Annotated in this window: 110 protein-coding genes, 1 tRNA gene, 1 other RNA gene and 1 riboswitch (2 of these 113 running past the window's edge); of the genes, 96 read left to right on the top strand and 16 right to left on the bottom strand. The window is 41.7% G+C overall.

Annotated features, from left to right (window positions below):
- Window positions 1–231, bottom strand: the 5' portion of a protein-coding gene (locus ACPBEH_RS06025; protein WP_104963390.1) for a multidrug effflux MFS transporter. It extends 951 nt beyond the left edge of the window; the window shows 231 of its 1182 coding nt (coding positions 1–231); its start codon is at window positions 229–231; its stop codon lies off the left edge, out of view.
- A gap of 233 nt (window positions 232–464) precedes the next feature.
- Between ACPBEH_RS06025 and ACPBEH_RS06020 the strand changes: the two genes are divergently transcribed.
- The 6 genes from ACPBEH_RS06020 (at window position 465) to ACPBEH_RS05995 (ending at window position 7340) form a co-directional block, all read left to right on the top strand.
- The gene (locus tag ACPBEH_RS06020; protein ID WP_011374019.1) at window positions 465–1223 is read left to right on the top strand and encodes a threonine/serine exporter family protein; all 759 of its coding nucleotides are present in this window, start codon (window positions 465–467) and stop codon (window positions 1221–1223) included.
- Between the two features lie 17 nt (window positions 1224–1240).
- The gene (locus tag ACPBEH_RS06015; protein ID WP_011374020.1) at window positions 1241–1708 is read left to right on the top strand and encodes a threonine/serine exporter family protein; all 468 of its coding nucleotides are present in this window, start codon (window positions 1241–1243) and stop codon (window positions 1706–1708) included.
- Window positions 1709–2100: 392 nt separating this feature from the next.
- Complete coding sequence (locus tag ACPBEH_RS06010; RefSeq protein WP_112220923.1) at window positions 2101–3498, top strand: L-cystine transporter; 1398 nt, start codon at window positions 2101–2103, stop codon at window positions 3496–3498.
- 21 nt (window positions 3499–3519) lie between these two features.
- Entirely contained in the window at window positions 3520–4854 is a 1335-nt protein-coding gene (locus tag ACPBEH_RS06005) for a CoA-disulfide reductase (protein ID WP_424348579.1), read from the top strand.
- Window positions 4855–5053: 199 nt separating this feature from the next.
- Window positions 5054–6589 (top strand): NlpC/P60 family protein, encoded by a 1536-nt coding sequence (locus ACPBEH_RS06000; RefSeq protein WP_424348578.1) that lies wholly within the window; start codon window positions 5054–5056, stop codon window positions 6587–6589.
- Window positions 6590–6689: 100 nt separating this feature from the next.
- The gene (locus ACPBEH_RS05995; RefSeq protein ID WP_424348577.1) at window positions 6690–7340 is read left to right on the top strand and encodes a hypothetical protein; all 651 of its coding nucleotides are present in this window, start codon (window positions 6690–6692) and stop codon (window positions 7338–7340) included.
- Window positions 7341–7425: 85 nt separating this feature from the next.
- Here the strand turns inward: ACPBEH_RS05995 and ACPBEH_RS05990 are convergent, their stop codons facing one another.
- Window positions 7426–8067 (bottom strand): SDR family oxidoreductase, encoded by a 642-nt coding sequence (locus tag ACPBEH_RS05990; RefSeq protein WP_056947748.1) that lies wholly within the window; start codon window positions 8065–8067, stop codon window positions 7426–7428.
- 373 nt (window positions 8068–8440) lie between these two features.
- Between ACPBEH_RS05990 and sdaAB the strand changes: the two genes are divergently transcribed.
- The 6 genes from sdaAB to ACPBEH_RS05960 all read left to right on the top strand — a co-directional run bounded on the left by sdaAB (window position 8441) and on the right by ACPBEH_RS05960 (window position 14706).
- On the top strand, window positions 8441–9091 hold the full coding sequence (gene sdaAB / locus ACPBEH_RS05985) for an L-serine ammonia-lyase, iron-sulfur-dependent subunit beta (protein WP_096585450.1): 651 nt from the start codon (window positions 8441–8443) through the stop codon (window positions 9089–9091).
- Window positions 9092–9107: 16 nt separating this feature from the next.
- Window positions 9108–10001, top strand: coding sequence for an L-serine ammonia-lyase, iron-sulfur-dependent, subunit alpha (gene sdaAA, locus ACPBEH_RS05980; protein WP_011374027.1), 894 nt, complete (start codon window positions 9108–9110; stop codon window positions 9999–10001).
- Window positions 10002–10030: 29 nt separating this feature from the next.
- Window positions 10031–11968 carry an OPT/YSL family transporter gene (locus ACPBEH_RS05975; protein ID WP_424348576.1) on the top strand — a complete coding sequence of 646 codons (1938 nt, stop codon included), beginning with the start codon at window positions 10031–10033 and terminating at the stop codon, window positions 11966–11968.
- Complete coding sequence (locus ACPBEH_RS05970; RefSeq protein WP_011374029.1) at window positions 11949–12302, top strand: PqqD family protein; 354 nt, start codon at window positions 11949–11951, stop codon at window positions 12300–12302. The genes ACPBEH_RS05975 and ACPBEH_RS05970 overlap by 20 nt, the downstream gene beginning before the upstream one ends.
- 57 nt (window positions 12303–12359) lie before the next feature.
- Window positions 12360–13781 (top strand): C69 family dipeptidase, encoded by a 1422-nt coding sequence (locus tag ACPBEH_RS05965; protein ID WP_112207027.1) that lies wholly within the window; start codon window positions 12360–12362, stop codon window positions 13779–13781.
- Window positions 13782–13854: 73 nt separating this feature from the next.
- A complete protein-coding gene (locus ACPBEH_RS05960; protein ID WP_016264606.1) occupies window positions 13855–14706 on the top strand; it encodes a YitT family protein in 852 nt (283 codons plus the stop codon).
- A gap of 93 nt (window positions 14707–14799) precedes the next feature.
- Here the strand turns inward: ACPBEH_RS05960 and ACPBEH_RS05955 are convergent, their stop codons facing one another.
- From ACPBEH_RS05955 to ACPBEH_RS05945, 3 genes are all read right to left on the bottom strand, one after another.
- Complete coding sequence (locus tag ACPBEH_RS05955; protein ID WP_424350054.1) at window positions 14800–15663, bottom strand: IS3 family transposase; 864 nt, start codon at window positions 15661–15663, stop codon at window positions 14800–14802.
- An 11-nt stretch (window positions 15664–15674) separates the two neighbouring features.
- Entirely contained in the window at window positions 15675–16358 is a 684-nt protein-coding gene (locus ACPBEH_RS05950) for a transposase (protein ID WP_424348575.1), read from the bottom strand.
- Between the two features lie 92 nt (window positions 16359–16450).
- The gene (locus tag ACPBEH_RS05945) at window positions 16451–16666 is read right to left on the bottom strand and encodes a DUF2187 family protein (RefSeq protein WP_011374032.1); all 216 of its coding nucleotides are present in this window, start codon (window positions 16664–16666) and stop codon (window positions 16451–16453) included.
- Window positions 16667–16863: 197 nt separating this feature from the next.
- On the opposite strand from ACPBEH_RS05945, the gene ACPBEH_RS05940 reads away from it, so the two are divergent.
- Both ACPBEH_RS05940 and ACPBEH_RS05935 read left to right on the top strand, forming a co-directional pair.
- Entirely contained in the window at window positions 16864–17706 is an 843-nt protein-coding gene (locus ACPBEH_RS05940; protein ID WP_424348574.1) for a Cof-type HAD-IIB family hydrolase, read from the top strand.
- Window positions 17707–17770: 64 nt separating this feature from the next.
- Window positions 17771–17843: transfer RNA gene (locus ACPBEH_RS05935), tRNA-Thr, on the top strand.
- Between the two features lie 70 nt (window positions 17844–17913).
- Here the strand turns inward: ACPBEH_RS05935 and helD are convergent.
- Window positions 17914–20211, bottom strand: coding sequence for an RNA polymerase recycling motor HelD (gene helD / locus ACPBEH_RS05930; protein ID WP_424350043.1), 2298 nt, complete (start codon window positions 20209–20211; stop codon window positions 17914–17916).
- 356 nt (window positions 20212–20567) lie between these two features.
- On the opposite strand from helD, the gene trpS reads away from it, so the two are divergent.
- The 19 genes from trpS (at window position 20568) to ACPBEH_RS05835 (ending at window position 36570) form a co-directional block, all read left to right on the top strand.
- Complete coding sequence (trpS, locus tag ACPBEH_RS05925) at window positions 20568–21584, top strand: tryptophan--tRNA ligase (RefSeq protein ID WP_025016433.1); 1017 nt, start codon at window positions 20568–20570, stop codon at window positions 21582–21584.
- 153 nt (window positions 21585–21737) lie between these two features.
- Complete coding sequence (locus ACPBEH_RS05920; RefSeq protein WP_424350042.1) at window positions 21738–23105, top strand: MATE family efflux transporter; 1368 nt, start codon at window positions 21738–21740, stop codon at window positions 23103–23105.
- Window positions 23098–23895, top strand: coding sequence for a DNA/RNA non-specific endonuclease (locus tag ACPBEH_RS05915; protein ID WP_424350041.1), 798 nt, complete (start codon window positions 23098–23100; stop codon window positions 23893–23895). Before ACPBEH_RS05920 ends, ACPBEH_RS05915 begins: the two co-directional genes overlap by 8 nt.
- A 64-nt stretch (window positions 23896–23959) precedes the next feature.
- Complete coding sequence (locus tag ACPBEH_RS05910; RefSeq protein ID WP_424350040.1) at window positions 23960–24595, top strand: pentapeptide repeat-containing protein; 636 nt, start codon at window positions 23960–23962, stop codon at window positions 24593–24595.
- Between the two features lie 86 nt (window positions 24596–24681).
- Window positions 24682–27303 carry a bifunctional lysylphosphatidylglycerol flippase/synthetase MprF gene (gene mprF / locus ACPBEH_RS05905; RefSeq protein WP_424350039.1) on the top strand — a complete coding sequence of 874 codons (2622 nt, stop codon included), beginning with the start codon at window positions 24682–24684 and terminating at the stop codon, window positions 27301–27303.
- A 9-nt stretch (window positions 27304–27312) separates the two neighbouring features.
- The gene (locus tag ACPBEH_RS05900; RefSeq protein WP_016264615.1) at window positions 27313–27918 is read left to right on the top strand and encodes a class I SAM-dependent methyltransferase; all 606 of its coding nucleotides are present in this window, start codon (window positions 27313–27315) and stop codon (window positions 27916–27918) included.
- Between the two features lie 72 nt (window positions 27919–27990).
- On the top strand, window positions 27991–28335 hold the full coding sequence (locus tag ACPBEH_RS05895) for a hypothetical protein (protein WP_016264616.1): 345 nt from the start codon (window positions 27991–27993) through the stop codon (window positions 28333–28335).
- Window positions 28336–28414: 79 nt separating this feature from the next.
- Window positions 28415–28933: a tRNA adenosine(34) deaminase TadA gene (gene tadA, locus ACPBEH_RS05890; RefSeq protein ID WP_147000237.1), complete on the top strand. Its 519-nt coding sequence runs from the start codon at window positions 28415–28417 to the stop codon at window positions 28931–28933.
- A gap of 7 nt (window positions 28934–28940) precedes the next feature.
- Window positions 28941–29038, top strand: an RNA gene (gene ffs / locus ACPBEH_RS05885) — signal recognition particle sRNA small type.
- 319 nt (window positions 29039–29357) lie between these two features.
- A complete protein-coding gene (gene dnaX, locus ACPBEH_RS05880; RefSeq protein WP_424350038.1) occupies window positions 29358–31076 on the top strand; it encodes a DNA polymerase III subunit gamma/tau in 1719 nt (572 codons plus the stop codon).
- A gap of 26 nt (window positions 31077–31102) precedes the next feature.
- Window positions 31103–31411: a YbaB/EbfC family nucleoid-associated protein gene (locus tag ACPBEH_RS05875; RefSeq protein ID WP_424350037.1), complete on the top strand. Its 309-nt coding sequence runs from the start codon at window positions 31103–31105 to the stop codon at window positions 31409–31411.
- A 25-nt stretch (window positions 31412–31436) separates the two neighbouring features.
- A complete protein-coding gene (gene recR, locus ACPBEH_RS05870) occupies window positions 31437–32033 on the top strand; it encodes a recombination mediator RecR (RefSeq protein WP_011374047.1) in 597 nt (198 codons plus the stop codon).
- Between the two features lie 16 nt (window positions 32034–32049).
- Window positions 32050–32304: a YaaL family protein gene (locus tag ACPBEH_RS05865; protein WP_011374048.1), complete on the top strand. Its 255-nt coding sequence runs from the start codon at window positions 32050–32052 to the stop codon at window positions 32302–32304.
- A gap of 142 nt (window positions 32305–32446) precedes the next feature.
- Entirely contained in the window at window positions 32447–33091 is a 645-nt protein-coding gene (tmk, locus tag ACPBEH_RS05860) for a dTMP kinase (protein ID WP_424350036.1), read from the top strand.
- Window positions 33092–33105: 14 nt separating this feature from the next.
- On the top strand, window positions 33106–33435 hold the full coding sequence (locus ACPBEH_RS05855) for a cyclic-di-AMP receptor (protein WP_011374050.1): 330 nt from the start codon (window positions 33106–33108) through the stop codon (window positions 33433–33435).
- Between the two features lie 3 nt (window positions 33436–33438).
- On the top strand, window positions 33439–34431 hold the full coding sequence (holB, locus tag ACPBEH_RS05850) for a DNA polymerase III subunit delta' (RefSeq protein ID WP_424350035.1): 993 nt from the start codon (window positions 33439–33441) through the stop codon (window positions 34429–34431).
- Between the two features lie 51 nt (window positions 34432–34482).
- Window positions 34483–34836 (top strand): DNA replication initiation control protein YabA, encoded by a 354-nt coding sequence (locus ACPBEH_RS05845; protein WP_011374052.1) that lies wholly within the window; start codon window positions 34483–34485, stop codon window positions 34834–34836.
- Window positions 34837–34934: 98 nt separating this feature from the next.
- Complete coding sequence (rsmI, locus tag ACPBEH_RS05840; RefSeq protein ID WP_424350034.1) at window positions 34935–35813, top strand: 16S rRNA (cytidine(1402)-2'-O)-methyltransferase; 879 nt, start codon at window positions 34935–34937, stop codon at window positions 35811–35813.
- Window positions 35814–35823: 10 nt separating this feature from the next.
- Window positions 35824–36570 (top strand): acyl-[acyl-carrier-protein] thioesterase, encoded by a 747-nt coding sequence (locus ACPBEH_RS05835; protein ID WP_424350033.1) that lies wholly within the window; start codon window positions 35824–35826, stop codon window positions 36568–36570.
- 234 nt (window positions 36571–36804) lie between these two features.
- Here the strand turns inward: ACPBEH_RS05835 and ACPBEH_RS05830 are convergent, their stop codons facing one another.
- Window positions 36805–37779: an asparaginase gene (locus ACPBEH_RS05830; RefSeq protein WP_424350032.1), complete on the bottom strand. Its 975-nt coding sequence runs from the start codon at window positions 37777–37779 to the stop codon at window positions 36805–36807.
- A gap of 145 nt (window positions 37780–37924) precedes the next feature.
- A riboswitch (THF riboswitch) is annotated at window positions 37925–38023 on the top strand.
- A 40-nt stretch (window positions 38024–38063) separates the two neighbouring features.
- Here ACPBEH_RS05830 and ACPBEH_RS05825 point away from each other — a divergent pair.
- The 4 genes from ACPBEH_RS05825 (at window position 38064) to tsaD (ending at window position 41040) form a co-directional block, all read left to right on the top strand.
- Complete coding sequence (locus ACPBEH_RS05825; RefSeq protein ID WP_011374057.1) at window positions 38064–38600, top strand: folate family ECF transporter S component; 537 nt, start codon at window positions 38064–38066, stop codon at window positions 38598–38600.
- 140 nt (window positions 38601–38740) lie between these two features.
- Window positions 38741–39466, top strand: a complete 726-nt coding sequence (gene tsaB, locus ACPBEH_RS05820) for a tRNA (adenosine(37)-N6)-threonylcarbamoyltransferase complex dimerization subunit type 1 TsaB (RefSeq protein WP_424350031.1) — start codon at window positions 38741–38743, stop codon at window positions 39464–39466.
- Window positions 39467–39527: 61 nt separating this feature from the next.
- The gene (gene rimI, locus ACPBEH_RS05815; RefSeq protein ID WP_052039295.1) at window positions 39528–39995 is read left to right on the top strand and encodes a ribosomal protein S18-alanine N-acetyltransferase; all 468 of its coding nucleotides are present in this window, start codon (window positions 39528–39530) and stop codon (window positions 39993–39995) included.
- Window positions 39996–40005: 10 nt separating this feature from the next.
- Window positions 40006–41040, top strand: a complete 1035-nt coding sequence (gene tsaD, locus ACPBEH_RS05810; RefSeq protein ID WP_424350030.1) for a tRNA (adenosine(37)-N6)-threonylcarbamoyltransferase complex transferase subunit TsaD — start codon at window positions 40006–40008, stop codon at window positions 41038–41040.
- Window positions 41041–41366: 326 nt separating this feature from the next.
- Here the strand turns inward: tsaD and ACPBEH_RS05805 are convergent, their stop codons facing one another.
- Window positions 41367–42626: a chloride channel protein gene (locus tag ACPBEH_RS05805; protein WP_424350029.1), complete on the bottom strand. Its 1260-nt coding sequence runs from the start codon at window positions 42624–42626 to the stop codon at window positions 41367–41369.
- A 277-nt stretch (window positions 42627–42903) separates the two neighbouring features.
- Between ACPBEH_RS05805 and ACPBEH_RS05800 the strand changes: the two genes are divergently transcribed.
- Both ACPBEH_RS05800 and ACPBEH_RS05795 read left to right on the top strand, forming a co-directional pair.
- A complete protein-coding gene (locus ACPBEH_RS05800; protein WP_025016444.1) occupies window positions 42904–43221 on the top strand; it encodes a PTS sugar transporter subunit IIB in 318 nt (105 codons plus the stop codon).
- Window positions 43222–43320: 99 nt separating this feature from the next.
- Window positions 43321–43683 (top strand): YccF domain-containing protein, encoded by a 363-nt coding sequence (locus ACPBEH_RS05795; RefSeq protein WP_011374063.1) that lies wholly within the window; start codon window positions 43321–43323, stop codon window positions 43681–43683.
- A 39-nt stretch (window positions 43684–43722) separates the two neighbouring features.
- Here ACPBEH_RS05795 and ACPBEH_RS05790 read toward each other — a convergent pair whose 3' ends face one another.
- Window positions 43723–45669, bottom strand: coding sequence for an ABC-F family ATP-binding cassette domain-containing protein (locus ACPBEH_RS05790; RefSeq protein ID WP_099713043.1), 1947 nt, complete (start codon window positions 45667–45669; stop codon window positions 43723–43725).
- Window positions 45670–45866: 197 nt separating this feature from the next.
- On the opposite strand from ACPBEH_RS05790, the gene ACPBEH_RS05785 reads away from it, so the two are divergent.
- Window positions 45867–46514 (top strand): redox-sensing transcriptional repressor Rex, encoded by a 648-nt coding sequence (locus ACPBEH_RS05785; protein WP_035146247.1) that lies wholly within the window; start codon window positions 45867–45869, stop codon window positions 46512–46514.
- A 49-nt stretch (window positions 46515–46563) separates the two neighbouring features.
- Here the strand turns inward: ACPBEH_RS05785 and ACPBEH_RS05780 are convergent, their stop codons facing one another.
- A complete protein-coding gene (locus tag ACPBEH_RS05780) occupies window positions 46564–47196 on the bottom strand; it encodes a lysostaphin resistance A-like protein (protein WP_424350028.1) in 633 nt (210 codons plus the stop codon).
- A gap of 171 nt (window positions 47197–47367) precedes the next feature.
- Here ACPBEH_RS05780 and groES point away from each other — a divergent pair, with 171 nt between their 5' ends.
- The 37 genes from groES to ACPBEH_RS05595 all read left to right on the top strand — a co-directional run bounded on the left by groES (window position 47368) and on the right by ACPBEH_RS05595 (window position 91648).
- Window positions 47368–47652, top strand: a complete 285-nt coding sequence (gene groES, locus ACPBEH_RS05775) for a co-chaperone GroES (protein WP_011374067.1) — start codon at window positions 47368–47370, stop codon at window positions 47650–47652.
- 53 nt (window positions 47653–47705) lie between these two features.
- Window positions 47706–49331 (top strand): chaperonin GroEL, encoded by a 1626-nt coding sequence (groL, locus tag ACPBEH_RS05770; RefSeq protein ID WP_035146245.1) that lies wholly within the window; start codon window positions 47706–47708, stop codon window positions 49329–49331.
- 751 nt (window positions 49332–50082) lie between these two features.
- The gene (locus tag ACPBEH_RS05765) at window positions 50083–51912 is read left to right on the top strand and encodes an APC family permease (RefSeq protein ID WP_424350027.1); all 1830 of its coding nucleotides are present in this window, start codon (window positions 50083–50085) and stop codon (window positions 51910–51912) included.
- Window positions 51913–52087: 175 nt separating this feature from the next.
- Entirely contained in the window at window positions 52088–52894 is an 807-nt protein-coding gene (locus ACPBEH_RS05760) for a TIGR00282 family metallophosphoesterase (RefSeq protein ID WP_016264637.1), read from the top strand.
- Window positions 52895–52915: 21 nt separating this feature from the next.
- On the top strand, window positions 52916–55519 hold the full coding sequence (gene mutS, locus ACPBEH_RS05755) for a DNA mismatch repair protein MutS (RefSeq protein ID WP_424350026.1): 2604 nt from the start codon (window positions 52916–52918) through the stop codon (window positions 55517–55519).
- Between the two features lie 23 nt (window positions 55520–55542).
- Complete coding sequence (gene mutL / locus ACPBEH_RS05750) at window positions 55543–57504, top strand: DNA mismatch repair endonuclease MutL (protein WP_424350025.1); 1962 nt, start codon at window positions 55543–55545, stop codon at window positions 57502–57504.
- Window positions 57504–58049, top strand: coding sequence for a Maf family protein (locus ACPBEH_RS05745; protein ID WP_424350024.1), 546 nt, complete (start codon window positions 57504–57506; stop codon window positions 58047–58049). The genes mutL and ACPBEH_RS05745 overlap by 1 nt, the downstream gene beginning before the upstream one ends.
- 12 nt (window positions 58050–58061) lie before the next feature.
- Window positions 58062–58625 carry a TIGR00730 family Rossman fold protein gene (locus tag ACPBEH_RS05740; RefSeq protein ID WP_197704868.1) on the top strand — a complete coding sequence of 188 codons (564 nt, stop codon included), beginning with the start codon at window positions 58062–58064 and terminating at the stop codon, window positions 58623–58625.
- Window positions 58626–58999: 374 nt separating this feature from the next.
- Window positions 59000–59611 carry a Holliday junction branch migration protein RuvA gene (gene ruvA, locus ACPBEH_RS05735; protein WP_424350023.1) on the top strand — a complete coding sequence of 204 codons (612 nt, stop codon included), beginning with the start codon at window positions 59000–59002 and terminating at the stop codon, window positions 59609–59611.
- 12 nt (window positions 59612–59623) lie between these two features.
- Window positions 59624–60631 carry a Holliday junction branch migration DNA helicase RuvB gene (ruvB, locus tag ACPBEH_RS05730; protein WP_011374076.1) on the top strand — a complete coding sequence of 336 codons (1008 nt, stop codon included), beginning with the start codon at window positions 59624–59626 and terminating at the stop codon, window positions 60629–60631.
- Between the two features lie 14 nt (window positions 60632–60645).
- Window positions 60646–61677: a tRNA preQ1(34) S-adenosylmethionine ribosyltransferase-isomerase QueA gene (queA, locus tag ACPBEH_RS05725; RefSeq protein WP_011374077.1), complete on the top strand. Its 1032-nt coding sequence runs from the start codon at window positions 60646–60648 to the stop codon at window positions 61675–61677.
- 26 nt (window positions 61678–61703) lie between these two features.
- Window positions 61704–62225, top strand: coding sequence for a GNAT family N-acetyltransferase (locus tag ACPBEH_RS05720; protein WP_424350022.1), 522 nt, complete (start codon window positions 61704–61706; stop codon window positions 62223–62225).
- A gap of 207 nt (window positions 62226–62432) precedes the next feature.
- Window positions 62433–63668: an arginine deiminase gene (arcA, locus tag ACPBEH_RS05715; RefSeq protein ID WP_016264645.1), complete on the top strand. Its 1236-nt coding sequence runs from the start codon at window positions 62433–62435 to the stop codon at window positions 63666–63668.
- A 25-nt stretch (window positions 63669–63693) separates the two neighbouring features.
- Window positions 63694–64710, top strand: a complete 1017-nt coding sequence (argF, locus tag ACPBEH_RS05710) for an ornithine carbamoyltransferase (protein ID WP_011374080.1) — start codon at window positions 63694–63696, stop codon at window positions 64708–64710.
- A gap of 98 nt (window positions 64711–64808) precedes the next feature.
- On the top strand, window positions 64809–65753 hold the full coding sequence (gene arcC / locus ACPBEH_RS05705) for a carbamate kinase (RefSeq protein ID WP_424350021.1): 945 nt from the start codon (window positions 64809–64811) through the stop codon (window positions 65751–65753).
- 11 nt (window positions 65754–65764) lie between these two features.
- The gene (locus ACPBEH_RS05700; protein WP_424350020.1) at window positions 65765–66880 is read left to right on the top strand and encodes an aminotransferase; all 1116 of its coding nucleotides are present in this window, start codon (window positions 65765–65767) and stop codon (window positions 66878–66880) included.
- 33 nt (window positions 66881–66913) lie between these two features.
- Complete coding sequence (arcD, locus tag ACPBEH_RS05695) at window positions 66914–68341, top strand: arginine-ornithine antiporter (protein ID WP_424350019.1); 1428 nt, start codon at window positions 66914–66916, stop codon at window positions 68339–68341.
- Window positions 68342–68412: 71 nt separating this feature from the next.
- Entirely contained in the window at window positions 68413–69114 is a 702-nt protein-coding gene (locus ACPBEH_RS05690) for a Crp/Fnr family transcriptional regulator (protein ID WP_424350018.1), read from the top strand.
- A 137-nt stretch (window positions 69115–69251) separates the two neighbouring features.
- The gene (locus tag ACPBEH_RS05685; protein ID WP_424350017.1) at window positions 69252–70811 is read left to right on the top strand and encodes a YfcC family protein; all 1560 of its coding nucleotides are present in this window, start codon (window positions 69252–69254) and stop codon (window positions 70809–70811) included.
- A gap of 91 nt (window positions 70812–70902) precedes the next feature.
- Entirely contained in the window at window positions 70903–72045 is a 1143-nt protein-coding gene (gene tgt / locus ACPBEH_RS05680; protein ID WP_104963443.1) for a tRNA guanosine(34) transglycosylase Tgt, read from the top strand.
- A gap of 73 nt (window positions 72046–72118) precedes the next feature.
- Window positions 72119–72475, top strand: coding sequence for a preprotein translocase subunit YajC (gene yajC, locus ACPBEH_RS05675; RefSeq protein WP_011374087.1), 357 nt, complete (start codon window positions 72119–72121; stop codon window positions 72473–72475).
- Between the two features lie 168 nt (window positions 72476–72643).
- Window positions 72644–73798: a toxic anion resistance protein gene (locus ACPBEH_RS05670; RefSeq protein ID WP_424350016.1), complete on the top strand. Its 1155-nt coding sequence runs from the start codon at window positions 72644–72646 to the stop codon at window positions 73796–73798.
- The gene (locus ACPBEH_RS05665; RefSeq protein ID WP_424350015.1) at window positions 73776–74972 is read left to right on the top strand and encodes a hypothetical protein; all 1197 of its coding nucleotides are present in this window, start codon (window positions 73776–73778) and stop codon (window positions 74970–74972) included. The genes ACPBEH_RS05670 and ACPBEH_RS05665 overlap by 23 nt, the downstream gene beginning before the upstream one ends.
- Window positions 74965–75546 carry a hypothetical protein gene (locus ACPBEH_RS05660; protein ID WP_424350014.1) on the top strand — a complete coding sequence of 194 codons (582 nt, stop codon included), beginning with the start codon at window positions 74965–74967 and terminating at the stop codon, window positions 75544–75546. Before ACPBEH_RS05665 ends, ACPBEH_RS05660 begins: the two co-directional genes overlap by 8 nt.
- A 1-nt stretch (window position 75547) precedes the next feature.
- Window positions 75548–76315 (top strand): 5-bromo-4-chloroindolyl phosphate hydrolysis family protein, encoded by a 768-nt coding sequence (locus ACPBEH_RS05655; protein WP_424350013.1) that lies wholly within the window; start codon window positions 75548–75550, stop codon window positions 76313–76315.
- 217 nt (window positions 76316–76532) lie between these two features.
- Window positions 76533–79127, top strand: coding sequence for a bifunctional acetaldehyde-CoA/alcohol dehydrogenase (adhE, locus tag ACPBEH_RS05650; RefSeq protein WP_424350012.1), 2595 nt, complete (start codon window positions 76533–76535; stop codon window positions 79125–79127).
- Window positions 79128–79310: 183 nt separating this feature from the next.
- Window positions 79311–79973 (top strand): metal-dependent transcriptional regulator, encoded by a 663-nt coding sequence (locus ACPBEH_RS05645; protein WP_011374089.1) that lies wholly within the window; start codon window positions 79311–79313, stop codon window positions 79971–79973.
- Between the two features lie 19 nt (window positions 79974–79992).
- Complete coding sequence (gene zwf, locus ACPBEH_RS05640) at window positions 79993–81489, top strand: glucose-6-phosphate dehydrogenase (protein ID WP_424350011.1); 1497 nt, start codon at window positions 79993–79995, stop codon at window positions 81487–81489.
- Between the two features lie 73 nt (window positions 81490–81562).
- Complete coding sequence (gene dinB, locus ACPBEH_RS05635; protein ID WP_424350010.1) at window positions 81563–82693, top strand: DNA polymerase IV; 1131 nt, start codon at window positions 81563–81565, stop codon at window positions 82691–82693.
- Between the two features lie 119 nt (window positions 82694–82812).
- Complete coding sequence (locus ACPBEH_RS05630) at window positions 82813–84135, top strand: DRTGG domain-containing protein (RefSeq protein WP_011374092.1); 1323 nt, start codon at window positions 82813–82815, stop codon at window positions 84133–84135.
- Between the two features lie 3 nt (window positions 84136–84138).
- Entirely contained in the window at window positions 84139–85092 is a 954-nt protein-coding gene (locus ACPBEH_RS05625; protein ID WP_424350009.1) for a DHH family phosphoesterase, read from the top strand.
- Between the two features lie 44 nt (window positions 85093–85136).
- The gene (locus ACPBEH_RS05620; RefSeq protein WP_025016292.1) at window positions 85137–86495 is read left to right on the top strand and encodes a DEAD/DEAH box helicase; all 1359 of its coding nucleotides are present in this window, start codon (window positions 85137–85139) and stop codon (window positions 86493–86495) included.
- Window positions 86496–86529: 34 nt separating this feature from the next.
- Window positions 86530–87516: a hypothetical protein gene (locus ACPBEH_RS05615; RefSeq protein ID WP_424350008.1), complete on the top strand. Its 987-nt coding sequence runs from the start codon at window positions 86530–86532 to the stop codon at window positions 87514–87516.
- 244 nt (window positions 87517–87760) lie between these two features.
- Window positions 87761–90397: an alanine--tRNA ligase gene (gene alaS / locus ACPBEH_RS05610; RefSeq protein WP_424350007.1), complete on the top strand. Its 2637-nt coding sequence runs from the start codon at window positions 87761–87763 to the stop codon at window positions 90395–90397.
- Between the two features lie 186 nt (window positions 90398–90583).
- Window positions 90584–90844, top strand: a complete 261-nt coding sequence (locus tag ACPBEH_RS05605; RefSeq protein WP_011374097.1) for an IreB family regulatory phosphoprotein — start codon at window positions 90584–90586, stop codon at window positions 90842–90844.
- Window positions 90844–91287 (top strand): Holliday junction resolvase RuvX, encoded by a 444-nt coding sequence (gene ruvX / locus ACPBEH_RS05600; protein WP_011374098.1) that lies wholly within the window; start codon window positions 90844–90846, stop codon window positions 91285–91287. The genes ACPBEH_RS05605 and ruvX overlap by 1 nt, the downstream gene beginning before the upstream one ends.
- Window positions 91288–91336: 49 nt before the next feature.
- Window positions 91337–91648 carry a DUF1292 domain-containing protein gene (locus ACPBEH_RS05595; protein ID WP_011374099.1) on the top strand — a complete coding sequence of 104 codons (312 nt, stop codon included), beginning with the start codon at window positions 91337–91339 and terminating at the stop codon, window positions 91646–91648.
- Between the two features lie 306 nt (window positions 91649–91954).
- Here ACPBEH_RS05595 and rnhC read toward each other — a convergent pair whose 3' ends face one another.
- Window positions 91955–92872, bottom strand: coding sequence for a ribonuclease HIII (rnhC, locus tag ACPBEH_RS05590; protein ID WP_424350006.1), 918 nt, complete (start codon window positions 92870–92872; stop codon window positions 91955–91957).
- 193 nt (window positions 92873–93065) lie between these two features.
- Here rnhC and ACPBEH_RS05585 point away from each other — a divergent pair, with 193 nt between their 5' ends.
- The 8 genes from ACPBEH_RS05585 (at window position 93066) to dltD (ending at window position 101114) form a co-directional block, all read left to right on the top strand.
- On the top strand, window positions 93066–93605 hold the full coding sequence (locus ACPBEH_RS05585) for a CvpA family protein (RefSeq protein ID WP_424350005.1): 540 nt from the start codon (window positions 93066–93068) through the stop codon (window positions 93603–93605).
- Between the two features lie 55 nt (window positions 93606–93660).
- Window positions 93661–96024: an endonuclease MutS2 gene (locus tag ACPBEH_RS05580; protein WP_424350004.1), complete on the top strand. Its 2364-nt coding sequence runs from the start codon at window positions 93661–93663 to the stop codon at window positions 96022–96024.
- A 139-nt stretch (window positions 96025–96163) separates the two neighbouring features.
- Complete coding sequence (trxA, locus tag ACPBEH_RS05575) at window positions 96164–96475, top strand: thioredoxin (RefSeq protein WP_011374103.1); 312 nt, start codon at window positions 96164–96166, stop codon at window positions 96473–96475.
- A gap of 190 nt (window positions 96476–96665) precedes the next feature.
- On the top strand, window positions 96666–96824 hold the full coding sequence (locus ACPBEH_RS05570; protein WP_371862895.1) for a teichoic acid D-Ala incorporation-associated protein DltX: 159 nt from the start codon (window positions 96666–96668) through the stop codon (window positions 96822–96824).
- A 23-nt stretch (window positions 96825–96847) separates the two neighbouring features.
- The gene (gene dltA, locus ACPBEH_RS05565; protein WP_424350003.1) at window positions 96848–98374 is read left to right on the top strand and encodes a D-alanine--poly(phosphoribitol) ligase subunit DltA; all 1527 of its coding nucleotides are present in this window, start codon (window positions 96848–96850) and stop codon (window positions 98372–98374) included.
- Entirely contained in the window at window positions 98367–99575 is a 1209-nt protein-coding gene (gene dltB / locus ACPBEH_RS05560) for a D-alanyl-lipoteichoic acid biosynthesis protein DltB (RefSeq protein ID WP_424350002.1), read from the top strand. The genes dltA and dltB overlap by 8 nt, the downstream gene beginning before the upstream one ends.
- 29 nt (window positions 99576–99604) lie before the next feature.
- Window positions 99605–99841, top strand: coding sequence for a D-alanine--poly(phosphoribitol) ligase subunit DltC (gene dltC / locus ACPBEH_RS05555; RefSeq protein WP_011374106.1), 237 nt, complete (start codon window positions 99605–99607; stop codon window positions 99839–99841).
- Window position 99842: 1 nt separating this feature from the next.
- On the top strand, window positions 99843–101114 hold the full coding sequence (gene dltD / locus ACPBEH_RS05550; protein ID WP_424350001.1) for a D-alanyl-lipoteichoic acid biosynthesis protein DltD: 1272 nt from the start codon (window positions 99843–99845) through the stop codon (window positions 101112–101114).
- A gap of 179 nt (window positions 101115–101293) precedes the next feature.
- Here dltD and ACPBEH_RS05545 read toward each other — a convergent pair whose 3' ends face one another.
- Window positions 101294–102217 carry an ABC transporter substrate-binding protein gene (locus ACPBEH_RS05545; RefSeq protein WP_424350000.1) on the bottom strand — a complete coding sequence of 308 codons (924 nt, stop codon included), beginning with the start codon at window positions 102215–102217 and terminating at the stop codon, window positions 101294–101296.
- Window positions 102218–102390: 173 nt separating this feature from the next.
- On the opposite strand from ACPBEH_RS05545, the gene ACPBEH_RS05540 reads away from it, so the two are divergent.
- Genes ACPBEH_RS05540 through ACPBEH_RS05525 form a run of 4 tightly spaced genes read left to right on the top strand, consistent with a single transcriptional unit; the run spans window position 102391 to window position 106168 of the window.
- Window positions 102391–103194 (top strand): ABC transporter ATP-binding protein, encoded by an 804-nt coding sequence (locus ACPBEH_RS05540; RefSeq protein WP_424349999.1) that lies wholly within the window; start codon window positions 102391–102393, stop codon window positions 103192–103194.
- Window positions 103184–104176: a FecCD family ABC transporter permease gene (locus ACPBEH_RS05535; protein ID WP_424349998.1), complete on the top strand. Its 993-nt coding sequence runs from the start codon at window positions 103184–103186 to the stop codon at window positions 104174–104176. The genes ACPBEH_RS05540 and ACPBEH_RS05535 overlap by 11 nt, the downstream gene beginning before the upstream one ends.
- Window positions 104173–105174 (top strand): FecCD family ABC transporter permease, encoded by a 1002-nt coding sequence (locus tag ACPBEH_RS05530; protein ID WP_424349997.1) that lies wholly within the window; start codon window positions 104173–104175, stop codon window positions 105172–105174. The genes ACPBEH_RS05535 and ACPBEH_RS05530 overlap by 4 nt, the downstream gene beginning before the upstream one ends.
- 16 nt (window positions 105175–105190) lie before the next feature.
- Window positions 105191–106168, top strand: coding sequence for an NAD(P)/FAD-dependent oxidoreductase (locus ACPBEH_RS05525; RefSeq protein ID WP_424349996.1), 978 nt, complete (start codon window positions 105191–105193; stop codon window positions 106166–106168).
- Between the two features lie 56 nt (window positions 106169–106224).
- On the opposite strand, the gene ACPBEH_RS05520 is transcribed toward ACPBEH_RS05525, so the two are convergent.
- Window positions 106225–106857 (bottom strand): DUF2507 domain-containing protein, encoded by a 633-nt coding sequence (locus ACPBEH_RS05520; protein ID WP_424349995.1) that lies wholly within the window; start codon window positions 106855–106857, stop codon window positions 106225–106227.
- 164 nt (window positions 106858–107021) lie between these two features.
- On the opposite strand from ACPBEH_RS05520, the gene murI reads away from it, so the two are divergent.
- The 4 genes from murI to cbpB all read left to right on the top strand — a co-directional run bounded on the left by murI (window position 107022) and on the right by cbpB (window position 110175).
- On the top strand, window positions 107022–107846 hold the full coding sequence (gene murI, locus ACPBEH_RS05515) for a glutamate racemase (protein ID WP_424349994.1): 825 nt from the start codon (window positions 107022–107024) through the stop codon (window positions 107844–107846).
- A complete protein-coding gene (locus tag ACPBEH_RS05510) occupies window positions 107827–109059 on the top strand; it encodes an XTP/dITP diphosphatase (protein ID WP_424349993.1) in 1233 nt (410 codons plus the stop codon). Before murI ends, ACPBEH_RS05510 begins: the two co-directional genes overlap by 20 nt.
- A gap of 11 nt (window positions 109060–109070) precedes the next feature.
- Window positions 109071–109592, top strand: a complete 522-nt coding sequence (locus ACPBEH_RS05505; RefSeq protein ID WP_424349992.1) for a metallophosphoesterase family protein — start codon at window positions 109071–109073, stop codon at window positions 109590–109592.
- Between the two features lie 97 nt (window positions 109593–109689).
- Complete coding sequence (cbpB, locus tag ACPBEH_RS05500; RefSeq protein ID WP_424349991.1) at window positions 109690–110175, top strand: cyclic-di-AMP-binding protein CbpB; 486 nt, start codon at window positions 109690–109692, stop codon at window positions 110173–110175.
- A 316-nt stretch (window positions 110176–110491) separates the two neighbouring features.
- On the opposite strand, the gene ACPBEH_RS05495 is transcribed toward cbpB, so the two are convergent.
- The gene (locus ACPBEH_RS05495; protein ID WP_424349990.1) at window positions 110492–111388 is read right to left on the bottom strand and encodes a DUF368 domain-containing protein; all 897 of its coding nucleotides are present in this window, start codon (window positions 111386–111388) and stop codon (window positions 110492–110494) included.
- Between the two features lie 24 nt (window positions 111389–111412).
- Complete coding sequence (locus ACPBEH_RS05490; RefSeq protein WP_424349989.1) at window positions 111413–112300, bottom strand: mechanosensitive ion channel family protein; 888 nt, start codon at window positions 112298–112300, stop codon at window positions 111413–111415.
- Between the two features lie 157 nt (window positions 112301–112457).
- Here ACPBEH_RS05490 and ACPBEH_RS05485 point away from each other — a divergent pair, with 157 nt between their 5' ends.
- Both ACPBEH_RS05485 and ACPBEH_RS05480 read left to right on the top strand, forming a co-directional pair.
- The gene (locus ACPBEH_RS05485) at window positions 112458–112892 is read left to right on the top strand and encodes a DUF948 domain-containing protein (protein WP_016264674.1); all 435 of its coding nucleotides are present in this window, start codon (window positions 112458–112460) and stop codon (window positions 112890–112892) included.
- Between the two features lie 5 nt (window positions 112893–112897).
- Window positions 112898–113335: a YtxH domain-containing protein gene (locus ACPBEH_RS05480; protein WP_424349988.1), complete on the top strand. Its 438-nt coding sequence runs from the start codon at window positions 112898–112900 to the stop codon at window positions 113333–113335.
- Window positions 113336–113737: 402 nt separating this feature from the next.
- On the opposite strand, the gene ACPBEH_RS05475 is transcribed toward ACPBEH_RS05480, so the two are convergent.
- A complete protein-coding gene (locus ACPBEH_RS05475) occupies window positions 113738–114835 on the bottom strand; it encodes a M24 family metallopeptidase (protein ID WP_424349987.1) in 1098 nt (365 codons plus the stop codon).
- A 216-nt stretch (window positions 114836–115051) separates the two neighbouring features.
- On the opposite strand from ACPBEH_RS05475, the gene ccpA reads away from it, so the two are divergent.
- Window positions 115052–115343 carry the beginning of a catabolite control protein A gene (gene ccpA, locus ACPBEH_RS05470; RefSeq protein ID WP_016264677.1) on the top strand. It continues 710 nt past the right edge of the window, so 292 of the gene's 1002 nt are visible here — the first part of the coding sequence; the start codon lies at window positions 115052–115054; its stop codon lies off the right edge, out of view.

Here is a 115343-nt window from a genome sequence, read left to right as displayed (position 1 = left end):
CGGCTTTTTGCGACCGACGCGATCACTCCAGGCCCCCATGAAAATGGGACCAATTGCCAAACCGGCTAAACACATTGTTAAACTGATCTGAATCATGGAAGCGGAAGTATGAAAATCAGACTCCATAATTGGAAATGCCGGTAAATACATATCGACTAATAATGGACCATAAGCGCTCAAAGAGCCGAGTAGAACGGATAGCCAGATGATCCTTGATTTTGAATAATGCATGAAAACCCTCCTAGATAAGCTGGAAAAAAGTCCAAAAAAATAGCCCGTCATAAACGTAGCTCTCGCAGTACGTATTCGAATAGGTGCTATAAATGTTGCTTCCTTATTAGATTAACATAGATGGGGAAGAATGAGGGGCTCTATGAGCAATTTTTAATCAGATTTATTGTTTCTATTTAAGTTTAAACAAGTTATGATGGAGATATTGAGAAAAGAATTGAGTGAGGGTTTGTATGAAAATTGCACAAAAAAATAAAATTCTAGAAACCTGCTTAATTGCGGGGCGCATCATGATCGAAAGTGGTTCTGAAATGTACCGGGTTGAAGATACGATGAATCGAATTGCTTATAATGCCGGTATTCAAAAGAGTGTGGTCTTCACGACACCGACTGGCTTATTTATCGGGATCGAAAATCAACCGTATGTGCAACTGGAATCAGTTGCGGTGCGTACGATTAACTTAGAAAAAGTTGAAAATGTTAATACGGCTTCGCGGCAATTTGCGACCAAAGAAATTACGTTAGATCAGCTGAGTACCCGCTTGAAACAAATTGATCAACACACGCCGTATTTTCCTTTATGGATCCAGATTATTGCGGCGGCCTTTGTGTCGGCGTTATTAATGATCATTTTTTCTGGTGAATATGACTGGGCTGATTTATTACCAGCAGCTTTAGTGGGGGCGTTAGGGTACGCCGTTTTCTCTGAAATTAACCGCTTGACTAGCATTCGGTTTATCGGCGAGTTTTTAGGAGCCGTTTCAATTGGGGTGTCAGCTTACTTATTAACGAAGTGGCACCTAGGTGTCGATCTTGATAATATTATTATCGGGGCCGTGATGCCACTTGTGCCTGGTGTGGCAATTACTAACTCAATTCGTGATATGTTAGCTGGGCATTTATTATCCGGAATGGTTCGGGGTGTTGAGGCACTTTTAAGTGCGTTTGCGATTGGGACTGGGATTGCGTTAATCTTTAGATTTTTAATTTAATGAAGGTGGTGTGACGTATGCCATATTGGCTACAGTTTATTGTCCAAGCGGTCTTTAGTTATTTTTCAACGGTCGCCTTTGGAATCTGTATTAATTTACCGCGCCGGGCATTAGTCTGGTGTGGGATTGCTGGCATGCTCGGTTGGCAAGTTTATTGGGTATTGTTCAATCTTGGTAGTGGTCGGATGATGGCCAATTTATTTGGTGCGTTAGCCGTCGGAATTGTCGGGAGTATTTTGGCCCGCTACAAACGGATGCCCGTGATTATTTTTAATATCCCAGGTTTGGTGCCATTAGTGCCTGGAGGAACAGCTTACCGAGCGGTGCGCAACCTTGTTTTAGGGAATATCTCACAAGCTGTGACACAGAGTATTTCAGTTATTATGGTGGCCGGTGCCATTGCAGTTGGCTTTATGTTTGCACAAATTCTAGCCGATATTACGAGAAAAAGAAGTAGTGTGCCAATTTGGCTTTCAAGACACTAAAAAGTATGTTATACTGTTGTTATGCGATGAGTCGAGTAAGTCTCGGTAGGCAACTATTCTGCGAAAGCAGCTAGGAGACCCAAAGATACAGGATACCACGATTATTAATTTAATCACTTACCGTATTGTAAGGGTGTTTTCGCCCGCTGTGTTGTGGAGCACATGGTGTTTATTCTTCGGAATACTGTCGAGAAAGATCTTTCCTTTTAGGAAAGGTCTTTTTTTGTGGTCTAAATCGGGTTTTCTGTAAATTTTAGTTTAAAAATTGAAAGTTATAATCCGATTTAATGGCTTTTTACGAATTATTTCCGAAATTAGGGGCTTACTTAATGCAAAAAAAGTGGTTTTCGTTTACAATAAGTAAGTATTGAAAAAGGAAATGAGGGATAGAGATGACTATTACATATATTGTGATCAATATTATCATTATGTTGATCATGTTATTCGTTCTAAATAAGATGGCGCGGATTCACGTTAAATTCAGTCGACGGGTTTTCACGGCATTAGGTGTCGGTATTTTGTTTGGTGCTATTTTACAATTAATTTTTAAAACCGACTCAGAAGTAGTGAAACAAACGGCCGATTGGATTGGGATTGTCGGGAATGGTTATGTATCATTCTTGAAGATGATCGTGATGCCGTTAGTCATGGTTTCAATCATTCAAGCTATTACCAACTTGGAATCTTCTAAGGGCTTAGGTAAAATGGCCGGAATGGTTATTGGTTTATTAGTTTTCACAACGTTAATTGCTGCAACTGTCGGTTCAGTAACGTCAAACGTGTTTGATTTAAATGCCAGTTCGATTCAATCAGGACAAGTTGAAAAGGCACGTTCAAAAGAATTAGAAACAAAATTAGGGGATGTCCAAGAACAAACCGTCCCTGAAAAGATTGTCAGCTTCATTCCAGAAAATCCATTTATGGATATGACTGGTGCACGACCAACGTCAACATTAGGGGTTGTTATTTTCTCAGCCTTCTTAGGCTTAGCAGCCTTACAATTACGACGGAAGAAACCAGAACAAGCAGAGACGTTTAATAAAATCGTCAATGCCTTTTACGCCGTTATCATGCGAATGGTAACCTTAATCTTGAGAATGACACCGTACGGGGTTTTAGCATTAATGACAACGACGGTGGCCCAAACAGATGTCCAAGGTATCTTGAACTTAGGGAAGTTCGTGATTGCCTCGTACGTTGCTTTAATTATCATGTTTATCGTTCATTTCCTATTGATTACATTTACGGGCTTAAACCCAATTAATTACATTAAAAAGGTTATTCCAACCTTAATCTTTGCCTTTACATCACGGACAAGTGCGGGCTCAATTCCAATGAATATTGAAACCCAAACAAAACGTTTAGGGGTCGAAGAAGGCATCGCCAACTTATCAGCTTCATTTGGGGCTTCAATTGGTCAAAACGGCTGTGCTGGTGTTTACCCAGCGATGTTAGCTGTTATGATTGCACCAACGGTTGGGATTAATCCTTGGAGCATCGGCTTCTTGGTTAAATTAATCTTAATCGTGGCGATCAGTTCATTTGGGGTTGCCGGTGTCGGTGGTGGCGCAACATTTGCCGCTTTAATCGTTCTTTCTTCAATGAACTTACCAGTTGGATTAGCCGGTCTTTTAATCTCAATCGAACCATTAATCGATATGGGTCGGACAGCATTGAACGTTAATGGCTCAATGACGGTTGGGGTATTGACGGCACAATTCTTAGGTAAATTAGATAAACATAAGTTTAATGACATGACGTTAACAGAAGATTCTGACGACATTGCTTAATTTTAAATCGGAGGGATAATAATGCGAACTATTATTGTAGGTGCAACAGCAGCTGGCACGAGTGCGGCTGCTAAGGCTAAACGAATGAACCCAGAATTAGAAGTAGTAATGTATGAAATGCGGGATTACGTCTCCTTTGGTGCGTGTGGCTTACCATACTTTGTTGGCGAGCATTTTGATAATCCCAACCAAATGATTGCTAGAACGCCTGAAGCCTTTGCTAAACAAGGCATCGACGTGCAATTAGAACATGAAGTCGTTGCGGTTGATTTCGATACACAGATGATTACTGTTCGTGATTTAAAAACAAAGCAGGCCAAAACAGAACATTACGATCAATTAATGTTAGCGACTGGGGCAACCGCAGTCATGCCACCGTTTGAAAATGGTCAGTTGGATAATATTTATCATTTACGGACGTTGGCTGATGGTGAAGTGCTCCGTCAGTTAGGTCAAACGCCTGAAATTCAATCTGTAACGGTGATTGGTGCTGGCTTTATTGGCTTAGAAATTGCTGAAGAATTCCATCAATTAGGTAAGAAAGTACGGGTTATTCAATTAGAAGATCGCGTCTTGCCACTTGCATTTGATCCAGAATTAACGGATATGATGGCCGCTGATTTACGCGATAATGGGATCGAATTACAATTATCAGAAGCCGTTCAATCTTTTGAAGGGCAATCGAAGGTAACGGGTGTTGTAACTGATAAAGGTCGCTACGCAACAGACTTAGTCGTTGTTGCAGCTGGTATTCGCCCCAATACGCAATTTATCACGGATGATCGGCTTAAAAAGCTTAAAAATGGTGCGATTGTCGTCGATCAAACAGGGCGCACATCAATCGAAAATGTTTTTGCAGCGGGCGATAACGCCACTGTGATTAACAGTGTGACCGGTGAGCCAATGTATTCTGCTTTGGCAACTGGGGCCAATAAGTTAGGCCGCGTTGTGGGCGTTAACTTGGCGGGACAACAAGCGCAATTACCAGGGATGCTAAATTCAGCCGGGGTTAAGTTAGTGACCCTTGAAGCTGGACGGACAGGATTAACTTCTGCCGAAGCACAAGCAGCTGGCATTGATTACGATACTGTTTTGATCCACGATAAGAATCATACCGATTATTATCCAGGACAATCAGAACTGACGATTAAATTAGTTTATAAAAAAGCAGATCATGTTTTAATTGGTGGTCAAATTATTGGGCAAAAGGATGCGGTTTTACGAGTTGATGTACTCGCAACTGCCATTCAGGCGCAAATGACAACTGAGCAATTGGGGTTATTAGACCTTGTCTATGCGCCCCCATTTGCAAGAACTTGGGATGCATTAAATGTTGCCGGAAACGTAGCACATTAGGAAAAAGGTGCGACAAATTAAATTTTGTCGCACCTTTTTTTGTTGCGTTCCAAAAAGTGTGAAAGCGTGTAAACTTGATTAATGGGGCTAAATTATGCTAAGATTGCTTTTAGAAATTATTTTTTTTTTAAGATATTTAGAATTTACTTACGAATATTAAGAAATACCAAATATAAAATCATGATTAGGAGATAAGTTAATGAACAACACGAAGAGTTTAATTGCACTTGGTTCAGGTATCTTAGGAGTTGCTGGGATTAGTTTACTCAGTGCAGGTCAAGCCAACGCCGCAACCGCAACAGTCAATTACTCAGCTGGTGCAACAACGGTCTGGACAAGTCCTGAAACCGGTCAAACAGCTAAACGTTATATTTTTAAGGGGCAATCAGTTAATCTACTCGCTTCTCAAAAAGTAGGGGCTGAAACTTGGTATCGAATTGGTAATGGCGAATGGGTCCCAGAACGTTATTTGACGGCCGCTAAGGAAACCCCTAAGGCACAAACAGATGCTGCTAAAACGATTCGTGTTGCTTTTGCGGATGGTGCAACAACTGTCTGGGCAACACCAACTTATACACAACCTACTGGCCGTTATATGACTTACGGTCAAACTGAAGGCGTTGTAAAAACACAAACTGTCTCAGGTGAAGAATGGTACCAATTAGCTAATGGCGGTTGGGTTCCTGCTCGTTTTACAGGTGAAGGCCAATTGAAGAGCACACCTGTTGTTAAACAAGCAACAACACCAACGCAAACAACACCTACTCAAGCACCAGTTCAATCAACGACTGCTGCTAAGGTAGTGACACCAGCTGCTGAAACAGCGACCTCAGAAAGTACATCGGTAGCAACACCAGCGCCAGTTGCCTCATCATCAGTTTCAGAAAGTGTTGCTTCAAGCACACCTGCCTCAGAATCAACTCCTGTTGCATCAGAAAGCCAAGTTGAATCTGTTTCGGCGCCAGCAGCCTCATCATCTGTCGTTGAAAGTAGCAGCGTAGCATCAGAATCGACAGCGCCAGTTGCTGAAAGTAGTGTGACATCTGAATCAACAGCATCAGCTGTTGAAAGTTCAGTTGCACCAGCGCAAAGCTCATCTGCAACAGCCGTAGAAGTACCTGCTAAAGAAACGGTTGAATCAACACCACAAGCGACACCAATTCAAGCGGAATCTGCGACTGTTTCATCAACGACACCTTCAACACCAGTTGTTGAAAGTAGTACCCAACAAACAACACCTAAAGCACCGGTACAACAATCGTCTGTTGCCGAAAGCAAACCAGCTGTTGTTGAGAGTACTAAACCAACAACGCCAACACAAACAACACCTACACCAGCGCCTACAACACCAAAACCTACAACACCAGCACCAACAACTGGTAATGCACAAGCTGTTATCAATTTAGCAATGGCTCAAATTGGTAAACCTTACGTTTGGGGTGCTCATGGCCCAAATAGCTTTGATTGTTCTGGTTTGATGGACTATGTCTTCCAAAATGCAGCCGGTCGGAGTATCGGTGGCTGGACAGTCCCTCAAGAAAGTGCCGGTTATTCTGTTTCATTAAGCAGCTTACAACCTGGAGACTTATTATTCTGGGGTGCACAAGGTAGTTCATACCACGTTGCTTTATATATCGGTGGTGGCCAATACGTCCACGCACCACAACCAGGTGAAAATGTTAAAATTGGTTCAATGCAATATTACACACCAAGCTTTGCTAAACGTGTCTTCTAAACACTTAAAAATTAAAACATCTCACGTTCTGTGGGATGTTTTTTGTGTTTTAGACTAAAATAAGCTATGCTAGGTAGAACATCAAAAAAGGACTGATGAAATGAAAATCGGCGTACAAGCATTTATTAATGAAATTCAAGATCAAACTTATTTAACAGATGAATATGAAATAGCAACACCCAACCCATTTGTGGCAGCTGACTTCTTGGCACAATTGAAACCTGCTGTCAGCAAAGCTGTTGAAAAACAAGCATTGGCTTCTTTTTCAGCATTGACCACTTATGAAGGCGAACAAGTGAAGGTGACGCTAGAAACTGGTGTTGTGAATTTACCATTACAATACATCAAAAAGGTTAACCAATTTTTAGAATTAGAAGCACAAGCAGAAGTGAATATCTATCTCTATGTGACGTCACCACTAGTGAACCGCTCTGGAATGCGGATTGATCTCATTGGAACTGTTGTTGACTTTGAAGCACAAGCTGATCAAGCATGGGCCAAAGTCGAACAACTATTAACACAGGATCTAGAAGCTGTTGAAGCAGGCGCTAAGTTAGCCAAAGAAGCGCCAGTTGAAGCTCCTAAGACCCCTGCTAAGAAAAAAGCAACGCCCAAGAAGAAAACGGCAGCTAAAAAAACAACGACTAAGAAAAAAGCGACAACCACCAAGAAGAAACCTGCGGCAAAGAAAACAACCACTAAAAAGACAGCCGCTAAGAAGACAACGACTAAGAAAAAAAGTGACGCTTAAAGCAAGTATTAAAAAAGGGTCTGGGACAAAAGTAAATTTTGTCTCAGACCCTTTTTTAATACTCGAATATTGATGGTCCACTTTTTTAATCTGCTTGTTCAATTGCTTGTTGGATTGGTAAGTCACCATTTACAAATGAATACTTGTGGTGAATTGTTTGTTCTGGCTTTTCAAGAACAGCTTGAATCATTGCTGCAACATCAGCACGGGCAACTTTCCCGCCAGTTGGTTGCATAGTGAATTGCGCTGTACCGGCATCATTGGTTAATGTGCCGGGTCTGAGGATAGTCCAGTCCAAACCAGAGAATTCAAGCCAGTGATCAGCATAGTATTTAGCCGCATAATAAGGCTTGATGCTTTCTGGCCATTTTGCGCGGTCTTCAACGAAGAGTGCACTGACCATGACATAGCGTTTCACATCCGCGATTTTAGCAGCCGCCATACTTTTAACAGCGCCGTCTAAATCGACTAATAGCGTTTGGTCATCACCAGTTTTACCACCGGAACCAGCAGTAAAGACGATGGCGTCATGTTCAGCGAAAAGAGGTGCTAGTTCTTTAGGTTGTTTCGTTAAGTCAAAAGAAACGGGTGTCGCACCTAATGCTGTCATTTCAGTTGCTTGTGCCTCATTGCGAATACCTGCAGAGACGTTGTGACCTGCTGCAACGAGTTTGGGAATTAGTAATTGACCGATGTTACCATGGGCACCAATAACGAATATTTTCATAATAGAGACTCCTTTGCTGATTATCTTAAGATTCATTATAGTAGTTATTATTAGTAAGTGCAAAGTAAAAGACTCGTGTTATAGCACAATTAGTAAAACAATTATAAATCGTTTTTTCTAATGTGATTTATGAGATTTAAATAAGAAATATAGGCGATGCATAGACGTTAAATAAACCTTTTTATATAATTAACATGGTAAAGCTTGCCAACCATTTAATAACCTTCTCATAATCACATAAATATGCTTATTGTAATATAATGAACTGTTATTCAATTTGTGTTATGGTACAGGTATAAGGATTGTGATGTATTTTACAATAACCTAATTTAACAAGCTGTTATTTAATTTTTCTTGAGGAGAGGCGTTTAGAATGACAAACCAATATCGTAGTGTTTTTGATATTATTGGACCGATTATGATTGGACCATCCAGCTCACATACTGCTGGTGCGGTTGCTATCGGACACGTTGCCAATCGGCTTTTCCATGCTCCGATTCAAAAGGTCATTGTGCGTTATTATGAATCTTTTGCACAGACCCATCAAGGTCATGGAACGGATTACGCCATTATTAGTGGCGTTTTGGGATTTGATCCTGCTGATCAACGAGTACCGATGGCTGTTGATTTAGCTCGTCGTCAGGGGATTGAAGTCGAATTCATTGAAGATCCTGGTGATAGTCCAGTCAATCATCCCAATACTGCTGAGTTAACGCTTATTAATTCGCAAAAATCACTAACGATTTGGGGTTGTTCAATCGGGGGTGGGACAATCGAAATTCGGAAGGTCGATTTAAACGGCATTATCTTCCAACCTGATGGGCCACTACCCATTATTTTCGTTGAAGCCGATCAAGAGATTGGGACTGCTTTGGACCACATCTTCAAGGATAATTACCGGGATGCGCGGATTTCGGTTCGTGTACCAGGACGCTTCTTGTATAAATTAGAGTTACTTGATAAGCCATATCCAGAACAAGTTGAACAGGTTCGCGGTATGAGTAAAGATATGATTGTATTATAGAAGGCGGTGAAATGGGATGTACACAAAAATTCATGAGTTAGTTCAAACAGCGCAAGAACGACAACTCCCAATTTCGGAATTAATTATCGAGCAAGAAATCAAGATGAGCCATTCTAGTCGAGAAATTATCTGGGCAACAATGGGGAAGAACTTAGATGTCATGCTTGCTGCGGAAGAAAAAGGGGTAACCGGCGAAGGCGTTCAGTCAGCAACCGGGATTACTGGTGGTGAAGCCGTTTTGATGAAACGGTATCGCGAAAAAGGGCAATCGCTATCAGGTGATATCATGTTGGAAGCCGTTCAAAATGCCATTGCAACAAATGAAGTTAATGCGTCAATGGGGATTATTTGTGCAACACCAACGGCAGGTTCTGCAGGTACTTTACCAGGTATTTTATCGGTGATTACAAAACAGTTATCACTCGATCGTGATGCGCAGATTCGTTTCTTATTTTGTGCGTCTGCTTTTGGGATGGTTGTTGCTAATGATGCGATGATTGCGGGTGCAACAGGTGGTTGCCAAGCAGAAGTCGGAAGTGCCTCAGCAATGGGGGCGGCCGCAGCAGTCGAAGCAGCTGGTGGAACACCACAACAATCTTCAGAAGCTTTTGCAATGGCCATGTCTAATTTATTAGGATTAGTTTGTGATCCCGTCGCAGGGTTAGTTGAAGTGCCATGTGTTAAGCGGAATGTGATTGGGTCCGTCAACGCTTTAACAAGTGCTGATATGGCACTTGCTGGTTTAGTAAGTAAAATTCCAGCTGATGAGGTCATTAGTGCAATGAAGAGTATTGGTGAAAACCTACCTTCAACACTGAGAGAAACTGGCTTAGGCGGTTTAGCAGCAACACCAACTGGGATTGCGCTTAAAATGCAAATTTTTGGTCAAGATATGAGTATTGATAAATAAATAGCTTTGCTATTTTAGGAGGAAATTCGATGCAAAAGAAGCTTTCAAAATCAGCATACGGTGGCATTTCGGGAGAAAAGTATGTCCCGTATGTCAGCCAAGGGAATAAGAAAGTCGGTAATACAGCCATTTTAATTATGGGGAGCTTATTAGCTATTATTTTCGCAGCTTCCACAGCTTATTCAGGAATGAAGGCCGGTTTAACTGTTGCGGCCGGCATTCCAGGTTCAATCATTGGTTCAGGTTTAGTAGGGGCTTTCGCTAAATCAAAAGGGATTTTAGGTAAAAATATCATGCAAGGGATGTCCAGTGGTGGGGAATCAATCGCCAGTGGGATGATTTATGTTTTACCAGCCATCGTTTTAATTGGTGGTCATATCAACTTTATTGAAGGATTAATTGTTGGGATTTTAGCAATTCTCTTTTCAATTGGGACATCTTCATTAGTGCATAACTACTTAGTTGTTGAAGAACATGGTAACTTGGTTTATCCAGAAGCCATGGCGATTTCAGAAGCGCTAGTTGCTTCTGATACTGGTGGCGATTCTTTGAAATACATGGGAATTGGCTTTGGTATCGGTGGCGTTATTACGATGTTAACAACTTCTGTTTTTGGTGTTGTTAACAATATGATGAACTATGTTGGCTCATCATTTTATAAATGGAAATTAGACGTTGAAGTTAACCCCTTACTAGCAGGGATTGGGTTCATTGTTGGGTTAGAAGTCGCATTAACAATGTTTGCGGGTGCTTTATTATCAAACTTTGCCATTGCACCACTTATCGGTTACTTTACTGATATGGCTGGCAACGGCGCTCATGTTTGGAATAACGCAAGCTTAGCTGTTAACCAAATGACAGTTAACGATTTAGCAAGTTCATACGTTAAATATATTGGTGCTGGGATGATGCTTTGTGGTGGTTTAATTGGTGCCATTAAATTAATCCCAACAATTGTCACATCAATCAAGAAGACATTAAACGCTAAAAACACAACAGGTGAAGATAAAAACACACTTGGCATGGTTTCAATTGTACTTGGTGCTGTTGGGATCTTTGTAATTGGTATTATTATTGCCCAAAACTTCATGATGGGGATTGTTGGTGCATTATTAGCTGTTATCTTAAGTTTATTATTTGTTATCGTATCAGCTCGAATTGCCGGTACAATTGGTTGTTCTAACTTACCTGTATCAGGGATGACAATTGCTTCATTAGTGATTATGACGGTTGTCTTCGTCTTATTCGGTTGGACAAGCAATGCACATACACAAATCTTATTAATGTTTGGGACTTTCGTTGTAACAGCAATCGCTGTTGGTGGTGGCTACATGCAGTCACAAAAAGTAACTTATGTTATCGGTGGTTCTAAATCAGAAATGATGAAATACTTCATGATTTCAGCAGTTATCGGTGTTGTTGTTGTTATTGGAACAATCAGCATCTTATCACCACAATTTGTCACAGACAGTGCAACACCTGCTTTTGGTTTGCCACAAGCTAACTTAATTGCAACGTTAACATCAGGTATCATGTCTGGTGAATTACCATGGATTATGATTATCGTTGGGGTTGCAATGGCCATTGTATTATACTTCTTAGAATTACCAATTATGACTGTTGCGATTGGTTTTTACTTACCAATTTCAACAACATCAATCATTTTAATTGGTGCTTTAATTAAAGTGTTTATCGATAAAGTTACTGGTGATGAAGCTGTTAAGAATAATCGAATCCAAAGTGGGATTAGTTTATCTTCAGGTTTAATCGCTGGTGGTTCAATTATCGGCTTAATCGGGATTATCCTCCATGTCACAGGTGTTCTAAAAGACCGCGTGATTTCAGGTTTTGCAAGCAGTAACGAAATGGCATTGATTCTCTTAGTTGTCATGATTGTTGCGATTGCAGCACCATTGATGATGATCAAAAAAGGAGGAGATAGCGAAGATGAGGAAGCAAAAAGCTGAAGTTGATTTAAATCAACTAATCTTTGCTAAGGTCCCAGAAGTTAAGTTTCAATTAAAAGCGGGACAGGTAACCATTATTCGTCCTCAGGATCATTGGATTCAACGATTCTTTAGACGGTTACACGTCAGAATTCCAGCTGAATCAAAATTGACGCTGGATGATTATGGTAGTTTCGTATTTAGACACGTTAATGGTCAGCGGAGTGTTTATCAGATTGGCCAAGCACTCGCAGCCGAATATGATGAAACAAACGACTATCTATATGAACGATTACTCGTTTATTTAAATCATTTAGAACAAACTGAACATTTAATCAAACGTGTGACGGATTGAGTTAATTAAAGTTGTGAATCATGATTAAAATAGCTTATAGATAAAGGAGTTTTTCAAATGACAGACAGAATCGAGTTATCCGCATGTACTTCAATGATGGTGGGCAAGAATGCGTCAATTGATGGCTCTACGATGATTTCGCGTAATGAAGATCGCTTTTATGCGATCCACCCTAAACGTTTCTTCGTACAACCAGCAGTGCACAATCGGCACGAAACATATGTTTCTAAATATAATGGGTTAACCATGCCATTACCAGAAGAAGGTTATCGTTATACCTCTACCCCTAATGGTGATTTAAGTGATGGTTTGAATGAAGAAGACGGCATTAACGAAAAAAACGTCGCACTTTCTGCAACGGAAAGTGTCTACGCTAACGAACGGGTTTTAGCATACGATCCGTTGATTAAGAATGGTTTAGCAGAAGACTCAATGTGTTCACTCGTATTACCATACATTAACTCAGCACGTGAAGGGGTTAAATTGATGGGTGATATCGTTACGAAATACGGCTCAGCAGAAGGTAACGGTGTTCAATACAGTGACGAAAATGAAGTTTGGTATCAAGAAATCGTAACAGGTCACCACTGGGTAGCTGTTAAGATTCCAGACGACTGTTACGCAGTTGCAGCAAACCAAGTTGCAATTGAAAATATTGATTTTAATGACCCTGATAACTACATGTGGTCAGAAGGCATTCAAGAATTTGTTAGTGAAAATCACTTGAACCCAAGTGAAACAGAATGGAATTTCCGGAAGATTTTTGGAACAGATACGGAAAAAGACCGGCACTATAACACACCACGTGTTTGGTACGCACAACGTTATCTTAATCCAGAAATTAAACAAGAACCAGAATCAAGTGATTTACCATTTATCCGGAAAGCAAACCGCAAATTAAGTGTGGAAGATGTTCAATATGTGTTAAAATCACATTATAACGAAACAGAATACGATCCACTTGGTAATGGGACGGAAGAACAAAAGACGACTTATCGTGCAATTTCGCTTTCACGGACACAAAATTCCCATATTTGTCAGATTAGAAATAATGTGCCTGATGCGGTGAAAGGTGTTCAATGGTTAGGTTTTGGTGTACCGACATTCTGCCCTCACGTACCTTTCTTTACGAATGCAAATGATACGGATGAAACTTATCGTGAATTGCCAGAAAAGATGACCTTAAAGAATGCTTATTGGTTACATGAAGCATTAGCAATGATTGTTGAATCGCATTATGGTGCGTTTAAACAAGCTGATATCGATTATCAAAAGGCATTATCAGAATGGGCAAGAACTAAGATTGCTGCAACTGATAAAGCAATTGAAAATCAAACTGACGCCGTAGCCTTTTTGACAGCTCAAAATCATGAGATTGCAACGCATTATAATGAAGCAACAACTGATTTGTTAGCACAGTTAGTCACAGAAGGCACGCAATTGTCTAAGTTGACCTTTGTAATGGATAAGAATCTTTAAGAGAATCGGACTTTTAATTAATTTGTCACACTTCCAAGGGGGGAGTGTGACTTTTTTGATGGAGGTGCTGAGAATGACTGATTTAAAAATGAGTTCCAAGCGAATTGTAATCGCAATGGTTTATGGTTTTTTAGCAGCGGTCAGTGTGAATCTATTCTTGATTCCTGCTAAGACGTATTCAAGCGGTGTGACGGGGGTTGCCCAATTATTAACGGCACTAGTGTCACACCTTGGTGGTTCTTTGAGTGTGGCGGCCTTAGTGTTTATCCTGAATGTGCCGCTGTTAGTATTGGCATGGTTTAAAATCAATCATCAATATGCAATTTTCAGTATTGTTGCGGTTTTTACAAGTGTCATTTTTCTAAAAATCATTCCAGTACCAGTTCAACCTATTTTAACGGAACGCTTTGCGGGTGCTCTGTTTGGTGGGGCATTAATTGGCCTTGGTGTTGGTCTTTGTTTTAGAGCTGGTTTTTCAACTGGGGGAACAGATGTCATTGTAACCCTTGTTGGTCGGTTGACAGGTAAACGGGTCGGCGTTGTGAATAACGTCATTAACGGCATGATTATCCTTGCTGCTGGCATTTTCTTTGGTTGGGGTGCTGCTTTATATAGTATCGTTGAAATCTTCGTATCGAGCTTGTTAATGGACTATATTTACACACAACAACAAAAGGTGACAGTAACGATTTTTACAAAGCAGCCAGAGGCATTAAAGAAGCGGATGCGCGAATTTATCCATGGTGCGACCGAATTAGATGGGACGGGCCTATATACGAATCAGGAGACGTCTGTGATTATGACAGTCGTTTCTAAATATGATTTAACGGCTTTGAAATTAGTCGTTCAAGATGCAGATCCGAATGCATTTGTTAATATTCAGTCGACAATGAACTTATGGGGTCGTTTTGAAAGTAATGAATAAAAAAAGAGCCGTTTCAACAATTAATCTGAACCATACCCTGTCAAGTAGACAGATGATTTATAAAAAATGAATGTTTTTTTAAAGTCGTATATTCTATACGGCTTTTTTGTATACTTCGATTGGTGTTAACCCATTGTAAATTGGCATATATCGTTTATTCATATAATAATCAATATATGCGTAAATTCCATCTTTTAAATCGGATAGTGAGTTAAAAGTATGTCGATAGAAATATTCAGACTTCAAAATACCCCAAAAGCTTTCAATCGGCTGATTATCAAGGCAATGTCCCGCGCGGGACATGCTAACATTAATACCATAATGTTCTATCAATCGCTTATATTCAGTTGAGGTATATTGGAAACCTCGATCACTATGAATGATTGGTTTAACATCAGGGAATCTTTTAAAAGCTAATCGTATCGTGTTCATAACCAATTTATTGTCGTTGTGTTTGCTTATCTGATAGGCAACAATTCGTTTATCAAAACTATCTATTATGGCACTTATATAAGCTCGCTCACCGGTATCCCCGTAACTAAGATAGCTAATATCAGTAAACCACTTCTGATTTGGTTTATCCGCATTAAATTCACGACTTATAATATTCCCCGCTGTAAATAAAGACCTGCTACGTTGCCAGATTGGTCGTTTCCGTCTAATATCTGACACAAGTCCCATAATCTTCATTAAGCGTCTAACCGTTTTTATATTAATATCTATTTGATGTTCACGTCTTATTGCACATTTAATTCTAATTGCTCCAAATGTTTTATCTGACTGGTAAAAGCCTTCTTTAATGATTGCCGCTTGTGCTTGCCTGATTTCTTCAGCTTTAGACGGACCAGCCTTTAACCATTTGTAATAGCCACTCCGACTAACTTTTAGTGAAGCACATAGTGCTTTTATTGAATACCGTTTTTCTTGGTGGAGCTCAGATACTGTTGTATATTCCAGGTCATTTGTGGTTAACGAAAATAACCGAATCTTTGTCTGAGCTCCACTTCTTTTTTTGCGATATCTGCTTCCATTTCTAAATACTGATTCCTATTTTTTAGACGTACATTTTCTAGCTTCAAGCGTTCTAATTCAGTTAATTCTTGCTTTTTCTTGTGATGACCACGTCCATCTTTTAAGCCTTCGGCTCCTGAATTTTCATATTTTTTAAGCCAGTTATAGATTTGTTGATAAGATACCCCATACTTTTGAATTGCTGCTTGATAATCTCGACCTTTTTTTAAAGTATATTCAACTATCTCAATTCGTTCTGTAAATGACGTACTACGACCGCTTTTCATAGACGAAAGCCCCAATCTTTTTGGTTTCCATTGCTTTCGTTCATTATAAAGCCTTATCCATTTTCTCAATACTAATCGGTCACTAATATCATATTTTTGTATTGCTTCGCTGATTAATAATCCGTTTTTTACTACGTCTATAACTGCGTCGTGCTTAATTTGTGGGGGATAATTTCTAACTATCTTGTAGGGACGAATCCCGTTAACGCCCCATTTTTGGTATTTTCTAATCCAGTCACGTAGTGATGATTTGGCTACAGAAAAATCTTTGCTGACGGCTGAGATTGATGCTTGATTATTTAGTACAGCTTGAACTGCTTCGATTTTCTTTAAATATGAAATCCGTTTACTCACAAAAATACTCCTCTCTGGGTACACACTTTTTATAATTCAAGTGTCTACTTTGAGGGGAGTATATCAATCTTGTTGGAACGGCTCTTTTGATATTATTTCGTTTTAGCGGCTTTCAATTGTTTAAGATTAACAACAATCTTGTTGTTTAATTCTGAAACGTTAGCTTTATCAACGGCGTCGAAATCCGTAATTGTGACTAAAGCTGAGTTTTCGTATACCTTTTCGACAGTTCCTGTAAAAGCTGACTCTAGATCTTCGTTGACTTTACCAGTGACAATATCACCGATATTGAGATTTTCTTTATCCATCGTAAAAACTCCTTTAGACATAATAAAATTACCAAATAAGGTGATAATAAACTATGTCACCTTAAATAGCAAGCTATAACCAAGCAAAAAGAAAATAAATCGGCGACACAATTGTTAATTGCTATTTAATTCCTAAAGTAAATGGGCTAAAATAGAGTTATGTCAGCGATTACAAACATAACCAAAAAGGAGTTATTATGGAACCTTACTTAGTTTTTTCAGATATTGATGGGACTTTAGTGATTGATCACCAAATTGTAACGCCATTTACCAAACGGGTTATTCGAACCTTACAGCAGCGTGATGTGATTTTTTATATTGCGACAGGCCGCATGTATAATCTCGGTAAAGTAATTGCACGACAAATTAATGATGAAGCCAAAATTATTGCTTCTAATGGTGCTGTTTTTGAAAATGCACAAGGAAGCGTTCAACATCACTTAGGTCGCGCGGCCTTAAAAGCGGCTTATGAAATCGCGCAATCAGATCCCCGTTTATCAGCCCACTTTTTTACAACCGATGCGGCTTATTATACGCGTGAAATTCCACGGTTTGTCGCACGTGATGCGGGGAATCTCACCAGTATGGGGGCTGAAATTGATTATGACTCGGTTGCTGATCTAGACAGCTTGTTGGCAATGAGTGATCAGATTATTAACGGTATCATTGTTTGCCAAGGTGCACCGGCACTATTGGCCTCAGCTAAGCAACGTCTTGCTGAACAAGATGTGATGAGTTTATCATCATCTGGTCCGAATAATATCGAATTAATTCCTAAGGGGATTGATAAGGCAACGGCGATTCGCCAAATTCAAACACTGCATGGGATTGATGCTGACCATACCTTCGTTTTTGGTGATGGTCAAAATGACCTTGGGATGTTGCAAGCCGCCAAGTATAGTGTTGCGATGGGAAATGCTTTACCAGAAGTCAAAGCGGTCGCTAATTATGTGACGGAAACTAATGTGGATGACGGGGTTGCTAAGTTTTTACAACAACATTTTAAATTATCATTATCAGATTCAGAAGTTGGTCTTTAGGGACTTGACCCGCTTTTTATTTTTCGATATACTTATATCACGGTCATCAATTAGCCGTGATTATGCTGTTTTAGCTCAGTAGGTAGAGCATCACCATGGTAAGGTGGGGGTCGTCGGTTCAAATCCGATAAACAGCTTAATAATCATTTGAATTAAAGACTGTTGCTAATGTGCAACGGTCTTTTTTTGTACCAAAAAAGGAAACGATTAGGCAATCGTTTCCTTAGTGGTTATAACGTTTTGATAATATTGAGGGTCTAGATTAGTAATGAGTGGGCTGAGGGTTCCAATCCCCAACAAGGTTAAATCGTGCATTGCACGTGTCATCAATGTATAGAGTAAATCAACGTCACTCGCTTGGCCAAAGGTTGTTGCTGAAATATCGTAACCAATGACAGCGTCGAATTCGAGCCCTTTAGCGAGGTATAACGGTAATATCAAGACGCCTTTTGGCAATGAGCGGGTGGTCTCGGAGATGAGCGTTACCTGATCATCGGGGGTGAGACTGGCGAAAAGTTGACGTGCCGTTTGTTGATCCTTGGTTAAAATGGCGATAGTTGCATGCCGTTTTTGTAGGTGGAAAATTTCTCGCGTTAAGGCGTTTAAACTAGATTCCTTAGTCGTTGTGATGACACGAGGGAGCCGTCCATCACGACTAAAGGCTTGCAAGGCTGTTTCTTTAGGCAATAAGGCTTTTGCAAAATTCGTGATGGGGGCAGTCGCGCGATAGCTCTTTGTCAAACTAATTTGGTTAGTTTTCAATTTTGGAAAAGCCGCACTGAGGCGTTCAATGAAATTACCGGCTTGATAAGTAGCGGTAAAGACGTCTTGCGCGTAATCGCCGAGTACGGTGAATTTAGCATTCGGGAAAGCATGTTGGAGATAGACAAATTGCGCAATGCTATAATCTTGCATCTCATCGACGAATAAGTATTGGATACTGTGATTTTGACCACTATCGGTTAATAAATCACGGAGATACAAAATTGGCGCTGCGTCACTTAAACCGACGAGATGGCGTTCATTATTTTGAGCGACTGTTTCAATCATTGCTTCCCAAACGGCAACCGGAATTGTAGTCGGACAAGCTGTCCGTAAAAAGTTTTGATATTCAGTATACACATCCAAAAAGTAATCGTTATAAATAGCATCGTATAAATCAGCAAAATAATTTTGAACAATTTCCCGGGCAATAAATGCTTGTTCTAAATCGCCAGAATCAAATTCGCGATCACCGACGATGGCGCGGTAGTCATCATCTGATAAGGTATCAATTTTTTCAGCAACCCAATCAAGATGCACCTCTAAATTAATTTGGCGTTTGAGACGCTTAATAAGGGTGTTTTTAGTAGCAATGAATTTATCACCGGGACGCATATTATGTGGGAGATCGAGATAAATTTTATTAATTTGCGCTTTTGTGAAGAAAGGACGATCTTCAAAGTAGAGGTCATTAAAAGCCAATGGCTGTGTAGAAACTTGTTTAACGTAGGCTGTAATTTGTTGCATAAAGGGTGCACTTTCTTTAAAGCGGCGCATTGCTTGCGTCATTTCTGGAAAACTCGCTTGGTCTTTTTCAAAACGATCGAAGAGTGTTTCAACTTGAAGTCCCGAGAAACGGTGGCTTAAAAACTCGGCCATTGTCACTTGACGCATGTTCTTTTCCCCTAAACTGGGGAGCACCTCAGAAATATAGTGACTGAATAGGCGATTAGGTGAAAAAAGAATCATCTGGTCGGCTTCTAAGTTGCTACGACTGTGATAGAGTAAGAAGGCAATGCGTTGTAAAACGGCGGAAGTTTTACCACTGCCAGCGACGCCTTGGACAATTAGTAAATCGGCAGTCGTATCACGGATAATATCATTTTGTTCTTTTTGAATGGTTGCAACGATGTTTTGCATGTACTCATCGCTTTGTTGGCCGAGGACGGCTTGCAGGAGTTCATCGCCAACTGTTTCATTTGTATCAAATAGGTGTTCAATCTGGCCGTTTTTAATCTTAAATTGTCGTTTTAAAGTTAAGTCAACTTTAACGGGACCGTTGGGCGTGTCGTAACTGACGGTTCCCAGGGTGCCGTTATAATAGATACTAGCGATTGGTGCTCGCCAATCATAGACCAAGAATTGGTCTTGTTCATTGATAAAAGTGGCGGTTCCGATGTAGAGCGACTCTTCTTCACCGTCTTCATTGATATCAATCCGACCAAAATAGGGGGAGTCAACTAAATCCGTTAGTCGTTTTTGTTGTGACGTTAGGAGTTTTTCGTTTTCAACGGCAGCTGCGACTAGTTGTTTTTGCTGTTGGACAGCAGCATTGGTTTCCATCCGGTCATCGACTTCCGTAATATTGACCTTGGTAGTATCACCATAACGTTGTTCAATATCTTTAGTTTCATTATAGGCGTTGTCCAATTGTTGGTTGATAACCGTTAGCCGTTGATTGACTTGGTCAACCGTTAAATCAACACGGGCTTGTTCTTGTTGTTGCGTATCTTCTTGTAGCATGGCGACCTCCAGATGTTAGTTGTTATATTATAGTCGTGTTAATGGAAAAAAGCGACCGTTTGACATTCATTTTAAAATCCGTTAGTATGACAGTAATTCAACAAACAGAGTGAAGGATAAGTAGCAACTTTAACTTTTTGCACAGGAAGCGACGGTACTGAGAAGTCGTCAAAAGCGAGTTGTGAATGGGCCTTTAATCGGGAGCTGGTGATAAGCCAGTTCGGGTAGCGCCCTTATCGCATAAGTGGCACGATTTTTTTCGTGCAATTTAGGTGGTACCACGTCTAAGCGTCCTAATTGTGAACAACAATTAGGACGCTTTTTTAGTTGATAAGTAAAAATTGGAGGATATTATTATGGCAAAAAAAATTATCTTAACCGGTGATCGACCAACTGGTAAACTACACATCGGGCATTACATCGGTTCATTACGGAACCGCGTTGCGATGCAAGATTCAGGTGAATACGAAACATTTATTATGATTGCGGATCAACAAGCGTTAACAGATAATGCGCGCGATCCCGAAAAAATCCGCAATAGCCTCTTCCAAGTGGCTTTAGATTATTTATCAGTGGGGATCGATCCTGCTAAAACAACCGTTTTTGTCCAATCACAAATTCCAGCTTTAAGTGAATTAACAATGCATTACTTGAACCTTGTAACGGTTTCGCGGTTACAACGCAACCCAACCGTTAAAGCTGAAATTCAACAAAAGAATTTTGAACAAAGTATTCCAGCTGGCTTCTTAATTTACCCTGTCAGCCAAGCTGCTGATATTACAGCGTTCAAAGCAACGACTGTTCCGGTTGGTGATGATCAAGAACCAATGTTGGAACAAACACGTGAAATCGTCCGGACCTTCAACAACGTTTACGGCCAAGAAATTTTAGTTGAACCGGAAGGTGTCTTCCCACCAAAAGGCGAAGGTCGTTTACCTGGTTTAGACGGGAATGCCAAGATGAGTAAGTCATTGGGCAACGCCATCTACCTATCAGATGACGCTGAAACGCTTGAAAAGAAAGTCATGTCAATGTACACTGATCCATTGCACATCAAAGTAACCGATCCTGGTCACATTGAAGGCAACACAGTCTTTACTTATTTAGATGCTTTTGATGACGACCATGAAAAAGTGGCTGAACTCAAAGCGCAATATCAAGCTGGTGGTTTGGGTGACGTGAAAATCAAACGTTACTTAAACGAAGTCTTGCAAGCTAAATTCGCACCAATTCGTGAACGTCGTGCTGAATTCGAAAAGAATCCAGAAGCCGTTTACAAGATGCTAGAAGAAGGTAGCAAGAAGGCTAACGCAGTTGCAGAACAAACTCTTAAAGAAGTACGTGATGCAATGGGGATTAATTATTTCAACTAAATCATTTATTTGGAACCAAGTCGGGCATGCTGACTTGGTTCTTTTTAGTGCATACTTGTATTTTGAATCTTTTTAAAATTCAAGCAATCAACCCCTTGTATTTTATTGATTTTCAAGTAACCTAAAGAGTAACAAATAGGGAGGAAAGTACATATGCATGATTTAACAAAAGGTAACCCGCTGAAGTTAATTATAATGTTTACGGGACCATTATTGATTGGGAATATCTTCCAGCAACTTTATAGTGTTATCGATACATTAATTGTTGGTCGGACAATAGGTGTAGACGCTTTGGCAGCCGTGGGCTCTACCGGCGGTTTAAACATGTTAATTATTGGCTTTTGTACCGGGACGACTGCGGGATTGTCTATCATGACGGCACAGCGTTATGGCGCCCAGGATTATAAGGGTGTGAAGCGCAGCTTTGCAACGAGTATCGTAATCAGTGCGGTGATTACACTGATTTTAACGGTTATCAGCGTTATTTTCGCGCGTTATATTCTGGTGATTATGAAGACGCCGGCTAGTATTATCGTTGATGCGCAGAAATTTATCACGATTATTTTTGCGGGGATTTTCGCTTCGATGGCCTTTAACCTGTTGTCTAACATCATTCGTGCACTGGGTGATAGTCGGACACCGTTATTTTTCCTTGTGATCGGGGTAATCGTCAATATCTTATTTGACTTCATTTTTATCTTGGGACTACACATGGGGGTTGAAGGCGCCGGTTATGCGACGGTTTCGGCACAAATCATCGCCGCTATTTTATGTTTAGTGTACATCTATCGGCGCATTCCAATCCTTGTGTTGCGGCGTAAGGATTTTAAAATCACTAAAAAAGATATTACGGACCATTTGAAGGTCGGCTTACCAATGGGGTTCCAATCATCAATTATTGCGATTGGCTCAATCGTCTTACAAATTATGCTTAATACATTGGGGGCCAGTGCTGTCGCAGCTTATACCGCAGCCGGTAAGATTGATCAATTAGCAACGCAAGTCGGAAACTCTTTTGGGATTGCTTTGGCTACTTACGCGGCCCAAAACTATGGCGCGCGTGAATACGGCCGAATTAGTAAAGGGGTCCGTCAAACATTAACGGTCTCGATTATTTTTAGTTTGGTGATGGGGGCGTTAATTATCATCTTTGGTCGACCATTGGTTAACCTCTTCATTGGTGATCAACAACCACACGTGACCGCCTTAGCCCAAATCTACTTCCGCTTTAATAGTAGTAGTTACTTTATCTTAGCGATTTTATTTGCGATTCGCTATACCTTACAAGGTCTGGGGCAAAGTTTTATCCCAACATTGGCGGGGATTGCAGAATTATTTATGCGGATTTTTGCCGGGATTATCTTAGTCCGTATGTTGGGCTTCACCGGTGCCAGCATGGCGAACCCGCTTGCCTGGATTGGCTCATGCTTAGTCCTATTGAGCTCATATTTCAAAACGATGCAACAATTGAAGCGCCGTGCAGCTAAACAAACCTTAGAAAAGGAGTCACAGGATGTTTAAAAAACGATTCATTGGCGTTGTTGCGCTATTAGCACTTGTATTAGCGGGCTGTCAGGCTGAACAAACAACCACTCATAAAACAGCACAAACAACGACGACACACAAGCAAACCAAAACAACGACGACTTTAGCGGATAAGACGTTTAAAAGTGGTGACAAACCATATCTGGTTGTTAACCACAACAAATCCACATTAGATGTGCGCCAATGGCAAACCGAACGGATTAAATACGGGGCGTTAGACGATTTGAATCGGACGACAACCAATACGGCTTATTTATCACATGACACGCTGGGCCGTTCTAATACGCGTGAACGGCAAAATTGGCGGCCAACCGGCTGGCATAACCAACCCGTGATGATTGATGGCCGCCGAGTAACGCCTCAAAATCGCGGCCATCTGATTGCCTATGCGATATCTTTTAACTTCGATGAAGATGGTGTGTTTAAGAAGGGGCAATTAGGTAGTAGCGATAATCCTAAGAATTTAGCGACCCAAACCGAATTCAGTAACCAACGGACGATGCAGATTTTTGAAGATCAGGTTCGCCAAGCTTTGATTCACCATAAAAAAGTGATTTACCAGGTGACAACCGTTTTTCGCGGATCAGAATTGATGCCACGTGGTTATTGGGTACAAGCTATTTCAACAGATAAGACGTTGAATTTTAACGCCTATGTTTGGAATGTTGAGCCTAAGATGCAGTTTGATTATGCAACTGGCCGGGGGCGTGTTGACCAAACCATGAAGGTTGCCGATTATTACCCGGGCAATCGCTATACAAAATAGTAAGCAAAAAAGATTGGCAACCAAGTTTGAATGCCAATCTTTTTTAATTAGAGGAGAAATGATGATGACAGTAAAAAAAGCACAAGCACCGATTTTAATGGCGACTTTAGGGCCTTACCAGGAAAATTATTTTGAAACGGACGAAGCCTACGAGAACCAGTTGATTACGGAGATGCCGTTAAAAGAAGTCACGATTAATATGGCCTATTTCAAGGGCAGCCACTTTAAAAATGTACAATTTGAGCAGGTGACGTTTGATAATTGTGATTTTCAAGACGTTTTGTTTGAGCATTGCGCGTTATTAAACTGTTCGTTTATCGGCAATACTTTTCAGCGAGTGGCTTTTGAAGGCTGCCAGTTAGTTGGGGCCGATTTTGCCGAAGCTGGTTTGCGAGATGTTCGCTTTGTTGCTTGCAAACTGGATTATGCGGGTTTCAACCAGACACGGATCCGACACGTGGATTTTGAAGAATGCTCGTTACAAGAAGTGGCGTTTGAATATGTCGACTGGCAGTGGCTGACGATGAGTGGTAATGATTTGAACGGGATTGATTTGACGGGGACTAATTTAAAACAGTTTGATTTGAGTCAGAATACTTTTGAAAAGGCAGTTTTCTCACTCGAATTATTGCGTGGCGCAACCGTCAGCTCTGCCCAGACGTTAGTCATTATGAGTGCTTTACGAATTAATGTGCGTTAGATGTAACTAACATAATTGTCATTTTGCTGAGTTTTTCTGTTGGATAGCTTATAATTAAGGTATCTCATTATTAAGAGGAGACTAAAATGAAAAATTTGGGTAGACGCATTTATCAAGGAATTCAGCGCCATTTAACACTATTAAAAGGCCTCTTCATCTTATCAGTCTTAGTATTTGTGATCTTTGAAGTCGGTCGTATTTTTCGGGATCTCAACGGAGAACAATTACGCGCTAGTCTGACCACACAGAGTCCATTAACGTTACTAGCGATGCTCGTGATTGGTTTTTTAGCGATATTACCAATGCTTAATTACGACTTTGTCATTGCAGAGTTGTTACCAGAGGAGTATTCATTTTGGTATAAGGTCAAATCGGGGTGGATTGTTAACACATTTACGAACATCGCCGGTTTTGGCGGCTTTTTAGGTGCTAGTTTACGGGCTAACTTCTATGGTAAAAAAGCTTCGCAAAAAGAAATCCTAATTGCAATTTCAAAGATTGCACTCTTTCTATTAGCTGGTCTTTCGATTTGGTGTTTAATTAGTATCGTTTTAATCTTTGGTTTTGGCATTGGGCAAATTTATGCCAACTATTGGTTATGGTTAGTCGGCGGTGCTTGTTATTTCCCAGTATTACTCGGGAGTACTCGTTTGAAGAACGCAGCATTCTTTAGTGATTTATCCGTTAAACGGATCTTGCGCTTAACAGCGGGTTCATTCTTTGAATGGGGTTTTGCTGGTGGCTTCTTCTTATTGATCGGTTATTTCTTAGAAATCAAAGGGGACTTATTACAAGTTCTACCATTATTCATGATTGCCAACATCATCGGGGTCATTTCAATGGTGCCGGGTGGCTTAGGAACGTTTGATTTATTCATGATTTTTGGGTTGAGTGCGATTGGTGTTGGCAATGCTGATGCAGTTGTTTGGTTATCATTCTACCGGGTATTCTACTACATCATGCCATTCTTGGTCGGGGTCGGTTTATTTACCCACGATGCGGGTAGTCGCTTAAATCATTACCTTCAAGGCTTACCACGGCAGATTATGCAAAAAATTGCGCACCACTTCATCGTCTTTTTCCTCTATATTTCGGGGATTATTTTACTATTAGTGGCGACAGTGCCGAATTTTGCGATTACCAATATGGTAATCGGTCAACTTTATCCTTACACGTTCTTCTTCCTAGATCGGGTAACCAATATTATTGTGGCTTTTGTCATGCTAGGATTAGCGCGCGGGGTTGCTAACCGGGTGAAACGCGTTTATTGGCCATTGATGATTTTATTGGTGATTGCGATTGCCAATACCTTATGGCGTGACTTCTCGATTAAGTTAGCCGTTTTCTTGATTCTCGTCTTATTGGCTAGCCTCTTATTGAAACGGGAACTTTATCGTGAAAAGATTGAATTTTCATGGAATGATCGAATCGTTGATGGCGCCATTTTTGTCGGTGTCTTCTTGTTATATAGTTTCGTCGGAATTGCGAACTCGCCACACTTACATCACCGTAAACCAGTACCAACGGCGTTATTATTCCCGTCGGAACGAATTTGGCTCGTCGGTTTTGTTGGCTTGTTAGTCGCAGCGGCAACGTTATTCATCGTTTTCCGTTATCTAAGCCGCGGTGGGCATAAGATTGCAACACCGTTTGACGAAGCACGAATTAGCAAGGTGATTGCTGAATACGGCGGCAATGAAGTTAGTCATTTGGCTTATCTAAAAGACAAATCAGTTTACTTCTATCAAGAAGATGGCGAAGATCAAGTCTTCTTGTTATTCCGGAAAAAAGCGGATCGGTTGATTGTGATGGGCGAACCAGTCGGGAATCCGGATAAGTTCATCGATGCGATTGAAGCATTGATGCGCGAAGCCGATTTGATTGATTGTCACTTGGCGTTCTACGAAATCTCGGCTGAGTTAACGATGCAATTGCATGAAATCGGGTTTGATTTCATCAAGTTTGGTGAAGAAGGTTACGTGAAGCTCGCCGACTTTACGTTAGTTGGTAAGAAGCGCCGTGCTGAACGGGCCTTGATGAATAAATTTGAACGTGAAGGCTATCAATTTGAATTATTGACGCCACCATTTTCAGATGCCTTGATGGCTGAATTGAAGGCCGTTTCGGATGACTGGCTCGACGGTCGAGTTGAAAAGGGCTTTTCACTAGGCTTCTTTGATCCTAATTATTTACAACAAGCAGCCATCGCTGTGATTTATGATCCAGAGCATCGGATTGTGGCGTTTGCCAATGATATGCCAACTGGGACGAAAGAAGTTTCAAGTATTGACCTCATGCGCCACAGAAAAGACGCGCCATCTGGTATAATGGATGAAGTTTTCATTAGTCTTTTTGAACACAACAAGGCAGAAGGTTATGAGTACTTCAATTTAGGGATGGCACCCCTCGCCAACGTGGGGACGTCGGAATTCAGTTTTATTGAAGAAAAAATCGCGCATTTGATTTATGAATATGGCTATCACTTCTACGGCTTCCAAGGCTTACGGACGTATAAGAAGAAATATACGACGAAGTGGATTCCTAAATACATTGCTTATCAAAAGCGGACCTCAATTATCTTTACGATGCTCCAAATTCTGTTAGTGGTGAACCAAAAAGTGACAGAGACGCCACAACGAAAAGGACTTGCAGGCCATTTTATGCGTTTTGTTCAAATCGGCAACTTAACTAACAATCAAGACAAATGAGGTTCTTAAATGACAGATTATTATTATTCAAAAAATCCGGAAGTTGAACATGCTGAGAAAAATTGGACGTTTGAACTACGGGGCTTTAATTTCAAGTTCACGACTGACAATGGTGTGTTCTCTAAAAATACTGTGGATTACGGTTCACGGGCATTGTTAGATGCCGTTGATTTAAGCGAAACACCAGCAGGCCCCATCCTAGACATGGGTTGCGGTTACGGCCCGATTGGGATGACACTTGCTAAGTTAGCGCCTGAGCGCCAAATCGACATGGTCGATGTTAACGAACGTGCGCTTGGTTTAGCACAAAAAAATTGCGATTTGAATCAGATTCAAAATGTTGCAATCTTTGAATCAGCTGAATATCAAAATGTGACGGCCCAATATGCTGCCATTTTGACGAATCCACCAATTCGAGCTGGTAAAGCAGTTGTTCAAAATATTTTGAAGGGTGCCTACGATCACTTGTTACCAGATGGTGAATTAGATGTCGTGATTCAAAAGAAGCAAGGCGCGCCTTCAGCTAAGCAATTAATGGCGGATACTTTTGGTAATGTACAGATCATTCATAAGGATAAAGGCTACTACATTTTGCAAAGTATTAAGTTAAAATAATGTTGAGCCGATAAGACGTCAAACAGGCTGGGATATGCTAAAATAAGGCTATAGTGTAAGGAGGTTGATACAATGAAAATGAGATATAAGATTCTAATTGGTGTTGGTGTCACAGCGGGGGTCGGCGCAACAGCCGCTTTCGTTGGTTCTAAGGCAATCATTGAGAAAGTTGAACGCTACCGTAAACGCTCGGCAGTTAAAAACTTTGTCAAAGATAAACTACATGGTAATCAAAAGGCATTGGAATTGGTTGATCAACTTTCCGATGCAGACGTGAATAATTTGTTGGGGGCGGCTGATAAGCTCAACCAACTTAAGGATAAGCTAGGCGAACAAACTGATAATATTCCAGAAATGATGGAAGACTTACGGCAAACGTTGACGGCTTATGCGACAAAAGTTAAAGAACGGCTATAAAAAACGACTAAGAGTGTTTCTAGGACAAAGATGTCTTTTGTTTTAGGGACACTCTTTTGATTGGTAAGGGGTTAGTGAATTGGGATATACACAAACTGAGATTGATCAGTGGATGCAAGTTGCGATTGATGAAGCAAATCAGGCACGGATTATTGGCGAAGTCCCAATTGGGGCGGTTATCGTGAAGGACGGCCAGATTATTGGTCGGGGGCACAACATTCGCGAACACGCACAGGATGCAACGTTACATGCGGAGATCATCGCGATTCAAGAAGCTTGCATGGTTGAAAAGAGTTGGCGCTTAGAAGACACGGCGATTTTTGTAACGTTAGAACCGTGTCCAATGTGTGCCGGGGCGATTATTAACAGTCGAATTCCAAATGTTTATTTTGGTGCTAGCGACCCAAAAGCCGGTGTGACTGGCACCTTGATGAATCTTTTGACGGACAAACGGTTTAATCACCAAGCGACAGTGGTGGCTGGTGTGCGCGAAGTTGAATGTGCCGCCTTATTACAGACTTTTTTCAAAAAAATTCGGGAAAATCGTCGAAAAAAGAAGAAAAAAACTGGTAATTTTAAACCTAATCAGGTAGAATAAGAGTTGCCGTAAGGCCTTGAGACAATGATGAGCCTACGAATCGTGTCAGGTTCGGAAGAAAGCAGCACTAAGTTTGTTTTATCATGTGTCTTAAGTTTTTTAGAAATTAACCAGGATTAGGTCAATATGACTTAATCCTTTTTTAGTGCCTAGTGTGTTTCAGGCGGTCATATTGTGTAGGCTTAGCCTCGTCACGTGAATAAGCGACGTGGTCGATTGTTTGCGCGGCGCTGCTAACCGTAACAATATGTCTGAAAAAGCACGTTGATTCAGAAGATGCAGGGAGACTGAAGCTAAAATTATTTTTGGAGCAGTCTCTTTTTTAGTGCCTTTAGGCCCTAAAAAATACTGTAAAATATGCTAAAATGGAACAAGTAGTTTTTTTAAACAATAGGACGATTAGGTGAAAGGCGGAGGTCATTAAATGAGCTATCAAGCTTTATATCGGGTTTGGCGGCCACAACGGTTCGATGATGTCGTTGGGCAAGAAACAATGACCCAAACATTAAAAAACGCCATCATCACAAAACAGACGAGTCATGCCTATTTATTTACGGGGCCGAGGGGGACTGGGAAAACGTCCGCTGCGAAGATTTTTGCCAAGGCGATTAATTGTCATTATCAAAAAGATGGCGAACCTTGTAATGAATGTGAAACGTGTCGGGCAATTACTGCCGGTGCGTTAAATGATGTGATTGAAATTGATGCGGCTTCAAATAACGGGGTTGAAGAAATTCGGGATATTCGGGATAAAGCGAAGTATGCCCCAACCCAAGCCGATTATAAAATTTATATTATTGATGAAGTCCACATGTTATCCACCGGTGCGTTTAATGCGCTGTTGAAAACATTGGAAGAACCACCAGCCAACGTGGTCTTCATTTTAGCAACGACCGAAGTTCACAAGGTGCCAGCGACGATTATTTCGCGGACCCAACGCTTTAACTTCAAGCGGATTACGGCTGCTGATTTATTCAAACGGATGGCTTACATCTTGGAACAAAAAGAAATGACTTACGATCCAGCTGCGTTAAAAGTGATCGCTAAAGCTGCTGAAGGTGGGATGCGAGATGCACTGAGTATCTTGGATCAGGTCTTATCCTTTAGTGATAATCACGTCACTTTAGAAAACGCGTTGGATGTGACGGGGAGTTTGACGGAAGCTTTATTAGCCGATTACGTACAAACAATTCACGATCACGCGCCTAAAGCAGCGTTGCAACTATTGCAACAGATATTAGCTGAGGGTAAAGATGCGCAACGCTTTGTTGAAGATTTAATCGAATATGTACGTGATTTATTGATGTATCAACAAGCACCTGAATTGGTAATGGCTAATGAAATGGATTTATTGGACGAACACTTCAAACAACTTAGCAGTGCTTTGAGCGCTGAACAATTGTATACGGTGATCGATATTTTAAATGAAACACAACAACAATTACGGTTCACTAATCATCCAGAAATCTATTTGGAAGTTGCAACGGTGCGTTTGACGCAACAACAAGTGGTATCTGCGGCCGTGAGCGCCAATACTTCAGTTCCAGCCGATAATGAGCAAGTGACCCAATTAAGTCAACAAGTTGCTCAGTTACAAGCGGCCTTACAGAAATTAGAAACGGCAGGACCAAGTACGCCTGTTCAACAAGCAAAACCTAAACCAGCTAAGAAAATTAGTAAGAAGGTCAACCGCAAGTTGATTTATCCGGTACTTGCGGATGCTACTCGGACTAACTTAGAAAACTTAAAAGAAGTTTGGCCGGACTTATTAAACATGTTAGATGTTACCAAACGGGCGATTATGCGGGTTTCTGAACCGGTGGCGGCGAGTCAAAGTGGCGTCGTTGTCGCTTTTAACTACGAAATTTTATTCGAACGGGCTAATAACGATCAGGATTTATTGACGGTCCTAGAAAACGGCTTAAACCGTTTAACGGGCAATCCGTTTAAAGTGGTCTTAGTACCGCAAGATAATTGGCCAGAAATCCGGAAAGAATATTTGCAAAATCATGCGGTTTCAGGTCATAATAATGAGGACCAACCAACGACGACTGCCGAAAAAGCACCGGCGCCTGAAGTTAACGAAGTTGTGCAGCAGGCCCAAGCGTTATTCGGGGATGCAGTCGTTGTTCAAAAAGATTAATTTAAAAATTGAGAGGATGTTTTAAAATGCGCGGAATGGGTAATATGCAAGGTATGATGAAACAAATGCAAAAAATGCAAAAAGAAATGGGTCAAACACAAGACGAATTAAACAGCACTGAATTCGTTGGCAAGGCTGCTAACGATGCTGTTGTTGTGACAATGACTGGTGACAAGAAGATGAAAGATATCGCCATCAAACCAGAAGCTGTTGATCCAGATGACGTTGATATGCTTCAAGATTTAATCATCATGGCAGTTAACAAAGCAATGGTTGATATCGATAAACAAACACAAGCTAAAATGGGCAAGTTCACAAAGGGCCTCCCATTCTAAGGTAACCGAATAAGGAAGTGCACATATGCAATATCCAGAACCAATTGCGAAGTTGATCGAAAGTTATATGAAGTTACCAGGCATTGGTAACAAAACAGCAACGCGATTAGCTTTTTATACGATTGATATGAATGAAGATGACGTGACTAACTTTGCCAAGAATCTGATTTCAGCACGCCGAGACCTCCATTATTGTAGTGTCTGTGGCAATATCACTGATGAAGATCCTTGTGAGATTTGTCGGGATACCGCGCGTAGTCAGGAAATGATTTTGGTGGTCGAACAACCTAAAGATGTGATGTCGATGGAACGGATGAACGATTATCACGGTCTCTATCACGTCTTGCACGGGGTGTTGTCACCAATTGAAGGTAAAGGGCCAGACGATATTAATATTGCTAATTTAATTAAACGACTCCAAAAAACACCAGCTAAAGAAGTCATCATCGCCACCAATGCAACGCCAGAAGGGGAAGCAACGGCGATGTATATTTCACGGCTAATTAAGCCGGCCGGGATTAAAGTTACTCGCTTAGCCCATGGTTTAGCGGTCGGGAGCGATATTGAATATGCGGATGAGATGACTTTATTAAAAGCAGTCGAGGGTCGTCAAGAAATCTAGAAATGGTGGGGTTATAATGTTCGGTAGACGAAAACCAACGCTAAGAGAAGCTGGCGATGAAGCGTTACTTGATTTGATTTATCAAGTGAAAGATAAGTGGCGCTCAGCACAAAAAACGCAAGCAAACGTTAGAGGACTAGATCAAACGTTGGAGATGGAAAGTAAGATTCAACAAGCAAAGTTCGAATTTTTATACCGACAAGCACGTCAGCGCAAGGTGGCCAGTGATGCCGTTTCGCGCGAAGTAGCCAGCCGTAATGCTTTAAGATAATAAAAAAAAGATTGGGCCCTTGATAAAAGTGATTTTATCAAGGCCCAGTCTTTTTATTAGCGAACTTTTAACCCCTTCCCTTTACCTTGTTTGCTCAATCAAGTAAAATAAGAGTAACTCTATTGATGAAGAAGGTTGTTGTGTGGTAGGCAAATTAATTACGTTTGAAGGGCCAGATGGTGCCGGTAAGACCAGTGCACTCGAAGCAGTCGTGGCACGCTTACAAAAAGAAGTGTCCCAAGAAATCGTCGTGACACGTGAACCAGGGGGCAATCCAATTTCTGAACAGATCCGCCAGATTATCTTGGATGTTAAGAATACGGCGATGGATGATCGGACAGAAGCATTATTATACGCAGCAGCTAGAAGACAACATATTGTTGAAAAGATTCAACCGGCGCTCGCAGCCGACAAACTCGTCATTTGTGATCGGTTTGTGGATAGCTCAATTGCTTATCAAGGTGCCGGGCGCGGGATTGGTGAAGAAGCTGTGGCGCAAATGAATTTATTTGCGACTGACGGCCTCACGCCAGATTTAACGTTATACTTAGATGTGCCTTCTGAAGTCGGGTTAGCCCGGATTAAGCAGCATCGTCAAAATCAATATGACCGTTTGGATCAGGAAAAATTAGCGTTCCATCAAAAAGTGCGTCAATCTTATTTGAAACTAGCACAAGCGCACCCAGAACGGATTAAAACAATTGATGCCTCACAACCCCTTGAAGCGGTTGTGACACAATGTTTACAAGTCATCGCACAAGCAAATCCGCATTTATTTGAAGTATAAGGGGAGAGATTAAGATGAAATTATTATTAGCAATCGTCCAAGACAAAGACAGTAACTTATTAAGTAGTGAATTAATTGATGCCAATATTCGAGCAACGAAGTTATCAACAACTGGTGGCTTTTTGAAATCTGGCAATACAACGTTTATCGTGGGGATTGAAGACGAACGGGTCCCAGAAGCCTTGAAGATTATTGAAGAAACATGCCAAGCACGCGAACAATTTATGACACCTCCTATCAATATGGATGCCACAATGGACAGTTCAATGTCTTACCCTATTGAAGTACAAGTCGGTGGGGCAACCGTCTTTGTGATGCCAATCGAACAATTCCACCGTTTCTAAACAATGGCCACTTTAACAATTGAACAAATGCAACCCAAGCTTGTCCAGCAGTTTGCCCAGATTATTGCGCGTGGGCAGTTAGCACATGGCTATTTATTAGCCGGTGCACAAGGTGTGGGTAAAATGCAATTGGCACAATGGTTGGCACTGCGACTTTTTTGCCAACAGGTCAATGAAGACAACCAACCGTGCTATCAATGTCCTGAATGCCAGCGGATTTTAACTGGGAATCATCCCGATGTTGTCGAAATAAAACCCGACGGTAAGAGCATTAAAATTGCTGATATTCGTTATTTGAAGCAAGAAGTTGCTAAGAGTGGGATGGAATCGAGTCAGCGGCTTTTCATTATTGAAGCGGCAGAGACATTGACGGCTAGTGCGGCCAATAGTTTATTGAAATTTTTGGAAGAACCGGCCCCAAACGTCTATGCGATTTTATGTACCAGCAATAAGAATCTGATGTTACCGACGATTTTGTCGCGGCTTCAAGTGATTGATTTAGCTAATCTGCCGAAGGAAATGGTCCGGCAACAATTTGAAGAAGCACAGATTTTACCAGCGCAGGCACAGCTATTGAGTCACTTGACGAGTGACTTAACGCAGGCGCAACAATTATTGGCTGAAGACTGGCTAATGCAAGTCGTTGCTAAAATCACGAGTTGGGCCCAAAAAGTTGCCCAAAAGGATTTGGAGAGTTTCGTAGCCATTCAAACGCAACTACTACCATTATTGGCGGATCGGTCTCAACAAAAGATTGCCTTAAACTTAATCGGTTTGTGGTATCAAGATCTTTTAAACTGCCGGTACGATTTGGCGGGGGACCTTTGTTTTAGTGAGTATCGCACGCAGTTAAATACCATTAGTCAACAAATGACCGCAGCGGAGATTGTGGCGCAAACAGAATTCGTTTTAACGGCTCAACGCACGTTTGAACAAAATGTGAGTTGCCAAAACGTCTTAGAGAGTTTAACGTTAAATTTAATCGCAGTAGCATAGCGGATCGTAGTTCAAAAATTAGCTTAAAAGGCCATCGGGAGGATGTAAACGTTGAGTAAAACAGACTTATACGAACAATTATTAACTATTGAGCAGCAGGCCAAGTTAACGTTTGACGGCATCACTGAAATGAAGGCAGTTTTATCTAAAGTTCTGGAAGAAAATGCAGAATTAGAGATTGAAAATAAACACCTCAGAGAACACCTTCAGGAATTACAACAAACAACTGAGGAAACTGACACCAAAGATTTATCGCAAGGTTTGTCTAAGTCTAAACAAAATTTACAGAATCTGTATGAAGAAGGCTTTCATATCTGTCCTTATTTCTATGGCTCGCGACGTGAAAACGACGAACCATGCGCCTTTTGTAACGACGTTATTTATGGCGAACGGACAGCTGATTAATCATTAAGCAACGCAAACAGGGCGCTGAGGCAAGATTATTTGTCGCGGCGCCCGCTTTTATAAGCTCGAGTCATTACGGCGTGAAGGGATAATTAAACATGCAAACACAATCTAGTTTTAAAACAACCACTCAAGGGGTGCTCTATTTGGTGCCAACACCAATCGGCAACTTGGGTGATATGACTTACCGCGCAATTGAGACGTTAAAAAACGTTCAGTTAATTGCGGCTGAAGATACACGTAATACGCAAAAATTATTGAACCACTTTGAAATTGAAACCAAGCAAATTAGTTTCCACGAACATAATACGCAACAACGGATTGAAACGTTGATTGAAAAATTGGAAGCGGGCGACGACATTGCCCAAGTCAGTGATGCGGGGATGCCATCAATTAGCGATCCGGGTCATGAATTGGTCAAAGCTTGTATCGAAGCCAATATCGCAGTCGTACCGCTACCAGGGGCGAATGCTGGGATTACGGCGTTAATTGCTTCCGGGATTACACCGCAACCCTTTACGTTCTTTGGCTTTTTACCACGTAAAGGTAAAGAATTAACGGAAACGGTCGCGCAATTAGCCTTAAAGCCGGAAACAACCATCTTTTACGAAGCGCCTCATCGTTTAAAAAAGACGTTACAAGCGTTGATTAACGGTTTTGGTGGCGAGCGCCAAGTGACTTTAGGCCGAGAATTGACGAAGAAGTTTGAAGAATTTATTCGCGGTGATTTACAAGAAGCCTTAACTTGGGCAACTGATAATGAAATGCGCGGTGAATTTGTGATTATCGTAGCGGGCAACCCAACACCTCAAAACCTAAGTGTGGTGGACACTGATCCGACTTTATCACTATCAGAACAAGTCGAAGCCCAGATTCAACAAGGGGCTAGTCCTAATGTTGCCATTAAAACGGTCGCTAAGGCCAATGACTTGAAGAAACAGGTGGTCTATAACGCGTACCACGATTTAACAGAATAGAGGAAATAAGATGGCAGGCAAGCAGTATACAGAGGAATATCGGATTCCGTATTTTGAAACGGATATTAAAGGCGAATTGACCTTAGCATCATTGGTCAACGTTTTAATTTTGGCCTCAGAACACCAACTCAATGACCTCAACGTCGGCGAAGAAACCATGCATAGTTTAAACCTTGGTTGGGTTGTCACGCAATATCAAATGACGATTAACCGGATGCCCAAAGTGGATGAACAGGTGCGGATTGTGACGGAAGCAGAGAGTTATAATCGCTATTTCTGTTATCGGAATTTTTGGTTGTACGATGAAGCGGGCGACGAGTGTGTCTTTGTCCAGAGTATTTTTGTGATGATGTCTTATGAAACGCGCAGTATGGTGCCCGTTGTCCCCGAAATCATGGCACCGTTCGAATCAATGGCGATCAAAGGTAGCAAACGATTCCCACGTATTAAGAAGATAGACTCAGAAAAGGCATCGCAAAAAGAATACCGCGTGCGTTATTTTGATATTGATGGCAATCAACACGTCAATAACGTCCATTATTTTGAATGGATGTTAGACGCCTTGGATTATGATTTCTTGATGGATCATCGGGTGACAAGTGTTAATATCCGTTATGGTCATGAAATTCAATACGGCCAAATGACACAAAGCCAGGTCGAACAAGTGATGGTGGATGACATAATGACGACACGCCACAAGGTAGCCGTGGGTGACCTCAGCGCAGCAGAAGCCGAAATAGCATGGACTAAAAGATAAGCGTATTGCTAAAAGTACGTTTCAGATACAAAAAAAGGGAGCTTGGACAAAAGTAATTTTGTCCAAGCTCCCTTTTTCGATATCCGAATATTGATGGTCTAAACGTGTTTTATAAGTCATATCCCTCCGGTTAACTCTGAATCTCAAACGATTGCTTGCAGCAATCATTCGCCATTCTGTGTTAATCCTCGGGATATCCCGACTTATGACACACCCCTTTTTTAGTTAGTTTTCTTATGAAACGGCATTGCTGACGAAGTTCACGAGGTCTTCGCCAGTTTTACCAGCACTTAAGCCAACTTGAAGTTTCAAGCGGGCTTTGGGACCGTTTAAGCCCTGGCAGAAAGTAATGCCCATTTTTTTCAATTTAACGCCACCACCATCGTAGTCGTAGACGTCTTCGGCAATACCGTTGAAACAGCGTGATACGAGCACAACGGGAATATTGCGGTCCAGTAAGGCTTGGATGGCAGGTAGTGTTGCGGGTGGTAAATTCCCAGCACCAAGAGCTTCGATCACAAGGCCTTTAGTAGTTGGCTGATTGATGGCTTCAAAAAGCGTCCCGTCCATGCCGGCATAAGCTTTTAATAAGAAGACCGGTTCAACCAATTCTTGGATATCGCAGATTTCAGAACGAATTAATTCTTGGAAGAAATTAGCATCGTGCTTGCTGACCAAACCAATTGGGCCAAAAGTTGGTGTTCTAAAAGTAGCGACATTTGTCGTGTGCGTTTTTGTCACATAACGAGCGGTGTGGATTTCATCGTTCATGACGACTAAAACACCCTTATCGTGGGCATCGTCAGAAGCGGCGGTCCAAACGGCACTAATTAAGTTATGAAGACCATCTGAGCCGATTTCATTAGAAGAACGCATCGCACCGGTGATAACAATTGGCACGTTGTTAGGCAAGGTCAGGTCTAAGAAGTAGGCAGTTTCTTCAAGTGTATCGGTCCCGTGAGTGATGACGACCCCATCGATACCAGTTGCTTCAGCTGCTTGAATGCGATTCTTGAGTGCTAACATCACGGTTGGTGTAATGTGTGGTGAGGGCAGATTCGCAAATTCTTCACTAATAATTGTGAGTTGGTTATCGAATAATTTTTCAAAACCGGCCATTGGATTTTGACCAGTTGGTGCGACTGCACCGTCTTGATCAGCGGACATGGCGATTGTACCGCCAGTGTGCAAGACGAGGATTTTTTTCATAGTTGTCAGTCCCTTTCATAATCAAGCTTAATTAGTTCCAGTATAGCAAATTTTAACCACATTGAGATGATATATTTTGAAGTGGACAAACTGAATAGTTGTATCCTCAGGGAATCGGTGGTACATTTAGTAAGTTCTAAAAAGATTCGGAGTAGGGATTAAAGCGTTAAGTGCTGGTGGAACGGAATGTGAACACCAGACGAAGAGCAGTAATGCTCGCGGTTTTAGTCCCGCATTCGCCGCAGTGTTATTTGTGGCAACTCCAAAAGGGAGATGCTTTTTTTATGGTTAATCAAGATCGGTTATTTGGTGTGAAGCTAGACACCAGACGCGTTGTATTACTAGCTGTTCTAATCGCTTTACAATTAGTGATTGCGCGCTTTGCGATTTCGCTAACGATTTACAGAATTAGTTTTGGTTTTATCGTCACCGCTTTAATGGGCTGGTGGTTTGGGCCAGTTTGGGCGGGCTTAGCGGCCGTCCTTGGCGATCTCATCAATAGTTTGATGATTGGTGTCCCGGGCGGTTATTTCCCCGGATTCACGTTATCAGCCTTCTTAGGTGCATTCATTTACGGCTGTTTCTTCTACCGGCAAAAGATTACGTGGTTACGCGTGATTTTAGCGGTATTAACGGTGGTTGTCGTCGTTAATCTTGGCCTAAATTCATGGTGGGTATCGATTTTAAGTCAGACCCCAATCAGTGTCCACTTTGCTACAAGAGCAGTGGGCGAGGCCGCCACAATGGTCATTCATCCGATTGTGATTTACCTCGTGATGCATTTTGAACCAATTGTTCGTTTGAAGGACAGAATTCAATAATTTTAAAAACAACGACCACTTTGATAAAGTTATTCTTTATCAAGGTGGTTTTTTAGTGCAGCTAAAAGTGACGCGTGTCGATTTAATCGCTAATTTATGCTAGAATAACAAGGATTATAAGCAGAAGAAGGATGACATTAATGAAGCTATTGGCAATGGATACCTCGAATCAAGCGGTGAGTGTGGCGCTACTTGAAGACCAACAAATATTAGGCGAAATGACCGTCAATATTCGGCAAACCCACAGTCAAACATTGTTACCAATGATTGATCAACTTTTAAAACAAACTAAGACATCGATTGAAGCAATCGACCGGTTTGTAGTCGCACAAGGGCCCGGTTCATATACTGGCTTGCGGATTGCGGTCACAACGGCCAAGTCTTTTGCCTGGACAATGGCCAAGGAATTAGTCGGGATTTCCAGTTTGGCGCTCTTAGCGGGGAACGTTCAAGAAACAACCGCTTTGATTGTGCCGCTATTTGATGCGCGCCGGGACAACGTTTTTGCCGGTGTTTATCAATGGCAAGACCAGCACTTACAAAACGTGGTTGCTGATCAACATTTGGCACTAACCGACTTATTAGCACAAGTGGCGTTATTAAATGAACCTGTCTATTTTGTTGGCGGTGACGTACAACAGTTTAACGCACAGATTAAAGCCACTTTGGGTAGTCAGGCCCATTTTGTCGATGCCAACCATAACTTGCCACACGCAGCTGTTCTAGGCCAATTGGGGGCTAATGCTGAACCAGTTGCTGACATCCATGGATTTGGGCCACATTATCTCAGAAAGACAGAAGCAGAGGTCAACTGGGGTAAGACACATGACGATCAAGGATCGGCAGCTTATGTGGAACAAGTTTAGGGAATATCTACGCCCACGTGTTTGGTTAAAAAAAGAGCTCCCCTACGTTACGCGGCAAGTCATGATTGATGATCAGCCGTTTTACTTGGCGCGTGCTAGCCAGAGCGATATTCCAGCGTTGATTGATATTGAACGCTCGGTCTATGGCGGTAAAACACCCTGGGATCGGTGGGCCTTTGCTAGTGAACTCAGCAAGCGCCGGACATCGATTTATTTAGTATTGTGCCAAGGCTCAGAAGTGGTCGCGTTTGTTGGCGCCTGGTTTTCGACTAATGAGGCCCACATCACGAATATTGCGGTCCGTCCTAGCTTTCAAAAAAGGGGGATTGGCCACTTTTTAGTCCACGAAGTGGTTGCACTTGCGCGGGATTATCCAAGCCAAAAAATTACCCTTGAGGTCCGCACTGGTAACACCGGCGCCCAATCTGTTTATCGACGAATGGGGTTTAAGGTTGTTAAAACCAGACGTAATTATTATGTTCAGGAAAAAGAAGATGCATTCAGTATGTGCCGCATACTGAGTCAATAGGAGTAACAAAATGACGGAGAAAAAAGAATTAATTTTAGCCTTTGAATCAAGTTGTGATGAAACGAGTGTGGCGGTCATTGAAAATGGCCAACGCATCTTAAGTAATGTCATCGCAACGCAGATTAAGAGTCACCAACGTTTTGGCGGGGTAGTCCCAGAAGTCGCTAGTCGCCATCATGTTGAACAAATCACACTTTGTACACAAGAAGCACTGGAACAAGCTGGTGTGACTTATGCTGATTTAACAGCAGTTGCCGTCACTTACGGTCCTGGACTAGTCGGTGCTTTGTTGATTGGGGTCACAGCGGCCAAAGCAATCGCCTACGCACATCATTTGCCACTTGTACCGGTTAATCATATGGCCGGGCACATTTATGCGGCCCGCTTTGTTAAACCGTTAGAATACCCTTTGTTAGCCCTATTGGTTTCAGGTGGTCACACAGAATTAGTTTATATGCCCGCTGCAGGTCAGTTTGAAATCATTGGTGATACACGGGATGATGCGGCTGGCGAAGCCTACGATAAGATTGGACGGGTATTGGGTGTGCCATATCCAGCTGGTAAGGAAATTGATCGGCTCGCACATTTAGGTCAAGATACATTTAATTTTCCCCGTGCAATGTTGAAAGAAGATAACTTGGACTTCAGTTTTAGTGGTCTCAAGAGTGCTTTTATCAATACGGTCCACCATGCTGATCAAATTGGTGAAACATTGGACCAAGCGGACTTAGCGGCGAGCTTCCAAGCAAGTGTTGTTGAAGTATTAGTCACTAAAACCCTTCGTGCAGCACAATCACTAAAGGTTAAACAATTGGTTGTTGCCGGCGGGGTTGCGGCCAACCAAGGCTTGCGAGAAGGCTTAGCGGCTGGGATTGAATCAGCAGGATTAGATTTTGATTTAATCATGCCACCACTACGCTTATGTGGCGATAACGGCGCGATGATTGGCGCTGCTGCCCACATTGCACTTGCGCAAAATACGCTGGCCGATTTAGATTTAAACGCCGTCCCTAGTTTGGACTTTCCATATCAAAACGAACTTTAAAAGTAAAAAAGAGAGTGTGCTATAAGTCGGGGATGTCCTGAGGATTAACACAGAATGGCGAATGATTGCTGCAAGCAATCGTTTGAGATTCAGGGTTAACCGGAAGGATATGACTTATAGAACACGTTTAAAAAAGAGTGTGTATCATAAGTCGGGTATGTCCTGAGGATTAACACAGAATGGCGAATGATTGCTGTAAGCAATCGTTTGAGATTCAGGGTTAACCGGAGGGATATGACTTATAGAACACGTTTAGACCATCAATATTTAGATAACAAAAAAGGGGGCTGGGACAAAAGTAAATTTTGTCCCAGCCCCCTTTTTGTTTAGGCTTCTCTTTGATGTAGTCGCGCACCTTGGCTTTGGTGCTGCTCACGGCGTGCTTGATGATGTTGACGGTATTTTTCTAAGCCTAAGACGATGCCAGTAGCAATAATACCAACCCAAAAGAGATTAGGCGGTAAGAATAAAATAACCATAATCAATCCAGCTACCAGTGGGGCTTCAAGAATGGCACTGCCCATACTGATGGCAATTAACCCAATGACAAAGAGGGAATCAACTTGCGGAAATAACTGGCTGATTGCCATCCCTTGCGCGGTTGAAGCAAACAATACCGGGAAGATATCCCCACCAAGCCAACCGGTGTTCAAACAGATTGTTAATAAAATTAGTTTTAATAGGGAGCGGCTCATTAAAAAAAGCATTGATTGATCTTGCCAAATCGTGGTGAATAAATGAAAGTTATGTTGACCGGAAAAGAGAATGTGTGGGAAAAAGAGGCTGGCTAAGAAAATCGCCAGACCACCGATTAAGACGCGGACCTGATCGTTGGTGAGGCGGGCTTGCATAATTTTGCGTAAGCCCACCATGCCGGCCAACCAAAGTTTTCCGAGTAAATAACCTCCGAGCACTAATGGTAAAAACCAATAGAGATCGCGCCCTTGCCAGTGTGATTGGCCAAACCGAATAATTAATGACGGTTGACCAGTTAAGATGAAGACACCGCTAAACCATGCGGTCCCGTTTAAAAAATAAGTGACAATGAGGGCTTTCTTTTGATAGGTTGCTACTTTGGTGAGTGGGGCGGTTGGTTGTTGATAATGCAATAGATAGCGGTGCGGTGTCGCGAGTACTTTTAATCTCGTGCCTATTGATTGTACACGTAAGTCATCAAAATGCGCGGCGACGTAGCGTTGCTTATCAGCAAGCCAAATACTATAGAGGAAGGTTGAGCTAACCAACGTTGCTTCAGGGCCCAGACTTGTTCCACTGACTAAAATAACAGCTGGAATCAGCATTTGTAAGAGGACATAGCGATAATTAGCAGTGCCCGCTTGTTTGAGATCAGCCTTAATGACCCCCAAATTTTGTGGGAGGGGCCCAAAATAGTGTCGTGAAATAATAATGACTAGGCCCACCACCACCAGCATAATGGCGTCTAAGAGGCCACCAAAGGTTGCTTTTTGCCAGAAAATTTCAATTAGGGTACTTTGCAAGCTGTAAAAAAGGCCGAGCAAGATACCGACGATGGCGCTCAGAATGAGACCATAACCAAATAGATAAAGTGATTTAAATTTAAACATGTTGCCTCCGAAAAAAAGTGTCTAAAAGCCATTTAACCATAGTTGACAGGAAAAGTCAGGTTAAAAAAATCAATATAAAATAACACTAGTTATTAGTTAATTTATTAACAAATAGTCAGTAAAGGGGAATCAGCAATTATTTAAATTAAAAAATAACATTAATTGACAATTATTTAGAAAGCGCTTATACTGAATTTACAGCAGTGATGAAAACGCTTCATTTCACTTTCTGTACAATTCTTTCATTTCAATCTAAAAAAATTAAGGGGTAATTACTATGGCAGAAAAAACAATCATGTTATGTTGTGCAGCAGGTATGTCAACCAGCTTGCTCGTTTCAAAAATGCAAAAGGCAGCAGAAGCACAAGGTGTCGATGCAGAAATCTTCGCAACTGGCGCATCAGATGCAGATAACCAATTAGAAAACAAAAAAATTGATTGCGTCTTATTAGGCCCTCAAGTACGCTTTATGGAAGGTCAATTTAAAGAAAAATTGGCACCTAAAGGCATTGGTGTTGAAGTGATCGATATGAAAGCCTACGGGATGATGGATGGCGAAACCGTCTTGAAACAAGCGTTAGCACTAATCGGTTAATGATTTAAAACAAAGCCCACCTAAGTAATTAGGCGGGCTTTTTGATTAGGGTTAGACAAGTCTGTATAATCGGAGAAAAGAGTAGAGGAGGAGAAGCTAATGAGTCTTTTAGGCACAATTATTTGGTGGATTTTCGGTGGCTTAGTGAGTGCAGTTGGTTGGTTTTTAGCCGGCTTAGTGTGGTGTGTCACAATCGTGGGGATTCCAGTTGGCTTACAATGTTTCAAAATTGGTGGTCTGACGTTAATGCCATTTAATGCACGAGTTGTTTCGAGCGGTGGTGCGGGCTCCTTTTTATTAAATATTGTCTGGTTTATCTTTGGAGGCTTCATTTTATGGGCTAACCATATTTTCTGGGGCTTGTTATTAACAATTACAATTGTCGGCATCCCATTTGCCCATCAACATTTTAAATTAGCAAGCTTATCATTGAGCCCATTTGGCAAACAAATTGTTGGCTAGAAAAAGCGCGTATCGTAGGATACGCGCTTTTTCTGGTTTTTAATTAGTCAATTCTTCGAGTGCCATCGCTTGTTCTTCCCAATCAGCTTCTGTTTGGGCAAGGTCTGCTTGCACTTTTTCTAAATCTTGTTGTAATTCCTGCAAGACCAATGGTTTAGTGATGATATCGGCTTGCGTCATTTTTTCTTGAATGGCAGTTGCTTGTTCTTCGAGTGTTGCCATTTGTTCTTCTAAAGCAGCGACTTCCCGTTCTAACTTCCGTTGTGCCCGTTGTGTTTCCTTGCTGGCTTTATAATTATCTTGAGCAGTAACAGGTTGATCACTGACTTCAACTGGCACTTCAGCGGCTTGTGCGAAGGCTTCTTCCTCAGCTTTTTTAGCGAGATAGTAGTCGTAATCGCCTAAGTAGCGCTTGCTGCCAGTGGTGGTTGACAGTTCAATGATGCCGGTTGCCACTTGGTTGATAAAATACCGGTCATGGGAGATGAAGAGGACGGTACCATCGAATTCGCGTAAGGCTTGTTCTAAAACTTCCTTACTATCGATGTCTAAATGGTTAGTCGGTTCATCCATGATCAAGAAATTATCATGGTTCATGGCTAATTTAGTCAGTAGTAGTCGTGCTTTTTCGCCACCACTTAATTGTGAGACGACTTTCAAAACATCGTCACCGGTGAATAAGAAGCTGCCCAAAAGTGTGCGGATTTCTTTTTCAGGGGTGGTGCGATGTTCATCCCATAATTCATTAAGAACCGTTTTGTTAGCGTGGAGGTTGCGTTGTTCTTGGTCATAATAACCGATAGAAACATTGCTACCAACACGTTCGTGACCTTTTAAGAATGGAATTTGATGAAGGATACTCTTTAAAAGTGTTGATTTACCAATCCCATTAGGTCCGATAATCGCTAAGCGTTCTTGCTTGTTGACTTCAAAGTTAATGGGTTCGACCATTACTTTGTCGGCTGAGTAACCAACAGCTGCGTCAACGACTTGCAAGACTTCGTTACCACTTGGTTGATCGATATCAAAATGGAAGTGGATTTTAGACGCGTCGTTGGTTGGGCGTTCTAACTTATCCATCTTTTCAAGTTGCCGGCGGCGGCTTTGGGCTTGCTTAGTCGTGCTGGCTCGAACTAAGTTTTTGTCGACGAATGTTTGTAGCTTCTCGATTTCGGCTTGTTGTTTTTCATAAGCCTTCCATTCGAGTGATAGGTTGGCTGATTTTTGCGTCAAGAAGTGACTGTAATTGCCGGTGTAGTGCGTTAGTGTGTGGCGACTCATATCGTAAACTTCTTTAGTAATCTTGTCTAAGAAGTAGCGGTCATGAGAAACGGTTAAAAGTGCGCCGGGATAGGTTTGAAGATAATTTTCAAGCCAGGTTAAGGTTTGAATGTCCAAATGGTTAGTTGGTTCATCCAAGATTAAGACGTCTTTTTTCTCAAGTAATAGCTTAGCAAGTGCTAAGCGGGACCGTTCGCCACCAGATAGCGTGCTGATTGGTTTGGTGAAAGTTTCTTCTGGGAATTGGAAACCGTGCAATACACCACGAATTTCGGCTTCGTAACCATACCCGTTTGCTTCAGAAAAGTCGTGTTGAATCTGATCGTATTGTTTTAAGAGGGCTTGGTAGTCCTCATCTGAACGATTAGCATCTGGATCGGCAATTGCTTGTTCTAACGTATGCATCTGAGCTTCCATTTGGCGGAGCCCTTCGAAAATCGTTAGCATTTCGTCATAGATGTTCCGTTCAGAACTAAGACCGCTATCTTGGGCTAAGTAGCCAACTTGGACATTTTTACCCAGAATAATTTGACCATCATCGGGTGTCGTAATGCCAGCAATCATCTTCAAAAGTGTTGATTTACCAGCACCGTTAGGGCCAACTAAGGCGACGCGGGCGTGATCTTGCACTTCCAATTGTGCATTTTTAAATAAGTAGTCACCGCCAAAGTGACGGGCGACTTGTTGAACCTGTAATAATATCACAATGTAAAATCCTTTCGATGTCGTGTTTTTAAGGTACCATTTTAAGGAATCGTTAAAGTCCGTTTCAACTATCATAACAGATTTAGGGCAAAGACAGTCAAAATAGTAAATTAATTGCTTTTCACAAGAAAATTCAGTATCATTTCAATATAGTGTAGGGATATTTTCACAAGTAAAAGAATGAACGGAGGTTCCAAATGGCTGAAAATAAAATTCCAAGAGCCACAGCGAAGCGTTTACCTTTATATTATCGTTATCTAAACTTTTTAAACAATTCGGGTAAGACCAAGATTTCGTCAACTGAACTATCTGAAGCTGTTAAAGTCGATAGTGCGACAATTCGCCGTGATTTTTCATATTTCGGTGCGCTCGGTAAACGGGGTTATGGCTATGATGTTGAGTCTCTCTTGAGTTTCTTCAAGAAGACGTTGAATCAAGATCGCTTAACGAATGTTGCTTTGATTGGTATCGGTAATTTAGGGCATGCTTTGTTAAATTACAACTTTAGACAAACGAATAATATTCGGATTAGCGCTGCTTTTGATGTTAAACCTGAATTAATTGGCACAATCCAAACAGGTGTGCCGGTTTATTCAATGGACGAAATGGTTGAACAATTGAAGCTGCAACAAATTGAAATCGTCATCTTGACGGTCCCAATTGAAGTCGCTCAAAAAGTAACGGATCAACTAGTTGACGCGGGGATTAAGGGCATCATGAACTTTACCCCAATTCGGATTTCTGTACCGAATACCATTCGGATTCAAAATGTTGATTTAGCGAAAGAGTTACAAACGTTAATTTATTTCCTTGATAATTATAATACAGAAGAAGCACCAAAATAAATAGAGCCTCATTAACCAGCAGTGATGTCGGTTGATGGGCTCTATTTTTTTAATGACTGAGATAAAAGAGGGTTACGACGAGATTCATTCCCGCATGACTGATAATCGTTGTATAAATGGAACCCGTTTTGCGATACAGCCAACAAAGGAAAAGGCCGATTGCCGCGTAGATAATTAGATGACTGTCTTGATGAATCACGGCAAATAATAAACTAGAGATGAGTGCGGCTAATACCGAATTTAAGCGGCTGCTAAGACCGCCAAAAATCGCCTTTCGAAAAACGAGTTCTTCCATTGTTGGCGCAGCAATCGTTAGAATAATGATCAACCACGGTTGGGCTTTGAGGGCCGTCATGAGAGTGAGCGTATTGAGTGATTGCGTACTATTTTTAAAGAGTAGATGATCAATTGAACCAGCGATAATTTGGACGATTAACGCGAGTAAAATACCACTAATGCCCCAGATGATGGCTTTCTTAAGCGGTAAGGGGTGTTTCTCAAGATTATTTTTTGGGCCCCGATAATTAAAATAGAGTAATAAAAGTGCGCCGAGGCTGTCCGTGATTGTGGTGAATAAATAGAATTGATCTGACAACCCGAAAAAGCGGACGAGGGCACTCGGGATTAATAAAATGATGAGATAGCTGATAATCAGCCTAAAATTTTGTTGGCTTTGAGTCATGATTACGCTCCTGAAAGTTGATGTGACCATAGCGTAGCGCATTGACTACTAAAATGCAAAAGGGGATAGCAAAATACTTGCAATGTTCTGAAAAAATGCTATGATAAAAAATGTGATTAGCACTTGAGTGTTTAGAGTGCTAAAAAAGAAAAAGTGATGGAGGGATTTTAAGTGTTAAAACCATTAGAAGATCGCGTAGTGATCGCCGTTAAAGACGAAGCAGAACAAACAGTAGGTGGCATTGTCATTGCAAGTAACGCCAAACAAAAACCACAAACTGGTAAAGTCGTTGCCGTTGGTGCCGGCGCAATGACCAGTGACGGTCAGCGAATCCCACTTGATGTCAAAGAAAATGATGAAGTCATTTACGATAAATATGCTGGCTCAGAAGTTGAATATGAAGGCCAACAATATTTGGTATTACACGCAAAAGACATTATCGCCATTATTGAATAATAAACTGAAACGTTTAAAAACAAACTAAAAAATTTTTTTGAGGTGAAATAACTATGGCAAAAGAACTTAAATTTTCAGAAGACGCACGTTCAAAAATGTTAGCAGGTGTTGATCAATTAGCTAACACTGTTAAGACAACATTAGGACCAAAAGGCCGCAACGTTGTTTTGGAAAAAGCTTACGGTTCACCAGAAATCACTAACGATGGTGTGACAATCGCTAAAGCAATCGAATTAGAAGATCATTTTGAAAATATGGGTGCCAAATTAGTTTCTGAAGTTGCTTCAAAAACGAACGACATCGCCGGTGACGGTACAACAACCGCTACTGTTTTAGCCCAAGCCATTATTCGCGAAGGGATGAAGAATGTGACAGCCGGTGCTAACCCAGTTGGTATCCGTCGTGGGATTGAATTAGCTACTAAAGAAGCTGTTAAGAAGTTACACGAAATTTCACACAAAGTTGAAAGCAAAGATGCGATTGCCCAAGTTGCTGCTGTTTCATCAGCTAACGAAGAAACGGGTCGTTTAATTGCCGATGCCATGGAAAAAGTGGGTAACGACGGTGTCATCACAGTTGAAGAATCAAAAGGGATTGATACTGAATTAAGCGTTGTTGAAGGGATGCAATTTGATCGTGGTTACTTGTCACAATACATGGTGACTGACAACGACAAGATGGAAGCTGACTTAGACAACCCATACATTTTGATTACAGATAAGAAGATTTCAAATATTCAAGATGTTTTACCACTTCTACAATCAATTGTGCAAGAAGGTAAAGCCTTATTAATCATTGCTGATGATGTTGATGGCGAAGCATTACCAACACTTGTCTTGAACAAGATTCGTGGGACATTCAACGTGGTTGCTGTTAAGGCCCCTGGTTTTGGTGATCGTCGTAAGGAACAATTAGAAGACATCGCGACATTAACAGGTGCCACAGTGATTACAAGTGACCTTGGTCTAGAATTGAAAGAAACAACAATCGATCAATTAGGGACAGCTGGTAAGGTAACTGTTACAAAAGATGATACAACAATCGTTGAAGGTGCTGGTAGCAAATCAGCTATCGCAGAACGTGTTGAAAACATCAAGAAACAAATTGCTGAAACAACATCAGACTTTGACCGTGAAAAATTACAAGAACGCTTAGCTAAATTAGCTGGTGGTGTTGCAGTGATCAAGGTTGGTGCTGCCACAGAAACAGAATTGAAAGAACAAAAATATCGGATTGAAGATGCCTTAAATGCAACGCGTGCAGCTGTTGAAGAAGGCTACGTTGCCGGTGGTGGGACAGCATTAATCGATGTCATCGAAAGTGTTGCCGCTCTTGAAGAAGAAGGCGACGTTCAAACAGGGATTAACATTGTGCTTCGTGCATTAGAAGAACCTGTTCGTCAAATCGCAACAAACGCTGGTCTTGAAGGCTCAGTCATTGTTGAAAAAGTAAAATCACAACCTGTTGAAGTTGGCTACAATGCAGCAAACGGCAACTGGGAAAATATGATTGAAGCGGGTATCTTAGATCCAACTAAGGTAACACGCTCAGCATTACAAAACGCAGCTAGTGTTGCTGCTCTAATGTTAACAACTGAAGCAGTGGTTGCTGACAAACCAGAAGACAACCCAGCACCAGCAGCAGGCATGGACCCATCAGCAATGGGCGGCATGATGTAATAAAAGAAGTGTGACTCGAGCTGATTAGGCTTTGAGGATTAACAGTAAAATGGGCATTATGGCGATTCTTGCCATAATGCCCATTTTGCAGTTAACCGGAAAAGGCTGCTCGAAGAGCACGTTAAGTAAAGAAGTGTGACTCGAGTTGGTCAGGCTTTGAGGATTAACAGTAAAATGGGCATTATGGCGATTCTTGCTATAATGCCCATTTTGCAGTTAACCGGAAAAGGCTACTCGAGGAGCACGTTAAAAAAGAAGTGCGTTTGGTTGCGGTAGCAACTGAGCATTAATACAAAATTGGCAGTAATCTTGGGCTTAGGATTACTGCCAATTTTAGATTAAGCGGAGGTTGTTGCAACCAAAAAACACGTTAAAGCAGTACGTCCAACCAAGGCCATCCCCAGCATTTTGCTGGGGATGGCCTTTTTTGCTGTCGTTTTCAAAATTAACGCTGGTTATTATCATTTTTTAGCTTATAATGAATGCAAGGCGCCCGTCGAAATAGATTTTATTTAGCTAATTGACGCTATAACTAACGGTCAATGATGGTTAGAATAGATAGGTACCTAAGTTAAATTCTTGTAGTATTTTAGTGTCAGATATAGTAGAATACCTTTTGTTCGAAAAAACAGCAATTATTTTTAAGTAGGATATTATATTCAAAAGTCACCGTGTGAAATGGTAACAGGCGATTATCACATGAGGGCTTTTTATGTATAGAAATACGATTAATTAAAGGAGTTATATTGCAATGCAACAACTAAAACGGATTTTCATCGGGAAACCACTAAAGTCTTCCGATGAAGGTAACCAGAAATTAGGGCGCTTTAAGGCCCTGGCAATGTTGTCTTCTGATGCTTTATCATCAGTTGCATACGGGACCGAAGAAATCGTTGTTGTTTTAACGACGCTTTCTGCAGCAGCAATTTGGTATTCAATTCCAATTGCAGCGTTCGTATTGGTGTTATTGATTTCTTTAACCCTTTCTTATCGGCAAGTTATCCACGCCTATCCAGGTGGTGGTGGCGCCTATGTCGTTTCAAGTGAAAACTTGGGTAAGAATGCGGGTTTAGTCGCAGGTGGTTCACTGCTTGTGGATTACATGTTAACAGTTGCGGTTAGTATTTCGGCCGGTGCTGAGGCGATTACCTCGGCGATTCCGGCAATGTACGGGCACCAGGTGGGGATTTCCTTTGTCATCGTGATTATTTTAATGGCGATGAACCTCCGGGGGATGCGCGAATCGGCGTCGTTCTTAATGGTGCCAGTTTACTTATTCGTCTTGATGATGACCTTGATGATTATCGTCGGATGTTACAAAATTTTCACAGGTGCGATTCCATTCCACGCAACAGCAACAGTTGGGGCCGTTGTACCAGGGATTTCAATGGCATTGATCTTTAGAGCTTTCTCATCTGGTTCATCTTCATTGACCGGGGTTGAAGCAATCAGTAATGCGGTACCGTTCTTCAAGAAACCACGGGCCACAAATGCTGCTGAAACATTGGCAATCATGGCTGCTATCTTAGGGTTCTTCTTTGCCGGCATCACATTCTTGAACTACTGGTACGGCATTGTGCCAATGGAAAAAGTAACGGTCTTATCACAAGTTGCACAACATACTTTTGGTAAAGGGTTCTTCTTCTATATCGTTCAATTCGCAACGGCCTTCATTTTAGCCGTTGCCGCTAATACTGGTTTCTCAGCATTCCCAGTGTTGGCTTATAACTTAGCAAAAGATAAATATATGCCACATATGTATATGGATCGTGGCGATCGTTTGGGTTATTCAAACGGGATTATCACATTGGCAATCGGTTCAATGGCGTTGATCTTCATCTTTAACGGTGACACATCACGTTTGATTCCGTTATACGCCGTTGGGGTGTTCATTCCATTTACGCTTTCTCAATCAGGGATGTTGCGTAAGTGGTGGGTTGAACGGCCTAAGAATTGGTTTGGCAAATCAATCGCTAACTTTGTTGGTGCCTTGATTTCATTTGCCATTTTAATTATCTTATTCGTTTATCGTTTACCTGATATCTGGCCATTCTTCATCATCATGCCAATTATGATCTGGATTTTTTATAAGATTCATGATCACTATAAGAAGGTTGCACGTCAATTACGAGTAAGTGCCAACGAAGCTGTCTTACATGACTATGATGGCTCAACCGTCATTGTCTTGGTCAGCAACGTGACTCAGGTTACCCGCGGGGCGCTTGATTACGCACAATCAATCGGTGATTACGTCATTGCAATGCACGTTTCGACAGATGAAAATCCGGAAAAAGAACGTGAAATCCAAGCTGAATTTAAGGAAGATTTCCCGAACGTCCGCTTTGTCGATGTGCATTCATCATACCGTTCAATTCAAAAACCAATTGTTCGTTTTGTGGATATTGTTAGCAAGAATGCCCAAAAACGAAACTTCACGACAACGGTCTTGGTACCACAATTTGTGCCAAGAAAACCATGGCAAAACATTTTGCATAACCAATCAAGTTTACGCTTAAGAACAGCTTTTGCCAGCCGTGAAAACATCATTATCTCAACATACAGTTACCACTTGAAACACTAGCAGTGCTTTTGGTTGCGGTTAGCAACTGAGCATTAACAAAAAACTTGCCCTAGACTGTTTTAGTTTAGTGCAAGTTTTTTTGTTTCATTAAGCACTGGCCAGAACTTTTTATTCATGGTAAAAATTGCTACAATAGAAGCTATTAAAGTTAGTAGACAACATTAAGGGGCGCGACATGCGAATATTATTTATTGGTGACACAGTTGGCACAATGGGACAAAAAATGGTGAACGAGTATTTACCACTTTTGAAACAACAATATAAACCACAGGTTACCATTATCAATGGCGAAAACATCGCTGATGGCAAGGGAATGACACAAAAGGATTACAAGAACTTATTGCAAGCCGGTGCGGATGCCATTACGATGGGCAATCATACTTGGAATAAACGGGATATTTTGGACTTCATCGATGATGCCAAAAAGTTAGTGCGACCAGCTAATTTTCCTAAGGGAACGCCGGGTCAAGGCATGACGATGATTAACGTCAATCAGGCTAAATTAGCCGTCATTAACTTACAAGGTCGTGCATTGATGGGCGAATTGTTGGAAGATCCATTTGCAATGTTAGATGACATGGTGGCCCAAGTCAGCAAGGAAACCAATTGTATTTTTGTCGATTTTCATGCCGAAACAACGAGTGAAAAATTGGCCTTAGCTTGGTATTTAGATGGTCGGATTTCAGCGTTAGTCGGAACGCATACGCATGTGCAAACAAACGATGCGCGTGTCTTACCGGACGGAACGGCAGTGTTAACGGATGCCGGAATGACAGGTCCTTATAACGGGATTCTTGGGGTGAAACGCGAAAAAATCATTTCACGGTTTATGACGCAACGCCCAGAACGATTTGAACTAGTGACAGAAGGTCCTGGTCAATTAAATGGTTGTTTAATTGAAATTGATGATCAAACGGGTCATGCTAAATCAATCAAACCCATCCATATTTCACCAGATCATCCATTCGGATCACGCTTTTAAGAGATAGAAAGGGGCTTGAAAATGCCGCAAAAAACAAAAGAAACGCCAATGATGGCCCAATATCAAAAGGTTAAGGATCAATATCCAGACGCCTTTTTATTTTATAGATTGGGTGATTTTTACGAATTATTCAATGACGATGCCGTTAAAGCATCACAACTTTTAGAATTAACGCTGACAGCGCGCAATAAGAATGCAGCAGACCCCATTCCAATGTGTGGGGTGCCCCATCATGCGGCGCAAAACTATATTGATATTTTAGTGGATCAAGGCTATAAGGTTGCCATTTGTGAACAGATGGAAGATCCCAAAACGGCTAAGGGCATGGTGAAACGCGAAGTTGTCCAATTAGTAACACCTGGGACTGTGATGGACGAAAAAGCCGGTCACGCTAAACAAAATAATTATTTAACGGCAGTGGTTGCACAAGACGATCAGTTTGGCTTTGCCTATACGGATTTATCCACAGGTGAAATGAAAGTCAGCCAAATCAGTAGTTTAGATGTGTTATTAAACGAAATGTTGAGTTTACAAACCAAAGAAGTGGTTGTGAATCATGATGTCCCAAGCGAAGTGGTCCAAGCCTTTGTCCAACAACAAATTTTGGTTTCTTATCAAGATGAGGGGGCCGATACGGCGGAGGTCAGTTTTGTTTCTCAAAACATCTCACAACCACTAGCGTTAGCCGTCATTAAACAGTTAGTTGTTTATTTAGCAACGACGCAAAAGCGGCACTTGGGCCATTTACAACGCGCCCAAGCCTATGAACCTTCTCAATACTTGAAGTTGGATCATTCGGCTAAGATGAACCTCGAATTAACGGCTTCATTACGAACTGGTCATAAGAGTGGGACGTTATTGTGGTTATTAGATGAAACAAAGACTGCGATGGGTGGTCGTTTATTAAAACAATGGTTGGAACGACCACTATTGGATTTAAACCAGATTAAGAATCGGCAAAACCAAGTCGCCAGTTTCTTACAGCATTATTTTGAACGGACGAACCTTCAAGAAGCCCTAACCAAGGTTTATGATTTGGAACGTCTAGCGGGCCGCGTTGCTTTTGGGAGCGTTAATGGGCGCGATTTGATTCAGTTAAAAACATCCTTAGAACAGATTCCAAGGATTAAAGATGTTTTGACGGGCATTAATGAAACGCAGGCTTTTGATCAAGCGTTAACGCGTTTAGATCCAGTTGATGATGTGCGGACGTTAATTGAAACAGCGATTAATCCGGACTCACCGATTTCAGTGACTGATGGTGGGATTATTCAAGATGGTTACGATGAACAACTCGATCAATACCGCAATGCGATGTCTAACGGCAAGCAGTGGTTGGCGCAATTAGAGGCACAAGAACGAGAAGCCACGGGCATTCATAATTTGAAAATCGGCTTTAACCGCGTCTTTGGGTATTATATCGAAGTCACGCGGGCTAACTTGAGTTCATTACCGGAAGGGCGGTATGAACGGAAACAAACGTTAACCAACGCCGAACGATTCATCACACCGGAATTAAAAGAAAAAGAACAACTAATTTTAGAGGCGGAAGAACGCTCAACCGCTCTAGAATACGAGTTGTTTACCCAAGTTCGGGAACAAGTGAAGTTACAAATTGAACGCCTCCAAACATTGGCTAAAGGCGTAGCTGCCCTAGATGTCTTGCAAAGTTTTGCGGTCGTCAGCGAAAGCTACCACTATGTCCAACCAACACTAAGAACTGATAGTCGCGAAATTGATTTAGTCGATGGCCGTCATCCGGTGGTTGAAAAGGTATTGGGACGCCAAAAATATATCCCGAATGCTGTTCAAATGGGCAAAGAAACGGATATGTTGTTAATTACCGGGCCTAATATGTCTGGTAAAAGTACCTACATGCGGCAATTAGCCTTAACGGTCATCATGGCGCAAATGGGTTGTTTTGTACCTGCCAAGTCAGCGAACTTGCCTGTATTTGATCAAATCTTTACCCGCATTGGCGCGGCAGATGATTTGATTTCAGGGCAAAGTACGTTTATGGTAGAAATGATGGAAGCTAACCGTGCGATTATGAGTGCGACCGCCAATAGTTTAATTCTCTTCGATGAAATTGGTCGGGGAACGGCCACTTATGATGGAATGGCCTTGGCACAAGCGATTATCGAATATATTCATGATCACGTCCACGCTAAGACGCTCTTTTCAACGCATTATCATGAATTGACGGCTTTAGCTGATACGTTGACCGCCCTCCGTAACGTGCACGTTGGTGCGGTTGAGGAAAACGGCGAGTTGGTCTTCTTACACAAGATGTTGGCCGGACCTGCGGATAAGTCTTACGGGATTCATGTCGCTAAACTAGCGGGCATGCCAGAAACCTTATTACAACGGGCCGATGTTATTTTAGGTCAATTAGAAGATAAACCAAAGGCACCGGTGCAACCAGCAACAGTGGCGCCAGCACAACCGGCTGTAGCGGCTGTCGAAGAACAGATGGCGCTTTTTGAACCAGAAGTGGCGGCTCCGGTCGATAAGAAAACAGATAAAGTGGTAGCGGCAATTAAGAATTTTGATTTGATGAGCGCCACACCACTAGAAGCCCTCAATCAATTATATGAGTGGCAAAAGCAATTAAATAAACATTAATAGTGAACTGAGAGGATTAGATGATGGGGAAAATTCATGAACTGTCGGAAATTCTAAGTAATCAAATTGCGGCGGGGGAAGTGATTGAACGCCCCGCCTCAGTGGTCAAGGAATTAGTTGAAAACGCGATTGATGCTAATAGTACGCAAGTCGATATCGTTGTTGAACAGGCCGGTTTACAGATGATTCAAGTGATCGATAACGGTGACGGGATTGAGCCAGAAGATGTGCCAGTCGCCTTTAAACGGCATGCCACCAGTAAGATTGCGACTCGGCAAGATTTGTTCAAGATTCAATCGTTAGGGTTTCGGGGAGAAGCGTTAGCTAGTATCGCGTCCGTTTCCGATTTAACGATTGAAACGGCAACCGCAGACTCTCTAGGAACCTTTGCTCATTTTAAGGGTGGTCTGTTAGAAGAACAAAAAACAAATCCGATTCGACCGGGGACAGCGATTACGGTGCGGGATTTATTCTTTAATACACCGGCACGATTGAAATACGTGAAGACTTTTCAGACCGAATTGGCAAACATTGTCGATATCGTCAATCGATTAGCAATGAGTCATCCACAGATTGCCTTTACGCTAACCAATGATGATCATCTACTTTTAAAAACGGCTGGCAACAATGATTTGAAACAAACGATCGCCGGTATTTATGGCGTCACCATGGCGAAGAAACTTTTGGCCGTGAGTGCTTCGGATTTAGATTTTAAACTAACAGGCTATGTGTCGCTGCCGGAATTAACACGGGCAACGCGTAATTATTTGTCGATTTTAATCAATGGTCGGTTTATTAAAAACTACCAATTGAATAAGGCCATCATCAAGGGCTACGGCTCTAAATTGATGGTTGGCCGCTATCCAATCGCCGTCTTAGCGATTGAGATGGATCCGCTATTGATCGATGTCAACGTGCATCCAACGAAACAGGAAGTTCGGTTGAGTAAAGAAGCTGCCTTGATGACCTTGATTGAAGGTGCAATCAAAGAAAGACTGGCAACCGAGAATTTAATTCCAGATGCCATGCAAAATTTGAAACGGACCAAGACGGTAGATGTTGATCAGCTCCAGATGAATTTAAACCAAATTACACAAGAACGACGGCACCCAAGCGGTACGGTACGACCAGTCAGTCCAATGCCCACGCCAACGGACAAACCGGGGACACCAGCAATTGCGGAAACTGAAACGCCGTTAGCCTCACCAATTATTAAAACACCGGCGATGACACCGGAGCGGCCCTTATTTGAGCAACCCCAGGCATTGGCTAAGTGGGATCAGAAGTATGCGACAGAAGCAGTTGGGAAGCCGTTTGGTGACCAAGTGGTAGACGAAACGGACGAAAGTGATGAAACCGTAGCCGAACCCACTGTTCGTTTTCCAGAGTTACGCTACATTGGGCAACTGCATAGTACTTTCTTATTAGCGGAAGGTGAAGATGGCTTTTATATCTTGGATCAACACGCTGCGCAAGAACGGATTAAGTACGAATATTACCGAGAAAAAATTGGGGAAGTCAGCACCTCTGTGCAAAACTTGTTAGTACCGCTTGTTTTGGAATATCCGAATAGTGATGCGCTAAAGATTCAGGAAAAAACTGAACTTTTAGCCTCAGTTGGAATTCAATTAGAAAATTTTGGTCAGAATAGTTTTGTGGTCCACAGTCACCCAACTTGGATTGAACAAGGACAAGAGGAAATGACGATTCGTGGGATGATTGACGATGTTTTAAAAGACGGCCGCATTAGTATTGCCCAATTTCGTGAGAAGACGGCAATTATGATGAGCTGTAAGCAATCAATCAAGGCACACCATCATTTAGATGATGCCCAGGCTAAAGCGCTTCTGGCTGATTTAGCGAAGACCGAAAATCCGTTTAATTGTCCGCATGGACGCCCGGTTTTGATTCACTATACGCAAAAAGATTTGGAAAAGATGTTTAAACGGATTCAAGAACCACATCATAGTTGGGAGGGCGAATAATGTTTATTTTAGCATCGCAATCACCGCGCAGACAGGCATTATTAAAGCGCGTCGTTAATGACTTTGAGGTACAACCAGCACAGATTGATGAACACGAAACACCGCTAACAACACCGGATGATTATGTCCAAACCCTGGCGCAACGCAAAGGGGAAGCAATTGCCGTTCAATATCCAACGGCGACCATTTTAGCGGCGGATACGACAATCAGTTTTCAAGGGACGCTTTATGGCAAACCTAAGGATCGCCAAGATGCTTATGAAATGTTACGCCAATTGAGTGGTCAGACACATCAAGTTTATACTGGACTGTGGTTGTTGAAAGACGGTCAGGTGCAACAAAAAGTCGTCCAAACCGACGTCACATTTTGGCATTTAAGCATCGCCGAGATTGAACAATATTTAGATCGAAATGAATATGCGGATAAGGCCGGCGCTTATGGGATTCAAGGCGCGGGGGCACTGTTAATTAAGAAAATTAATGGCGACTTTTACAACGTGGTTGGCTTACCAGTCAGCACTGTTGTAAGAATGTTGCAGGATTAAGAGGAATTAAAAATGATAAATGTAGCAGTTTATTGTGGGGCTAGCAGTGGCCGTCGTCCGGTTTATACGCAAGCCGCCAGCGATTTAGGTCATTGGTTAGTCAAACGACAAGATCAATTAATTTATGGTGGGAGTCGGGTTGGCTTGATGGGTACGATTGCCGATACCGTTTTAGAAAATGGTGGCAAGGTAGTCGGTGTGATGCCTGAATTCTTAAACCAACGCGAACCAGCGCATGCTGGCTTAAGCGATTTGGTGATGGTTGATAGTATGGCCGAACGGAAATCAAAAATGATTGAATTGGCCGACGTCTTCATTGCCTTACCAGGTGGACCAGGCACGTTAGAAGAAATGAGCGAAGTGATTTCGTGGGCGCGAATTGGCCAGCAAGATGGCCCCTGCATTTTCTACAACGTAGCGGGGTATTATGATTTATTGCAACAATTCTTAGCGCACATGGTTGAAGAAGGCTTTTTAACGCAAGTTGATTTCGAAAAATACTTGTTTACAGATTCTTTAACTGAAATGGCGATGTTTATTGCGACTTATCAACCACCAAAAATACGAGAATATTAATCATTGGGATTGGGACCGAGTAGGACGGGACTGATCCCAATTTTGGTGAAACGTGCTCTTCACACCAACTTCCTGTGCTTTGCCGACACTTGTCAAATCAACGATTGCATCGTTAATTCGCCAAGTTAAGCAAATGCTCGGAAGTTCCACGGTGTGAAGAGCACTCTTAGCCAAATCGCTTTGAATCACACCTTAATTTGAAACGTGTTCTTCAAAGCTGGCTGTTGTGCTTTGCGCCGCATCGCAAACAATCGACGGGGTCGTTTATTCACGATACTAAGCAAATGCTCGCAGCCAAATCGCTTTGAATCACACTCTGTATTTATGGTACAATTTAGCAAGCAAATATATGTTCTCGTAAAGTAGGTTAAATTATGTATGAATATTTAAAAGGTTTAGTGACGGCGGTTAATCCGTATTATGTTGTTTTGGAAGTTCAAGGAATTGGCTACCAATTACAAGTTGCTAATCCATATCGCTATATAGAATCAATGAGTGAAGTGGTTCAAATATATGTCCACCAAGCGGTACGCGATACTGATATTACGCTTTTTGGTTTTTATGACTTAGATGAAAAACAACTTTTCCAAAAATTAATCAGTGTTTCCGGGATTGGTCCCAAGAGTGCCTTGGCAATTTTGGCCAACAGCGACCATTCTGGTTTAATTCAAGCGATTATGAACGATGATATTGGGTACTTAACGAAGTTCCCAGGTGTCGGGAAGAAGACGGCCCAACAGATTGCCCTAGACCTTAAAGGTAAGTTAGGCGATCTAGAACAAAGCGCAACGTTAGTCGGTCAAACGGCAATTGATTTAGGCAGCCAAGGCGATTCACCTGAATTAAGTGACGCGCTAGCAGCCTTGAGTGCGCTTGGCTATTCCGCACGGGAAGTCAAAGCGATTACGCCTAAGTTAACTGATTTTGCAGCGCAAACAACTGATCAGTATCTCAGAGAAGGTTTGCGGTTATTGATGAAGAAATAAGGAGGACTTTAAATGGCAGATGAGCGAATTGTTTCAGCCGAAAACGATGATTTTGCTGAAGCAAGTATTGAAAAAACATTGCGGCCACAAGTCCTTGCACAATATATCGGTCAAGATCGGGTTAAAAATGAGTTAGCGGTCTATATTGAAGCGGCCAAAAAACGGGAAGAGTCCCTCGATCACGTTTTACTCTATGGCCCACCAGGTTTAGGGAAAACGACGTTAGCGATGGTGATTGCTAACGAGTTGCAAGTCCAGATTCGAACGACGAGTGGCCCTGCAATCGAGCGGCCTGGGGATTTAGTGGCGTTATTAAACGAATTACAACCCGGGGATGTCTTATTTATTGATGAAATTCATCGCTTACCTAAGATGGTTGAAGAATTACTTTATTCAGCGATGGAAGATTTCTACATCGATATTGTGGTTGGTCAAGGCCCCACCGCACATCCCGTCCATTTTCCATTACCACCATTCACATTGATTGGCGCGACGACGCGGGCCGGCTTATTGTCCGCACCACTGCGGGATCGTTTCGGGATTGTGGAACACATGGCTTATTACACGGAAGCTGATTTGATGGACATTGTGCAACGCTCAGCCGGCGTCTTTAATATGTCGATTGTGCCAGATGGTGCGTTAGAAATCGCACGTCGCTCGCGAGGGACGCCGCGGATTGCCAATCGGTTGTTGAAACGAACTCGAGATTACGCACAAGTGGCTGACCAAAATACGATTGATCAGGCGATTGCTGATCACGCATTAAGTCAGTTGCAAGTTGATATTCGGGGTTTAGACGGTGTCGATCGCAAAATCCTCCAGATGATGATTGATTATTATCAAGGCGGACCAGTCGGTTTAAAAACCATTGCCGCCAATATCGGTGAAGAAAACGAAACAATTGAAGAAGTTTACGAGCCATATTTACTTCAAATTGGCTTTTTAAAACGAACGCAAAGAGGTCGGATGGTAACGCCGGCCGGTTATGCCCATTTAGGCATGCCTTATCCAGAAAAATAGAAAGAGGTAACCACATGGTATCCACAGAAGATTTTGATTACAATTTACCAGAAGAATTAATTGCACAAACACCAATGATTGAAAGAGCAGCATCACGTTTATTAGTGATGGATCACGAAACTGGCGCTTTAGAAGACAAGGTTTTCTACGATATTATTGACGAATTAAACCCTGGCGATGCAGTTGTCATGAACAATACACGTGTTTTACCAGCACGTTTATACGGTGTTAAACCTGATACTGGTGGTCATGAAGAAGTCTTGTTATTAAACAATACGCATGACGATGAATGGGAAGTTTTAATGAAGCCTGCTAAACGGGCTAAAGTGGGGACCGAAGTGGTCTTTGGTGATGGCCAATTACGAGCCATTGTCACTAAGGAACTTGAACATGGTGGTCGGATGATCGAATTTAAATACGACGGGATCTTCATGCAAATTCTAGAAGCTTTAGGCGAAATGCCATTGCCACCATACATCAAGGAAAAACTAGATGATCCAGAAATGTATCAAACAGTTTATGCTAAGGAACCAGGTTCAGCCGCTGCACCAACAGCCGGCTTCCACTGGACAGAAGAACTTTTACAAAAGGTGCAAGATAAAGGCATCAAGTTGGTTTACTTAACGTTGCACGTTGGTCTAGGGACTTTCCGCCCTGTTTCAGAAGACAATGTTGAAGATCATAAGATGCACAGCGAATTTTATCGTTTAACAGAAGAAGCTGCTGCAACGTTGAACGAAGTCAAACAAAATGGTGGTCGGATTGTGGCGACTGGGACAACCAGCATTCGGACATTAGAAACAATCGCAACGAAGTTTGATGGCGAAATCAAAGCCGACAGTGGTTGGACAGAAATCTTCATCAAACCTGGTTACCAATGGAAAGCCGTTGATGCTTTTATCACGAACTTCCATTTACCAAAATCAACCTTAGTCATGTTAGTGGCTTCATTTACCGGCCGCGAAAACATCTTAAACGCTTATCAACATGCTGTTGATGAACGTTATCGTTTCTTTAGCTTTGGCGATGCCATGTTTGTTAAATAAATTATGTAATCGAGGTGTGAGCATTGATGTATTTAAGAAAAGCCGCTTTTTCTGATTTACCACGAATTTCAGCAATTATCGATGGTGCTAAAGCCGCGTTAAAAGAACGGGGTGTTAACCAGTGGCAAGCTGGCGATCCTAGTGAAAGTCAGTTTGAAAATGATATTCGCCAAGAATATTGTTATATCTTAATTAAGGATGATACGATTGTTGGCGTCGCCTCAATTGTCGATACAGTTGATGACGGCTACAGTGCAATCACTAATGGTGACTGGCAACCGGTTGCTTCTAGTCATCCCTATTATTCAATTCACCGGATGGCCTTAGATGGTTCAGTTCGCGGCCAACATTTGGCCCATCAGTTTATGACATTATTAATTACGGCCGCCAGTATTGACGGCGCGCACGATGTTAGAATCGATACGCATCCCGATAATTTAGCCATGCAACACGTCATTCAAAAGGCGGGCTTTACTTACTGTGGCGATATCTTGATTGCTGATGATCCGTCACCTAAACGCTTTGCTTACCAACTCGTTTTAAAATAAAGTTTAAAATTAAATTGTCCAAACGAAACTAAGATACTCAGGTATCTTAGTTTTTTTTTATGTTTTTAAAGTAAGCGTTATCAATTGATGCGATAGGATTCTGGTTATAAAACGTGAAATTGCTAACATTAAAAGTGTAAGAATCCCCCTGAAAGCGATTACTGCCGCGACTATAGTAGGTCTTGTAAACAAAGGAGGTAGTTTTAAATGACAAGTCCAATTCATGTAAATTCCGAAATCGGAAAACTTAAGACGGTCTTACTAAAACGGCCAGGTAAAGAAGTCGAAAACATTACACCTGACATTATGTATCGTTTATTGTTTGATGATATTCCTTATTTACCAACAATCCAAAAAGAACACGATCAATTTGCACAAACATTACGTGACAATGGTGTTGAAGTGCTTTACTTAGAAAACCTCGCTGCCGAAGCAATCGATGCTGGTGACGTTAAGGAAGCTTTCCTTGATAAGATGTTGAACGAATCACACATCAAATCACCACAAGTGCAAGCAGCCTTAAAAGACTACTTAATCAGTATGGCAACGTTAGACATGGTTGAAAAAATCATGGCTGGGGTTCGGACCAACGAAATCGATATTAAATCAAAGGCATTGATTGACGTTAGTGCTGATGATGACTATCCATTCTATATGGATCCAATGCCTAACCTATACTTCACACGCGATCCTGCCGCATCAATGGGGGATGGCTTAACAATTAATAAAATGACTTTTGAAGCTCGGCAAAGAGAATCAATGTTCATGGAAGTTATTATGCAACATCATCCTCGTTTTGCTAACCAAGGCGCACAAGTTTGGCGCGACCGCGATCACATCGATCGCATGGAAGGCGGCGACGAATTAATCTTGAGCGATAAAGTGCTTGCAATTGGGATTTCACAACGGACATCCGCACAATCAATTGAAGAACTTGCCAAGGTATTATTCGCTAACCACAGTGGCTTTGAAAAAATCTTAGCAATTAAGATTCCACATAATCATGCCATGATGCATTTAGACACAGTCTTCACCATGATTGATTATGATAAGTTCACCATTCATCCAGGCATCCAAGGTGCTGGCGGCATGGTTGATACTTATATCTTAGAACCAGGCAATAACGACGAAATCAAGATTACACATCAAACAGATCTTGAAAAAGTCCTCCGGGATGCTTTGGAAGTGCCTGAATTAACCTTAATCCCATGTGGTGGTGGCGATGCAGTTGTTGCCCCTCGTGAACAATGGAATGACGGTTCTAACACATTAGCAATCGCACCTGGCGTTGTTGTCACTTATGATCGCAACTATGTTTCAAACGAAAACTTACGTCAATACGGCATTAAAGTGATCGAAGTCCCATCAAGTGAATTATCACGCGGTCGTGGGGGTCCACGTTGTATGAGTATGCCACTTGTAAGAGAAGACTTAAAAAAATAAACAATAAAAAACGAGGTTGATTAACATGACAAACAGCGTATTTCAAGGCAGAAGTTTATTAGCAGAAAAAGATTTTACTAAATCAGAACTCGAATACTTAATCGATTTCTCATTACATTTGAAGGATTTAAAGAAAAAAGGGATTCCACATCACTATCTAGAAGGTAAGAACATTGCCTTACTATTTGAAAAAAATTCAACCAGAACGCGTGCTGCTTTTACAACAGCTGCCATTGACTTAGGGGCTCACCCAGAATTCTTAGGTAAAAATGATATTCAACTTGGTAAAAAAGAATCAGTTGAAGATACAGCCAAAGTATTAGGAAGCATGTTTGATGGCATTGAATTCCGTGGCTTTAGCCAAAAAGTGGTTGAAGACTTAGCTAAATATTCAGGTGTTCCTGTATGGAATGGTTTAACTGACGAATGGCATCCAACACAAATGATCGCTGATTTTATGACGGTTAAAGAAAACTTCGGCAAGTTAAAAGGTGTGACATTAACTTATGTTGGTGATGGCCGTAACAACATGGCTAACAGCTTGTTAGTAACAGGTTCAATGTTAGGTGTTAATATCCACATCGTTGCCCCAGACTCATTACAACCAACACAAGAAGTCCGTGATTTAGCTGAAGGTTACGCTAAAGAAACAGGCAGCAAGAACATGATTACTTCAGACGTTGACGCTGGTGTTAAAGGCTCAGATGTTTTATACACAGACGTTTGGGTTTCAATGGGTGAAGAAGATAAGTTTGAAGAACGAGTTAACTTGTTGAAACCATACCAAATTAACATGGACATGGTTAAGAAGACCGGTAACGAAAACATGATTATCATGCACTGTTTACCAGCTTTCCATGATATTGAAACTGAATATGGCAAGAAGATTGACGAACAATTCGGTATTCAAGAAATGGAAATTACTGACGAAGCATTCAGAAGCAAATATGCGCGTCAATTTGAAGAAGCTGAAAACAGAATGCACTCAATCAAAGCAATCATGGCAGCAACATTAGGCAACTTATTCATACCTCAAGCATAACTAGATTGTAGAAAGGGGCTGGAAAACAAAACTTTGTTTTGTCCCGGCTCCTTTTTTAATTGAAACCACAATTAATTAACAGAAAGTAGGACAGGATTATGACAAAACGTAAAATCGTCGTTGCATTAGGTGGGAATGCTATTTTATCAACTGATGCCTCAGCAAGCGCTCAAATCAAAGCCGTTAAGGAAACGGTTAAACAATTAGTTGCCTTCGTAAAACAAGGCGACCAACTCATTATTTCGCATGGTAATGGGCCTCAAGTCGGTAACTTGTTGATTCAACAAGCGGCTAGCGATTCTGAAAAAACACCAGCAATGCCATTAGATACGGTCGGTGCAATGTCACAAGGCGAAATTGGTTACTGGATGCAAAATGCCTTTAACGAAGTTTTAGCAGAAGAAGGCTTGGCTTTAGATGTTGCCACAATCGTAACTCAAACGATTGTTGATGCTAAAGATGAAGCTTTCCAAAACCCAACAAAACCAATCGGGCCTTTCTATACCGAAGCAGAAGCTAAGAAACAACAAAGTATCAATCCAGGAGCACATTTTGTTGAAGATGCCGGGCGTGGCTGGCGGCGGGTAGTCCCTTCACCACGGCCAATCGGGATTCAAGAAGCACCCGTTATTCAAAAATTAGTTGAAGGTAACGTGATCACGATTTCAGCCGGTGGCGGCGGTGTGCCAGTTGCTAAAGATGGTAACAAGCTTCGCGGCGTTGAAGCCGTAATTGATAAGGATTTCGCTTCAGAAAAATTAGCGGAATTAGTGGGCGCAGACATGTTAATTATTTTAACAGCTGTGGATAACGTCTATGTTAACTTCAACAAGCCAGATCAAAAGAAATTAACCAACGTCTCAGTCGCTGAATTAGAAGATTACATCAAAGACGATCAATTCGCTAAAGGCAGCATGCTTCCTAAGATTCAAGCCGCAATCGAATACGTTAATAATCGTCCTGATAGTAAGGCCATCATCACTTCCCTTGATAACGTGAAGAATTTATTGGCACATGATGCCGGGACAATTATTACGAAATAGAGGCCAAGCTAATGGAAATTGCAAATTTTGGTGTTGAAGAGTGGTTAAACGTGTACGAAACACAAGCAACTTTGGATATCGCGCAAAGTACGATTGCCTCAATGACCATGTCAGAATTGATGGCCCTCTCGCCTGATAACGGGACGCAATTTTATCAAGACTTAGCGCAACAAAAGATGAATTATGGTGCGATTGAGGGCTCAGAGGCTTTTAAGCAAGCTGTTAGTGAATTGTATCAAACGGTTAATAGTAACCAGGTGTTGCAAACTAACGGGGCGACCGGTGCCAATTTATTAGCGCTCTATGCCTTAGTGAAACCGGGCGATCACGTGATTACTATGTTTCCAACTTATCAACAACTCTACGAAATTCCCATCTCAATTGGGGCAACCGTTTCGTATTGGCAGTTGGATGAGGCCCATAATTGGGGCCCAGATATTGCTGAACTGAAAAAGTTAATTAGACCAGAAACCAAACTGATTTGTTTGAACAATGCTAATAACCCAACTGGGACGGTCATTTCGACTGAACTGATGCAAGCAATCGTTGAAGTAGCACGAACGGTGGGTGCATACGTCCTTGTGGATGAAGTTTATTTACCATTAGGCGACGGCCAACAAACAACTTCGATTGCTGATTTATATGAATTGGGCATTGCGACCAATAGTTTATCGAAGACCTATTCAGTCCCTGGTATTCGGGTTGGTTGGCTTGTCGCTAACGAAACATTAACCGATTTGTTTAGAAAATATCGTGATTACACCATGATTTGTGCCGGTGTTTTCAGTGATCAGTTAGCGGTTTATGTATTACAGCATCGCAAGCAGGTTTTAGCCCGTAATCGGGCGCTTGTTCAACGCAATCTTGAGATTTTTAAAGCGTGGGTTGCACAAGAACCACTCGTTGATGTGGTCTATCCAGAATCAGTATCAACATCGTTTATTCATTTCAAAGAGATTGAAGACGATGAAGCATTTTGCAAATATTTATTAAAAGAATACGGCGTCTTATTAGTGCCCGGCAAGCGTTTTGAAATTCCCGGACATGCAAGATTAGGGTATTGTGCACCAGAAGCAACTCTGAAAAAAGGGTTGGCCGAATTATCAAAAGCGCTCAGAACCTATTAATAATTGAGTGACGTAATTTAGGAGTGGTTTAAAATGACGGAAGAAAAACCAGCAAAAAAAATTGGCTTATTGGCATTAATTGCATTGGTTATTAGTTCATCTATTGGTAGTGGGGTCTTCGGATTAACATCTGATTTAGCGAGTGCATCCGCACCGGGCCCAGTGTTAATCGCTTGGGTTATTGTCGGCTTTGGGATTTTAATGCTGGCATTATCCTTGAATAATTTATTGATGAAAGAACCTGAACTAGAAGGGATTTTCTCTTACGCTGAAAAGGGCTTTGGGCCCTTTGCTGGCTTTATTAGTGGCTGGGGTTATTGGTTATCAGCATGGTTGGGGAACGTAGCCTTTGCGACAATTTTAATGAGTGCATTGGGTTATTTCTTCCCGATTTTTAAATCAGGACAGAACTTACCCTCAATCTTAGTTGCCAGTGTTTTATCGTGGAGCTTAACGTATTTTGTTAATCGCGGGGTAGAAGGCGCAGCCGCGATCAATACATTGGTAACCATTTGTAAATTGATTCCACTATTTGTTTTCATTGTGTTTGGGATTGTGTTATTTAAAGGCCATCTTTTCACACAAGCATTTTGGAATAATATGAGTAGTAGCTTTGTGGCCGGCGATGTGATGAGCCAAATCAAGAACTGTATGATGGTCATGATGTGGGTCTTCGTCGGTATCGAAGGGGCTTCGATGTTATCAGCGCGGGCGGAAAAGAAGTCTGATGCTGGTAAAGCAACGATTTTAGGATTAGTAAGTTTACTAGCGATTTATATCTTAGCGTCTGTTTTACCTTACGGGTATTTAACGCAAGATCAATTGGCCAGCATCAAACAACCAGCGATGTTATACATTTTTGAACAAATGGTTGGGACTTGGGGTGGCTACTTCATCGGTGTGGGATTAATCATCTCGATTTTAGGGGCTTGGTTATCTTGGACGATGTTGCCAGCTGAAACAATGTTATTAATGGCAAAGCAAAATTTATTGCCAGCTTACTTCGGGCGCGTCAACAAGAAGAAAGCACCGACGTTTGCACTAGTCGTGACAGCGGGTTTGATCCAAGTTTTCCTATTCACTCTATTATTCACAACGAAAGCTTATAACTTCGCTTATTCATTATGTACGGCTTCAATTATCGTTTGTTACATGTTGGTGGCAGCTTATCAAATTAAATATTCTTGGGCCCACCTGCAAGAAAAAGGCAACCGGCAACAATTATTAATTGGGATTTTAGCTTTATTATTTGAAATTGCCGGGATCTTAATGGCGGGTGTCAGTTACTTATTACTCTGTTTTATAGCCTATATTCCTGGGATTTACTTCTATGGTCGTGCCCGTAAAAATAATGGTCACCAGCATTTCTTATCAAAAGGAGAATGGTTAATTACGACAATTATTGTAATTGGTGCAATTATTGGGATTTGGTTAGTTGTTTCAGGGAAAATCGTTATTTAGATATGTTATATTAGAACTTTGGTTACTTTGAGTAAAAAGTAATAATTGAGAATACTTTGGGAGCGAAAATCATGATTGCCGCAGACGAATATCCAAGATATATTCAATACTTAAGGACCAGACCTGAATTTATTGATTTTTCAGATGAAGAAATGAACATTCTGATGAATAATATGAAAGTCAAGGATTTTCATAAAGGCCAGGAACTGTTTGATCAAACAGATGAGCGCAGCCGATTCTATTTCGTTGTAAGCGGTCTCGTAAGGGCCGAACGAACGGACGAAAATGACGAATTTACGTTCTATACGTATATCAAACAAGACTTAGCTTTTCCTTACCGGGGGATGTTTACTGATCAATATTATCCATATACCGCTCGGGCGATGACCGATATTGAGATTATCTATTTTCCAATGGCGACTTTTGAGCATCTGTTACAAAAGAATACCGCTTCAATCGTCAAAGTGGTTCAAGAGATGGGTTCGATTATTAGTGAATCAGAAGATCAAATCCAGCGAATGGTAACTTCTAGTGCAAAACAACGGGTCATTCAAGCTTTAAAAATATTTGAAATTAACTTAGGTGAACCGCTGCGATGTGGTCGCGCATATATCCCGTATCCGATTACGGTGAAGGAATTAGCGACAATGAGTGGGACCACCCGTGAAACGGCCGGTCAAATTGTTAAACAATTGGTCGCCCAAAAACTACTGAGTTATGAGCATAAAGAATTTCGGTTTGAAAAAGCCTTCTTTAAAGATGAGTTGGCGTAAAAATTAAGGGGCACTTTGTCTCGAGATTAAGTTTAAAAACCCATAATAAATCGTTTTGAAAAACGACTATTATGGGTTTTTATGTGGTAATTATCGTAAACGCTTTAATTGAGCTTATTCAAAAAGGAGATGGCATGATGAATGATGCTGAAACAATAAAGACTAAGAAGCGGTTTAAACTGAAAATGCCAGGAGCTTTTGTCATTTTATTCATACTGACAGTAGTCGCGGTAATGGCAACGTGGGTTGTACCATCAGGGTCTTACGCGAAGTTATCGTATGACCAAAAGAGTACGCAACTGGTCGTGACAAAGCCATCAGGTCAAGTTGAAAAGGTGCCAGCAACACAGGCATCATTAGACCGACTCGGCGTTAAAATCAAAATTAGTCAATTTACTTCTGGCAGTATTAATGCAGCCGTATCGATTCCCAATACTTATAAAAGATTGAAACAACGGCCGGCTAGTTTGGCGGCTGTCCCGAATAGTATGGTTCGCGGGACCGTTGAAGCTGTCGATATTATGGTTTTTATTTTAGTATTAGGAGGCTTGATTGGCACGGTCAAGGCTAGCGGCGCATTTGAGTCGGGGCTGTTGGCCTTAACCAAGAAAACAAAAGGTCACGAATTTTTGTTAATCTTTTTCGTCGCGATTCTCATGGTTCTAGGCGGGACTTTATGTGGGATTGAAGAAGAGGCGGTGGCCTTTTATCCAATTTTAGTGCCGGTCTTTATTGCGATGGGGTATGATTCGATTGTTTGTGTGGGGACGATTTTCCTTGCTAGTTCAATTGGGACGACCTTCTCGACGATTAATCCCTTTTCAGTCGTGATTGCTTCTAACGCCGCTGGGATTAGTTTTACGGAAGGCTTGCTGTGGCGAGTTGGCGGCTGTATCGTAGGGGCCATTTTTGTGATTTATTATCTCTATCGCTATTCTAAAAAGGTTAAGGCTGATCCGACCCAATCGTATTCATATGAAGATCACGACGCTTTTGATAAGCTGTGGGCAATTACGTCTGATGGAACGCAGTCAAAAGCCGTTTTTACCTGGCGGAAAAAGTTAATTCTGGTCTTATTTGTAGTGACCTTCCCAATTATGGTCTGGGGCGTGATGTCGCAAGGCTGGTGGTTCCCAACGATGGCCGCCTCATTTTTAACATTTGCGATTATCATCATGTTTTTAACCGCGACAGGACCAGAAGGAATTGGTGAAAAAGGGGTCATCGATGCCTTCGTGAACGGTGCTTCTAGTTTAGTGGGCGTCTCGCTCATTATTGGTCTTGCGCGGGGGATTAACTTGATTATGAATGAAGGGCTGATTTCAGATACCTTATTACAATATTCGTCATCATTAGTCGCACATGTTAGTGGTCCAATTTTTATTTTGATCATGTTAGTGATATTCTTCGTGCTCGGCTTTATCGTCCCATCTTCTTCGGGACTAGCCGTCTTATCGATGCCGATTTTAGCACCGTTAGCAGATACGGTTAATATTCCGCGATTTGTCGTGGTAACGGCCTATCAATTTGGGCAATACGCAATGTTGTTCTTGGCACCAACTGGCTTGGTAATGGCCACCTTACAAATGTTAGATGTTAAATACGCTCACTGGTTACGGTTCGTTTGGCCAGTAGTCGCTTTTGTGCTGACTTTTGGTGGGGCCATGTTAGTCTTACAAGTCCTAATTTATTCGTAAAATCGCTTAGAGAAATAACGTGTTTTCTTGCTTAATCACTAAAGTCTGATAGAATGAAGCAAGTAGAAATTCTAGAATTGGAGTCGATTAAATGGAACCAGCGATCAAGTATCGTTTAATCAAAAAAGAAAAACATACAGGCGCGCGCTTAGGCGAAATTGTAACACCGCATGGGACTTTTAAAACACCGATGTTTATGCCGGTGGGGACCCAAGCCAGCGTTAAAACAATGGCCCCTGAAGATTTGAAAGCAATGGGCGCCGGCATTATTTTGTCGAATACCTATCATTTATGGTTACGGCCTGGTGAAGATATTGTCGAAAAAGCAGGCGGGTTGCATAAATTCATGAACTGGGATCGGGGTGTCTTAACCGATTCAGGTGGTTTCCAAGTCTTCTCATTAGCGAAATTGCGTGATATTAGTGAAGAAGGGGTGGCCTTCAAGAGTCATTTGAATGGTGAAAAACTATTCCTATCACCTGAAAAAGCTATTCATGTTGAAAATGCTTTGGGCGCAGATATTATGATGAGCTTTGATGAATGTCCACCATTCTTCGAAAGTTATGACTACGTTAAAAAATCAGTTGAACGGACTTCACGTTGGGCTGAACGAGGCTTAATTGCGCATCAAAACCCAGCCACACAAGGCTTATTTGGGATTGTCCAAGGGGCCGGTTTTGAAGACCTTCGTCGCCAAAGTGCACGTGATTTAGTGGGGATGGATTTCCCCGGCTATTCTATCGGTGGTCTTTCAGTTGGTGAATCAAAAGGTGAAATGAACCGGGTACTTGATTTTACAACACCGATGTTGCCTGAAGACAAACCCCGTTATTTGATGGGCGTTGGCTCACCAGATGCGTTGATTGATGGTGTCATTCGGGGTGTCGATATGTTTGATTGCGTGTTACCAACTCGGATTGCGCGTAACGGAACAACAATGACGTCTCAAGGCCGTTTAGTGGTTAAGAACGCGAAATATTCTGAAGATTTCAGACCACTAGATCCAAAATGTGACTGTTATGTCTGCAAGAATTACACACGGGCTTACATCCGTCATTTAATCAAAGCGGATGAAACTTTTGGTATTCATTTAACGAGTTACCATAACTTATACTTCTTGATCAACTTGATGCACCAAGTGCAAGATGCGATTGAACAAGATAACTTATTGGAATTCAGAGAAGCATTCTTCGAAGAATACGGCTATAACGAAAATAACGGCCGTAATTTCTAGCGAATCACTGGAAGTTAGGCGATAAGTCTGCTAAAGTTGATTAGTAGATAAATAACGAAAAGAGGTATTTTAAATGTTAAACCTAGTATTAGGTGCCAATCCATTTGGCGGCAACTCAAGTTTCTTAATCATCCTTGTTTTGATGATGGTCATGATGTATTTCATGGTTATGCGGCCACAAAAGAAACAACAACAAAAACATCAAGAAATGGTTAACCAAATGAAAAAAGGTGACCAAGTCGTAACAATTGGTGGTTTACATGGTGTCATTGACTCAGTGAATAATGATACTAAAATTGTTGTTTTAGATTGCGATGGCGTTTACCTTAAGTTTAATTTAAGTGCTATCCGGACAGTTGAACCAACTGCTAAGGCAACAGAAACAGTTGTTGAAGAAACGGTTGACGAAACAAAAGAAGAAACAAAATAATTTAAGCGAGATGACTCATTTTTAACATAAAATGAGTCATCTTTTTTTGTATAATGCGTAAAATAGATAGGCGAGTACTGAGTCGTTTGATATACTGTGAATAGATAGTTTATAGCGTTAACCTAAATAATTGTTAGTGCTGTTAAACAAAATGGAGATGGTGGTTTAATGACTTTAGAATTAACTGATGAATTAATTGCAACACCAACAGCTATTGACGAGAAGCTTGATTTTTCAGAAGAAATTAAGAATAAATTAACGCCGGCAGAAATGATAGCGGCTCAAACCTATGCCCAAAGTCTCTCGGTAAGACAACAAAATACCGTAACTGAGTATGGCAAATCACAACAAACAGCACTTTCTAATTTTTCAACTGATATTTTAGAAAAAGTCCGGAATAAGGATCTAGGAGAAATTGGGGATAGTCTGCGTATTTTGGTTAAAAGCTTAAGTGAGGCTAATCCCGATAAGTTGGTCCATCAAAACGATTCGCTATTTGCTAAATTATTTGCGCGTCTTAGAACGTCGCTGTTGGAAATGACGGCTAAGTACCAGGAAGTGAGTGTCCAAATTGACCGTTCAGCAGAGCAATTAGCAAAACAAGAACAAGTTTTATTGTCAGATAACAATTTATTAGATGAAATGTATACTAAAAACTTAGCCTTTTACCAGGAGTTAAACATTTTAATTGTGGGGGCTAAGTTGAAAATCGAACAGCTTGATACTGAGATTGAACAAAGGCAGGCAACACTTAAAGATGGCGATCAAATGCAATTGCAACAGTTACAGGATTTAATGGCAATGCAAGAACGTTTGGATAAGAAAATGTCTGATTTATTGTTAACGCGTGAGATCACGATTCAACAGGCACCACAAATCCGGTTGATTCAAAATAGTAATACGGTCTTGGCAGAAAAAATTCAAGCATCAATCGCAACGGCTATTCCGCTTTGGAAAAATCAAGTGGGGATCGCCTTAGCGCTTCTAAGTCAAAAAGAAGCCTTATTGACTCAAAATGCGGTAGCTAATGCGACGAATGATTTATTGAAGAAAAACAGTCAACTTTTACATCAATCGGCTGTTGAAATTGCCCAAGCCAGTCAACGCGGGATTGTGGATGTGGCAACTCTAAAAGAAACCCAGACCAATCTTATTGATACGATTTCTGAAGTCTTACAGATTCAATCAGAAGGTAAGACGCAACGCCAAGATGTTGAAAGTCAATTACAACAATTAGAGCAGTCGTTGCAAAAACGTTTAGCAACGATTGACCAAACTGAATTGAAACAGGATGAAGACAATGCGCAAGATACTAGTTTATAGTCAACCTAAATTACATTTCTTGATACGCCGGTTAGTGGCGCTGTTATTACTATTGCTATTTATTGGTGGCTTTTTGTTAAGGGCTAAATACCACAATGAGTTTGTGGCAGGTCAGCAATATCACCAGCTATTAATTGTGTATGGACTAGCTTTTATTGGGATTGTTAGTTATTTAGGGTTTAGTTATCATCACTTGGCACAAGATAAGTTTCAAGTAGCCAGAATTAACGACCAAAAGACAGGCCTATGGCTTACTCTACATGGTTTTCGAACTCGGCGAATTTATGTGGCTTTTGAATGGTTGACGGTGCAAAATAATCGAACGGGGATTCAATTGAATTATCGACGAGCACTAGCATTGACACGCCGCGATAAAATGATTCTAGTCGGTCGCGGTTCAGTTACATTAGATACCCGGGTCTTTGATAAAAAAGTGCTCGTTAGTTTTGCACGCCAATTAGAGGCAACTAATCAAGAAGAAGTAGCAGCGGGCTTTTCTGAAATTATCGAACGTGATATTAAGACTACTAAGATACCTAAAATGTCGCTTTGGAAGTGGCTTTGTGTAGGTACGACTATTCTTTTTTTAGGTTTTATAATTTGGATGGGAAACGCACCAACCATTAAACCGTCTAAAGAGGTGCGTGCTAAGACTGAATTAGCCAAAAATGGGTACCATCAGCTTTTGGATTATCAAAAACCAGGACAGGTTGTCAAAGCTCGCAGCTTACAATTAGTGATTAATCATCTGTATCAGGCAATATCAACGGATGAAAAAGATTTGGTGATTATGAATGTGACTGCCAGTAATCAAGGGACAAATAACGAATTAAGTCTGTCGGGCTCTAACTTTAATATGTATGATGATTGGTCATTGCATAATGAAAAGGAAGGTGAAACTTTTGATATTGGCGGTCGTCTGAACGATAATCAAGTTATCATTGATGGTAAAGAACAACCGATCATTAATATATTACAAGAGGGCTACGAGGTGACGAAGAATGCCGCACCGCGTACTTTTAATATTGTCTTGTACAAACCAAACGATCCGACTTTTGATATTGTTTATCAGGGTTTTTATTATGATACCAATAGCAAACCGGAAAGAGGCGAGGATACTTCTTTTGTGTTACATGTTAAAGATAGCCAGTTGGAGGAATTGACGAATGGTTAAAAAGGGCTTAATGATGATGTTAGGATTCGCCTGTTATTTGGGTTTAACGATAACGCCAGTCGCAGCACGGACTTATGATTATCAACCGGGAAAGCAAATTACGCTTAAAAATGCTGGAACACATTATACGATTTTAAATATTAAAACTTTAAAACAACCGTTGCCTAAATTTGATTATGGCGATTCCGATGAGTTAGCACGTTTCATGGTGGTTCAAATGCGAGTAAACGTGGCTAAAAATAACGAATCAGAGACAATTGGTGGTTATATGTATGAAATGAAGGAAGGCCCTAATCAAATTGGGATGATTGATAGATTTGAAGCGGATTTTAAAAATAAAGTGCTACAAGAAAAATATTATCTGTCTTGGGATAATACGGATGATGGGTTAGTGGTCAATCCAGGCGAACATCAGAACTACGATTTAGTTTTTAAAGTTTATCCGTATAATGATCAAGTACTAGAAATAAGATTTCCAACGGCAACTAGTGATGTGAGAATTGATCGGATTAATATCAAAAAAATTCAAAGTAAAAATGGGGTGACACCTAGTTTAACGGAGGAGGCGGAGTAGCATGCAAAATATTATTCAATACCGGCAGTGGCAACGAGGACTGATTGTTGCGGTTTTAGGAATATTACTTTTAGCCGTTACGGGTGATCAAGGACTACCGTTTTTTATCATTGCTGCAATCGCCCTTCAATTTTGTTTTAATCAACGGCGTAGTTGGTTAATATATGCGCCACTGACCATCGTCATGCTGAATTTTTTGATGAGCGACCATTTTTTCAGTGATGGACTATTGGGCGGCTCCTTTTTAATCGCTGTTTTTTTATTACCAGTGGAGGGATTGTATTATCTCTATCGTCGGATTAGTGTTCGGCGGTATGCACGCCAAATCAATGAATCAGGTGCCCTTGGTCAGCTCTATATCAGTGATCATCTGCTGAAGCAAAGTGGTTTGACAGATGCTGAGCGTCTGTTTTTCAAGCGAGAAATTAAAAGCTCGTATCAACAACTGATTTATTTGCAACGGGTTAAATTCAAGGCCAGCGCCAGTTTAAAATCTTATAATAAAGATCTTAAACTGATTAACGCCATTTTTAATGAGTTGTTGAGTTCCCCACGCCAAATTTTAAATGTTTCAGATTTTTTATATGACCATTTTCCAGACTATGTGGCGCAAACTAAAAGTTTATTGCGGTTGAAAAACAACGTCTTGAAGGTTGCAGAAGACGAGGATAAGATTAAAGAAATTCAAACGACGATTAAAGAGCTTTCCGAGTTATTAGCGGCGGATTATTTGATCGTCACGGCAGATGAACGACAACTAAAAAATTAAAGAAAAAGGACTGTTTGAGCAGTCCTTTTTTTATGGGTTATTTAGTGATTAATCACGCAATGTGATTCGTTTTTGGATTAATATCCTGTTTATTGTTGGTCTTAGGTTATATAAAAATCTGTTAAAAAAATCACAATAATAGTTTACAAACGGTTTCAAATGCGTTATGCTTTCTTTGTTAATTAAATCACATATAAAAATTACGGAGGCATTCCTGATGGTTAAAAAAGAAGGCGTTAAAGCGGTTGTTGATGCGGTATCTGAAGTGGATAAGATGGTGACAGATTTAGTCACACGGGCCCATGAAGCACTTAAAATCATGGAAACATTCGATCAAGCGAAGGTGGATCATATTGTCCACCAAATGGCGATTGCCGGCCTTGATCATCATATGGAATTAGCTAAAATGGCCGTTGAAGAAACGGGTCGTGGGATTTATGAAGATAAAGCCATTAAAAATATTTTCGCAACGGAAGAAATTTGGCACGCAATTAAAGATAATAAAACAGTTGGTGTTATTGAAGAAGATCCTGAACACGGGATTACTAAGATTGCGGAACCAGTCGGGGTCATTGCTGGGGTAACACCTGTTACCAACCCAACTTCAACCACAATTTTTAAGGCAGAAATTGCCATTAAAACACGGAATCCAATCATCTTTGCCTTTCATCCCAATGCGCAAAAATGTTCTGCCAGAGCACTAGAAGTCATTAAAGAAGAAGCCGTTAAAGCTGGCTTACCAGCTGACGCCTTATTATTCATTGAAGAACCTAGTTTGGCAGCCACCCAAGCTTTGATGAATCATACCGGCATTGCAACGGTCCTAGCAACTGGTGGACCAGGGATGGTCAAGGCCGCTTATTCAACTGGGAAACCAGCATTAGGGGTTGGAGCTGGTAACGCACCAGCTTATATCGAAGAATCGGCCAATATCAAACAAGCAGTCAATGATTTAATTTTATCGAAATCATTTGATAATGGGATGATCTGCGCCTCAGAACAAGCGGTGATAGTCGATGCTAAAATCTACAACGAGGTTAAAAAAGAATTCCAAGCACAAGGTGTTTATTTTGCCAAAGCAAGTGAACTACCAGCTTTAAACGAAGCAATTATTGATCCGGCTAAAAACGCTGTGCGGCCAGCAATTCCTGGTCAATCAGCCGCTAAGATTGCTAAGTTAGCTGGGATTGATATTCCAGAAGATACACCCGTTTTAATCGCTGAAATCAAGGGTGTTGGTCATCAATACCCACTCTCACATGAAAAATTATCACCGGTCTTAGCGATGATTAAAGCTAAAGACCGTGAAGATGGTTTGGCATTATGCGAAGCGATGCTTGATCTGGGTGGTTTGGGCCACACCGCATCATTGCATACGACTGACGATGCGTTACCATTAGAATTTGCAAGACGGATGAAGGCTTGCCGTGTATTGGTCAATACACCATCTGCCCAAGGTGGGATTGGTGATTTATACAACGAAATGATTCCATCATTAACACTTGGCTGTGGCTCTTATGGGCATAACTCAATTTCACATAACGTGTCAACAATCGACTTATTGAATATTAAAACTTTGGCGAAACGCCGCAATAATATGCAATGGGTCAAATTGCCAAGCAAAATCTATTTTGAAAAAAATTCGGTCAACTATTTAGAAAAGATGGCTGATTTAAATAAGGTTTTTATCGTCGCTGATCAAGGGATGGTTAACCTTGGTTATGTTCGGATTGTTGAAGAAGTGTTAGCTAAACGGGCGAATGACGTTCAAATGCAAATCTTCTCAGATGTTGAACCAGACCCATCAACCAATACGATTTATAAGGGTGCTGCAGCGATGAGAAGTTTTGAACCAGATGCGATTGTCGCAATTGGTGGCGGTTCTGTCATGGATGCGGCTAAGGGAATGTGGTTATTCTATGATTCAGAAGAAGCCGATTTCTTTGGCGCAAAACAAAAATTCTTAGATATTCGCAAGCGGACGTACAAGTTCCCTAAACTTAATAAAACGAAGTTGATCTGTATTCCAACGACTTCCGGGACGGGTTCAGAAGTAACACCTTTTGCGGTGATTACCGATAGTGAAACCCATATTAAATACCCATTAGCAGATTATGCGTTGACACCAGACGTTGCAATTGTTGACAGTCAATTTGTCGAGAGTGTGCCACCACGAGTTGTTGCACACACCGGCTTGGATGTGCTCTGTCATGCGACTGAAAGTTACGTATCAACAATGGCTTCTAACTATACGAAGGGGCTTAGTTTACAGGCGATTAAATTAGTTTTTGATAACTTGAAGGCTAGTTACGATGGCGATATTACGGCTAAGGGGAACATGCACGATGCCTCAACAATGGCGGGGATGGCCTTTGCGAATGCGTTATTAGGCATCAACCATTCACTGGCACATAAATTAGGCGGGGCGTTCAACTTACCTCACGGTTTAATGATTGCCATCACGATGCCCCATGTTATCCGCTATAATGCGACAACGCCAACCAAACGGGCACTCTGGGCTAAATATAGTTACTTCAGAGCTGATGAAGATTACGCAGAAATCGCACGTTATATTGGGTTGAAGGGTAATACGACAGCAGAACTTGTTGAAGCTTATGCAACCGCAGTGACTGAATTGGCCGAAAGTGTTGGTATTCAAATGAGTTTGAAGGCTAATGGCGTCACAAAGGCGGACTTCAAGCAACATGTTGATGAGTTAGCTGAATTAGCTTATGAAGACAACTGTACTGTTACAAATCCAAAAGAACCATTGATTAAAGAATTAAAAGGCATTTTAGAGGCAGAATTTTAAAATAAATGAAACAAAAGGGTTAAGCTGAACAAGAAGGGCTTAATCCTTTTTATATTGCTTAAATTTAAGCTTGAGAGTATTAATATTATCCAAAATAGGGCATAATAGAGGGTAGACATTCATTTAATTCAGGGAGAACTGAGAAAAGTTTGTCGACAAACTTGATTAAGGATCGGGATGGCAATGACACCCAATAAAGAAGACTATTTAAAAATTATTTTTGAACTTGGTGGCGACGCAAAAAAAGTTACCAATAAGGAAATTCTAGCGGGATTGAACGTTTCGGCAGCATCAGTCACGGAAATGGTCAACAAATTAGTGAAAGAGAATTACGTCAACCACACACCCTATCAAGGGATTCAATTGACAAGTGAAGGTGCTAGAGAAGCAGCGCTATTAGTGCGCAATCATCGCTTGTGGGAAGTTTTTCTAGTCGACAAGTTACATTATCAATTTAATACCGTTCATCCAGAAGCGGAACAACTCGAGCATGTGACCAACCACGACTTGGCTGAACGCTTGGCCGATTTTCTAGGCCATCCCAAACGATGCCCGCACGGTGGGATTATTCCCAATGCCAAGGGTGAGTTTGAACAACAGAGCCATCACGCGTTAGTCGATCTTGAAGTTGGCGAAAAAGCAGTGATTGAGCGGGTACTAGATGATAATGATTTATTGAAATACACATTAGAAATCGGCTTGACAGTTGGCGATACTGTGACCTTGACGAAGGTGGGCCTTTTTGAAAGCCCCATTACCGTGATGGACGAAACACAGCAAACTGAAATTCAAGTTGGCATTAAAGCGGCGCAACACATTTTTGTGACGCCAATTGCAGCAGATTAATAAAGAAAGTGGTGTGAACATGCGCTCAGATTTAGCAGCATTATTTATTATATTTGGTGGCTCGGGGGATTTAGCACAACGGAAGTTATACCCAGCCCTTTTTAACCTATATCGTAAGGGTTACTTAAAAGAAAGCTTCGCAGTGATTGGCACCGCTAGACGACCTTGGACGGATGAACATTATCACGAAATCGTGATGGCCTCTCTAGAAGGTTTTGAAGAAGATGACAAAACGAAACAAACCTTTACCAGTCACTTCTATTATCAATCACATGATGTTACGGATGCTGAACATTATGAAACACTGAAGGCATTAGCAGCGAAATTAGATGATAAGTATCAATTAAACCAAAATCGCATCTATTATATGGCAATGTCACCCCGTTATTTCGGGACAATTGCCAGTCACTTAGGGTCAGAAGCCTTGTTGACCGCAGATGGGTTCAACCGTTTAATTATTGAAAAACCATTTGGTCGTGATTATGAAAGTGCCAAAGCACTCAATCAAGAATTAACCCAAACTTTCGATGAAAACCAAATTTATCGAATTGATCATTATTTAGGTAAGGAAATGATTCAAAATATCGTTGCTTTACGTTTCGGTAATGGCCTATTAAGTGGTGTTTGGAATAACCAATTTATCGATAACGTGCAAATTACGTTAGCCGAATCAGTTGGGGTTGAAGAACGAGCTGGCTATTACGAAACGTCTGGTGCTTTGCGCGATATGTTCCAAAACCATATCATGCAAGTGATTGGGATGTTGGCAATGGAAGTCCCTGTTAACTTCTCAGCAGAAGATGTGCAACGCGAAAAGACACGTCTGTTCAGAAGCATCCAACCTTATTCACCTGCAGAGATTAAACAAAACTTTGTCCGCGCCCAATACGCTGAAACAACGGTCGATGGTGAAAGCAAACCAGGTTATCGTCAAGAAACTAACGTGGCACCAGACTCACAAACCGAAACGTTTGTTGCCGGTAAAGTGATGATTGATAACGAACGCTGGTGTGGTGTGCCGTTTTATGTTCGGACCGGGAAACGTTTGGCCCGCAAGGAAACTCAAATCAACATCGTCTTCAAGAAGACCGGGGTTAATATTTTTGCTGATGATAAGTCAGATCGCTCAGCTATGGCGCCCGATGTCTTAACGATTTATGTGGAACCAGAACAAGGTTTCTCATTAACAATTAACGGTAAGGAAGTTGGTCAAGGCTTCTCATTGAAACCCGACCAATTAAATTACCAATATGACGAACAAATGTTAGCTGACAGCCCAGAAGCTTATGAACGTTTGATTTTAGAAGCGTTAAATGGCGATGGCACAAACTTTACGCATTGGCATGAATTAGCTGCTTCATGGCAATTTGTCGATGCGATTCGTCAAGTTTGGGATGCAGATCAAACACCGCTTCCTACGTATGCAATCGGTTCAATGGGCCCTAAAGAAGCGACGGATTTGTTGGCTTCAACAGATGCAAAATGGATTTTTGATCCAACTCAAACAAAAAAATAAGAATTGCCGAGAAGTCTGCGTGTGAAGCCATTCATACCAGGCTTTTCTTATCGCGTGAAAGTGGAGGTGTAAAATGGCTGAATTATTTAAAATTCCGTTGGAAAACGATACGAGTCGCAAGATTATTCATATTGATATGGATGCTTTTTACGCCGCCATTGAAGAACGTGAGCAGCCCGACTTACGGCAAAAACCGCTGATTATTGCCCGTGATCCGAGTGACACAGGGGGCAAAGGGGTCGTAACAACGGCCAATTACGTTGCTCGTCAATATGGTGTGCATTCGGCGATGAGTGCCCAAAAGGCTGCCGAATTAATTCCTAAACACCAAGCTGTTTTTAAGACGCCGAACTTTCCGTTATATCAGTCCGTTTCGGCGCAGATCCACGAAATTTTCCATACGGTGACCGATAAAATCGAACCGATTGCTTTTGATGAAGCTTATTTAGATGTTACTGAAAATAAGTTGGGGTTAGCGCACACGATTGAAGTCGTCGCTTATTTACAAAAGGCGATTTTAGAAGAAACGCAATTGGTCAGTTCCGCCGGAATTTCCTACAACAAATTTTTAGCGAAGATGGCTTCTGATTACCGTAAACCGGCTGGTCGGACGTTGGTATTGCCGGAACAAGCAATCGCCTTTTTAAGCCGATTGCCGATTGAAAAATTTAGAGGGGTTGGTCAAAAGACGGTGCCGAAGATGCAGGATTTAGGCATTATGACCGGTGCTGATTTATTGGCGCAATCGGAAATGTTTTTGATGCAACATTTTGGCAAGTTGGGTTATGGGTTATATCGCCATGTGCGGGGGATTGATAACCGACCAGTTGAATACCAACGCGAACGTAAATCAATCGGTAACGAACATACTTACGGACAACCGTTGATTAGCGAAGAACAAGTACAGGCCCAACTGAAAAGCTTGGCGGTTGAATTGGCCCAGCGGCTGCGCAAAAATCAAAAACACGGTTTAACAGTCGTTTTAAAAGTGCGTAATCGACAATACGAAACAATTACCAAACGCAAAACACTTGGTGAGTATGTCGGCAATGCAGCCGAATTAGAGGCAATTGCTAACGAAATTTGGCAATCAATCGGGCAGGCGGAAGTCGGGATTCGCTTGTTAGGGATTACCGTGACCAATTTAGCACCCCAGACTTTTGAAAATATAACGCTCCCACTTTATGATTGGGAAAATGATTGATGAGATTACTTTGTCTTTGACGCGTAAAACCGATATACTGTAAGTAACTATGAAAATGGGCTAATAGTCGAATTGGCGCAAAATAGGATTAACTAAGCGGAAACGGCGGTGGTGTTTGAGTGGCAACGAAGCATGATCAAATATTAATGTACATTGAGAATTTGCCAATTGGCGATAAAATTTCGGTGCGCTCAATTGCCAAGACGCTAGCGGTTAGTGAAGGAACGGCTTATCGGGCGATTAAGGCCGCCGAAAATAACGGCTTGGTCAGCACGATTGAGCGGGTCGGCACGATTCGAATTGAACAAAAATTAAAAGGTAAGATTGAAAACCTGACTTTTGCCGAGATTGTTCAAGTTATAGATGGTGAAGTTTTAGGTGGCAAAGACGGCTTGAATAAGTTGTTGGATAAGTTCGTAATTGGTGCGATGCAGTTAGCCGCGATTACCCGGTACATTACACCGAAATCTTTATTGATCGTTGGTGATCGAATCGACGTGCAACGATTAGCGTTGGAAAATGGCGCGGCGGTTTTAATCACGGGTGGCTTTCACACCTCAGATGAAGTGATTGCACTGGCTAATGAGCTAGCATTGCCCATTTTACAAACGACCTATGATACGTATACTGTTGCGACGTTGATTAACCGGGCATTAACCGACCAATTAATCAAAAAGGAAATTACGACGGTTGCTTCAATCTACCGCCCATTTTCAGAAACATACTCATTATTGGCGACTGATACGGTCGGCGATTACAAGAAATTGAGTGCCGCGGTTAAACATTCACGCTTCCCCGTGATTAATGAACACCGGCGCTTAGTCGGGATTGTCACGGTGAAGGATATTTTGGATAAACCAGCTTCGATGACGCTTGATAAGGTGATGACGAAAGAACCTGCGAGTGTTAAGAAGTATATGAGTATTGCCAGTGTCGGACATGCGATGACTTGGAATAGTTTGGAAATCATGCCGGTGGTTGCTGATAATCTTGAATTAGAGGGGATTATCACGCGCCAAGACGTGATGAGTAATATGCAAACGGCCCAACGACAACCGCAAGTTGCCGAGACTTTCTACGACCAAATTATCGAACTACTGCACCCTAGCGAGAGTTTCCCTGAATTTTATTCGGCAGCGTATCAGTTTGAAGTGAGTCCGCAAATGACCAACAACTTAGGGACGATTTCGTTTGGTGTCTTGAGCGAAGCCGTTTCGGCGGCATGTCAACGGATGTTGCAGGCGACACATCAACGCCATTCAATGATTGAACAGATTAATTTGCATTATCTGCGTTTAATCCAAATTGAAAGTCAGATTCAGATTTTACCGCGGATATTAGAGATTGGCCGGCGTTCTGCTAAAATTGATGTTGATGTTTATGCCAATCACGTCATTGTTGCCAAAGCAATTGTGACCTGCCAAATTTTAGAAAGAGGTTAATCAATGACTATTCCAGAACAAATTATTGCTAAAATTAAAGCTTATCAAACGATTATTATTCATCGTCATGTCAATCCAGACCCAGATGCGATTGGTTCGCAAGTGGGTTTGGCTGAAGTGATTCGTAATAGCTATCCGAATAAAAAGGTTTACCAAGTCGGTAGTGATACTGGCAACTTAGCTTGGTTAGCCAATGCGCAACCAATTGATCCGGCTTTATACCAAGGCGCTTTGGTGATTACAACTGATGCTGCCAATACGCCCCGAATTAGTGGCGAAGATTATAACCAAGGGGATTACTTGATTAAGATTGACCATCATCCCAACGACGAACCTTATGGTGATTTAAATTGGGTGTTACCGGATGCGTCTAGCACATCCGAAATTATTGTCGATATGATCAACGATAGCCAAGGCCAATTACAATTGAATCAAGCAGCTGCTCGTGTGCTTTACGCCGGGATTGTGGGCGATACTGGGCGCTTCATGTTTAATTCAACGACACCGCACACAATGACTTGTGCCGCGCAACTAATGACGTTTGACATTCAACATGATAAGATTAACCAACGGATGAACGAGATTACACTCGAACAAGCGAAGTTACAAGGTTATTTATTTGATCAATTACAGGTTAATGACGACCAAGTGGCTTATCTGGTTGTGGGCCAAGAAACGCAAAAACGTTTGAATGTTTCAGCCCAACAGGTTCATTCAATTGTCGGCACACCTGGCCGATTAAAAGGTGTGTTAACGTGGGTCATTTTTGTCCAACAAGACGATGGCAGTTATCGCGTTCACTTCCGTTCTAAAGGGCCAATCATTAATGAATTGGCTAAGCAACATGACGGCGGTGGGCATCCGCTTGCCAGCGGGGCCAAAGCAGCTGATCAAGCTGAAATTGACACGATTATTACGGCATTATCAGCGCTTGCTGCTGATTATACAGCACAGTAACAGATACTTTTTTGACGGATTTAAACAATAGAAAGCAGGACTTTATGGATAATCAATTTACACAATTCAATCTAAAACCAGAAATCATTACGGCTTTAGACGAGATGCACTTTACAAAACCAACGGCAGTTCAACGCCGTGTGATTCCAGCCATCAACGCTGGTAAGAGTGTTATCGGACAATCACAAACAGGGAGTGGGAAGACACATGCCTTCTTATTACCACTTTTAAATAAGTTAGTCCCTGAAAAAGACGAAGTTCAAATCGTCATTACAGCCCCTAGTCGGGAATTGGCTTACCAAATTTATACGGCCGCTGAATTAATCACAAAGCATATGACTGGTGATATTCGGATTGGTCGCTACGTTGGTGGGACTGATAAACAACGGCAAATCGAAAAATTACAACAACATCAACCACAAATCGTGATTGGGACACCTGGTCGGATTTTAGATTTGATTACAAGTAAGGCACTTAAGATTTATACAGCTAAAACATTAGTCATTGATGAAGCTGATATGACGCTTGATATGGGCTTTTTGAAGCCAGTTGATAATATTGCGAGCCGTTTACCAGAAGACTTACAAATGATGGTCTTCTCAGCAACGATTCCTGATAAATTACAACCGTTCTTACAAAAATACATGCATAACCCAGTAATTGAAGAAGTGAAAAATGAAACGATCATTAGCCCAACGATTGAAAACTGGTTAGTGCCAACTAAGGGCAAAGCCCTCAATCAAACAATCTATTCATTAATCACAATGGGTCATCCATTCATGGTCTTGATCTTTGCAAATACAAAGAGCAAGGTTGATGACATCCATCATTACCTCCAATCACAAGGTTTGAAGGTCGCTAAGATTCATGGCGATATTCCACCACGTCAACGGAAACGGATTATGAAGGAAGTTCATAACCTTGATTATCAATACGTTGTTGCGACTGATTTAGCCGCTCGTGGGATTGATATCGAAGGGATTAGCATGGTCATCAATGCTGAAGTACCACGCGAAGATTTAGAATTCTTCGTGCATCGTGTGGGTCGGACAGGCCGGAATGGTCTTAAGGGTACTGCGATTACACTTTATGGTCCAGATGACGAACAAGCTGTTGCACAAATCGAAGCAATGGGAATTAAGTTCACACCAAAAGCCTTTAAAGATGGCGAATTGGTGACTTCTTATGACCGTAACCGTCGTAAAAAACGGGTTGCAACGACGCATGAATTAGACGTCAACTTGAAGGGCTTTGTTAAAAAGGCCAAGATCAAGCGTAAGCCTGGTTACAAGAAAAAGATTAAAGAAGCGATTCAAAAGGATGCGCGTCAAAAACGTCGGATTGAACAACGTGTTGAAATGCGTGAACGTAAACGTAATAATAAAAAACAAAATCAAAAATAATAATCGCTAATGAGTTTATAAATGAGGTGTTGTCATGGTACATGAAAATGACTTGCAATTACCAAATTGGTTACAATTATCGGAACAAGCCCGGCGTGCTAATTTTGGCCAGGTTTTACGGTATTTTGTCAGCCCACTTGTCGCCATTGAAGGGATTCAACCGGAAGTGGTCCAAGCTGGTCGATTAACGTTTAAGACATATAGTGCTTGTTTTTCTGGTGAACAGTTCGTCTTCATTCCGGCACAATCAGCCGTTAGTTTAGGTTGGTCATTGGGTGCGGATAAGCTGGCACCGAGTGAATGGTTTGCACAAACCAATCGGCAACTGGCTGCCAACGAGGGTCAACTCTGGGCTGATAAAACGGATGTGGATGCTTATGTTGACCAACTCACGACGCCGAGTCGGATTGTTAATATGCCAGCGTTACTGGTGGCGCGAGAATCCGTCCCAAGTGGCTGGTTAGCGCAAGGCCGTTATTCACCAATTACACGGCATTTTACAGGCAACCAACTGTTCTTCAGCCGTTTTCAAGCTGAGATTCAAAATGGGTTATACCGAACGCAGCCTGAGACACCGTTGTTAGAAACGGCGCACTTAGTGTTACGGCTTTTGGCAGACCAACAAGTTTATCAGGTTTTTGAGAAAACGACTTTCACGGAACAACAACTCAGACAAACATTGCGGCAACAAGGCTATGACTTTGTCAGTGTTGATCAGTACGAATGGTTAAGAGGTGCGGGTGTGCCCACTTTATGGTCAAGTGGCAATCATCTACCGCAACCAATGGCTGAATCAGCGGCTTCGTTTGGCTTAGATTTTACGGCCGACCAGCAGGCTTATGAATTAACGACCGATCCACTTATTTACAAAGGTGGGCCGTGTGTCACTGGTGGTCGCTATCAACTTGAACGTCAGTTACCAAGCTCGCCATTTTATGAATCAGGCGTACCAACTGCGTTGATGGGCAATACCGATCTTGCGACGCGTTATCGGCGCACAATCACTGTTGCACTCGAGTAGTTGACAAGTGGCGGATTATTTTCTATACTTTTGAAGTGCTGGGATATACGTTAATCATTAGAACGACAGGAACAACACCCTTGACTGAGAGGTGTTGACGACGGATTGACGCGCTCCCCAACGCCTAAATAATTGAATAAACTCATAAAGAGGTTAACGACTAACATCGTTGCAATCAAGGTGGTACCGCGCTTTTGCGTCCTTGAATTTGCAGCGGTGTTTTATTTTTTAAGGAGAGAATGATATGAAACAACTCACAAGCGCCCAAGTGCGCCAAATGTTTTTAGACTTTTTTAAAGAAAAAGGGCATGATGTTGAACCAAGTGCCTCATTGATTCCAGACGAAGATCCAACTTTATTATGGATTAACTCTGGGGTTGCCACTTTGAAGAAATATTTTGATGGCCGTGTTGTGCCTAATAATCCGCGGATTACAAATGCACAAAAGAGTATTCGGACAAACGATATCGAAAACGTTGGTAAGACTGCCCGTCATCATACCTTCTTCGAAATGCTCGGTAACTTCTCTGTTGGTGATTATTTTAAAGAAGATGCTATTCCTTGGGCTTGGGAATTCTTAACAAGCGACAAGTGGATTGGCTTAGATCCTGAAAAACTTTACGTGACAGTTTATCCTAAGGATAAGGATGCGCACCGCATCTGGCACGAAAAAGTTGGTTTAGCAGAAGACCGAATTATCGAAGTGGAAGATAATTTCTGGGATATCGGTGAAGGCCCATGTGGTCCCGATTCAGAAATTTTCTACGATCGTGGTCAAAGCTTCAACAATGTCAGTGAAGACGATCCTGAAAACTACCCTGGCGGCGAAAATGAACGTTATCTCGAAGTTTGGAACATCGTGTTCTCAGAATTTAATCACTTACCAAACGGTGAATATGTCGAACAACCACACAAAAATATTGATACGGGGATGGGTCTTGAACGACTTGTCTCAGTGATTCAAGAAGCCCCAACTAACTTTGAAACAGATTTATTTATGCCATTGATTGAAGCCACAGCTGCAATGAGTGACCATAAACAATACGGTCAAAATACCGCTGACGATATTTCATTTAAGATTATCGCCGATCATGCACGGGCAGTTACCTTTGCGATTGGCGATGGCGCAATGCCAGCTAACGAAGGACGCGGTTATGTGCTTCGTCGTTTAATCCGTCGGGCCATCTTAAACGGTAAGAAGTTAGGCATCAACGACGCTTTCATGTACAAATTAGTCCCAATCGTTGGCGAAATTATGCACAGCTATTACCCAGACGTCCTAGAACAAAAAGACTTCATTGAAAAAGTAATTCGTTCTGAAGAAGATCGTTTCCGCGAAACTTTAAATGATGGGTTACGCTTATTAAACCAAACAATCGAAGCCGTTAAAGCTGAAAACGAAACTGAAATTAACGGCGCAGATGCTTTCAAACTATTTGATACATTTGGTTTCCCAATCGAATTAACAACTGAATATGCTGAAGATGAAGGTTTAACCGTTGATCAAGCTGGTTTTGAAAAGGAAATGGCTGCTCAAAAAGCACGTGCTCGTAATGCACGGAGCGATGAACAATCAATGGGCTCACAAAACGAAGTCTTATTAAACATCAAGACTAAGAGTGAATTCACAGGTTACAGCGAATTAGAAACTGAAAGTCGTCTAGCAGATATCATTCAAGATAATGCTGAACAAGAAAGTGTTACAACCGGCGTTGCGCAATTAGTCTTTGAAGCAACACCGTTTTACGCTGAAATGGGGGGCCAAGTGGCTGATCAAGGGATTATCAAGAACCTTGCCGGTCAAGTGGTTGCTGAAGTGACAGACGTTCAATACGCACCAAATGGCCAACCTTTACACACTGTTAAAGTGTTAAAAGAAATGATCAGTGGCGTCCACTATACCTTATCTGTTGATCCAACCTTCAGAGGCGGCGTTGTTAAGAACCATACGGCAACCCATTTATTGGATCAAGCATTAAGAGATGTCTTAGGCGAACATACCCATCAAGCTGGTTCATTAGTGGAACCTGATTACTTACGTTTTGATTTCACTAACTTGGGCCAAGTGACGCCAGACCAATTAGCTGAAGTGGAACAAATCGTAAACGATAAGATTTGGGCAGCTCTTCCAGTTAATACGGTTGAAACCGATATTGAAACGGCTAAACAAATGGGGGCCATCGCGCTCTTTACTGAAAAATATGGTAAAACAGTTCGTGTTGTTCAAATTGGGGATTACTCAATGGAACTTTGTGGTGGGACACATGCTAATAACACCTCAGATCTTGGCTTGTTCAAGATTACCAGTGAATCAGGTATTGGGGCTGGCACACGTCGGATTGAAGCCGTTACTTCTAAGGCAGCCTTTAAATATTTAAATGACAAACAAGTGCTTTTAAATGAATTAGCTAGTGAATTAAAAGTTGCACAAACAAAGGATCTTCCTAAGAAGATTCAACAATTACAAGCTGATTTAAAAGCAGAACAAAAAGAAAATGAACAATTAAAAGCTAAATTTGCGCAAGAACAAGCAGGCAATGTTTTTGAAAATGTTGTTCAAGCAGGTCAATGGCGCTTAGTGGCTGCTGATGCAAAGGTTGCCGGGATGAATGAATTACGGCAATTAGCGGATCAATGGCAACAAAAACAAATTTCAGACGTCTTAGTGCTCGCAACTGTTGCGGGTGACAAGGTTAGTTTGATTGTGGCAGTCGCACCTGATGCGATTAAAGCCGGGATTAAAGCTGGTGACTTAATCAAACAAATCGCCCCACTTGTTGGTGGCGGTGGTGGTGGCCGTCCAGATATGGCCCAAGCTGGTGGTAAAAATCCAGCTGGTATTCCAGATGCCTTGGCAGCTGCTAAAGAGTTCTTAGCTTAATAGATAAAAAATAAAGTTGATTATTTTTAATCAACTTTATTTTTTTGCAGAAAACAGCACGTTTGGTTTGAATTGTGGTATAGTGGATGTTCAGCATTATGACAACCGAGTGATGCGAGTTGTACTTTTACTGATTTTCGAGTAGAATATGGTTGTATAAGTAGCGAAAAGTTGAGGTGTTGAGAGATGAATCTAGATAAAACAGTCCATTTTGATTTTGGTAAGAATAGTCCTAAGAATGTGCATGAAACATTGGTAACGGTCTATCAAACTTTAGAAGATAAGGGCTATAATCCAATTAACCAGATTGTCGGCTACCTGCTATCAGGGGATCCTGCTTACATTCCACGCTATAACGACGCTCGTAACTTAATTCGTAAGCACGAACGAGATGAGATTATCGAAGAACTCGTGAAGAACTATCTTGATAAGGGGAATACTAAATAATGCGCTTAATGGGATTTGATGTCGGTTCAAGAACCGTCGGTATTGCTGTGAGCGATTTATTTGGTTGGACCGCCCAAGGTGTTGAAATCATTAGAATTAATGAAGATGAATCTGAATTTGGTTTAGACCGAGTGAAGGAACTCGTTGCACAGCACCAAGTAACGGGCTTTGTCTTGGGGTTACCTAAGAACATGAATAATTCAATCGGCCCCCGGGCGGTTAAGGCACAGGAATACGGTGCAATGTTAACCGAGTTATTCCCAGAGATCCCAGTTGATTATATTGATGAACGACTAACAACTGTTCAGGCTGAACGGATGTTAGTTGAACAGGCTGACACCTCACGGAAAAAGCGTAAGCAAGTGATTGATAAACTTGCTGCGGTAATGATTTTGCAGAATTATTTGGACGCTAAGGGCCCTTTGACAAAACAAGGGTATTAAAGCAACCAGTTAATGAATTTGATAATTAAATATTAAGGGGTTTTGATGAATGACTGAAACAAATAAGAACATCCACCAAGAAGCAGAACAAGAAATTACTTTAATCGATGATCAAGGTAACGAAGAATTATACCAAGTGCTCTTTACTTTTGATTCTGAAGATTACGGTAAATCATATGTCCTATTATACCCAGCAAGCTCAGCTGAAGACGAAGAAGTCGACATCCAAGCTTTCGCATTCACATCAGACGTTGCAGGAGACGCCAGCCAAGGTGATCTCTTCCCAATCGAAGATGATGAAGAATGGGAAATGGTAGAAGAAGTCCTAAACACATTCTTAGCAGACGACAATATGCAATAAAACAGAGTGCCATACCAACCGGGTGATTCCGAGGATTAGCTTAGCCAGGTAAATAATCGCTACGACGATTATTTGACTGACGTGCTAACCACAGGAATCAGGTTAGTATGGCACGTTTTGTTAGAGTGACCGCTCAAGCTTGATCAGATTTTGAGCATTAGCATAGGTTGTCGGATTAGCGATTATATCGCTAATCTGACAACCGGCGCTAAGCGCAGAAATCTAGCTTGGGAGGCACGTTTTAATGAGGCTATGCTATAAAAAAATAGGGATCAAGACGCTAAATCGTCTTGGTCCCTATTATCATTATGAGCGTAAAGCCTGTGCTTTTTTGGTGTTAATAAAATGCAATTTAGCAAATTGGCCTAGGTATTCTAAACCGCCTTGGTCCAATAAATCAGCCGCAATTTTGTCGATCGATTTGTGTGCACCGACTGGTATGTCGCGTCCAGCGCGTTTGGAAAGTTCAATCATTGATAGGTTAGCTTGATGGCGGGCAATAATAGAAGCTGCCGCAACCGCTAGATGAAACTGTTCCGCTTTAGTTGTAAAGTAGACGTTATCTCGTAATACCACCGGTTCGTCTTTTAAATAACGATAGTAGGTGGCACGGGGTTCGAATTGATCGATTAAAATGCCTTGGGGCTGATCAGGTTGGATTTTTTTTAAAACTTTTAAGAGGGCGAAGTTATGGCTGACCGCCTTCATTTTTTCGATATTCATTTGTTCGTGAACTTGGTTATACTTTTGCGGCATGATATTGACGATATGATAAGGGAGTTTGGTCATCATTTTAATTGCCATCTGATCAATCTGAGCGTCAGTTAATGTTTTTGAATCAGCAACGCCTAAATTGCGGACAAAGCTGAGATTTTCCTGACTGACATAGACGGCGGCAATCGTCAGTGGGCCAAAGTAACTGCCATTACCAACTTCATCTGAGCCGATAACCGACCAGTTAGCAAAATCGGGTGGTAGTGTGTCACCTTTAGCAGACCCCTTAGTAGCCTTGTTTTTCTTGGCAGGTGCTAGTGGGCCCCATTTAGCGGCTGCTGCTTCGGCTGTTGCGCCTTGAAAAAGGACTTTGCCGGAGCGATAGCCGGTAACGTTCAAACCGTTGCCACGGTGGGCAAAAACAGCACCAGGTGGTAGGGGACGGTTGGACGGATAAGTTTGTTGAATTGCTTTTAATTGCGCTGGGGTCAATTTAATCACAGCTTGCATGCGCCATCCTCCTTAATGAATGGTAAAATAAGATATTAATGGTAAAATTGCTACTTCTCCTTATTTCATGATAAAATAGTTCAGTTGAAGTAGCAAATTTTATTTGCGAGATCTGAAGCAGGTTACCAGAAATAACTGGTTGGCCTGATAGTGATGAATCATATCAAATTAAAAGCGCGGTTAAGGGGAAATTATGCTAAGTCTAATTATTATCTTAATGTTGTTACATGCGGTTTATACTGGGATGCGCCGGGGAATTGTCTTACAGGTCGTTTATGCAATTGGTTATTTTATCGCCTTTTGGATTGCGGTTCCATTGAGTCAGACACTCGGACCTAAATTGAATTTGTTAGTGCCGTATCCATCGGCAACAGAAGAAAGTTACTTTGCCTTTTTCCAACAGAAGGTGGGGTTATCACTCGATAAAGCCTTTTATATCGGCGTGGCCTTTGTGCTAATCATGTTTATCAGTGGCTTGATTATCCGCTTTATTGGCTTGTTGCTGAATTCGTTAACGTTTATGTACGTTTTCAGTCGCTTTAATAAAGTTTTAGGTGGTATCTTAAATTTCATCGTTGTCTATATTGGCATTTTCTTAGTGTTATATGTCTTGGCCTTGGTCCCAGTTGACGGGTTACAGACCATGTTGGCCCACTCGTGGCTCGCTAAGATGATGGTGCTTAAAACGCCGCTATTAACTTCACTTGTGACACAATGGTGGATAGTTGGTTAACATAGTTGTAAGGGGCTGACGAAGGTCGCCCCTTTTTTAGAAGGAGTTAACAGAAATGAATCATAAAATATTAAAAACATTAGAGTACGATAAAATTAAACAAATGTTGCAAGGATACGCGATTACAGCGTTTGGTCAAGAACAAATTGCAACTTTAGAACCGATTAATGAAGCCGATCTGATTCAGATTCGCTTAAACCAAACCAAAGATGGTGTTGATATCGAACGGTTAAAAGGTGGCATTCCATTGCCCCAACTGGAAAATATCAGACCACATTTAAAACGGATTGAAATCGGTGCGATGTTAAATGGTAGTGAACTCGCTCAAATCGGGCGCGTTTTACGTGCAACATCTGCCGTGGTTCGTTTCTTTGAGGATTTAGAAAAAGACGAACTTGAATTAAAAGCCTTACCTGAATTGGTGGCGCAATTTGTCACGCTACCGCAATTAACCGAACGAATTAGAAGCTCGGTGGCTGATGATGGTGCCATTTTAGATACTGCTTCAACCAAGTTACGCGGCTTACGAACGGGCTTGAAGCAACTAGAAGGCCAGATTAGAAGTCGGATGGCCAGCTACACACACGGTGCCAAAGCTAAATATTTAAGTGATCCGATCGTGACGATCCGTAATGACCGCTACGTGATTCCTGTTAAACAAGAATACCGCGGCCAATTCGGTGGGGTGGTGCATGATCAAAGTGCCAGTGGTCAAACCTTATTCATGGAACCCCAAGCGATTATGGAATTAAATAACCGTTTGCGCCAATTACAAATTGAAGAACAACAAGAAATCGAACGGATTTTGGCGGAATTATCAGAAGCCATCATGCCGGAACGTCACAATATTTTAGCGAATGCTGAATTATTGGGTCAACTTGATTTCGTAAATGCTAAGGCCCAACTTGCGAAAGCTCTAAAAGCAACGGAACCTTTAATCAATGCGGAAAACCATGTCGATTTAAAACAAGCGCGCCATCCTTTAATTGATGCAACTAAAGTTGTGGCCAATGACATTGCAATCGGTGCCGATTATCAAGCGATTGTGGTGACTGGTCCGAATACGGGTGGGAAAACCATCACGTTGAAAACACTGGGCTTAGTCCAAGTGATGGCTCAATCCGGCTTGTTTATTACGGCGCGTGAAGAAAGCCAAGTTGGTGTCTTCTCAGATATCTTTGCTGATATTGGTGACGAACAATCAATCGAACAAAACTTGAGTACTTTCTCAGCACACATGGAAAATATCATTCAGATTCTCAAACAGATTGATGATCGGAGTTTGGTGCTATTAGATGAATTAGGTGCCGGGACTGATCCGCAAGAAGGGGCTGCTTTAGCGATTGCCATCTTGGATCAAATCGGGATTGTCGGAGCCAATGTGGTGGCGTCAACCCATTATCCTGAATTGAAGATTTATGGCTACAATCGACCACAAACCATTAATGCCAGCATGGAATTTGATGTGGCGACTTTACAGCCAACGTACCGTCTTTTAATCGGGGTACCTGGTCGGAGTAATGCGTTTGATATTTCAACGCGCCTAGGCTTACCAAATTCAATCGTCGCTCAAGCCAAACAGTTAATGAACGATGAAAGCCAAGATTTGAACAATATGATTACCGATCTTGAAAATCAACGTAAAGCGGCTGAAACAGAATACCAAGCACTACGTCATGAATTGACGGAAGCGACGGATCTACATCAACAACTCTCAACAGCTTATCAACAATTCTTTGAAGACCGTGAAACCGAAATGACGAAGGCCAAAGAAAAAGCAAATGCGATTGTCGAAAAAGCTGAAGTCAAAGCGGATAAAGTCATCACTAAATTGCGTGATATGCAGATGAATCAAGGCGCACAGATTAAGGAAAATCAATTAATCGATGCCAAAGCTGAATTAGGGCAATTACATCAAGAAACAACCTTAAAGAAAAATAAAGTACTTCAACGGGCTAAGCGGCGTCAAACGCTTAAAGTTGGGGATGATGTATTGGTCACATCCTACGGCCAACGAGGCACTTTAATTCGCCAAGTCGATTCGAAAAATTGGGAAGTCCAAATGGGTATCATCAAGATGAAGATTGCCAACGACGATTTAGAAAAGCAAAAAGTCGTTGAAGATAACCGACCACAACGCCATGTAACAACCGTTAATAGCGGTGGCGCACGCCACGTTAAAGCACAATTGGATTTACGAGGCAAACGCTATGAAGAAGCAATGGCCGAAGTGGATCAATACATTGATGCGGCGCTATTAGCTAATTATCAACAAGTCACGATTGTCCATGGTAAAGGGACTGGCGCGATTCGCCAAGGGGTTCAAGAATACCTCCAAGCTAACCGTCAAGTGAAGAAGTACGAATATGCACCCGCTAATGCTGGTGGGAATGGTGCAACCATTGTGACGTTTAAGTAAGGTCTTGAAATTAAAAACTCAGAAGCTAGTGCATTGGTAATGCCGGCTTTTGAGTTTTTTTAATTGTTTTTTGGCGGTCAAAAGTGTAGACTAAAAGTAAGCAATCGGTTTTACACAACTGATTATAGGAGGTGCGGATATGGTAGATGTTTTAACGGATAAAGATTTTGAAGCAGAAACAAGCCAAGGTGTTGTTTTAACAGACTTTTGGGCTACTTGGTGTGGTCCTTGTCGGATGCAATCACCTGTCATTGAAGAGTTAGCACAAACAAATGATAAGGTTAAATTCACAAAGATGGATGTGGATGCCAACCCTGATACCCCAGCTAAATTTGGGATCATGGCTATTCCAACATTGCTCGTTAAAAAAGACGGGCAAGTTGTCGAAACAATTACTGGCTTCCACAATAAGGAACAATTAACGGAAACATTAGCTAAATATACTGATTAGAGCACAACGACGATTGTAAGCATGCGTTGAAAAGCGTCTCTAACAACTGAAGGACCAGGGAGAGAATTTCTTTACCAGGTCCTTTTTTAGTCCTCAATAATGTGTGACAAAAATGTTAGTGGTGGTTATTAAATCGGTGTGGTACCTTTAATAAGGTAATATAGCAGACCAAACAGAAAAAGAGAAAGAAATGGTGAAAATGGGACAGAAAATCCTTAATTTTTGGCAAAAACCAGTTGTCAATTTCATTGGCAGAACAATTATATATTTTGTAATTCTCTTAATTTTACTCTACCTATACGATTACAGTGGTATTGGTAGCCCTAAATTTATTTATAATGAATTTTAGTTTAATGAAGGAGCGTAACGGTGATGACAAATAGCATTATTCAAAAAATTGATACAATTGCGATTGAACAACCGCAAACAGTAGCGTATCAATACGGCCAGACGCAGTATTCATATGCAGACTTAAAAGTCGCATCCGATCGAATCGCGGCGTTTATTCAAGCACAAGCGTTACCTAAGGGCGCCCCTGTGATTGTTTTTGGTGGCCAACAATTCGAAATGGTGGCCACATTCTTAGGCGCTGTTAAAGCGGGCCACGCCTACATTCCGGTTGAACAACACTCAGATGCAGAACGGATTCAACAAATTGAATCTGTTGCCAAACCAGCGGCGGTTCTATCATGGGCGCCAGCTAGCCAAATCGATGTTGATATGCCGGTCTTTCAAGCTGATGTATTAGCGGATGTTGTGGCAAATGGCGCAACGGATTATGACGCCCAACAAAGCGTTCAAGGTGATGATAACTTCTATATCATTTTCACTTCTGGGACAACTGGCTTACCAAAAGGGGTCCAAATTAGTGAAAATAACCTCTTGAGTTTCGTCGACTGGGCGAACCCAGCCTTTGGGGTTGCTGATAACAGTCGGGTCTTAATTCAGGCCCCATACTCATTTGACTTATCAGTCATGAACCTTTATCCAGGCCTTTGTTCAGGCGCAACATTAGTGATCTTAGAAAAAGAAATTACGGATAACTTCAAGACTTTATTCGAAGTATTACCAACCTTGAAGGTCAACGAATGGGTTTCAACACCATCATTTGTTGAAATCTGTTTACTCGCACCAACGTTTGATAGCGAACATTACCCAGAACTTCGTGAATTCGTCTTCTGTGGTGAAGAATTAACGCACCAAACGGCTGAAAAATTACTCGAACGCTTCCCAAGTGCTAAGGTGTTTAATACTTACGGGCCAACAGAAGCAACGGTCGCGATGACCAGCATCGAAATTACCGCTGATATTTTAGCACAGTATGATCGGTTACCAATTGGTTATACAAAGGCTGACACGCAGACGGTTGTGGTTGATGAACAAAACAACGAAGTCGCATCTGGCCAACCTGGTGAATTATTGATTAGTGGCCCTAGTGTTTCTAAAGGCTACTTAAATAATCCTGAAAAAACGAATGCTGCCTTTTTCGAAAAAGATGGCCAACGTTTCTATCATTCAGGAGACTTAGTGGTTGCCGATGACAATCAATTAATCTTCTACAAAGGGCGGACTGATTTTCAAGTTAAGATGCATGGTTATCGGATCGAACTAGAAGAAATCGATCATCATTTAGGGCAACTAGCACAAGTGAAACAAGCTTGCACGGTCCCTCGTTACAACAAGGCGCATCAAGTAACGCAATTAATTGCTTACGTCGTGCCAGCTGAAGGCCAAGTGGGGGATGCGACATTAACAAAAACGTTAAAAGCAGCCCTTGCTGAAAACACAATGGCCTACATGATTCCCCAACGTTTCGTCTATCCAGAAAGTTTACCATTATCCGTCAATGGTAAGGTTGATCGTAAAGCGTTGATTAAAGAGGTAAACGGGAATGCCTAATTTACAACCATACGCCAATCCTAATTACTTCATTATTTTAGGAATTGCGTTAGTGCCGCTAATCATTGGCTTTTTAAATGGTAAACGGTGGCACATCTATGAAACACTTGTTTCACTGCTCTTTTTGGTCTTAATCTTTGACGGTGATAAGATTAATCAAGGGTTAGCTTTAATCGGCTACGTGATATTCGAAGGGGCCCTTATTTGGGGCTACACCGTGTATCGCCAAAAACGTAATAATACAGCATTGTTCGACTTGGCGGTTGTCCTGGCCATCATGCCGCTAGTCATTGTTAAATTCGTGCCATTTTTAAATCCAGGACGGAATTCGATTATTGGTTTCTTAGGGATTAGTTATTTAACCTTCAAAGCTGTTGGTATGATTATGGAAACCCGTGATGGGAGTATTAAGAAGTTTGAACCATGGTTGTTCTTACAATTCATGTTATTCTTCCCAACCATCTCATCCGGTCCGATTGATCGTTATCGGCGCTTTAAGAAGGATTATCTAAAAGTACCTGAACGTGATCACTATATTGACATGTTAGGGAAAGCAATGCACAATTTCATGTTAGGTTTTGTGTATAAGTTTATCTTAGGTTATGCATTTGGAACCTTGTTATTGCCAAGAATGGCGCACCTGGCCATGGCAAGTCGCGGTGGTTTCTTAGATATTTCATGGGGCCTTGTGGGTTATATGTATGTCTATAGTATGTATTTATTCTTTGATTTTGCGGGTTACAGTTTATTCGCAGTTGGGACGAGTTATGTGATGGGGATTGAAACACCAATCAACTTTAACAAACCATTCTCGTCACCAAACATCAAGGAATTCTGGAATAGATGGCATATGACGTTATCATTTTGGTTTAGAGATTACATCTACATGCGGCTCATGTTCTTCTTGATGAAGCATAAAATTACTAAGAGTAAAGTATTAATCGCCAACCTTGGCTATTTAACGTTATTCTTATTGATGGGCTTCTGGCATGGCTTAACCTGGTATTACATCGCTTACGGTTTATTCCATGCGATTTGGATTATCCTAACAGATGTCTGGTTGCGCTTTAAGAAGAAACACAAGGAGCACATTATCAGCAATCGGTGGACTAATTATCTAGCTATCTTTGCAACATTTAACACAGTATGTTTAAGTTTTTTAATTTTCTCAGGCTTCTTGGACCGACTCTGGTTCCATTAAGACCAAACAATTGAAGGAGCGTTTTAATCATGGATGTAGAAAACACAGTAGTAGAAATTTTGGCAGATTTAACAGGTAACGATGATATTAAAGATGATATGGATATGGATTTATTTGAAACAGGCACATTAGATTCAATGGCCACTGTTCAATTATTACTTGAATTACAAGGTCAATTAGACATCGACGTACCAGTTTCAGAATTTGATCGTAACGAATGGGCAACACCAAACAAAATCATCGCCAAAGCAAAGGAATTGCAATAAGATGTTTAAGAAATTGTGGCTGATTTTTGGGCCAGTGTTAATTGCCGGTGCGTGCTTAGGCGCGTTATTATTATCACCATTTCGCTTTAGCCATCCAAGTGCCAAGACTTTATCAACGGCGGCGACATCAATGTCATCTAATGTGATTAAAGGTGAAGCCATCAAGGATGCTGCGTTTAATGCGGATTATATTCCCGTTATCGGTTCTTCTGAGTTATCACGAATGGATCCATTACATCCATCCGTCATGGCTGAGAAGTATAATTGGAAAAATAAGCCGTTCTTAATTGGTGCACCAGGCACACAGTCGTTAACACATTTCTTATCCCTTCAAGCGACAGGACAACACCTAACGGGTAAGAAAGCGGTCGTGATTATTTCGCCACAATGGTTTGTACCACGAGGGGTTAAATCAGAAATGTTTGATTTCTTCTATTCACCACTGCAAACATCGTACTTCTTAGTTCATGCTAAGGATTCAGCAGCAACGCGGTATGCAGCTAAACGAATTCTAGATTTAACAAGTGATACAACCAGTGGGGTAATGCGGGATGCATTAAAGAACAAGGCTTTGGGATTACCGCTAACAACGGTACAAAAAGTGTATATTAACAACATTAAGCGCCCAGGCTTGCAACATCAAGATCAACTCTTCAGTCAATTGTTTATTCACGGTCGTGAAAAAGAATTGGCCAAAGGCTTGAAAGTCTTACCGGATCAACAAGACTTACAAACACTTGATCAAGTTGCGACAACACTTGGTCGCAAAGCAACTGCCGGTAATCCATTTGGGATTCAAAAGAAATTTTATGAACAACGGATTTTACCAAATCAAGCGAAATTGAAGGGCGAACAAAGTAACTTTAACTATGAAAGTTCACCAGAATTTTCTGACTTCCAGTTAATGCTCGATTTCTTCGCACAACACAAGATGGCAGTGCAATTCATCATTCCACCTGTTAACGCACGGTGGGCATCTTATACGGGCTTGTCACAAGACATGTTAAATAATTTCTCGACAAAGATTTCTTATCAATTGAAATCACAAGGCTTTAACAATATTGTTGATATGACCAAAGATGGTAATGAAGATTACTTCATGCAAGATACGATTCATTTAGGCTGGCGTGGTTGGTTGAAGGTTGACCAACATGTCCAACCATTCATGGCAACTAAGAAGGCTGGTAAGGTTTCATACAAAATATCAGATGACTACTTAGATCGTTCATGGCAAGATGTTGCTGGTAATCAAGTACAAGATTTTGAAGAATAAACAAAAAAAGCGTACAGACAATTGTCTGTACGCTTTTTTAGTTGCTTTAGTCACACTTATTATAACGTGTTCATTCAACCTGATTTCTGTGCTTTGCAACACTTGTCAAACTAGCGATTGCATCGCTAATTCACCAAGTTGAGCAAATGCTCAAAATCACCCAGTTGAAGTCACACTTATTATTTAATGACCTTCAGTACGGATTGAATCATTTCTTCGTATGCGATTGGACCTTTGTACATCCAGCTTGATGATTTGTCATAGCTGTAGAGTTGCTTATTCTTAACGGCTTTGACGTTTTGCCAAATTGGTTCCTTGAACATAGCAGCCCCACGGTCGCTATTAACTAGGAAAATATAGTCGGCGTCCAGTTCAGTTAGTTTTTCTAAAGAAACGGGCATCCAGTCAGCGGTTGCGTTTTTAGAAATTGTTTTTACCAACTCAGGTTCTTTTAAACCGAGGTCTTGATAGAGAAGTGCGCCACTTGCGGCGTGATCGTTGACCATGAAGGCTGAGTTATTTGTGACCCATAAAACAGCGGCTGATTTATTAGGCGCTTTTGTTTGGATAGTTTTCTTGGCGTTGGCTAATTTTTGGTTATAGTCTTTTAAAACGGCTTGGCCCTTATCTTCTTTGTTAACAGCTTTAGCAACATCTTTTAATTGGGTGCGCCAGTTGACTTTGGCGCCATTTTTGACAACGTAAGTCGGTGCTAGTTTGTTGTATTGGGCATATTTACCACCTTGAACGGCGCTGTTGTCACCCACTAAAATCAGATCGGGTTTGGCTTTGGCAACTGCTTCAAATGGTAAATCGTAGTTGATAGTGGGGACATCTTTTAAGTATTTTGCAAGGTAGTCTTGGCGACTGGTCCCGTTTTTGACGGACCATTGGACAACCGGTTTGATATCCAATGATACAAGATAATCTTCTAGATATGAACCAATGACACGTTTGGGATGTGTGGGAACGCTTACCTTATGGTCCATACTATCGGTTATGGTTCGAGTTTGTTTCTTAGTGGCTGTTTTGGCTTGGCAACCAGCTAAGATGATTAATGACGTTAATCCTAAAATGGCAATAAAACGACTTGACTTTTTCATGAGTTTCCTCCAAAAAATATAATTGAGAACTATTCTCATTATCGAATGATTATAGTGCAACTGTCAAGTTGTTTCGGAATTTTGATATTGTTTTCTCATATAAGATTGTTATCTGAGAAATGTTTTCTTATAATATGTAAGAGCCGTTAATCGGGCGAAAGGTGAGCGGAATTATGGCAATTTTAGAAACACAACAGGTCAGTGTCGGTTATAATCGGCGCTTAATTATTCAGGATTTATCAATTCAAATTCCTCAAGGTCAGATTACAACCTTAATCGGGCCTAACGGGAGTGGTAAGTCAACTTTGATTCGAACGTTGGCTCATTTGTTGAAACCGTCTTCAGGGACGGTTCTGCTGGCAGATCAGGCGCTAGCGACTAAGACGCCTAAAGAGATGGCTCAAGAAATGGCGTTATTACCGCAGGTTGGGGAATTAACGACCGATTTGTCTGTCTTTGATTTAGTCTCGTTTGGACGGCTGCCTTACCGCCAACAATTCAGGCCCTTGTCAGCAATCGATAAAGAAAAAATTGAGTGGGCCATTGAACGAACGGGGCTTAATCAATTTAGAGACCGTCTCTTGAGCACCTTATCAGGCGGACAACGCCAACGTGCTTGGATTGCGATGGCCTTGGCGCAAGATACGGATATTTTAATATTAGATGAACCAACGACTTATTTAGATTTGACCCACCAATTAGAAATCATGTTATTGATTCAAGAATTAAATCAGATTGAAGGCCGCACCATTATTATGGCATTGCACGATTTAAACCATGCGGCCCGCTTTTCAGATCAGTTGATTGCCCTAAAAGATGGTCAACTACAGGCCAGTGGGACAGTCAACGAGGTGATGACGCGTGATAATTTACGACACATCTTTAACATTGATGCGACGTTAATCGAACATGACGGGCGGCCCCTAATCCTAACTTATGATCGCTGGACAGAAGGGGAACAGGAACATGATGAATAAAAAATTTGGCTTCTCTTTAGTGATTAGTTTGATTCTGTTAGTTATTTTGATGATTGTCAGCATTCGCTATGGTGCGGCGCAAACAACGATGGCGACGGTCTATCATGCGGTCTTCGATTATCATGCGAGTCAATTACAACAAGCCGTGATTCATGAAATTCGGTTGCCCCGGGTTTTAGGTGCCGCTTTAATTGGCGCTAGTTTAGCCGGCAGTGGGCTGATTATGCAGGAACTAACGCAAAATCCATTAGCCGATTCTGGCTTATTAGGCATTAACGCAGGTGCAGGGTTCATGTTAACGATCAGCTTTATCATGTTACCTAAAGCGACACCGCAACAAACTGCTATTTTTGCTTTAATTGGCGCCGCATTGTCGGCCTGCTTGATCTTAGCGATCAGTCTGGCTAAAAAAACGCAAAAAACGGCGACGGTAGTCTTAGCCGGGATGGCAATTAGTAGCTGTCTGGTTGCTTTAAGTGAAGGTCTTTCTCTAATGACCCAGCTTAAACGGGATTTAGCGTTCTGGCATTTTGGGGGTGTTGCGGCGATTACTTGGACGCAATTAACACATTTAGGTCCTTGGTTAATTGTTGGCTTGCTGGCAAGCCTCTGTTTGGCACCGCAACTACGTTTATTACAACTAGGCGATGAACTTGTATTAAGTTTAGGTCGCAAGACGAGTGTCGTACGGTTATTGGGCTTTATCTGTGTCATTATTTTAGCGGGTATTTCAGTGGCCTTAGTGGGGTCTGTCGCTTTTGTCGGCTTGATGGTGCCGCATATTACGCGTTATCTAGTCGGTTACGATGTGCGTAAGGTGATGCCGGTCACGTTATTATTAGGGGCCAGTCTGGTTGTGGCAGCGGATTTGATTTCGCGGACGATTAATCCACCACAAGAGATTCCTTTTGGCATTATGATTGCCTTAATTGGCGTGCCATTCTTTATTTATCTAGCGAGAAAAGGGGCGAGTCAAGCATGAATATGACGACAAAACGTTATCGGCGTTGGCTCGTCGGGTTGGTGGTTTTGTTAATTGCAACGATCTTGATTAGCTTACAAACAGGGCAATTAGCGATTGGTCCACAAGCAATCGGCCAATTATTGATTGGTCAGGGCCAAGCGCAAGATGCGTTAATTTTAGTTGATTTTCGAATGCCACGGATAATTATTGCAATCTTAGTGGGCTTTGCGTTAGCGATTGCGGGTGAAGTATTACAGAGTACGACGCAAAATCCATTGGCAGACACCGGCTTTTTAGGAATTAATTCGGGTGCGGGGATTGCGGTTTTATTATTTATTACATTTGCCGCCGATCAAGGTAGTCAGATTTTTATATTACCGGTATTAGCTTTGATTGGTGCGTTAGTCAGCGCTGTAGTAATCGTGATCGGCGCGTATCAAAAGTCGGTGGGGATTACGGCCAATCGCCTGTTACTAACCGGAGTCGCAGTTTCGACCTGTTTTTCTGCATTAATGGTTTTATTGACCTTGAAGTTATCTCCTGATAATTATCAATTTGTGATGACTTGGCTAGCAGGGAGTATCTGGGGGAGCAGCTGGCCATTTATCTGGGCGCTGTTGCCATGGTTGTTATTGACATTGCCTTATATTTTCAGTAAGAGCCAAATCTTGGATGCCTTTGTTTTAAACCCCGATAACATGCGTTCATTGGGAGTTGATTTTCAAAAGCAACGGCTGTACTTGATTGGCGCCGCTGTGATTTTGGCGGGCGCTAGTGTCTCAATAAGTGGTGGGATTGGCTTTATTGGGTTGATTACACCACATATTGCCCGCAGAATTATTGGGTATCAGCACCGTTATCAACTACTATTGACGGGGCTTTTAGGCAGTTGCTTTTTACTAGTTGCCGATACTTGTGGCAAGCTATTGAGTCCTACCGCCGAAATACCGGCCGGCATTATCGTGGCCTTAATCGGCGCCCCTTACTTTATTTATTTATTGATCAAAACGAAATGAGAGGAGTACGACCGCAATGACTAACATTTATGAAACAACGATTATCGGTGGCGGCCCAGCTGGTTTATACGCTGCTTTTCAAGCTGGTTTGTACGGTTTAAACGGCCAATTATTGGAAGGTGATCAACAATTTGGTGGCAAGGTTGCCACTTATGCGGAGCGTGTCATTCACGACATTGGCGGGATGCCTAATATTACGGGCCAGGATTTAATTCAGAATCTAACGGCGCAGGCCGCTTTTTATGACACACCGTTGCGCACCCAAACTTTAGTGACAGATGTTAAATATCTGGCTGACCAAGACTATTACCAAATTGACACGCCGGATGATCGGTATTATAGTCAAACCTTGATCTTAGCAATGGGTGGTGGCGTGGTTCGGCCTAAACAATTACGGTTGTTTGAGGAACAAACTTTTGAAAACGTCCATTATGCACCAGCTAACCCTGAGGATTATCGAGACCAACGGGTAGTCTTAATTGGCCCTGGGTATAACTTGATGGAATTGGCGCCGCATTTGTTAGCGACTGCTAAATCAGTGGTGTGGTTAACGACCAAGCGCCCCTTTGTGGATGAAGCGGCTGAAAAAGTGTTCTTAACCGCTTATCCACAGATTGACTATTACTGCCAGCCTTTTGCAAGTTATCAACAGGAAGATCAACGAGTAACGAGCATCACGTTAGCGGATCAAACGCAAATCACATTTGATCAGGCTGTGGTTAGTCTAGGCTACCGACGCTCATTACAGACGATTGATCAGTGGCAGTTAAGCGCAGAACAGATTGAAAAGCGTCCTGATATTTGGGTGATTGGCAATCAAATTCCGGATCGTGCTGGGATTAGCCTGTTAACAAGTGCTTTTCAAGATGGGATTACGGCGGTAACTGAGATTGTGGCTCAACTGAAACCAACGGCTAAAACGCCGATGGTTACGACGCATAATCCAGTTTTTCAGGCGGATACAAAAGCCTATTGGCAAGAACGACTACAATAGAAGTGATAGTAAAAAGGACCTGATGCCAAGTTTGCATCAGGTCCTTTTGAACATATTTAATGTTTTTTACGGCGGTGTAATTCTTGGCGGCTAGGGAGATTAGCCACACTACTAAAGGAAGCTTTAGCGACCGGTTCATGTTCTGGTTCAGCAGCGACCGGTGTGACTGGTTCTTTTGGCTCAGTAGGAGCAACTGGTGGGACTTCAGGTGTCTGCATGGTCACTATTTCTTCTGTTTCAAGCGGGATTTCAATCGGCGCGTTCGTATCTGTTTGAACAAAAATAGTCACTCGTTTTTTATTTTCGACGGTTGCCTTAGCTTCGGTAGTGACTTGTAATTGTTGTTCCAGCGTTTGGGCCATAAAACCAGCTTCGAGTTGGAAGTCAGGTGTTTTGAAATCAGTGATTCGTTTAGTAACGATTGGTCCAGTGAGTTCAAAAAAGTATTGGTTTTTCTTTTGCTTTTTAAGCGTTAATTGCCCAAAGTTAATTTGTTCGAAGAATTGACTGAGATCCGCGATTGATTCCAACGGAAATTTAGTAGCTAATTGCTTACCAGCCCAATAACTAATGCCTTCAGTTTCATCACCTAAAATGAGTGGTAATAAGATATCGCGGAGCGTGGCTTGGGCTAGGTAAGTAGCGGTTTGAGGGGTATCTGTGAGTTGTGTATAAAGTGATTGAGTCACGACGGTGCTCCTTTTTAATAACATTTTTTAATTAAGATAGTTGTATTATACCGCGAAATCAGATTATTTTTTAGTATTTAAAGGTTAGTCGGTTGAATTTTAGGTAAAAAAAAGAGAAAATAGAGTTTACGAATGCATTTTGTGATGAAAAGAGAAAGACTACTATGAAGAAACAACCAATTGGTTTTATGGATTCCGGTGTTGGCGGTTTGACGCTGGTCAAAGAAGCCCGCAAACGCCTCCCAAATGAAGACATGGTGTTTATTGGTGATCAAGCACGATTGCCTTACGGTGAAAAACCGGCTGCCACAGTACGCGAATTTGCTTGGCAGATGGCTAATTTCTTACGCCATCAAGAGATTAAGGCGCTAGTGATTGCGTGTAATACAGCAACAGCTGCGGCCTTGCCTGATTTGCAAGCCCAATTGGCCATTCCGGTGATTGGGGTCATTAAACCAGGGAGTATTGCGGCCTTACAAGCGACTCAAAATCAGCACGTCGGCGTGATTGCGACGACAGGCACGATTCAAAGTGCGGCTTATAGCCAACAAATTGCAGCCCTTAATCCTGACGTGCAAGTGACAGGGTTAGCCGCACCACAGTTTGTGACGATGATTGAAGCCAACCAACGTCACGGTCAAGCAGTGCAAATCATCGTCAATCAGATTTTACAACCGTTACAAGAAAGCGAGATTGATACACTTGTTTTAGGTTGTACCCATTTTCCATTATTGACGACCGCCATTCAAACGGCAGTTGGGCCTGATGTAACACTGGTCAATCCAGCGGTCCAAGCGATTACGATGTTAGAGGAAGTCTTGAAGCAACAACAGCGATTGGCGACAACCACGCCGGGCACGCTGAAGATGTACACAACAGGCTCTGTTGCCGCTTTTGAAGAGATTGCGCATCAATGGCTTGCCCAACCAGATTTAACAGCACAACAAGTTGATATTCAAAAGGAGAAAAATGATGGTCCGGACCGATAATCGAGCAGCAAATGATGTACGCCCTGTCAAAGTACAGTGGCATTACCTGACGAAACACCCCGCTTCTGTCTTATGGCAACGCGGGACAACCAAAGTGTTGGCAGCGGTCACTGAACAAGCGGCTAAGGAAGTCACACTGATGCCCAGTGGTTTGACACAAGTGCAAAGTGACTGGTTACAACAGATGCTAACCACTTTATTGGCACCCGCTCTGGAAAAGACGGGGTTATTGGTGGCAGTGACGGTTTTAGAAGACGGTGGTAGTTTACTAGCAGAAGCTAGCAATGCCGTTTTTGGGGCCTTGCAATTATTACCTGAACAATTCTTACCCAATCGCGCAGCAGCTGTTACAGCTATTTTGGTGGGGAATGAAACGTTAGTCGATGCCAGTGACACGGAAGAAGCGGATGCTGATAGCACATTGTTAGTCGTGACTGATAATCAAGAACAAGTTTTAGCGATGACGTTACAAGGCGCAACGGCGGTTAACAGCAGTCAGTTAAACGAATTGTTACTAGTTGCTAGCCAAGGCGGTACACGGACTGCTGAACAGATTCAAGCGAGTTATCAACAAGCTGTCCACCCAATCATTCAAAAGGAGCACTCTGAGATGCCAACAATTGTGATTGCCACTAAAAATCCGGGCAAGGCCCAAGAATTCCATGCGATGTTTGAAAAAGAGGGGATCCAAATTAAAACGTTATTGGATTACCCTGAATTACCAGAGATCAATGAAACGGGGCAAACCTTTGAAGAAAACGCCCGTCTAAAGGCTGATCAGATTGCCGCTATTTTACAACTACCAGTCTTAGCGGATGATTCTGGGTTAATGGTCGATGCCTTAGATGGTCGTCCTGGGATTTATTCAGCGCGTTTTGCGGGTGATCACAATGACGCCGGTAATAACGCCAAGTTATTATACGAATTAACGGGCGTCCCTGCTGAAAAACGGACAGCCCATTTCCATACAACATTAGTGTTTGCGAAACCTGATCGGCCTAACGATGATTTAGTGGTTGAAGGTAGTGTTAACGGTCGGATTCTAGGAATTCCCCGTGGCGATAACGGTTTTGGTTACGATCCGTTGTTCTACGTACCAGAATTAGATAAATCAATGGCCGAATTATCAATGGCCGAGAAAAATGCGATTAGCCACCGTGCAAAAGCGATTGAAAATCTAGAACCACTTTGGCGTGATTGGTTAGCAAAATAGGAGGCGTTAGGATGCGGTTAGTAATTGTCAGTGATAGTCATGGTGATCGGGATATTTTGGTGCAATTGGTCGCGCATTACAAGGATGAAGCAGTCACTTTCTTACATTGTGGCGATTCCGAATTAACGACAACTGATTCATTATTTCAACAAATGACGGTTGTTCAAGGCAACATGGATTTTAATGGTCACTTCCCAGAACAAGTGGTTGTGCCAGTTGGGGCGCAAAAGGCCTTTTTAACGCATGGTCATTTGTACGGTGTTAATTTTGATTTAACGCGGTTGATGCTAGCGGCCCAATCAGAAGGGGCGCAATTAGCTTTTTACGGGCATACGCATCAGTTAGCCTGTGAAATGCATCAAGGGCTCTTGGTATTAAATCCGGGCAGTATTTCGCAACCACGGGGTCAATTTCAACCCTTAGGCGGGACCTATGCGGTTGTGGATATCACACCGACTGACTACCAAGTTCAGTATTACGACTGCCATTTTGAAAAGGTACCACAACTCCAATTTAAATTTAAAAGAGCTTAAAGTTAAAGACTATCCAAAGTTTAGACGCTGTGGATAGTCTTTTTAGTTAGTGGTTTGGTACAATATTAAACGTAGGTAATTAGAAGGAGGACACTGCATGATTTCAGATGCGTTTCAGAATTTATTACTCGAAAATAAAGAACATTTTTTAATTCCTGGTGAAATGGTCGCTAGCGTTCAGGAAAATAATTCGTTAGAACATGCGTTTATTCTCTTAACAACTGTTAAATATTCAAGTATTCCGGTGCTCGATAATCATTCGAAGTTTAAAGGGATGCTAACCATGCCACTGATCACAGAGACGATGTTAGGACTCGATCACTTGAGTTTCGATAACCTCCGTAAAATGACCGTTCAAGATGTGATGCAAAAGGATGTCGTGACGATTAAAGATCCGTACGATATCGAAGAAACACTCCATTTGTTGGTCGATCATCCTTACTTACCGGTATTATCAGACGACGGCGAATTCACAGGAATTGTGACTCGACGCGAGATGATGAAGAGTTTTAATCGAGTGGCCCATAATATTGAAAAAGAATATCGAATCGAGGCTTTACCAATAGAGAAACAACAAGATTAGTTTATTTTAGCGCATTAAAAAAGCGTTGCGGCAAAAATCATTTTGTCGTAACGCTTTTTTTGATAGCTAAAATATGCTTTTTAAAACTGACTTCTGCGCTTAGCGTCACTCGTCAAACAACTGCCTGCAGCAGTTATTTACCGAGCTGTGCTAATGCTCAAAGCCAAAGCGTTTCAAACGCACTCTGGTTTTAAACGTGCTTTTGTCAGTAACTTTCTGTGCTTTGCTAAACTTATCAAACCGGTGATTTCATCACCGATTCGCTAAGTTCTGCAAATGCTCAAAAGCTAACCACTGACAACACACTCTGATTTTATTAGGCGCGATCGAAGTAAATCGTTGCGATGGCCCCTAAGACGAGCATCACGGCAATTAACGCGATTGGGCCTAGTAGTGCGGTTAAACCACCAACGGCCGGCCAAGCGGGTACAACGCCCGTTTCAGCGAGGATCCAGATGGCTGCCAGGATCACGCCTAAAACACCAGCGTAAACATATTGGGCATAGTGAGCGAGTAAGTAATGCATGATTTTAGCGACAATCACGGTCCCAATCACGGCGCCTAGCATAAATGGCAAGAGGAGGGCGACACTTTTGAAAGCTTCGCCTGCTTGTTCAAAGCGGCCGGTAACAAGATAAACGAGTAAATCGAGTAATTGGCTAACGGCGTGATAGACGGTACCGTATTGTTTGATAATCATTAACATGATCGAACCCGAGACACCAGGAATCACCATCAGTGAAACGGAGAAGAACCCGGTAAAGGTTAACATCCCAAAGTCTTGGAGGGATGTTAATTGTTTGATGGCGATGTCTGATTCGTTTTGATGACCACCAATTTTAGTAATCAATAACATCAAGCCACCACAGACAATGGCAATTAAGACTTGCTGCCAGTTTAGCTTTTTGAGCTTACGCCAGATGAACGGTAAGCTACCTAAAACGAGGCCGATGAAGAAACTATAAGCGGCCAGTGGATAAGCGGTGCATAACCACAAAATAACTTTGGTCGATAATAATACACCGATGCCCGCGCCAATGCCGATTGGCCATAAAAAGCCAATTGCTTGGCGCCAATCTTGTTTGAACTGCGCGATGGCCTTTAATAATGGTTCATATAAACCAACGATGACGGCAAAGATACTACCAGATAAACCAGGAATAACGAGTGCGACACCGATCAGGGCGCCTTTGAGTGCATTAATTAGTGGCATAAGAGTGCTCCTTTGGCGGATAATTTAGTTGGTTAAAGTCAATGAACTGGTGGGAAGGGTGATACCAGCAGCGTTAATTGCCTGCAAGTAACCCTGTAAAAATAAGCGTTGCGTCGTTGCTTGTTCGCCGTTAAGCGTGTGCATCACCACTTGATAAGCGAGTGTGCCGTCCGTTAAGGTTGAAACCCCCAGTAATGTGGGGCCGTCTTTGATCTCAGGATGGCGGGGGACTAATTCGGTGTTAACTTGCTTAACAATCGTTGCGAGCTGTTCGATATCCGTATCGGGGTTGATGCGAATATTAATCAGCACGCGCATATTATTACGGGAGAGATTGCTGACGATTGAGATGTTACGATTGGGGATGAAATTGAGTGTCCCATCGTAGCTTTGCACTTGTGTGGTTCGCAAGCCAATTGCCGTAACGGTACCTTCAATCGTTCCAATTCGGACGGTATTGCCAACATCAAATTGTTGTTCAGCAAGGATGAAAAAGCCAGTAACAATATCGTTGACGAATCCTTGAGCCCCAAGACCAACGGCTAAACTGAAGATCCCGGCACCGGCAATCAAAGTCCCGACTGGAACGCCGATAATGCTGAGCAGTGCATAAAGGTAAAAGAAAATTAGCAGATAAGCCAAAGCATTGGTCATCAGGGTATAGATGGTATTCATTCGATTGTTGGAAAAACCATCTGCTTCGCGATATTTGCGAAAGGCCCGTTTGATAATGAAGCGGCCGACACGACTAAGTAAGTAGAATAGTAATGAAATTAAAATGATTTGGAAAAAGCCGGTGATGAAAAGCCCTAATAGATGATCCCAATCGATGCTGGTTATATAGCGCATAAAGATATTGGTTTGCTTTTGAACCGACTCGACGGGTGTGGTGGTTAGTGATTGAAAGAACATGCTGACAAACTCCTTTAAAAGTGCATAATTCTAGTTTAGCAAATGTTTAAAAAAATGACATCTAATATAGTATGATTATTTGAAGGTTGTACCGAATAATGCTATCCTAGAGACTGAGAAACAAGATAATAGACGACGAAATAGGAGGAACAAATTGATGACGGGTGGTCAAATTGCAGCACTAATCGCTGCAGGGGCTTTTGCAGTTTTGGTTGTTTTTCTAATAGTGATGTTATTAAAAGTCACTAAGGTTTTAACGCGTGTTTCCGAGACAGTCACTGAAGCCAATAAGAGCGTGACAACAATTACGAATGATGTAGATGTCCTTTCAAGACAAGTTGAAGGTCTGTTAAACAAAACGAATGTTTTACTAGACGATGTCAACGGTAAAGTAGCAGATTTAGATCCAGTTTTCCGTGCAGCCGGCGAATTAGGCGAGAGTGTTTCAAGTTTGAATGCTGCCAGTCGTGGCTTGACTGAAAAAGTGACGAGTGTCGGTCGCACGACCGCCAAAGCAACAGTTGCTTCTAAGATGGGTGCTAGTGCCCTTAGATTCTATCAAAATAGACGACAAACAAAAGACAAGGAGTAATTCACATGGCAAAAAAAGGCTTTTTATTCGGTGTTTTAGTGGGCGGCGCAGCAGCAATTGGTGCCACACTTTTATTAACACCTAAAACGGGTAAAGAATTACAAAATAAATTAGTAGACTTAGGTGAAGATGCCATTGATCGCGCGCAAGACTATTATTACTTGATGAACGAAACGGCTGCTGATCTTAAAGGGGAAGCAAAGTTCCATATGAACCGGATGCACGATTATGCGAGTGATTGGCAAGAAAATGCACTTGATATCAAAGAACAAGCTAAAGCGCAATTTGATGAAAAGACGGCAGACTTAAAATCACAATTTGGCAGTAGCTTAGAACCAGCTGCTGAAGATTTTGATGATATCGTCATTGAAGGCAAGAGTGCTTTTGGCCAAGCCAAAGATGAAGCAGAAGAAAAAATGACACCAGATTCATTAGGTGAATAAAGGATTATTTAAAAGGCCCTCACTGATTGTGAGGGCTTTTTGATTTGGAGGGGGTGATTAATTGTAATAACCTCCGCTTAATCTAAAATGAGCCATAATCTTAAAATCAAGATTATGGCTCATTTTGTATTAATGATCAGTTGCTAAACGCAATTAGGGACACTCTTATTTGAAACGTGCTTCTTCGAACTGCCTTTTCCGGTTAACAAAAAACGCGAATCATGACCAAGGGCGTCATAATCCGCGTTTTTAAGTTAATCCTCAAAGTCAATTCGTTCGAATCAGCACTCTTACTTGAAACGTGCTTCAGCAGGCATATTTCTGCGGCTAGCTACGTCCGTTAAATTGGTCATTCACCAGACTAGGCTAGTCCTCAAAATATAACCGCTTGCTTACGCACTCTTAGAATGTTTGTAGTTCTTTTGTCATGTGTGTGAATGATTCTGCGCCTGTTTCTGTGACGTGGACACAGTCTTCAATCCGGACACCGGCAACCCCTGGGATGTAAATCCCTGGTTCGATTGAGAAGCACATGCCTGGTTTGATAATCATGTCGTTACCTTCCATGATTGATGGGAATTCGTGTTCTGAAGTCCCAATCCCATGACCTAAACGGTGAATAAAGTATTCGCCATAACCGGCCTTCGTAATCACGTCGCGGGCAATCTTATCTAATTCAGCAGCTGTAATGCCGGGCTTAACAGCGTCTTGTGCAGCTAAGTTTGCTTCAAGACAAACTTTGTGGATTTCAAGTGACTTAGCATCTGGTTTACCAAAAGCAACAGTCCGTGTCGCATCACTCATATAACCTTTGTGTAATGTCCCAAGATCAAAGAGCACTAATGCATCCGGTGTTAAGATGTTAGCTTCTGGGCCACCATGTGGGTTAGCAGCGTTGATGCCTGATTGTACAATCGTATCGAAACTCATGTGCATAACACCTTTACGCATTAAAGCATATTCGATTTCAGCAACGATATCTTGTTCTGTTTTACCAGCTTTTAAGGCGTTGAAACCAACTTCAAAGGCGTAGTCAGCTTCGCGGCCGGCTGCTTCCATTAAAGCAATTTCTTCAGGTGTTTTGATTAATTTTAAGTTTTCCATGAAGCGTGATGCATCACCAGGGAATGTTGCGTTAGGGAATTGCTTTAGAATCGCTTCATAACGTTGAACGGGAAGGTCATCTTTTTCAAGCGCCCAACGTGTTGGGTTGGCGATGCGTTTCTTGATTTGATCGGCGATGATGGCATATGGGTCTTCATGATCAAGGTAACCATAAACATCAAGTTTCCAGCCAGCCTTCTTAGCAGATTCAACTTCTAATTGTGGTGTAAATAGGAATGGGTCCTGATCTGCAAAAACAAAGAGCGCTAAAACACGTTCTGCAGGATCACTTTCAAAACCAGTGAAATAGAGGATGTTCGTTGGATTACTAATGTAAGCCACATCCATATTATTCTCGACAAGCCAATTTTGTAATTGGGCTAATTGATTATTCATCTAAAGCACTTCCTTTACAGTTGATAATCACAGTATAGCACAGAAAATGTAAACGTTAATGTAAACTGCAAATGAAAACAAAAATGAAAATTTCATAAAAATGATGTAAACCGCTTGCATTTGCCTTAAATATCTGTTAAATTAGTCAAGAAGTGAAATGAAAACAAATGAAAATACAATATATTTTATTTTGCGAATGAAAGGAATCATTTTAAAATGGAAAAACAAACAATTACAATTTACGACGTTGCGCGCGAAGCTGACGTATCAATGGCAACCGTCTCACGGGTTGTTAACGGGAACCCGAACGTTAAACCTGCCACTCGCAAGAAAGTACTTGAAGTGATCGACCGTTTAGACTATCGTCCTAATGCGGTTGCTCGTGGTTTAGCAAGTAAGAAAACAACAACGGTTGGGGTTATTATCCCAGACGTTAGTGATATTTACTTTGCTTCATTAGCACGTGGGATTGATGATGTTGCCACAATGTACAAGTACAACATCATTT

Origin of the sequence: Latilactobacillus parasakei, from assembly GCF_049674265.1 — a bacterium.
GTDB lineage: Bacteria > Bacillota > Bacilli > Lactobacillales > Lactobacillaceae > Latilactobacillus > Latilactobacillus sakei.
This window is presented reverse-complemented; position numbering and strand designations above follow the sequence as displayed.

Bases quoted from the DNA above. Each gene is read 5' to 3' on its own strand.
- ACPBEH_RS06020 (WP_011374019.1), top strand. From the start codon at position 465: ATGAAAATTGCACAAAAAAATAAAATTCTAGAAACCTGCTTAATTGCG.
- ACPBEH_RS06015 (WP_011374020.1), top strand. From the start codon at position 1,241: ATGCCATATTGGCTACAGTTTATTGTCCAAGCGGTCTTTAGTTATTTT.
- ACPBEH_RS06010 (WP_112220923.1), top strand. From the start codon at position 2,101: ATGACTATTACATATATTGTGATCAATATTATCATTATGTTGATCATG.
- ACPBEH_RS06005 (WP_424348579.1), top strand. From the start codon at position 3,520: ATGCGAACTATTATTGTAGGTGCAACAGCAGCTGGCACGAGTGCGGCT.
- ACPBEH_RS06000 (WP_424348578.1), top strand. From the start codon at position 5,054: ATGAACAACACGAAGAGTTTAATTGCACTTGGTTCAGGTATCTTAGGA.
- ACPBEH_RS05995 (WP_424348577.1), top strand. From the start codon at position 6,690: ATGAAAATCGGCGTACAAGCATTTATTAATGAAATTCAAGATCAAACT.
- ACPBEH_RS05990 (WP_056947748.1), bottom strand. From the start codon at position 8,067: ATGAAAATATTCGTTATTGGTGCCCATGGTAACATCGGTCAATTACTA.
- sdaAB (WP_096585450.1), top strand. From the start codon at position 8,441: ATGACAAACCAATATCGTAGTGTTTTTGATATTATTGGACCGATTATG.
- sdaAA (WP_011374027.1), top strand. From the start codon at position 9,108: ATGTACACAAAAATTCATGAGTTAGTTCAAACAGCGCAAGAACGACAA.
- ACPBEH_RS05975 (WP_424348576.1), top strand. From the start codon at position 10,031: ATGCAAAAGAAGCTTTCAAAATCAGCATACGGTGGCATTTCGGGAGAA.
- ACPBEH_RS05970 (WP_011374029.1), top strand. From the start codon at position 11,949: ATGAGGAAGCAAAAAGCTGAAGTTGATTTAAATCAACTAATCTTTGCT.
- ACPBEH_RS05965 (WP_112207027.1), top strand. From the start codon at position 12,360: ATGACAGACAGAATCGAGTTATCCGCATGTACTTCAATGATGGTGGGC.
- ACPBEH_RS05960 (WP_016264606.1), top strand. From the start codon at position 13,855: ATGACTGATTTAAAAATGAGTTCCAAGCGAATTGTAATCGCAATGGTT.
- ACPBEH_RS05945 (WP_011374032.1), bottom strand. From the start codon at position 16,666: ATGGATAAAGAAAATCTCAATATCGGTGATATTGTCACTGGTAAAGTC.
- ACPBEH_RS05940 (WP_424348574.1), top strand. From the start codon at position 16,864: ATGGAACCTTACTTAGTTTTTTCAGATATTGATGGGACTTTAGTGATT.
- helD (WP_424350043.1), bottom strand. From the start codon at position 20,211: ATGCTACAAGAAGATACGCAACAACAAGAACAAGCCCGTGTTGATTTA.
- trpS (WP_025016433.1), top strand. From the start codon at position 20,568: ATGGCAAAAAAAATTATCTTAACCGGTGATCGACCAACTGGTAAACTA.
- ACPBEH_RS05920 (WP_424350042.1), top strand. From the start codon at position 21,738: ATGCATGATTTAACAAAAGGTAACCCGCTGAAGTTAATTATAATGTTT.
- ACPBEH_RS05915 (WP_424350041.1), top strand. From the start codon at position 23,098: ATGTTTAAAAAACGATTCATTGGCGTTGTTGCGCTATTAGCACTTGTA.
- ACPBEH_RS05910 (WP_424350040.1), top strand. From the start codon at position 23,960: ATGACAGTAAAAAAAGCACAAGCACCGATTTTAATGGCGACTTTAGGG.
- mprF (WP_424350039.1), top strand. From the start codon at position 24,682: ATGAAAAATTTGGGTAGACGCATTTATCAAGGAATTCAGCGCCATTTA.
- ACPBEH_RS05900 (WP_016264615.1), top strand. From the start codon at position 27,313: ATGACAGATTATTATTATTCAAAAAATCCGGAAGTTGAACATGCTGAG.
- ACPBEH_RS05895 (WP_016264616.1), top strand. From the start codon at position 27,991: ATGAAAATGAGATATAAGATTCTAATTGGTGTTGGTGTCACAGCGGGG.
- dnaX (WP_424350038.1), top strand. From the start codon at position 29,358: ATGAGCTATCAAGCTTTATATCGGGTTTGGCGGCCACAACGGTTCGAT.
- ACPBEH_RS05875 (WP_424350037.1), top strand. From the start codon at position 31,103: ATGCGCGGAATGGGTAATATGCAAGGTATGATGAAACAAATGCAAAAA.
- recR (WP_011374047.1), top strand. From the start codon at position 31,437: ATGCAATATCCAGAACCAATTGCGAAGTTGATCGAAAGTTATATGAAG.
- ACPBEH_RS05865 (WP_011374048.1), top strand. From the start codon at position 32,050: ATGTTCGGTAGACGAAAACCAACGCTAAGAGAAGCTGGCGATGAAGCG.
- ACPBEH_RS05855 (WP_011374050.1), top strand. From the start codon at position 33,106: ATGAAATTATTATTAGCAATCGTCCAAGACAAAGACAGTAACTTATTA.
- holB (WP_424350035.1), top strand. From the start codon at position 33,439: ATGGCCACTTTAACAATTGAACAAATGCAACCCAAGCTTGTCCAGCAG.
- rsmI (WP_424350034.1), top strand. From the start codon at position 34,935: ATGCAAACACAATCTAGTTTTAAAACAACCACTCAAGGGGTGCTCTAT.
- ACPBEH_RS05835 (WP_424350033.1), top strand. From the start codon at position 35,824: ATGGCAGGCAAGCAGTATACAGAGGAATATCGGATTCCGTATTTTGAA.
- ACPBEH_RS05830 (WP_424350032.1), bottom strand. From the start codon at position 37,779: ATGAAAAAAATCCTCGTCTTGCACACTGGCGGTACAATCGCCATGTCC.
- ACPBEH_RS05825 (WP_011374057.1), top strand. From the start codon at position 38,064: ATGGTTAATCAAGATCGGTTATTTGGTGTGAAGCTAGACACCAGACGC.
- tsaB (WP_424350031.1), top strand. From the start codon at position 38,741: ATGAAGCTATTGGCAATGGATACCTCGAATCAAGCGGTGAGTGTGGCG.
- rimI (WP_052039295.1), top strand. From the start codon at position 39,528: ATGATTGATGATCAGCCGTTTTACTTGGCGCGTGCTAGCCAGAGCGAT.
- tsaD (WP_424350030.1), top strand. From the start codon at position 40,006: ATGACGGAGAAAAAAGAATTAATTTTAGCCTTTGAATCAAGTTGTGAT.
- ACPBEH_RS05805 (WP_424350029.1), bottom strand. From the start codon at position 42,626: ATGTTTAAATTTAAATCACTTTATCTATTTGGTTATGGTCTCATTCTG.
- ACPBEH_RS05800 (WP_025016444.1), top strand. From the start codon at position 42,904: ATGGCAGAAAAAACAATCATGTTATGTTGTGCAGCAGGTATGTCAACC.
- ACPBEH_RS05795 (WP_011374063.1), top strand. From the start codon at position 43,321: ATGAGTCTTTTAGGCACAATTATTTGGTGGATTTTCGGTGGCTTAGTG.
- ACPBEH_RS05785 (WP_035146247.1), top strand. From the start codon at position 45,867: ATGGCTGAAAATAAAATTCCAAGAGCCACAGCGAAGCGTTTACCTTTA.
- ACPBEH_RS05780 (WP_424350028.1), bottom strand. From the start codon at position 47,196: ATGACTCAAAGCCAACAAAATTTTAGGCTGATTATCAGCTATCTCATC.
- groL (WP_035146245.1), top strand. From the start codon at position 47,706: ATGGCAAAAGAACTTAAATTTTCAGAAGACGCACGTTCAAAAATGTTA.
- ACPBEH_RS05765 (WP_424350027.1), top strand. From the start codon at position 50,083: ATGCAACAACTAAAACGGATTTTCATCGGGAAACCACTAAAGTCTTCC.
- ACPBEH_RS05760 (WP_016264637.1), top strand. From the start codon at position 52,088: ATGCGAATATTATTTATTGGTGACACAGTTGGCACAATGGGACAAAAA.
- mutS (WP_424350026.1), top strand. From the start codon at position 52,916: ATGCCGCAAAAAACAAAAGAAACGCCAATGATGGCCCAATATCAAAAG.
- mutL (WP_424350025.1), top strand. From the start codon at position 55,543: ATGGGGAAAATTCATGAACTGTCGGAAATTCTAAGTAATCAAATTGCG.
- ACPBEH_RS05745 (WP_424350024.1), top strand. From the start codon at position 57,504: ATGTTTATTTTAGCATCGCAATCACCGCGCAGACAGGCATTATTAAAG.
- ACPBEH_RS05740 (WP_197704868.1), top strand. From the start codon at position 58,062: ATGATAAATGTAGCAGTTTATTGTGGGGCTAGCAGTGGCCGTCGTCCG.
- ruvA (WP_424350023.1), top strand. From the start codon at position 59,000: ATGTATGAATATTTAAAAGGTTTAGTGACGGCGGTTAATCCGTATTAT.
- ruvB (WP_011374076.1), top strand. From the start codon at position 59,624: ATGGCAGATGAGCGAATTGTTTCAGCCGAAAACGATGATTTTGCTGAA.
- queA (WP_011374077.1), top strand. From the start codon at position 60,646: ATGGTATCCACAGAAGATTTTGATTACAATTTACCAGAAGAATTAATT.
- ACPBEH_RS05720 (WP_424350022.1), top strand. From the start codon at position 61,704: ATGTATTTAAGAAAAGCCGCTTTTTCTGATTTACCACGAATTTCAGCA.
- arcA (WP_016264645.1), top strand. From the start codon at position 62,433: ATGACAAGTCCAATTCATGTAAATTCCGAAATCGGAAAACTTAAGACG.
- argF (WP_011374080.1), top strand. From the start codon at position 63,694: ATGACAAACAGCGTATTTCAAGGCAGAAGTTTATTAGCAGAAAAAGAT.
- arcC (WP_424350021.1), top strand. From the start codon at position 64,809: ATGACAAAACGTAAAATCGTCGTTGCATTAGGTGGGAATGCTATTTTA.
- ACPBEH_RS05700 (WP_424350020.1), top strand. From the start codon at position 65,765: ATGGAAATTGCAAATTTTGGTGTTGAAGAGTGGTTAAACGTGTACGAA.
- arcD (WP_424350019.1), top strand. From the start codon at position 66,914: ATGACGGAAGAAAAACCAGCAAAAAAAATTGGCTTATTGGCATTAATT.
- ACPBEH_RS05690 (WP_424350018.1), top strand. From the start codon at position 68,413: ATGATTGCCGCAGACGAATATCCAAGATATATTCAATACTTAAGGACC.
- ACPBEH_RS05685 (WP_424350017.1), top strand. From the start codon at position 69,252: ATGAATGATGCTGAAACAATAAAGACTAAGAAGCGGTTTAAACTGAAA.
- tgt (WP_104963443.1), top strand. From the start codon at position 70,903: ATGGAACCAGCGATCAAGTATCGTTTAATCAAAAAAGAAAAACATACA.
- yajC (WP_011374087.1), top strand. From the start codon at position 72,119: ATGTTAAACCTAGTATTAGGTGCCAATCCATTTGGCGGCAACTCAAGT.
- ACPBEH_RS05670 (WP_424350016.1), top strand. From the start codon at position 72,644: ATGACTTTAGAATTAACTGATGAATTAATTGCAACACCAACAGCTATT.
- ACPBEH_RS05665 (WP_424350015.1), top strand. From the start codon at position 73,776: ATGCGCAAGATACTAGTTTATAGTCAACCTAAATTACATTTCTTGATA.
- ACPBEH_RS05660 (WP_424350014.1), top strand. From the start codon at position 74,965: ATGGTTAAAAAGGGCTTAATGATGATGTTAGGATTCGCCTGTTATTTG.
- ACPBEH_RS05655 (WP_424350013.1), top strand. From the start codon at position 75,548: ATGCAAAATATTATTCAATACCGGCAGTGGCAACGAGGACTGATTGTT.
- adhE (WP_424350012.1), top strand. From the start codon at position 76,533: ATGGTTAAAAAAGAAGGCGTTAAAGCGGTTGTTGATGCGGTATCTGAA.
- ACPBEH_RS05645 (WP_011374089.1), top strand. From the start codon at position 79,311: ATGACACCCAATAAAGAAGACTATTTAAAAATTATTTTTGAACTTGGT.
- zwf (WP_424350011.1), top strand. From the start codon at position 79,993: ATGCGCTCAGATTTAGCAGCATTATTTATTATATTTGGTGGCTCGGGG.
- dinB (WP_424350010.1), top strand. From the start codon at position 81,563: ATGGCTGAATTATTTAAAATTCCGTTGGAAAACGATACGAGTCGCAAG.
- ACPBEH_RS05625 (WP_424350009.1), top strand. From the start codon at position 84,139: ATGACTATTCCAGAACAAATTATTGCTAAAATTAAAGCTTATCAAACG.
- ACPBEH_RS05620 (WP_025016292.1), top strand. From the start codon at position 85,137: ATGGATAATCAATTTACACAATTCAATCTAAAACCAGAAATCATTACG.
- ACPBEH_RS05615 (WP_424350008.1), top strand. From the start codon at position 86,530: ATGGTACATGAAAATGACTTGCAATTACCAAATTGGTTACAATTATCG.
- alaS (WP_424350007.1), top strand. From the start codon at position 87,761: ATGAAACAACTCACAAGCGCCCAAGTGCGCCAAATGTTTTTAGACTTT.
- ACPBEH_RS05605 (WP_011374097.1), top strand. From the start codon at position 90,584: ATGAATCTAGATAAAACAGTCCATTTTGATTTTGGTAAGAATAGTCCT.
- ruvX (WP_011374098.1), top strand. From the start codon at position 90,844: ATGCGCTTAATGGGATTTGATGTCGGTTCAAGAACCGTCGGTATTGCT.
- ACPBEH_RS05595 (WP_011374099.1), top strand. From the start codon at position 91,337: ATGACTGAAACAAATAAGAACATCCACCAAGAAGCAGAACAAGAAATT.
- rnhC (WP_424350006.1), bottom strand. From the start codon at position 92,872: ATGCAAGCTGTGATTAAATTGACCCCAGCGCAATTAAAAGCAATTCAA.
- ACPBEH_RS05585 (WP_424350005.1), top strand. From the start codon at position 93,066: ATGCTAAGTCTAATTATTATCTTAATGTTGTTACATGCGGTTTATACT.
- ACPBEH_RS05580 (WP_424350004.1), top strand. From the start codon at position 93,661: ATGAATCATAAAATATTAAAAACATTAGAGTACGATAAAATTAAACAA.
- trxA (WP_011374103.1), top strand. From the start codon at position 96,164: ATGGTAGATGTTTTAACGGATAAAGATTTTGAAGCAGAAACAAGCCAA.
- ACPBEH_RS05570 (WP_371862895.1), top strand. From the start codon at position 96,666: ATGGTGAAAATGGGACAGAAAATCCTTAATTTTTGGCAAAAACCAGTT.
- dltA (WP_424350003.1), top strand. From the start codon at position 96,848: ATGACAAATAGCATTATTCAAAAAATTGATACAATTGCGATTGAACAA.
- dltB (WP_424350002.1), top strand. From the start codon at position 98,367: ATGCCTAATTTACAACCATACGCCAATCCTAATTACTTCATTATTTTA.
- dltC (WP_011374106.1), top strand. From the start codon at position 99,605: ATGGATGTAGAAAACACAGTAGTAGAAATTTTGGCAGATTTAACAGGT.
- dltD (WP_424350001.1), top strand. From the start codon at position 99,843: ATGTTTAAGAAATTGTGGCTGATTTTTGGGCCAGTGTTAATTGCCGGT.
- ACPBEH_RS05545 (WP_424350000.1), bottom strand. From the start codon at position 102,217: ATGAAAAAGTCAAGTCGTTTTATTGCCATTTTAGGATTAACGTCATTA.
- ACPBEH_RS05540 (WP_424349999.1), top strand. From the start codon at position 102,391: ATGGCAATTTTAGAAACACAACAGGTCAGTGTCGGTTATAATCGGCGC.
- ACPBEH_RS05535 (WP_424349998.1), top strand. From the start codon at position 103,184: ATGATGAATAAAAAATTTGGCTTCTCTTTAGTGATTAGTTTGATTCTG.
- ACPBEH_RS05530 (WP_424349997.1), top strand. From the start codon at position 104,173: ATGAATATGACGACAAAACGTTATCGGCGTTGGCTCGTCGGGTTGGTG.
- ACPBEH_RS05525 (WP_424349996.1), top strand. From the start codon at position 105,191: ATGACTAACATTTATGAAACAACGATTATCGGTGGCGGCCCAGCTGGT.
- murI (WP_424349994.1), top strand. From the start codon at position 107,022: ATGAAGAAACAACCAATTGGTTTTATGGATTCCGGTGTTGGCGGTTTG.
- ACPBEH_RS05510 (WP_424349993.1), top strand. From the start codon at position 107,827: ATGATGGTCCGGACCGATAATCGAGCAGCAAATGATGTACGCCCTGTC.
- ACPBEH_RS05505 (WP_424349992.1), top strand. From the start codon at position 109,071: ATGCGGTTAGTAATTGTCAGTGATAGTCATGGTGATCGGGATATTTTG.
- cbpB (WP_424349991.1), top strand. From the start codon at position 109,690: ATGATTTCAGATGCGTTTCAGAATTTATTACTCGAAAATAAAGAACAT.
- ACPBEH_RS05495 (WP_424349990.1), bottom strand. From the start codon at position 111,388: ATGCCACTAATTAATGCACTCAAAGGCGCCCTGATCGGTGTCGCACTC.
- ACPBEH_RS05490 (WP_424349989.1), bottom strand. From the start codon at position 112,300: ATGTTCTTTCAATCACTAACCACCACACCCGTCGAGTCGGTTCAAAAG.
- ACPBEH_RS05485 (WP_016264674.1), top strand. From the start codon at position 112,458: ATGACGGGTGGTCAAATTGCAGCACTAATCGCTGCAGGGGCTTTTGCA.
- ACPBEH_RS05480 (WP_424349988.1), top strand. From the start codon at position 112,898: ATGGCAAAAAAAGGCTTTTTATTCGGTGTTTTAGTGGGCGGCGCAGCA.
- ACPBEH_RS05475 (WP_424349987.1), bottom strand. From the start codon at position 114,835: ATGAATAATCAATTAGCCCAATTACAAAATTGGCTTGTCGAGAATAAT.